This is a genomic window from Mesorhizobium sp. WSM4311 (assembly GCF_002295115.1).
Lineage (GTDB): Bacteria > Pseudomonadota > Alphaproteobacteria > Rhizobiales > Rhizobiaceae > Mesorhizobium.
Map to the genome: position 1 here is coordinate 557,018 of NZ_NSFV01000003.1, position 107,157 is coordinate 664,174.

Genomic DNA, 107,157 nt, shown 5'->3' on the forward strand with positions numbered 1-107,157 from the left:
GGCATCGAGATGCGTCCTGGTGTCGTAGATCAAGCCGCCATTCGACAGAAAGGCGGTGATGATGTCCTCGACCCACGTGCCCCATGCCCGCATCTGCGCCTTGATCGGCTGCGCCGGATTGGAAGACGGCCCGTCGGCCATGATCGTGTTCATCAATTCGGGCATATGAAAGTGCTCCTGGACTGGAGACCCACCGGGAATGGCAGGGCAATGAAGATGAATCGGGTGGGGGTTTTAGGTAACGACTTTCGGTCCGGTGGCGACGCTTGTGGTGCTCTCGACACCGGATCCGTTCGCCGAGCGCAGCCAATAGTAATAGGTCCCGGCCGCGCGCCCGGTGTCCGTCCAGGCATCGGCCGATGACGGTGCACCGTATTCCGTGCGAACGAGGGTCGCGGTGCCCTCATTGTTCACGGTGTTGCGCCTGATGTTGGTGGCGACATAGTTGCCGGAATTCGGCGTGTTCCAGGTGAGCGCGACCTGGCCGACGCCGCCCGTAGCGACCACGCTGGTGACGGCGGCTGGCGGCACCGTGTCGACCGTCGAGACCAGCGTCACCGTGCTTGTCCACGTGCCATAGCTGTTGTTAGCGCCGATATAGGCGGCCTGAACGTCGATCGAATTGTTGGATGGCACCGGATTGGTGTTGACCACGATGAGGCCGGCCGACGGTGTCGCGCCAGGGAACTTCTGTTCAACCCATGCGCCGTGAACGCCCCCGCCAATGTCCGATATCCGGTAGTGAACAACCGGCGTGACATCCACCCGGTTCGGATCGATCAACACGACGCGGACGTAGACAGTGCCGCCCCCCGAGACAGCCACGGCTGTGTCGATGATCGGGTCGGGATGCCGGCCGAGACCGGCTTTGGCGGTACAGGCGGCGCCGATCCCTCATCGCGCGCCGGGTCCCAGGCGTCGATATCGTCGGGCATCATCACAAAGGTCATCTGGAAGCCGCCGCGCGACACCGACAGGACGGACCGCCTGTTGTTGATCAGTTTGCCGTTGAGCGACGGTAACCGCCCCGGCGTGTTCAGCCGGACCCACGGCGCGTAGATGGCATTGATGCCCGTGAACCTGACATCGAGCGTGCCGCGCCTCTTGGCTCGCGCACGGGCAAATTCGCGCTTGCCAAGCCTCCGCGCCTGGCGCCATTGCTGGCACCAGATGTAATTGCCATCCTGCGGCAGCACACGGCCGGCCGCGATCTGCGCTGCGGTATCCTCGAAATAGTCGGTATCCGTCGTCGTATAGTCGGTCGCCGGATAGGTGAATTTCGGGATGAACTGATTGACCTCTTCTTCCGGCAACACGTCATGCTGCACGGTGTGGCCGACAATGTCGGCATCGGTCAGCGTGGCGACATATTTTTCGCGAAACTTGCCGGCGACGACAAGCAAGGCGCCATCGCCGCGCTCGCACATCCAGCCGTCGCATGTCGCCAGGATGGCATTGGTGCCGCTCTTCGGATCGCGCTCGGTGGTGTCGAAGCCGCCGCATTCGTAGCGTTTTTCGGTTCCGCCGGAAGCCCGCGGTACGTCCTCGTCGCAGACATCGGCTTCCTCCTGCCACATGTCGAGCACGGGCAGCAGCGCCTTGCGAAAATCGCGCTTGGTCCCGAATGGGTTGAAGCACTCGTGCCAGGCGAGATGGAGGATCGGATTGCGAGAGAAGGACCAGGTCGACGGGTCTTCAGGACTTTGCGACGGGTTGCGGAAATCCCAGACCAGCGCGAGCTGCGCGACCACTGAGAGGGCCGGCTTGCCATAAGGGAAGAACTGCTGGAAATATTCGACATTCGGGCTCGTGCAGAGCATGCCGACCGAGGCCTGCCCGTCTCCTCTGTGATTGCTGGTCCATATGCCCTGGCCCGACAGCGGCGTGACAAATTCTGAAATCGCCGTCTCTGGGGTAAGGCCTAGGCGGCTGTAGATCATCACCCATTCACGGGTGTCATTGCCGTAGCGCTTTCCGTCCGGGCTGACGACGCGGTTGCCGCTGAGAGTGACCTTGTCGTCGTTCAGATAGTAGCCGGTGTAGGCATTGATGCGATGCCCGACGATCGCCTGCACCGAATACATCTTGTTGTCGAGCGCTTCCCACAGCATCATTGCGCCCGCCAGCCGGGCTTCACCCACGCCCCAGAACCGGTATGGAATAGGCTGTGTCAGCGGCGCGCGGCCATCCTCCGGTTTCGGCGGCTTGGGCGTCAGAAGATATTGCACGCCGGCGACGATCGCCGTGGTGACGATCGCCGAGGCGATCGCCGCGTAGGAGATGGTCGCGCCGAAAAGCGTAAAGCCGCCGCTGCCCAGAATTGCGGTGAAGATCGGCGTGAAGATCGGGTCGCGGTGAACCGGCCAGCGATATTCGCCGCTCCATCCGCTGGCGACGATCTCCTGCGTCGTCGCCGTCTCAAAGGCGCCGATGCCGGGATTGTAAGTGCCCTTGCGCGACGCTTTCGCCAGCGCATGGCGCAGCGCATCATCGAACGGGTTCACGCTATGCGCCATGCCACGCCAGTCCAATCGAGATGCTTGACCATGACGCCGCGCGCCGACATGACGGCCCAGAGCGGGCCGAAACGGATGGCCGGGATTTCCTGGACCCTGGCGCCGGCGGCGTCGAAACCGGTCATGGCCAGGACCATTCCGATATCGCCGTCACACGGCGCCTGGATACGATGGAAGCCGAGCGCGGAGAGTTTCGCGCCGACAAGCCGTTCGGCGCCGCCAGAGACGCGCAGGATGGCAGCAGCAGTATCCGCGTCGAAATAGGTGCCCCGCAATTCGGCACCCGGATCCTTGCCGGTCGCGGCGACAACCCAGTCGGCCGCGAAGAGCGTGCAGTCGGCGTAACCCCACTGCCACCGGTGCGGAAGCCGGATGTATTCTTCCAGCGTCATGCGTTATACTTTCAGTTGCCAAATAGGAGAAGCGAGGTTGTCGACCAGGAAGGTCCAGCGGAATGCCGAAATCCTGTCGATGAAGGCAGCCGGCAATTCTGCCGCAGAGATTGCTAGAAAGATCGGATTGTCGGCCAATCGGGTCCGCATGATCTTGAAGTTTTACGATCGGTATCCAGCGACCAAAGCGTCTGACCTTCATCGCCCGTCAGAGCATCTATCTCAGTAATTCGGCCAGGCCGGCGCGACGCCGCGCGCCAAACGCGCGGTGCCGTCGCAGAATTTGTCTGTCGGATACATCGCCTTCTGGTGTGGCCCCGACCACAGCACCAACGACGCCCGCGACCTGGTGTTGTTGCCCGATACAGTGGCGAGCGTGATGGTGGTGGCCGGGTTTTCAGTGCCGGACACTGCCGGGCTCGATTCCGTCGGATGCGACGCCGTTCCCGTCCATAGCGCGATGATCGGGCTCGTGGGCTGGTAGTATTCGTCAAGCGTGGTGATGCCGATCTTCAGATCCTTGCCGCGAACATCAGGCATGGTGTCGAGGACTTTCGCCGCGGTATCCGGATCGATGCCGGAGATGCCGAACTCGACACTGGAGCTCTGCCCGTTGACCAGCACCTCGAGCGTCGGGATGTTGAGCAGCCGGCCGCCGCCGAGATAGACCGTGCCGTTCTCATCCAGGCTATCGAAGCCGGCCGGGATGTCGTTGACGCCGGCCCAGATATGCAGGCCGGGATCAGTATCGAGCCGAAAGAAGATGCCGAGCGTATGGCTCGACGCCATGCGGTCGAGAACGGATTGCGGCACATATTGCAGGCTGTAGGAGCCGACAAGGTCCTGCCAGGCCATGTTCAGAAGCCCTCGACGAATTGGAGTGTCGGCGACGACTGCCACCAGCCTTCGGCCTCCCATGCCAGCGAGAAACTGGCCGGGAATTTCATGACGCAGCGGGGCCGCGCGAATTCGACCCGCGTGCCCTGAATGACCGCCTCGCGCAGCGGACGATCGAGCGACAGCGTGTAGCGCTGGCCGGAGCGCGCCACGCCGTCGATTGTCTCAAAGGCCGGGACAGGGTCAGTCTGATCCCAATGGCGATAGGCGCGCCAACCCTTGTTTGGATGGTAGATCGAGAACCAGTCAGACCAGCGCAAATTGCGGGCCGCGCCATAGATTCGAAGCGTGACCTTTCCGGCATTGAGCGCGGCGGCATCCATATTGGCGATCACCGTCGTCTGGCTGTACCCGGCACCATCGGAAAACAGCGCTCCGTCGGAATGCGGGATGCCTGATATGACAGGCTGCGGGATACCTCTCGCATTGAGCGGGAAAGGCCCCATCCAATCGGAAATGATCGGCACATTCATGAACCGGACAGAGCTGTTCATGCGCGCCGCGATCCAGTTGATGTATTCGTGCTGTTCCCGATCTTTGACGACGCAGCCACCATAGGAGCCGACCAGAACTCCGCCGCCGCTGGTCTCGATCGTGACAGATTCCCCAAGACCATTGCGGCCGCCTTCCAAACCGCCACCCTTGGTATCGAATGACATTTTCGTAGGCTTAAGAAAGTCGACGTCCAGCGTAGGGAGATCCGTGTAGCGCCCCATCGCTCAACCCTTCTGTGACGTATAGCGACGCTGGGTCTCACCAAAGCCGCCGTTAACCTGCCCTTGGTGATACTCGCCGATCGCTTCCTGGGCGCCCTGCTTGGCCAGCATGCGAACGTGCTCGTCTCCGCTGGCACCATTGACGTGGACATGCAGGTCCACCTTCGGCGGCGTCGACGACTGGCCATTTCCGTTGGCCGCCATCTGGATGGAGCGCGGGTTGCTCCGAATAACGTCGCCGGCGCGAAGCTTGCGCAGCTCCGGACCGCGTTCGCCGACCCATGCCCACCCTGCCGGAGCACTTTCCGTACCATCCGCGAAACCGAACAGCTTGGGAAGGAAGCCGAGCAGTGTGCCAAGGAAACCGCCGCCAGAAGAGCCCGACGAGGCGCCCCCGCCGGAATATCCGAGGATGTCCGACAGAGTGGTGTTCGCCTGGAAATTCTCCGGTTTCAAACCGTCGAGGATCGAAGCAAGACCGCCCTTCCCGCCAAGGCCGCCGGCCAGGCTCTGAACGGTGTTAGTGACGGTGCTGTCAAGACCGCTGAGACTGTCAGACGCCTTGGCGACGGCGGCGTTGAATTTGTCGACATAAACCGATCCCGACGTGCCCAAAACATCCTTGGCATTGGCGCCCGTGGACAGGGGTCCGCCAGTGAACCATGCCGACGCGGCATCCTGCGGATTGCCATATTTGGACAGGTATTTGCCGAACTGCTTTTCGAAAACCGCATCCTGTGCGCCCGGATTGGACAGGAAGTCTTTCGGCGACATTACCTCACCGAAGGTCTCTTTCGACCATGACGGCAGATTGCTCTTCATGACCTGGTAGGCGCCGAGCGCCTGGTTGCCATTTTTCAGCATGGGGCCGAGGGCGGAATAACTGCCACTCCCTGCGCTTTCTATCGACCGGATCGCAGCGGCATACGCTGACATGCCATCGCCACCGACGGCGGCGAGTGGCGCGCGCGTGACGGCACCTGGTGCGTAGTTGTCGTTCGCACCACCAAACAGGGAGCCGACCACGCTAGTCCCCGCTGATGCAAGACCACCGCCGCCGGGCATTTGCCCTGTCAGCGCCGAAGCGAACGCCGTCGCCAAACGGTCGAAGATATTGCTCCAAGCCTTATCCATCGAGTTGGTCAGAGCATTCAGGATCGAGGTGCCCAGCGACTTGCCGATATTCCCGCTGCTGTTCAGCAGTTCCGATTTGAAGCCGGACAGGAAGCCCACGGCCAACCCTTTCGCATCAGCGAACCTGGTAGCGTCGCGCATCTGCTGGGCTTCAGGTGAATCCATGCCGATGCCGGTGTTGCGGAGGCGGGCCGCGATCTGCTGGTCGCCCGCTGAGAGAAATTGCTGCGAACGCTCAAAGGCCAGATCATTGCCCAGTTGCGCCCGAGCGATCTGGTCAGCCATCTTCCCGTAGCCGTCGGCCTTCTGCTTGATCAGCTCCAGTTCCTGTTGATCGACGGGAACATTGTTTCGTGCCGCTTCCTCGCGAAGCTGCTGGGTCAACTGAAACTGCATCCGCATGGCTTCGGCCGCACCAGCGGTCTTGCCGATCAGATTGAGGTCAAGTTGTTGCGAGGCAAAGGTGGCGTCGAGGGAGCGCTTCCGTTCCTTCTGCGCCTCATCCAGAGCATGTTGCGCGGCCAACGCCGCCTGTTGGCCGGCCATGTCGATGCGGCGGGCGCGCTCGGCCGGATTTTCATTGTCATTGTACTGAGCGCCAGCCTGGGCACGCGCGGCTGCGGCCAGTTCGGCTGGCGAGCGAGCATAAAGCCCCTGCCGCTGGGCATCGAAGGCCTGTTGAGCCCGAGAGGCGGAAACAGCCCCGCCGGCGTTGTATCGGTCGAGCGAGCTCATGTCTTCGGTGCTGAGAGAACCGCGGCGAAGTGGCAAGCCGCCCGGACCCACGCTCTTTGCAAGCGCGTCCTGTGCGATCTCCAGTTGCTTCAGTGCGCGTGCTGCGGCATCCGCGTCCTTGGTCAGATCGATCAGCTTGCCTGCCGATTCCGTCAACGCGGCATTGTTCGGATCAAGCGCCCACTTGTCCTCGACCATCTTACGGAAACCGATGATGTCGGGAGTACCGGATTGCGCTGTCTTTTGCAGGTAGGTGATCGCATCCGCGAAAGGCTTGAACTCCGTCAGCGGTGAGAAATGGTAGCCGCCGCCGATGCTGCCGGTGCCGAGATCAGACATCGCTCCCTGGGTTTGGTTCGCGATCTGGATTTTCAACCCGGCCTGCGTCGACGAGGAAAGGAGTTGCAACCCATGTAGGTTGGAAACGGAAAACGCGTCCTTGGCCTTGTCGGCGATAGATCCATAGATTTCGCCGATCCCGCGCAAAACGGAGGCATGATCCTTCAACAGGTCGTCGAGGCTCTTCACTTCCTTGCGCGTCGAGATGATGTAAGTGGCAAGGCCAGCAACAATCGCCACGCCAGCGCCAGCAGCGAGACCGGCAGGCGTAACCAAGAATGCGAGAAGCGCCTGCCCGGCAGTTTTCGCCCCGGACGCTACAGCCTTCAGCGAGCCCCTCAACCCTGTAGGTCCGCTTTCCAGCGCGTCGTAGACCTGACCAATCTGGGAGGCAAAAATCTGCACAGGTGATGCACCCAAGGCGAACATCGTGATGACGTCGTTGCCCTGCCGAGACAGGTTGAGCATCTGGTTCGACGTCAGCCGCGCCGCGTTCGCGTTGTCGTTGAGCGCTTTGGTCGACTTGTCTGCTGCCGGGGCTACTCGGCCAATCCCAGAGACGACCTGTGCCGAACCCGAGCCCATGCCGGCCAGAGTGGTGTTGGTCTTCTCCGCAGTGGCAACGAGCTTGATCAGGGACGCATTGCTTCCCTCCGCAATGCTGGCCAGCTTGAGGAGCGTGGCATTGGCCTGGTCGACGCCGGCCGAGATCTTGGCTAGCGCCGCATTGGAGCCCGCCGATGCGGATTGTAGCCGCTTCTGCGCCGCCTCAGCCTTCGCAGACGCCGCCGTCAGTTTGTCGAGGTTCGTCTCCGCCGTGACAGCCTGAGACGAGTCGACAGCCAGACCCAGATTGGCAACGGTCACCGCATCACCTCATTGCACCGCGAACATTGCATCGAAATAGTCCTCGGTTATCGGTTGAGCGGTGACTTCGATTGCAGGCTTCGGACCTTCGCCGAATACGGCACGAAGGACGGAACTGATCATGTCGCCTCGCCCATCAAGGCCGACCAGGATTGCGTTCACGTCGGCCCTAAGCGTCTGCTCTTCGGTCCAGCCGAGCCAGCCAAGGGCTTTCTCGGCCAGATCGTCGTAATATTCAGCCAGGCTTACGCGGGCTTCTGAGGGTCCGCAGCTTCCTCTCCTCCCGACATCGGGCGCCCGCCATTGGCTATGATGGTCAGGTAGGTGGAGATCGGCCCGACAAGATCGGTCAGACCCGTGCGCCATACCTTTTCGGGAATGGACTTCGCATCCTGGCCGGTCGCGCCGAGGCCGAGCGCCACGACCGACACGATCACGTCGAAATCGTAATTGCCGACGGCGCGAACGGCGCTGGAAATGCCGCCGCTCTGGCGAGAAATGGCCTGCGCAGCCATCAAGGACGGGCGAAGCATGACGGTCTCGCCATCGAGCTCGATCTCGACGTTTCCGGCGCCCAATGCTGGCTTGCTCATGCTTTTTTCTCCACTTCGACCTTGGGCGCCTTGATGGGGATGCCGGTCGCTTCGAACGGGGCCGGTATGGCCGACGCTTCGGCCTTGGTGAGGTCGAGCTCGATGAAGTTGCCGGGCGCTAGAAGGTATTCGTGCCCGTTGTGAGACAGCTTGTGCGCCTCTTTGCCGATGTTCGTGATCTTCATATCGCCTCCTGTTAGCCGAGCGCCGCGACGCGGACGTAGTTGGTGTTGGGCAGCACGGTGCAGTTCAGCATCTGTGCGTTGTTGGCGCCGCCCATGCCTTCCTCTGCGCCGGCGACCTGGCCCATGAACAGCCGTTGCGGGCCGGCAGGGACGGTAGTGGCGGTGTGCACGCCCGACTGCGAGCCGGTCGTGACGATCGCGGTGCCGCCCTTCGAAGTGGCGAGTGTGAAGGTATCGGCGTCGAGGACCGTCTTGACGTAGTAGGTCGTGCCGGCGGTCAGGCCGGTCGGCAAAGCCCCGGTCGTGGAGAACTTGACAGCCGTGTTGGCGGCAAGCCCGTGGCCGGTGAACGTCACGACGCCAGGCGAGGCGATGGTGATCGTGGCGGCGGCCGACTTCGGCGTCGGGGCGCCATTGAGTTCGACCTTGAACGGATAGTTGTAGTCCGTCTGTTCGGCCGCGATCATCGCAAGCTGGCCCGGATCGGCCGTGTTGAGGGCGAAGTTGTCGGACCGCTGCGGAGCCTGCCGCGAACCCTTCCAATTGTAGGTGCGGCGGCGATTGAGCAGGTTGACCGTGTTGCCCTGGGCAGCGTCGCCGGAATTGCCCATGGTCTCGTACTGGCCGACCTCGATCCATGTTACCGCGGCGAAATCGCCCTCGACGACATCGACGTCAGGGACATCCACAGGAGCCGAACCGATATAGAAGCGGCTGCCCGCAACAGGGGACACTTTGATAGGCATCGCCTATCTCCTTTCAGTTTTGTGGGATGCCTTGCCGAAGGGCGATCAGGCGAAACACTCGTAGGAAATCGTCACTGGAACGAGCCAATGCGTGTCATCAGCAATGGGTTGCGCGACCACAGGCGCCTCGGTGACCCGGGCGAAGATCGCGCCATAGATCATCCGGAGATCGGTCGGGAACCAGGCCGCAACCTGCCCTGCCATCTCGGCCCCGATTGACGCGTCCTGGTTCTTCTTGCTGAACACGTCGAGTTGGAGAAGGCCGAGACGCTGGTGCGGTTCGGTCGAGCCGATGAACAGTCGGCGATTGGTGTTCGGAACATGGGTGACGCGGAGATAGCCGGTGATCGGCTTGGTGAAATCCTCGTTCGGCCACGCGATCGGCAACGCGGGCGAAAGCGTGAGGGTCTGCACCCGGCCTTTCAGCGCGAGCCAGATGCTGGTTTCGATACTCGGCACGTCAGAGCCCCAGCCTTGCCTTCACCTCGGCCGCCTTGGCCTCGACAATCATGACCCAGCGCTGCGCTACCATCGTCACCCAAGGGCGCGGTGCCCTGCCCTGCGCGCCGTAGTGGACGTAGGCGGCATAGTTCGCCGTGTAGCCGAGATAGAGCGTGTCGCCGAGATCGGCGCCGTTGATGACCAGGATCACGTCGCCGAGGTCAGGCGGCACCGGCGCGCCGGGATTTTCGCGGCTCAACGTCGGCATGGCCGTGGTCGACGCCATCAGCGACGCCCGAAGGAAGCCGGTCCGCTTGTAGCCGGGTGTCGCCGGCTTGTCGTAAACTTCATCGGCTAGCAGCTGGTCGAGTTGGCTGACCAACTCCTGAGCGCTTTCCTTAAACACGAACTCAAGGGCGACAGGCACGGCGGCCGCCCACGCTCCGACAGTGGCCGCGAAGGATGCCATCAGCGCACCAGTTGCGCTAGGAAGTCGATCTTGTATTCAGCCAGGCATTTGCAGGCGAGCGTGTGCCGGGTCGGAACGCCGGGCGCGTGCGGGTATGGGATCAAAGTCCCATCCGGCGCGGTGAAGGGCTGGTCGAAAGGCACCATCTGCCCTTGCATCGCCTCGTGCTGTTCCCTGCCGTGCTTCTGTGGCGTGTGCTTCCAGCCCTTCGTGACAGCGTCGGCCCTAAGGCTTCCCTTTTCAATCTGCTGGCGGAAGGCGATGTCTTTCGAAGCGCCCAGCGCGGCGAATGTTTCATGCAGTCCGATCGTGTCGGCGCGGAGTTTCAGCAGCCCATCGACGTACCTGCCGGTGATCCGGTCAACCAAGGCGGCCGAAACGGGCTTTCCCGCTTCGATGGCAGCCACCACGGTCTTATCGAAACGCTTGTCTCGGCGGGTCCGGGAGAGGTAATTTCTCAACTGGTCGGGTTCGCCGGAAAGCAGTTCCTGGCGTGCTCGGGCAACATACTCGCCTTGGACTGTGGTGAGCCCGATCAATCCGCCTTCCCGTCGGCCGGTGACGGTCGAGACGCGCCCTACGACAGCGACAGCCGTCTTGATCGGATTGTCGCCGCGCGCCAGCCCTGTTTCCAGAGCGGAGCGGATCGCGATCTTCTGATCGGCGACAATCCCCGTCACCAATTGCGCCGAATGCGTCTGCAGCCACTGTTCGGCGGCGAAGTTTCGGGCGTCCCAGCGGACAACGATGCGGTGGCCGCTCGGATCGCGCAGCGTCGGCATTGTGTCGACAGTCGCGACGCCGCCGCCGTTGAACGCTGCCCTGATCGCCTCATCCAATGGCCTGAACGCGGCTTCGTCCAGATCCATGGCGATGATCGCGCCATTGATGTCGCCGCGCTCCAAGCGCTCTACGATCCGGCGCAGGACGATATTGGAGGTGATGTCGTCGATAGCCTCAATGAAGGCTTGGCGGACAGCCGGCTCGAACTGGCTGACCAGAATTTCGAAGCGTTGACGAGGTGTGAGGCGGACGAGCATCATTGAATGCTCTGTGAGACCGTGATCTTCACTTGCCCATACATTTCATCAGTAACTAACTCCCCATCCTTGGCCACCAAGAGACAGAGACTATCGCGTCGCGCCCGCAGAATGTAACCGCACTCTTCGTCGGCCGTGATGACATCTTTAATCTCGATACCATCGAGGAAAATGCGAACGCCATGACGATCCTCCGCAGGCACATAGCCAGCGTCGCCAATATCTGCTGAAATGCGCATTGGGCATCCATAAGTGAGGGGGAATCAATGGACGAATTCCAAGACTTCTTGGACGAATACGATGATCTGACGGAGCGGCTTCTTAGAGCGCGGTATCAAGACTTCGCCTCTTTGGCTAAGCGCGTATTGCTGATGTTCGATCACGCTCCGGCAGCGACATCGACACGAATACAATGGCTTCGATCTCTATTTCCAATAGAGAAGATTGAGGCTGAAGTCTTGGTAGAGCCGAAAGGCATGGTCGGCTCAGGCCGGATGAACTGGCCGCAAGACTTGGAGCAGTCGCTCGGCGCCCAGATCAATCTTCTGGCCTCGTTCACTGTGAAAGATGACAGGGCTTGGCAATTCGCTCGCGATTATTTCTACAGCCGGTCCAACAATATTAACGATACGCTGCACGAAATGACAGGTCACTTATTGGAACCAATGTTCCGCGACCTAAGGCGGTATCTTGTCCGCCAGCGCAACAACCCTGTCGAAATCAATGAAATACCAGCCGCCGATCGGATCGTTCGGATCGATCACAATCAACCCAGCTACCAAGAAGCAATAGGGTCGATAGCCAGCGCAAGTGAAGCCCTGATAGGAGACAATGCCATTGGGACAGACGACAGAGACCGGATAAAGTTCGAATTAGATGCAGGCATTCTTCTACTACATGCGCAGACGGTAACAATCTCGGCTATAGAGGCCGTCCTCATTCGAGCGTTGCGCTGGCTGTCCGCAAATTTTGCTGGGGCAGCGCTTGGAATAGCAGCTGAGCGAGCGTTGAGCGCGGTTCTACTGCTTCTAGGTGGAAGCTAACCCGCGCACCACGCCTTCCAGGCAACGGCAGTTCCGGCCGACGGTATAGGCGTCAGGTTTGTGATGGTGCGCTCGGCACCATCAATCACGATCATGTCCGTCAACATCGGTTCGACAGCCGGCACAGCGAACGTGACCATATCGCCAGTCTCGACGATCAAGATGCCGTTTTCGTAGCGCTGGTGCATGCGCTTCACGACGGCACTGAGCGGCCATGTCTCGACTGTCGGCTCGACCGGCACCCACGGCTGGGCAGGATCGGGAACGCCAGGCGTTTCCCGCTTGAGCGTCACGGCGCCTTGCTTGAACTCACCGAGAAGTGCGACGGCCATATTAGCCATATCGTCATAAAAGTCGGCCATTGGATGTGCCCGTCATTGTTTTGCCGGCTTATTCGCCTTACCAGCGGCGATGACTTCTATATCCCGCATCACCGCGCTCGTTTTGCTCGCAATCATCGTCTTCGCCACCCTGTCGCCGATCCAAATGCGGCCCTACGTGGGCGATCCGAACGTCGAGCGCGCGCTTGCATATCTTCTGTTCGGTTTGGCCTTGGGCCTTGGTTTTCCAAACCGTGCAGCAAGAACGATCGCGCTCGTGATCTTCGTGGCGGCCACACTGGAGTTGATGCAGATATTCGACCCCGGACGGCACGCGCGTATCTCAGACGGCTCGTTGAAGGCTCTTGCTGGCATCTTCGGAATAGCTGCTATCCAGATCTGCTTACGGGTTGCCGTCCGCTACCGGCCGCGTAGAACGACGTTGCCGGCCGAATAAGATCAGACCACTTACACCACCATGATGCCAGGCTCGCCCCAGACAGGTCCGATCAGCGGCGCCAAAAGCCCTTCGATCAGGCTCGACACCGGCGCATTCGGCGCCCACACGTTGCCGTTGTCACCCAGCTCGAAGAACTCGCGTTCGATGACGTCGACCTTCTGGCGTTTCACACGCTGGGCCGGGTCGAATGAGATCGACAGCGATCCAGGCTTCTTCAATTCGATGTGGGCTGCCTCATAGCTGGCCTGCTCAACCCTCGTTGGGACGAGGTCGGAAGCCAGCGTAGCGCCATATGCCGTAGCGCCCGTGCGCGGCCATTCCCGTTCCTGGGCAATGCCCCCAGTCGGCTGGCCAGGGAACCGCATGCCATAGGTGCCATCGAGATAGGCGCTGCCCCGCTGCCGGAGAGCAGCAAACGGGGCATCCGCAGCATAGGTATAGCCGGCCGCGTCCCAATACGCCTTGAGAGCGGCATCTGATCCGTAGCCGGCCATTGTCGATTTCCTTGGGAGACTTGGGCGCACCCCAGCGATGGATTGCTATAATGCAATTATCCATCATTGAAGGAGACGCAGAATGACGGAAAAGCAGCGCGCCGCTCGCCAGAAGGCCTTCGAAAAGGGCCAGCAGGCAACCCGCGAAGATCGGTATCACAACAACTATCCGCCGATTTCACCGGACCACGATTGGTATGATCAGGGGTACCAGAAGGAGATGGAAACCATCTTCAACTGAGTGGTCGCCAGCGCGGCGATCTACCGCCGCGCCGGCTCTCGTCAGGGCTGTGTAGCAAGCTCTTCGAGGGCCGCGACGATCTCCGCCTTTTTGTCCGGCGTCTTGTCCCCGAGCAACTTCGTGGCAGCCGACTTGAAGGCCATGAAGTTGCCGTCGGCCATGGCGAGGACTTCGGTGGCCGACTTGGCATCGATGCCGCTCTGTTTCAGCTTGGCGAGTTCCGCTTCCAAATCGGCGACCTTGGCCTTCTCGACTGCAGTTCGGTCGTCACGGCGGCAAAAGAGGCATCGAAGCGCGTGCGCATCTCCGCCATTTCCGCGGTATCACCGTTTGCGTCACGATCATCGCCGGTGGCGGGCTTTTTCTTGCCCTTGCCATCGACGATCAGGTGACCATCGTTGACCATAGCCTTCACGACGGGGTGGTCCTTGGAAGCCTCCCAGATCTCGGGCTCCACAACGATGGAGCCGTTACCGGGCACGACCTGACCCGTCGGGAGGCCGAAGCCACCGGCACGAGTGTTTTCGAGGGTGATCTGCTTAGTCACGTCGACCTCCTCAAATACCATCGAGGTAGCGCATCGCGCCCGGGCGACGCACTTCCACGCCGCCGGTGCGGAAGATGCCGGGAACCTCGAATTTCAGGAGCCGCTGTTCGGCCTGCAGCCATCGCAGCGGCATCGGAACGTGCATCTTCACGACATCCGGCGTACGGCGGTAGGCCACCATACGCTGGGTGCTGCCGCTGCCGGCCGTCTCCAGACCGAAGACTGCGCGGATCGTCAGCGGGCGGCCGGTGCGCGCCGTGTAGACGTTCGCCCGCAGGACATAGTCCAGCAGGTTCACCTCCGACGTCGCATCGAGACGCTTCCCGATTAGGAAGTTGTAGCGGTCCTGACTGATCAGGATCGTGTCGGCCGTCTCGATGCCATTGGACTCCGTGAAGATCAGGCCGAGAACGCGGTTGAAGTCGGCAACAACCTCATCCGGGGTCTTGGTCGGCCAAGTCGCGGTGCCGCCGGCGCCGTTCGCCGCCGTCAGCGCCGTGACGCTGGCGGTGTTGATCAGACCCGACATGCCGAGCTTGGAGCGGCCAAGGAAGGCCAGATTGTCGACGAACTGCTCGTACTTGCGGCGGGCGGCGTCGGCACGATCATCCGTCAGGCGGATGCCATATGCCTGGGCATGGGCAAGCTCCTGAAGGTTGTAACGGTAGCCGATGCCGACCATGAAGACGCGGCTCGAGCCCTTGTCGAGCTTGAAGTCGACAAAGTTGATGTCATCACCGTCCGGCGCGAACTCACGGGCCTCGCCGACGTCATCCCCCATGGAGAAGAAATCGATGGCCGTGGTCCAGTCCGGTGCCGAGTTATCGACGGGCACCAGTTCCCGGTACTGGAAATCGGGGTACTGGCGAGCGTAAATGCCCGGCTCGATGTAGTTCTGCGCGGTGCGCAGGAAGTTGAGCGCCAATGCGGGCGCGTCGGTCGTGAACATTGTGGTGTTCCCCTTACTTGGTCACGCCGAGGCGGAGTTTGGCGATTTGGTTGGTGGTGGACGTGACCGTGGCCCACTCAGCATTTTCGATGAGCTGGTTGGCGCTGGAATTGGACACGTTGGTGAAGGTGCCGGTCGGTGTCATGTAGACCGGATCGCCCTGAGCGACGGCAACAAGAGCCGTGACCCAGATCGAACCATTCTTCATCACGCTGATCTGGTCGTAGACCTTGTAGACCTCGCCCTGCTCAGCCGGGATCGTGCGATCCACGGCAGCGACGCCGGCGAATTTGCCGATGGCGGCCGGGAGAGCGACAGTGTCCTCGACAGTGCCATAGATGACGCCACGACCGAAGGGGATATCAGCGGAGCCGGATGCCACCACCATGGACGTGATGAAATGCGGTTCGGTGGTGGCGATCATGCCGGGATAGCCCCTGGGCGTATCGCGGCTATACGAGACGGCGGGAATGGCCATTATGCGGTCTCCTTCTTGCCCTGCCAGGCGTTGCGGTCACGCTCCAGCATCTGGTTATAGGCGTCGTTCACGTTGGCGGCGTCGCCGACGGGCTGGATGCCGGTCTTCAGAGCGTCCCGGAAAGCATCGGGCCGGTTCTTCGCGGCGTCCTCGACGAGGATGTCGAAGCGGGCGTCGATGTAGGCGTCGGCCTTATCCTTGACGGCGGCATCGCCGAGCGCGGCGGTGACAGCGGCCTTGCGGATGGCGCCGTCGGACAGACTATCGGTCTTGACGTCCTTGGTGATCGCCTTGGCCTTGGTGATCAGGTCGGCGCGGGCCGCGACACGCTTGTCGAGGTCGGCATCCGAAAGCACCTTGGCGTTGGCTGCGTCACGTTCGGCGTGGGCCTTCGCCAGATCAGCATCCTTGGCGGCGAGTGCGACCTGATGCTTCGTCTCGAGGTCGGCCAGCTTGGCGGCTGAGGATTCGAGATCCTTGAGCAGCTTGGAAATGGCCTGGGCGCCCTGATCGGTGGTGGTCACCGACAGTCCGTCCACGACCACAGTGCGAAGTGCATCACTCATGGTGATGGTCTCCTTGTCAGTGGTTGAAATCGGGGCGGCGCCCCACGGTCCCACATCGTCGCCGATGCGAGCTTTCGAACCGGCCCGAGCTCGATCGACGAGCGCCAGGTGGTTGATCTTGATTCCGCGCTGCTGCGCGTCGTAGACGTCGCCGTCGGCGGTTACGCCGGGCGTGAAATCGAGATCGCAGGTGTACCCGGCGGAAAGCTCGCGCTTGCCATCGATCACCGACTTGATGGCGGCCGCGTCCTTCAGGATCAGCGGGAGCATCACCCATTGGCCGTCCTGCTTGGCGGCGGTTGATACCTCGCCGACGGACAGGGCCTTCCAGTTCTCGGCTGAGACACCCTCGTCTGGATGGTCGACCGTGATCGGGGCATGGGAGAACGACTGCAGGCTGTCGGGCGCGAACACCTGATCGGCCGCGCGATAGACCCGCACTACGTCCTGACCCGGCTTGCCGACCTCATGCCCTGCATAAAGCTGGATGCCGGTGCGCACGGCCCTCGCCGTTGCCACGAGGTAGCCGTCGGCGGTCTGGCGCGTTCCCGCGACAGTTACAGCGTCGGTAAATTGCATTATGATGATCGCTCTATATTGTCGCCGTGGAGTGGCTTATGCCCGCCGACCGGACTGTCACGCTCGATGTATCAAGAGCAGGCAGACAAATGATCTTCAAAGTGACTGTATTCGACCCAGACAGCGGAGAGACGACCGAGTCCGGTTGGATCGTCGCCAAGGACCCTGACCGAACTGACGCTGCAATGGATGAGGCTCAAGCCTTTGCGTCAGTGTGGTGCCGACAACGCGGGATTGAAACGTATGACCTGTGGGATCATCGCGTCTATTAGAGCCCTGCGTTCTGATTGGCGGCGGCCGCTGCAGCCGCGATTTCTTCCTCGCTCGGCTCCTGCTCCGCCAGCGTGCCGAACTCCTCGATCGCCGCTTCCAGCCCAGGCAATGAGCCATCTTCGACGAACGCGTTGACCAGAGCCTCACTGAGCGCATCGATCGGGAGCAGTGGCGATTGACCGTTGCCGCCGGCCAAAGCCCTCGCCGCATCCGACTTCGTCTTGAAGACGTCAGCTTTTTCCTTCTCCGACATGCCCCAGAGCGGCGCCCATTCGTAATAGACGTCGGCAGGGCGGGAGCCGAGTGCGGACCGGATCAGCGCCTCATCCAAGCGGTGCATCGCCGGCGTCATCTCGACTTCCTGCATGGCGCTGAGGCGGTCGTAATAGTTGCGAAGATCGGACTCGCCCGTCGAATTCATGCCGGCAGGGGCTTGGCCAAGAAGCCGTGTTGCCGGGATATCGGCGGCACCGGAGACGATCTGCAGGAACCGATCAAGGACATCGGGCAGCGTGGCAAACGAGGCCGACTTCTGCTCGTATTCCTCCTCCTTATCGAGGAGAAGCGTGCCGTTGATGCCCTTGGCAGTGTTGGCCAAGGTGTACCGCTCCAGAATCTTGGCCTTGTAGTCTTCGCTGGCCAAGCTCGCCATGAAGTTGGGCACCTTGATGATGTCGACCTTCGCTTCGAAGACGAGCGAGGCGATATTCGCCGCGGTGCTGTCGGCCTGCTTGACCGCGTTGATGACAGACTGCAGCACGCTATCGCCCCAGAACGTCTCAGCGCTCAGCGTCAGGTCATCATCTGGTTGGGCATTGCCCTGAAAGATAACCAGTCGCGATGGATGAATGTCGACCTGGGCGCTGCCGGCGGAAGTCAGACTGAACGTCTTCGGCAAGCAATAGTACTCGCTGTCGACATTGCGCTCTATTTCGCCAGCGCGAAGGACGCGCCGGGTTAGCACCGTGGCGTATTTCAAGCCACCTTTGCCGATCCGCTCGATGTTCAAGGGCTCAGCAAGATTTGCCTCCCCAGTCCCGATATGAATGGCGGCGCCACCCCAGAGCCTGGCCTTTACCTTGGCCTCAAATATCTTGCCCCGAACGTTGAGCCGCTTCTCCTCCGCCTCTATTGGCTCGATCTTGTCGCCCTCTGCCTGCCAGTCGCGCCAGGCGCGAACGGCGTCAAAAGCCGGGATGTCGACGATCTTCCTTGGGAGCCATGCGGTGCGATAGGCGGCCAGCAGTTCAGCGTCTGATAGAGGCGTGAAGCTGTAAAAGCTCGACGCCGCCTTGTCCCTGCCGGTCCCCATGCGGGATACAAGATTGGTTAGGCTGTCGCGAACCAGCGAGATCACATTTGCCATCTAGCTGACTCCCTTGGGAACGGACGGCCATCTCAGGTGTTGGGGCTGTCTAAACCCAGAAGGAGATCACCAATGGACCACAGCGCCCACGTAAGGCTCACTGCAAACGAATTGACGCCCGGCGTCCTTGAGGATGCGACGATCTATGGCCCCAATGACGAGAAGATTGGCAGCGTTTCGCATACGCACGGCACGGGATCCGAAACCCAGGTCGTCATCGATGTCGGCGGCTTCCTCGGCATCGGCGCCAAGCCAGTTTCCGTACCTGCCAGCCAGTTGGACTTCATGCGCGATGAGGATGGCGATGTTCACGCCGTCACGTCGTGGACCAAGGACCAATTGAAAGCGATGCCCGAGCATCACGACGCGTGATTTGATGAGGCCCGGCTTCGGTCGGGCCTTTTTCCTTTAGATATTCGCCAAGGTGTAGGTGCTGGCATCGATCAGCGCGTTGAATGCCCGGCTTGTGCTGTCGGCGTCATCGTCATGCGCTGCTTCCGGGAAGCCTTCGAGCGCGGAGAACCACGCCTCATTCCAGGGCGCTCGCAGGACCATCACATTCCCGGCTTCAGCCTGCGCAGAGAACGGGCTGAACCGCGTAACCTTGTCGCCGGATTCGGGCGTTGCTCTGGCATCGAACCCGATGAGCAGTTTCACCAGGTTCGTCACCTGAGACTTACCCGCCTGCCCCGGGTCTTGCGGAAGCGAGATTTTCGCGTTCCTGCCGTCAGCCTCGGCCGTGTTCTTGATCAAGCGCTCGACGCCGGCCGGCGAGAGGAAGTCCTTGACGTGGTGCCCGACGATATAGCGGCCATCGGGTAGCTTTCCGATCTTCGTCCCTGCCGTGCCGTCAGGATCGTTGCCTTCAACCTTGGGCGTCGAGGCCAAGTCCCAGCCACGCATCCATGTGACGCCCGCAGGCACCGCGTCGACCACCTCGCACCAGCCGCGCTGGAACAGCAGGCCAGCAGCCGGACGGATTTTCCAGTTGCCGCCAAGAAGGCGCTCCCGCTCGACAGTGGGTTGCGCCATAAGGTTGGCGAGGTAGCCGGGGTCCGCTGCCATCAGCAAAGCGTTGTCGCTGAGCTTGGCCGGGATGAACGTCACCGACTTCGGCGGGATCGGCTCGCCGTCGATCGGATTGACGTGATGAGCAAGCTCTTCTCGGCTGCTCGCCCATATGATCGTGTCGCCGATGCGAATGAACCAGCGAATGACGCCGGCGCGCTCGGGGATTGCGAAGCCCGTCTCCTGGTCGATCCACCAGGAGATGAACTCGGCAACCCAGCTATCGGCATCAGGGTTGCAGGTCGCTCGAACGTAGGGCCGCACACCGCACATGGAGCGATTGCGGCTGAGCATGTACCAGAACTGCTTGGCCGAGAAATGCGTCAGCTCGTCGAAGCAGATCAGTGGGATCTGCGCGCCTTGCCAGTTGTAGATGGTCTTTTCGTGCTCGAGATGCGCGAACGAGACGGTGGCGCCGGCCGGGAACGTCCAGCTTAGATCGGGCGCCGATCGCGGTTGCGCGTTCAGGCCCGGATAGAGCTTTTCGCTTTCATCCCAAAGGCCGCCCTCATTGCGGACCTGGGTAAGGTTGCGCCGGAAGAACACCGCGCCAAAGCCTGGATTGGCGACATGCCGAAGCGGCTCCATGAGCAATGCCCATGTCTTGCCGCCACCAGCCGCGCCGCCGTAGATTGCGATGTCGGCCGCAGAACCAAGGAAAGTTGTTTGTGGGCCAGGCTGTGGCCTGATGATGATTGGGCCGCCCTGCCCTTGCTCAACCCCTGCCATTGTCGGGCAACTGGAAGATCGTCACCGGTGAAACTGGCACCGGCAAATCCTTTCCATCCTTCCCGGTCAATTCCCGGCGATTGGTGTACGCGTTGCCGATTTCCTCGGCCGCCTGCTTGTGCAGTTGCGCGGCCAGGCTCATGTTGCCCATTGTCTCGGCCTTGTCGGCCATGCGCTGAAGGGCGCGGAGACGAACGGCGCGATGGCTGATTGCGATGGTCGCCGTGTCCTCCAGGAAGGTCTTGCGAGTTTCCTCGAACAGCGACCGCCATTTGAGCGAAAGGTTTGATCCGGCCTTCTTAGTCGGATCGTAGCATTCCACAGCCTGGGGCGTCAGCGTGACCGCGTAATCCTTCTTGAGCGCGGCCGCGACCACCGTCGGGCTATCGAAGCAGGCGAGCGCTTGAACCACGTAGGTTTGCTGCTCCGGATTGAGTTTTGCTCGGGCCATCTGCTTTTCAGGATGCCATCAAGGGTCACGCGACGCGGAGGCGACAGGTCCCGCAGGCCTGGGCTATGCTTACATTGGCGATTTCCGGCCCAGCCTTTGCCGCGTCAACCAACTCGCGAACGCTGGCCGCATCTGCGCCGTACCGCCTGACCACGCCGACGAACTCTTCCACGTCGTGACCGCGAATGCTGAAAGCCGGTAATCCGCTCTTGCGGAACTTCGGTTGTCCGAACAGGTCGCGCTCTTGCCCGCAGTGGTAGAGCTCGTGCTCGACCAGGGCGCAGAACTCGGCATCGCTGCATTGCCTGGCGTAGTGGGCGTCGAATGTCAGGATGAAATCCGGCACCTGGCCGAACCAGTCGAGGATCTGCCGCTCGATGCGAGCCCGGAGCCATTTGCCGGCCGGCGGCAATCCCCGTTCGGCCTGGCCGATTACTGAACGCCCTGCCCTGCCGTTTGGAACGTTCGTCCAGAGCGCGCCGATGGTTGCCTGATTGAGATGGCGGTGGTCATCGTTGCGAAGTGAGGCATCATCGGCAATGAAGGTGTCGCGCGCCCAGTGGATAAGGTCGACTGAAGGCCCGAACTTGATCTCGTCCACTTCAAGCAATTCGATCGGGGGCAAGGGACGCCGCTTTTGGGTGAGCGCCATCGTGGAACCTATTTGTTCTGGGTTTGTTTGACCAAATAATTGGAGGTCGCAATGTCAGACAACGATAACCTAAAAATGAATCCTTCATCCAACGCGGAGAAAGACCCGCAAGACTGGGTCAGCGGCGACGAGCCCATGACTGGGGCACAGGCTTCCTACCTCAAAACGCTCTGTGAGCAGGCCAAAGACCCCCACGCGTTTGACGACGCGCTCACCAAGGCAGAGGCTTCGATCCGGATTGATCGGTTGAAAGAACAGTTGGGGTTGGACTAATCAGACATGCTGCGCCAATCGAGGGGCGGTGAAACTTCCCTCTGCGGCCCGGCGAGTGTTCCCTCCGATGGAGGTCCGCTACAGAACAGCCAAATCACCTGACCGCAGATGATAAATCATCTGCGCCAGAGTGCAAGCGATGTTCCTGATGCGTTCCGAACTCTATCTTACGGAAAATCGAAATTCGCGCGATAGGCGGCGCTACGGACTTGCGATCGCCACGGTCAGTAGCAGCCTATTTCGGTTGGACAAAAACGTCGTTCGGAAAGGTCGTATAGCTCACGATCAGTCGAACGTTTTTCACATCCGACACGCACACGGTGTTGTCCTCTGCGGTCAACTTCTTGGTGGATGTAAAAGGTGACCCGAGGGTGAAACCGAAACCAGGATTCCCACCAATTGGCATACCCGAATCGGCCTGCCATCGGAAGGCTTCTGTCACGTCCCACTCGCCGCGGCGAATCTGGGTCGTTCCCGGCTTGGTGTTGAACGGCATCAAACCTTTGGGCCCTCCCCGGTTCTGCCAATCGATATTGGGGACACGGACCGTGACACACCCTGTAGGCTTGTCGACCGCCGCACCGCTCCCGCCCTGCCAACAATTACTGTAGGGCGAGCCAACAAACACTGTGCAGTTCGCGAACGGAGCCTCGTCATATGTCAGGACGACCCGATCAAGTCGTTTGCTCGGGATTTGCTTGTATGGCCCTGTATCGAATCCCACCGTGTGCTCGACGATGAACGACATGCAAGGGTCGCTGCCCCATTCCCCTTGACCAAAACCCACTTTCCCCTGAATGGGTCCTGGAAACGCGTTATACTTAACGCAGGTAACCCCATGGCCCGTAAAAGTGCCGATGACTGGCGTATCATGAAAAAGTCGGTCCTGCCACGAATCCCACGCCGAGTTTGGGGTGAGCGTGAGCGTATGGTGCTCCTCAGCCGGGGCAGCGAGCGCTTGGTGAGTAGTCACGCCGAACCCGCAAATTGCCACGACTAAGAGGTACTGTCTGATCTGCTCCATTGTTTCCTGCTCCGCTCGCGAAAATCTTTCTGCTTGGGTAGAAGTGCAAGGGGATCCCTATGGAGTTCCTGGCCCTCCCCCGCCACTTGAGCCAGCTGGGAGCACCTCTCCGGTAGCTCCCGGGATTTGGCTAATCGGGATTGTTCCCGTTCGAGCCGGCATAAGCGCATAATTTTTCTGGTCGCCGCCTATGCCGCACCATACCCAGCCCTTTCCCCCGGGCACCGCGTCCCCTTCGACCTGGCACCAATGGTCCTTCCGCTTGACCAGGAGGGTGACGCTGCTGTTGGCCCGTAAGTTCTTCTTCCGAGGCTTCCCTTCGCCGCCCGGATGGTCGTACACGTCCACGTTGAGCGGAACTACGACCATTTCCGCGGCAGTACTGATCGCAGGTAAGCTTACGATGTGTAGCGTTGCCACTGCTGCGCCGCACACAAGACCCCAAAGCAATCGGCTCTTCATTCAAGGATACTCCCTTGCACCGGATTAGGGTAATATGGACCTGACAAGAGTCTGTCTCAGTCCGCACAGCGACCTAATCTAAATAGCAGGCTGTTAAAAAACTGTTTTGCTTAAGGAACGTATCAGAATCAAATCGAGAACGCTGCCGATCTCTCGGGCCTTTGGCGCAATATTTTCCGATGCTGACTGCCCCCCCGACGGGGTTCGGCTCTTCGCCAGATTGCCTCCCTCTGGCGCAAGGCTTTGTACATATGGCGCGTAGTTGCCGTCGTCCAGAAATGCACGCGGGCGTCGTGGCCGCCGTTCCGGGTATGTTGAATCCGACGTCGTGAGCCGTCAAATGCGCTTTCACCATGGAGCCCACGAAGGGTCGACCAGGTATTAACGCGGTACGCGCCAACCACCCCTGTCGCCGAAGCTCAGGCCGCACGGGACGGATATGGCTCGATATCGTCGGCATCGAATTCAGCGGCCACCAGCCGGCCAAACAGTTCGATCATGCTCTTAACGGTCCCGCGCCCGGTCACACTGACCACCTCGCCGTGAAAGCCGGCGAGCATATGCTGCCAATCCTGCTTGACGCGGATGGCTTGCCCTTCAGGGAACGTCATGGCGATCGTCTCGCGCCTGGTCTTGCCTTCGAGTTTCCGCTTGATCCTCGATTCCTTGGTGTCATCGAACTCGAGATCGGCTTCGGCGCGCATGTAACCCTCGACCGCGCCAGTCGGAACTTGCCAAGGCTTGCCGAACTCGCCATCGTAGCTGAGCAAGCGGCCGAGCCCATCGCAGTCCTTCAGGTACTCCCCGTTGGCTGAGGGCAGCGCAACGAAGATGTAGCCGGTGAACAGCGGGAAGCGGCGCACAATGCGCACCTTCGTCCGGTGATGGATGATCTCCTTGTGCATGCGGGGATAATAGCACTCGAAGCCAGCGTCGCGGATCGACCTTTCGGCAACGATCTCACCCTTCCGCTCTTCCGGCGTCCCGATGCGATCCTTGGCCGCCTTCGCGCCGCCCATGCCGATTCTGGCGATGAACCATTTTGCTGAATTGCTCATGACCGACCTTTCACGATTTTGGTTTGTTCAAGTTTCGAGATTTCCTGACGAGGCCGCTTGAGCACGTCGATGAGCTTTTGCTCGGCTTCGTTCAGCCCCAGGTGAGGCAAGCTCTGCCGCTTCGCCGCGCCGGCGGTGACGGCTTCGGCCAAGGCGGCTACCCGGCTGCGTACACCAGGATCTTGCCGTTCCATCTCGATCAGGTGGCGCTTATGGTCGTCGGTCGCGCGCTCGATCAGCTTCGAGGCTTCAGTGCGCAGCGCGGCCCGCTCGGAAAGGAACGGCATCATGATCGCCCTCGCCCGCTTGGCGAACTCGGCGCATGTCGGCATGAACTGCCCGGTGTGATTGTCGACCCGACCAGCAAGAAAGTCGCTGGCTGCTTCGCAGATTGCCCATGCCGGCAGGTCGCGGCATGCGGCGAGGAATTCTCCTGCCATGTCGGCGTGGTCGATATCCGGCTGATCGCGGAACTGTCCGGCCATGCGGACCACCGAGGCGCGAACGTCCTGCGGCTGGCACGGAACCATCAGCCCGTCGATCTCGGCAACGCGGGCTTTGATCGCCCTGGCACGGTCCCGGTACTTTTCCGGCAGCTTGTCGAAATCATCTTTGGCCACGAGGTTATGCATCGGCGAAAGCCTCCTCGATTTTCTGTCTGCGGGATTTTTTCGGCGCGCCTGCGCGCTCTGAAAAACCGGTAGGTTTTTCTTTGATGGTTATGGAAGGATGGCATTGCCCGAGCATCGCTTGAGCATCATCCTTTCTCTTGTCTTCCCAACGGCTTGCGGCAGCATTGCTCGCCTTCGCCTTTCTACCGACCGCCAATCGCCTCTCTTTCTTGAGGCGTTTTTGCGCCCACCTTTTGCTCCGACCGTCGAGGCTCCAGAAGGCCATGACAATGGCTTTCATCTTTCTCCAACGGGCGAGAGACACGCCGGCGACGCGCGCCAGCATGTCATCGTCGTCGGGCAGGGAATTGGTGGGCGAAGCCCAAGCCGCCATGAGCAGGAGCAGATAGGCGCCGTGCTCCTCGGTGGTGAGGTGGCGAGTGTCGCGCTGGTAGTCGTCGACCCAGAGCGGCATGTAGGGAAGGCGCTTGCTCACCCTGCCCTCCGATCAGGACGTCCGCCGTCCTTGGCCATCTGCAGGGTCCGATAAACAGCATCCTCGCGGCACTGCAGCGCCTTGGCGATGTCGGCTGTGTTGAACTGGCCCGAGCCCCACAGGATGATGGCAGCAAGCGCCTGTTCGTCACGCAAATAGGCGCCGCCGGCGTGGCCGTCCTCGAAAACACCATGGCAGTGCGGGCAGGAGGTTTTCATTGGACCGCCTCGGGACGGTCAACGGCGCCCGCTGCGTCGATAAAAAGCTTTGTGGGTCCGATCACGTTTTCGGCCGCAGATTGCATTGGTGCCAACGCTGTGATGGAATTCCCAGAAATGGGGGGTGGTCGGCAATGGAAGTTGTTATTGGTATCCTCGGGTCCGTCTTTGGGGAGGGAACGAGATATTTTCTTGAACAAATGTTCAAGCGGAACGTTCGATTTGGTCCAACCATGAGTTCTTTCGAACTGCAGGAATACTCCTACAAGGGTCGCCAAATTTACCAAGTGGACGTCCGCACAATAATCGACGGTCCATACGACATCAGAATCCGTGAAGTTGCCGACGGAAGCGGCGACGGTGTCGTCTTCTTTCCGCCAGCTGTTGCGAGCTATCCCCCTCCGATCATTGGTTGGTATTCTGTCCCTGATGTCTCCAAGCCGTCGCCGGGTTCCATCGGGCTTGACGAGTTGGAGGCAAGCGAACGCAAGTTCACGATGTACATCGCTACGGAGCGTCCCCTGGCAACCGCTTATCTCGATGTTCGGTACACGGTGCTTGATGAAAAGCAGACCGAGAAGAGACGACTGCTCAAGCTGCCACTCCAGGGTAACAATTGATTTCACTCCGCAGCCTCCTGGTATCGAATAAGGTGGTTGCAGTTGGCAGCGACTAAGGCTTTTGCCATGGGCGGCGAGACGCTGTTGCCGCAGCATTCAATCTGGCTGCTCATGGGTAGCGGCTTGCCGTTGAACTCGATCTCGATCTTGTAGTCGGGCGGGAAGCCTTGGGCTGAGAATAGCTCGCGCGGTTTCAGCATGCGCATACCGATGTCGACGATCGTGTAGACCTCGCCGCCGATCTCTACGGTCACGAACTCGCGCTCGTCCCAATGCCCATGCGCGCGCATGAAGTCGGCGACCTGGCGGGCTCGCGCCTCCTGCGCCTCGGTGAACGGCGGCAAGCTGACATCGGCTTCGATGTAGCCGAACCTGGCCTTGGCGGTAGTCGTGTGCAGAGGCTCGTCGAGCCCCGATTCCTGCTCGACCCCATAGTATTTGCTGATGAACGGCATCAAGAGCGCGGAATGGCCGCCGCCGGCAAGCACTGTCGGATGCGGCGCATCGATGGGGCTGTCGCGGCGATCGCTACCCTTCAAGCTCACCAGTGAGGCGGCGATGACAGATTGCGTGCACCCCTTCTGCACTATGGTAGATAGGGGTTCCTCGGGATGGTGCCCGACTACGCCAGTGTTGTTCTGTGCGAGGTAGACTGCCGCCAGCGAGCCTTGGTTCGATGTCGGCACGATGGTCGGCATCGGCGCGTCCGCCGGCAGCGTGCGGGGCGCTTGCCCTTCCCGCTCGCCATAGCGCGGTACCAAGTAGGGCGCGATGATCGCATTCTGATCTTTCGTGCTGGCGGTTATAGTGTGGGCCGGATCCTCAACGCTGCGGTTGGCGCCGCCCTGCTGGGCGTAGGAGAGCACCGGCGCAACCAAGCCCAGCGGCGCAGCTCCGCCCTGGCGCTTCTTGAAACTGTTGGCGGTTACGGTCGCCAGCGGCTCCCGCACATCATGGCCTGTGGCGCCTGCGTTGAAGCGGATGACCGACGGCGCGACGATGGCCTTCTCGCCACGATGGGCGCCGGTGATGGTGTTGAAAGGTTCGTCGATCGATTCCAGCCGAGCCCCATGTGTGAGGTTGACTAGAAACGGCTTTCGGGACTTCAGCACGTAGCGGTCGACGCCACGCGCGACGCGGTTCATGGTCGCTTCGGCGAGCGGACGGTTCGCCCGCAGGCCATGTTTCTCCATTATCTCGGCGCCGCTGTCGAAGATCGACGGGCAAGGCAACGTCCAGTCGATCACCTCGGCAGACATACGCCACGGAAGCTTGCGGCCGGCGATGACGTCCGCATCATCGGGCTTGCCATGAGAAGGCTTCGGCCAGACGATCGGCAGCTTGTCGAACCGGATGATGGCAAAGAAGCGCTTGCGGATCGTAGGCGCGCCATAGTCGCAGGCGCGCAGTTCGCGACACTCGATCTTGCCACCAAGGCGACGAATCGCCTTGCACCATTTCAGGAAGGTTTGACCGCGCGCGGCTGGATCAGGCATAAGCCCGCGATCGGTTTCGACCAGCGGTCCCCAATCCTGAAACTCCTCGACGTTTTCGAGGATGACGACGTCGACCTTGCCGCCACTCTTCTGAATCCGCTCGACCCAGCCCGGAATGATCCAGGCGAGATCACGCACGTTACGCTCGACCGGCTTGCCGCCTTTCGCTTTCGAGAAGTGCTTGCAGTCGGGGGAGAACCAGGCGAGGCCGATGTGCTTGCGCCTCAGGTAGTCCAGCGGGTCGACCTTGTAGACGTTTTCCGACAGGTGCAGCGTCTCGGGATGGTTCGCTTCATGAAGCGCCAGAGCTGCGGCATTGTGATTGATGGCGATGTCCGGTGAGCGGCCTAGCGCCATCTCAATGCCGGTAGATGCGCCGCCGCCGCCGGCGAAACTATCGATGATCAAAGGTTCGATCATCCCGCCGTCCTCGCCTTGGTGACTTCAACCGCGCGCTCGTAGTCCTCGGCGATGGTGCCGAGCACCAAGAGTTCCGTTCGCTTCTGGTCGATCTCGTGATCAGGCCGCTTGGCCTTCCCAGACGCAAACCGGGAAAGCCAATCCTGCTTTCCGGCGATGAGCGCGCGCACCGTCGAAAGCTTGACGTCATAGGTGATGGGCTGGCCGGCGGAGATCATGCCGCCTCCGCAATGAACTCAGGCCTGCGGGCGGTCAGCCTGATTTCGTGGTAGGCGCAGTATGGGCGCGCCTGGACGGCGAGATGACCGCAGCACAGCATATCCGGACCGGGCCGCTCCTCGAGGTCATAGCTGAGCGGAGCCCGGCAGCGGGCTGGAAGGCAGTCAACGAACCGCATCGCCGCGAAATGCGGCTGCGGCGCCAAAGCCCGCACAGCCGGCCGCGTGAGATACTCGAAAGCGCTCGGATCACGATCAATGTCTGCTGTGGCCGCAATGAACAGCCTGCCAGGCAGTTGGCCGGGCGCCGCCTTCTTCCTGTCGCTAGGCCGGCCCTTTTTGCCTCTGAAGCCTATCTCGTTGAGTTCCGGGGTGCGCCGGATAAGGCTCTTCACCCCAAAACGTGAGATGACCCGCCCGCTCTTAAGGGCAAGCCGCTGCGCGATGTGGACGTAGTTCTTCTTCGCCTTCAGGCAGTCGGCGACCAGCTTCATTTCCTCGGGCGTGTACGTGCAGGTCCCTTCGGATGCAGGCGATAATTTGGCGCGGCCAAAACCGATTGCAGCGAGCTTAGCGTTGCGGTGAACGATGCCGATGATGGCATTGCGTGAGACCGTTCGGCCTCGCATCGCTGACAGCTTGGCGGCGGCTTTGGAGGCGGAATCCCCTGCCCTTAGCCAGCCTGCAATGCTGTCGATTTCGGATTGGGTGTAGCCGGTCACTTCGGCCTCGCGGCAAAGTACCGGCAGCAATGCTGGAACGCTGGCATTGCAACCTCCTTCGGATCATTCCGCAGCCTCCAAGATCTCGGAAAGCTGCCGTGAGATTTCAGCGAGCCTTGCGCGCTCGATGATCGGCGCGGCCCACTGGCGGGTTGATGGAACTGCTTCGGCAAGGAAGGCCGGGCCGAAGGCGGAAATCATTGCGGCAAGATGCTCGCCCGATGGTCGTGTGTGGCCGCTGAGCCATTTCTCTGCCGTCGACATTGTGGCGCCGACGACGCTGGCGAGATGTGCCGCGGTCGAAGACGGAAACGCCCGCCGCGCGAACCGGCAAAAGCCATCCATGTCGAGCCGCAAAGTTTTGTGGTCGAAGGTCGAAGACATTCTGTGTTGCCCCATGCTGGATTGAAGTCCAGCCAGCCGGGGCGTCGACATCGGGTCGACTTCGCGGAAGAGCGGAGAGCCCGCCTGGTGGCGGCTCCAGAGAGGATCGAACAACATGGAAAGGCCCCACAGACACGATACAAACAGTGAGTTCGAGACGATTGGTCAGGCCGCGCGCAGGCTCCTGGAAGAACTGGATGCGCGGGTAGCAATGAGGGGGGCGAACGACAATCATGCAGCCTCCCTCGCGGTGGCGATGAGGCGGCGCAACTCCGCCTCAGCCTTGGAACGCGTGGCACCGGTGGCAAACGCCCCGGTTTCAGGATCGCGAGCGGTCCAGGTACCGTCACAGGTGCAAGTGATGACGAATGACGCGCTCATGACCGCACCGCGTCGATAACCGTCTGAACGATGCCCCAGCACCAAACAAAGGGGATCGTGACAGGCCAGAACAAGGCGAGCGCGACGGTGCCAATCGACAGCCGTCCGTCGCCGATCTCGTGGCTGTACTGGACCGCCAGCAATGAACCTGCAACGTAGAGATAGATGGCAAGGCAGGTCACGCTGCCCTCCCCCGCTGCCGTGCGATGGCGGCGTCATTGGCGCACTTTGCGCAGGAGGCCTGGCTATGCGACCAACGGCACGACTGCGGTTTCTGGCAATCGGGGTTTGGCGCTGGCGACGGTGCCTTCTTGAGGAATGCCGGAACATCGGCTTCCGAAATGGTGACGGCTTGCTCGGAATGGCCCCGTACAGGCCCTTCCTGACCAATGACGGCCTTCTGAGGACCATCATTTTTTGCGCGAGCAGCTTCCGAGCTTGGTTTGCTGGGCTGGCCGTCAGCAGCCCCCGAAGTGGCGTGGTCAGGAATCTCGGAATTGGCGCCCGACACGGAGGGAGGAGGTTCCGTGCCGGGCTGGTCCGTCTGCTCCGGGGAGGAGGTCGGAGCGGACGAATTCTGTTCGAAAATCTCGCCGGTTTCGGCGTCGTGCGGAACGTCAGTGTCCAGCTTGGGTGTCTTTGCGCTAGAAGCCTTGTCCGCGCGGGTTTTAGTGGCTGTGGGCTTAGGCTCCTCGTGCACGTGCACGCGAGAGGCGCCCGTAAGGGCCTCCCAATACAGGTCGAAAATCGCATTGCGCTCTTCGCGCTCGGCGATGTCCAGCTTGCGAGCTGCGACACACTGACGAACAGCCTTCACGTCGAACCCGACGCCGCGCAACTCCTTGTAGATCTCGGACTTGTCGGCGTTGAGCGTTTTGATTTCTTCCTCGACGCGCTCGATACGCTCGATGAAGGCACGCAGCTGGCCGGCGGCGACAGTCTGGCTGGTTTCGGTGATGCCGGTCATGCTGCGCGCTCCGAACTCGGAGCCGGTCCGAAGATGTCAGGGCGCAGGTGATGGCGGGATACCCCAGTGACACGCTCGACATCGAGAACTTTGTCGGCCGCCACGGAACGCGAGCCGTTCTCCATCCTGGACCATTGGACGCCGCTGACCTCAATCAGTGCGCCGGCCTCAGTCGTCGAAATCCCTTTGGCTTTTCGCCAATCGCGCAGTTGTTCCATGAGGTATCTGTACCATCATGGTATTATTCCTGCAAGCAGGAATTACCAACATGGTTGAATACCGTTTTCAGCCATCTTGGTAACCTCGAAAAATGGTAGCCCGGTTCAAACTGGACGCCGCTCCCGAGGCGAAGGTTTACCTCCAAGAGTGGCGCGAGACGAAATTCCCAACGCAGCAAGCGCTGTCTGATGAAATCGGACTGGCGGCAGCAACAATCTCACGTATCGAGACGGGAGAGCGCGAGTGGGGTAAAGGATACCTTGAGGCCCTTGCGCATGCGGTGGGTTGCCAGGTGGCCGACCTTTTCGGGCCGCCAGCAGTCGATGCCGAAAGAGCGCTCCGGTCGGCGCTCTTGCGATTCGGCGTCGATGGTGAGGATCTCGGTCGCGCCGTCTCCGCGGTCAAAGTGTTCGTCGACGACCGCGACGAGCAACCATCACCACCCCTTCCCGATGATCGATCCGCACCCGCCACTCACCGCCGTGTAAAAGCGCCATCTCGATAGCCACTTCGGCTGTAAGGCGCTTCACCTTCATCTCTGGATCGATCGGCGGACCGGCGCCCGCCGAGTTTCGCAGATCCGCAACAATCTGCTCGTTCCGCGTTCTGTACCGCGGCTTGACCTTGATCATGGTCGATGCCCCTCCGATGCGATTTGCTACTGGACGCGGTCCATTTCCTTGACCTCGTCCGGCACCGGGCCGAAGGCTTCAATTAGCTTGGCGTCTTCCCACTCGCCGGTTTTCGGATCGCCTTCCCGCTGGAACGCAACCACAAGCGCCTTCCGCACGGCCAGACGCTGCGCAAGGCTGCGCGCATGGCCGGGGCTATTCGCTTGGATGGGGCTGTCGGCCTGCAGCTGGCCGCGCTTACCTGCGATGAAAGACTGAACGACGTACATTGCACTCATGTCGCCTCCCTGGCGCTCGTTGTTAACGGCGATAGGAAAGACTTCCTATGACACAGAGTCAACGACCAGCCGAGATGTCCGCCTGACGAGGCTCCTGACAAGTACCTTCAGGAGTGATTGCGGTCTGGCCAATTCCTGACAGCTTGAGAGCTGCCGTTCTTGTGGCTACGGAACTCCAATCGGCCCGCAACCAGCCCGCTTTGGTGACCTTTTTGTCGGGCACGATTCGGCTTCGAATGTTGGCTCGCAGAACAAAACGTACCATCATGGTATTTAGCTATTGCCATTTGCTACCATGATGGTAATATCCTCATCAACACCAGATGAGGACCGGCAATGAACGCCCACCTTCGCCAAGCCATCGCAGAAAGCGCGGACTTCCGCATCGTCACCAAGATTTTTGGTGGACTGCTGGGGACCGAATATACTGTCGCAGCAAGCGGCCGCTATTACCGCGTCGGGCAGCTGACCCTTGACCAATTGAAGCGCGGCATTCCTGCCGCAGACCTCGACCTGCTCGAGGTCGACCCTGAGACGGACGAGGCGCTGTGATGGGCGCTCCGGTCTTCTTCTCCGAGCACGTTGATGCGGCAATCGCCGACAAACCCGTTGAAGAACAGCTGTCAGCGCTCGCCACGCTCATCCAAGACGCCGAATTCGCCAAGCTCTCCGGCTATGGGCCGCCCGCCGATGAACTGCGCACGGCGCGCCGTCGTTGGCTCACTCTCTACGACCAATGGGCAGCGGAAAACCTGCCTTATCAGGAAAGGAAATTTGCATGAGCGCCCTCGCCTCACAGGCCCTTGTCGAGCATGACGCGGCGCAGATCGCCGGCCCGGTTGCCGTCGTCCCCGGCGAGCGCCGGGAAATGACGCCCATGGAGATGGTTGGCCTCGCGCTCGAAAAGGGCGTCTCTGCCGAAATCCTCAAGCAGATGATGGACCTTCGCGACCGCGAGGAAGCACGCAACGCCAAGTTAGCGTTCACCAAGGCAGTGTCGGCGGCCAAGGCGGAACTTGGCCCGATCATGCGGACGCGCGCCGTGGACTACACGCCGAGCGGCAAAGAGCGCGTCTATTACAGGCACGAAGACCTTGCCGGCATCGAAAAGCAGGTGACGCCCGTCCTAACCAAATACGGCCTGAGCTACCGATACGAGAGCGACAACGGCCCCGACCGGCCCATCACGATCACCTGCATTCTGGAGCATGTCGACGGGCATTTCACACGCACCCCGCTTGCCGGCCCCGCCGACAACGGCGCCGGCAAGAACAGCCTCCAGGCTATCGCGTCGACCACGACATACCTCCAGCGCTACACGTTGAAAATCGCGCTCGGCCTGTCGGTCAGCCACGACGACGACGGGCTGAAGGCTGACGAAAAGGTCGAGGACCGGATCACCACCGAACAGCGCGACACCATCCTGAAGCTCATCGACGAGACCGAAACCGATATCGTGAAATTCTGCCAGTGGGCGAAGGTCGAAGCGGTCGGCGATATGCTGGCCGTCCACTACGACAAGGCTATCGGCGTCCTCCAGCAGAGGAAGGCCAAGCCATGATGCAGATTTTCGACTGCGAGCAAGGCTCAACCGAGTGGTTCGCCTGCCGCGCTGGCATCCCGACCGCCTCGAAATTCGCAACCGTAATGGCAAAGGGTGAAGGAAAGACGCGCTCCAAATATCTGCGCCAGTTGGCCGGCGAGCTTTTGACCGGTGAGCCCATGGAATCCTTCACGACGCCGCACATGGACCGCGGAAAGACGATGGAGGACGAGGCGCGGGAAACCTACGCTTTCATCCACGACGCCGATATCCGGCGCGTTGGCTTCATCCGCAACGGCGACAAGGGCGCGAGCCCTGACAGCCTGGTCGGCGACGAAGGCGGCCTCGAGATCAAGACCGCCCTGCCCGATATCCAGATCGAACGCCTGATGAGCGGGAAGCTCCCTCCCGAGCACAAGGCGCAGGTGCAAGGCAATATCTGGATTTCCGGCCGCGAGTGGTGGGATTTCGTCAGCTATTGGCCGAAGCTCCCCATGCTGACCGTCCGCGTCTTTCGCGATGATATATACATCGCCAACATGTCGGCCGAGATCGATGCTTTTAATGCTGAGCTCGCCGAGCTTGTGGAGCGCATCCGCAACTATGACCGGCGCGGCGAAGTCCTCAAAAACCAACTCGTTCAAAGCGTTTTAGCTGGCTGATCTCCAGCGTCCGCCGGCGGCAGTGTTTGAGTACCGCCGGCGATTTCTTCGAAGGAACGACCGATGACAGATGCACCGATCATGGTCAGGTACGAAGGCGATGGCTCTTTCTCGCCGGCCTCTCAGTTTTGGGCCGCTCGCGCCGACAAGGCTTTCGTCGTCGGCGAGGTCTACCGGATCGTCGAGTATCACGACCGTTCAGCCAATTCGCATCGGCATTTCTTCGCCTGCGTCCATGCGGCCTGGCAGAACCTTCCCGACGAGCTGGTCGAAATCTACCCGACTGCCGAACACCTCCGCAAAAAGGCCCTTATCCGCAAAGGCTACCGTGACGAGCGCGAATATGTCTGCGCGACGAAATCGGCCGCGCTGGATCTGGTTCGTACCATCCTCCCGCTCGACGACTACGCCATCATCGAGGCCCGCGAGAACGTGGTGCGCATCTGGACGGCCAAGAGCCAATCCGTGCCGGCCATGGGCGCCAAGCATTCCAGTAGAGCAAGCAGGCCGTTCTCGATTTTCTCGACGACCTTCTCGGCGTCGAACGCGGCGCGAACGCGAAAAGCGAGCCCGCATGATCGCTGGCGGTGGAAAGATCGACGATGCCAATGATCGATGACCCGAACGGCGGCCGCAGCGTCAAGGAATGGATCGGCAAGACACCCGACTCGGTGCCGCCGCCGACCGTCCGCGCCCGCATTTTCGTTCGCGCCAACGGCATGTGCCATATCAGCGGGCGCCCCATCGGCGCTGGCGAGAAATGGGAGCTCGAGCACATCAAGCCTCTGTCGTTGGGCGGTGAGAACCGGGAAAGCAACTTGCGGCCCGCCCTGGTCGACCCGCACAAGGCTAAATCGGCCGACGAAAACACTTTGCGGGAAAAAGCTGATCGTGTCCGCGCCAAGCACCTAGGCGTCTATCCGAAATCGAAAGCTCCAATACGATCGCGCGGCTTCGCGCCGACCCGAGAGGGCGTTGAGCGGAGGAAAGGATGACGCGGGCACTCGCTCTTTCGCAACGCCAGGCCCAAACATTGCTGCGAGCGGCCGAGGCGGAGCGCGGGATTGTCGAAGTCAAGATAGGATCGGCGGTTTTCCGCCTTATCCCCGCTAGTCTCGCACAGGCACCGAAGCTAGTTGACGACGATGTTTCGCCCGAAGCCTTTGATACGCTGGACGAATATCTAGCGTGGAGAGACAGGAGCGGTGCTGGTGGCGCTTAAAGGCATCCATACGGTCAAGCGCAAGCTGGCCGACGGATCGACGCGCGTCTACCACTACGCATGGCGCGGCGGCCCGAAGATTGAGGCAAAGCCGCACACTGAGGCTTTCGCCCTGGAATACGCTAAGCTCAAGGCGCTGGCGACACCTAAGATTGTCGAAACCCTTGAGACGCTGATTGATCGGTTCACCGGCCCGGAGGACAAGCGCAATCCTGATTTCCTGGCGCTGGCCGATACTACCCAGACGGACCATCTCTATGCCTTTCGGCTCATCAAGGAGAAATGGCCTAAGCTGCCGGTCAGGCTGACCCAGCAAAAGGGCATGAAAGCCGAGATCAGGAAGTGGCACCGGAGCTTTGCTGCCCACCCGCGCAAGGCCGACAAGCTGCTGTTCTCGCTGTCCAAGGTGTTTTCCTACGCCGTCGCCGACGAACTGATCGACAAGAACCCCTGCACCGGCATCGAACGGCTGTACAACGGCTCACGGCGCGAATCCGTGTGGTCGCAGGAGCAGATCAAGGCTTTCCGTGCCGGCGCGCCCGCTCACCTCCTGCTTGCCTTCGAAATGGCGCTGCACACCGGCCAGCGACAGGGCGACCTGCTTTCCCGATCCTGGAAGGACTATGACGGGATCTATCTTCAGTTCCGCCAGTCGAAGGGTGGCAAGAAGCTGAAGGTCCGCGTCCATTCGAAGTTGAAGGCGATGCTGGATGTCCTCGACAAGGACAAGATGCGCATCCTGCTCAACTCTCGAAAGCGGCCGTGGACCAAGGACGGCTTCAAAACCTCCTGGGGAAAGGAGTGTGCCCGCCTCCAAATCGTAGGCGTCACCTTTCACGACCTGCGCGGAACGTTCATCACTGAGCGGGCGCGGGAGGGGTCGAGCGTCGAGGACATTGCCAAGATATCCGGCCACTCGATTTCGGAGATCAAATCCGTGCTGGAAAAGCACTACCTGGCCGACGATCAAGACGCCAGCGACGCGGTGATTTTGCGCATGGAACGGAACCCATGAGGAACGAAAACTGTAAAACGGTTTGTAAAACGGCCAATTCCGGTTGGTCTTCCGGCCGCAATCTGGCAACTAACTACTTGAAAAGATTGGCGATCCCGACAGGATTCGAACCTGTGACCATCGGCTTAGAAGGCCGGTGCTCTATCCAGCTGAGCTACGGGACCGCTGGCCGGCCAAAGCGGCCGGCTGGATATCTGGCGCTGACGCCGTTCAATGCGTCCAGGGCGTCCTGCGGTCATAGCGGAAATTCTCCGCATAGGAAATCTGGCGGCGCTTGGTCTCTTTCGGCTCCTCGACACGGAAGGCAAGCCCTTCCTTTTCGGCGTAGGCCACGGCCTCTTCGCGCGTGTCGAAGGTCAGCCTGATCTGGCTTCTCATGTCTCCCGACGTCGTATAGCCCATCAAGGGGTCGATCTTCTTGCGCATCTCGGGGTCGAATTCCAGCACCCAGTGGCCGGTCTTGGCCTTGCCGGATTGCATCGCGGTTTTGGCTGGGCTGAAAATGCGCGCGGACATGGCCACCTCATGGTTGTGCAAGGCAGCATCGCCGCCCCTTCGCCCGTCATTACTGCGCAATGCGCATGGCGGCAAGGTTTTTGCTCTTGCCATCCAACACCGAAATGAATAGGCAACAGACCGTTCGGAGTGTAGCGCAGGCTGGTAGCGCATCTGGTTTGGGACCAGAGGGTCGGGAGTTCGAATCTCTCCACTCCGACCATCCTCTTCATAGCTGGTGCGATTCAGGCGCCCTTGCCCCACCAGAGCCTGAACCGCGGCCGCCGCCTTTGTCGTGCCCTTGATCGGGCGATACGCGCTCCGGCCTTCATGCGACGATACGCGCGCCGGTCCAGCCCTGCTGAATGAGCGCCCCCACTCCGCCCGACTTCAAGCCCGGAGCGCGCATTCTATGTCGGTCGTGGATAGATCGGGTCCGAGAGCAGTTGAAGGCAAGCTCGCCGGGCGAGAACCCCAAACTCAATCCCGGCGAGCCTACAACCTGATTTGGAACGCAATCAGGACCGGGGTCAGCCGGCAAGCTGGTGCAGCAAAATGGATGCCAGTCCTGTTTCCCGAAATGAGACAGGCTTCCGATTGTTGGCTTGTTGTTTCCATAGCCACGCTTGATTTTGACTAACGCCACGCCTTGTACCATCAATAAGAATGAGGGGATCCAAAGTGGGGGAGTATAATGGGTAATTCTTATCCTGGCGAAGAGGCGACGGCCGAACAAATACTAAGGCTTGCAAGTGAATTCAGAAATGCGGCGGTCAGTCTTCAGGCACTTCATCGCAAGCGAAATCCACTTTCCCTCGTGCCGTGCCGTTTCGCTGCACTTCACGCGATTGAACTCTATCTCAATGCACGACTCCTGCTATCAGGATCGGACCCGAAAGCGGTTCGCAGCCTGCAGCATGATTTCGCTGCTCGCACCGAAAAAGCCCTTATTTCTGGGCTCATCCTGCGGAAGCGCACGACACATCACCTGTTCCAATTGACCGGAAACAGAGAATATTTGGCAGCGCGATACGGCCCCGAAATGACCACCACCCTGTCGCAAATCAACAGGCTGATGGCGACATTGCACGAGGTTGCCACGAAGGTAGAAGGGCTGCACCATTCCGGAGCACCTGCAGCCTAAATCTCGAACGCGCCCTGCCCCTCATCCATCGCGCTGACCGTTTCGGCGGCGAGTGCCCGCGTGATCGGCATCTTGCGCTCGAGCGCGGTGCGGTCCAGCCGCTCCACCACACGCATGGCTGTCGCCAGCGAGCGCTCGATGCGCCGCACCAGATATTGCACGACATGCGGTTCGACCTCGACCTGGCGGTCGGCGAACAGCTTGGTGATGACGCCGGCCAGCAGCAGGTCGTCGGGCTCGTGGATCTCGACCGTCGCCGCCGCTTTCAGCCGCGAGGCCAGATCCGGCAGCGACACTCCCCAGGCCGAGGGAAAACGCCGTGCGGTCAACAGCAGCGTCGAGCCGGCGCCGCGCACCGCATTGATCAGATGGAACAGGCCTTGTTCGTCGACCGCGCCGGCATCGACATCGTCGATCAGCGCCGGCCGGGCGCCGAGACTGGCGATGCAATCGCCGATGCGCCGGGCGTCGACCACGACCGCGTTGGCGCGCGCACGCCAGATGGCGGCCAGATGCGACTTGCCGGAGCCGGCGGGACCTGCCAGCACCACCACAGGCGAGGGCCAGTCCGGCCAGCGGTCGACCAGTGCCGCCGCCTGGTTGTTGGTGCCGGAGACGACGAGTTCGTCGCGCGAATAGCCTGTGCCGTGGCCGAGATCGAGCGGCAGCTGGCGCGGCGGATCGGTTCGCTGGGCGGTCACTTCGAGCGACGTGGTTGGGTGCGGTGGCCGCCGCCACGATCGGCCGGCAGCGGCGGCGCAGCCTCTGTCGCGTGGCCCTTGTAAAGCGGCGATTCGAGATAGCGGGCGATGGCGAAGCGCACCAGAACGGCGACGGCGGCGGAAGCCGGCACGGCAATCAGCAGACCGACAAAACCGAACAGCGCGCCGAAGGCGAACAGAGCGAACATCAGCCACACCGGATGCAGGCCGACGCTTTTGCCGACCAGCCTGGGCTGCAGGATGTTGCCTTCGATGAACTGGCCGATGAAGAAGACCACGGCGACGGCGACGATCATTGTCCAGTCCGGCCAGAACTGCACGAAAGCGACGCCGACCGCCAGAACCAGCCCGGTCAGCGAGCCGACATAGGGAATGAACGAGATCAGCCCGGCGAACAGGCCGATCAGGATGGCGAAGTTCAGCCCGGTCAGCGTCAGACCGGTGGCGTACATGGCGCCGAGCACCAGGCAGAGCGTGCCCTGGCCGCGCACGAAACCGGCGGTCGCGGTGTTGATGTCGCGCGCAATGGCGCGCACCGTCGCGACGTTGTCGCGCGGCACCCAGCTGTCGATGACCGCCACCATGCGGTCCCAGTCGAGCAGCATGTAGAAGGCAACCACCGGCGTCACCACGAACAGGCTGACCACCGAGACCAGCGCCACGCCCGAACTCCAGATCGAGGTGAAGACCGTGGTGAGCAGGCCGAAACCCGAGGTCAGCAGCGAATTCAGCCCATCACGCAAGCCATTGGCGTTGACGCCGAATTTCTGCTCCAGCCATTTCGGATCGAAGGAGGTGATCAGGCTCTGCAGCCGGGTCAGGTATTCCGGCAGTTTGCCGGCGAAATCGGCCATCTGCGTCGCCAAGACCGGAATGAGGATGACAAAGGCCAGCACCAGCACGATGAGGAAGGTGATCAGGATGACCACCGTCGCCATGAAACGCGACAGGCCAAGCCGCTGCAGCCGGTCGGCGACCGGATCGAGGAAGTAGGCAAGCACCATGCCGGCGACGAAGGGCAGCAGGATGGCGCTGAATACGTAGAGGAACAACGCAAGCGCGGCGACGCCGGCCACCCAGAAGGAGATCTGCCGGCGGAACGCGGAGGCCGCGACAAGATCGGCAGCCGCGGCCTCGATCACCGCTGCTTCTTTCTCAGATGTTCGGATTGGAGCCTTCGCCATAGCCGCTCATATGCCTCAGCCAAGCCACGAGATAGGCTGCGGCCGAAGCCACGGTCAAGACCCCGGACAGCAATATGAGGGCTGGCCGCAGAGGGTCGAGGTGCAGGGCAAAGGCGAGCTCGCCCAGCACGACCGCCGCCAGCACGATCTGGATGGCGGTATTGGCTTTCGACACCAGGAACGGCTTTATCTCGACCGGGTGCGCCATCACGGTGGACAACAGGACCGCGCAGATGATCAGCGCATCGCGCGACACCATGGTGACGACCAGCCACAGCGGCAATTGCCCGATGAAGCCCATGACGACGAACACCGAAACCAGAAGCAGCTTGTCGGCCATCGGATCCAGATAGGCGCCGAGTTCGGACTGCTGGTTGAAGCGGCGGGCGATGAAGCCGTCGATGCCATCCGAGACGCCGGCGATGACGAGGCCGGCAAAGGCCCAGTCCCAACGGGCCTGCAGCATGGCCAGCACCACGGCAGGCACCAGGAGAAGGCGCAGGATGGTGATCAGATTGGGGATGGTCAACTCATTGTCCCGCCATGCGCTGTTTGGAGATAGATGAAGGAGATGGAGAGCCGCCACAAGGACAGTTCGTTCCAGGCGCGAGCGCCAATCCTATGCCATTCTATCCACGCTTTTGTCAGGTCAAATGGCGCTCGGCTCCGCCGTTATCCTTGCGGACCGAAACCGTTCATGCGAAGAGCCCGCAAACGAGCAGGAAAATTGCGATGAGCAAGCGCGACACAAGCCAGCCCAAAACGGGCCAGGCCAAAACGAGCAAGCGCAGGAACGGGCTCACCTATGCCGAGGCCGGCGTCGATATCGATGCCGGCAATCTCATGGTCGAGAAGATCAAGCCGCTGGTGCGTGCCACGCGCCGGCCGGGTGCGGATGGCGAGATCGGCGGTTTCGGCGGGTTGTTCGACCTCAAGGCGGCCGGCTTTACCGATCCTGTGCTGGTCGCCGCCAATGATGGTGTAGGAACCAAGCTCAAGATCGCCATCGATGCCGGCAAGCACGACACGATCGGCATCGACCTCGTCGCCATGTGCGTCAACGACATCGTCGTGCAGGGCGCCGAACCGCTGTTCTTCCTCGACTATTTCGCCACCGGCAAGCTCGATCCCGACCAGGGAGCGGCGATCGTCGGCGGCATCGCCGAAGGCTGCCGGCAGGCCGGTTGCGCACTGATCGGCGGCGAGACGGCGGAAATGCCCGGCATGTATCACGGCAAGGACTATGATCTCGCCGGCTTTGCCGTGGGCGCGGCCGAACGCGGCCAGCTTTTGCCCACCGACGACATCGTCGAAGGCGACGTGCTTTTGGGCCTCGCTTCCTCGGGCTTGCATTCGAACGGTTTTTCGCTGGTGCGCCGCATCGTCGCCGCCAGTGGCCTGGCATGGAGCGATCCGGCGCCGTTCAACGACGAGGCGACGCTTGCCGAGGCGTTGCTCGAACCGACCCGCATCTACGTCAAGTCCATCCTCAAGGCGATCCGCAACACGCATGGCATCAAGGCGCTGGCGCACATCACCGGCGGCGGTTTCCCGGAAAACATTCCGCGCGTGCTGCCCAAGGATTTTTCGGCCGAACTCGACCTGGAAGCCATAGACGTGCCGGTGGTGTTCTCGTGGCTGGCCAAGACCGGCGGCGTGGCGCCGGAAGAGATGATGCGCACCTTCAATTGCGGCGTCGGCATGATCCTGGCGGTCGCCTCCGGCCAGGCGGCGCAGGTCGCCGCCGTGCTGCAGGAAGCCGGCGAGACGGTGACGCCGATCGGCCGCATCGTGCCGCGCCGCGATGCCGGCGTCATCTATCGGGGCTCGATCGGCCTATGAGCACGCAGAGAAAACGCACTGTCGTCCTGATCTCGGGGCGCGGCTCCAACATGACCGCGCTGATCGCCGCGGCCAGCGACCCGGCCTTCCCGGCCGAGATCGTCGGCGTGATTTCAGACAAGGCCGACGCCACAGGCCTCGGTATCGCCAAGGCACGCGGCATCGCCACGCAGGTCATTGCCCGCGCCAACCATGGCAGCAAGCAGGCGCATGACGCGGCGATCGACGCCGCACTCACCGCCTTCAATGCCGAGATCGTGGCGCTGGCCGGCTACATGCGCATCCTCTCCTCCGGCTTCGTCCAGAAATGGCAGGGCCGGATGATCAACATCCACCCTGCCCTGCTGCCGGCATTCAAGGGCCTCGACACCCATGCGCGCGCGCTGGCCGCCGGCCTGCGCATCCATGGCTGCACCGTGCATTTCGTCACGTCGGAGATGGACGACGGGCCGATCATCGCACAAGCGGCCGTGCCGGTGATGGTCGGCGACAATGCCGATACGCTGGCTGCCCGGGTGCTGAAGGCCGAGCACCGGCTCTACCCGCTGGCTCTGGGCCTGGTCGCCGAAGGCAAGGCACGCATGGAGGCCGGGCGCACGGTGCTCGCTCACTTTGCCGACGATGCCGACAACGGCACCTCGGTGGTGATGGCGCCCGATCCGCTGCGCGAGGAAGCCGATCTGGAGCATCTGGCGCGGATTACGCCCTGAGCCGAGGCCAATGGACGTTTTCGACAGTGCGATCCGGACGAAAGGCGACCTGGCCGGCGTTTTCGAATATGACGAGGCCGGAGACCCGCAAAACGCCACGGCATATTTTTACCTCTGTGAAATGCAGGGCAGAACCGTCGGGCCAATCGTCGGAACAATACACATTCGTTCCGGAGCCTGGCCGATCGCCGAAACCGACGTTGTCGTTAAATGGGACAACGGCGAACGGCGTGTCGGCCTATTCATCCATGGCCAGTTGGCGGCGGCCTTCGATGTCGAAGGCGGCACAAGGCACGGCGGGGGATATGGCAAGGACTTTCATGCCGACATTCCCTGGTCGGACGCAAATTGATGAAACAGCTTCTTCTCCTGCGCCACGCCAAATCGAGCTGGGACGACCCAGATCTCGACGATTTCGACCGGCCGCTGGCCAAACGCGGATTGAAGGCGGCCGAATTGGTGGGGCGGGAGCTTGCGGCGCGCGACTGGCTGCCCGATCTTGTGCTGGTGTCGTCGGCTCTGCGCACCCGTGATACATGGCGGCTGGTCGCCGCGGAACTGCCGGCACATCCCCGGGTCGTGTTTGCCGAAGCGCTCTACGAGGCTTCGGCGGCGGATATTCTGAGCCAGATTCGTAAAGTCGACCCATCAAGCCGCTGCCTGGTGGTGGTTGGCCACAATCCGGGCCTGGAGGATCTGGCGAAACAGCTTGCCGGATCCGGCTCGGAGACCAAAGCCCACAACACTCTGGAGGAAAAGTTCCCCACGGCAGCCATCGCGCGCCTTGTCTTCGACAGCGACTGGTCTGGCCTTTCGACGGCACGACTGACGCATTGCCTGCGCCCGAAGGATCTGAGCTAGCAGTCCTGCCGGGCAAGCGGCGCGCAAGCCCGCCGCGCCCGAGACCTCAGTTGCCCCAGATACCCTGGCCGGGTTCCGGCCAGTCGGTGGTGGTCTTCATCCTGGTATCGGCTGCCTTGCGCCCGGCCATATCCGTGTCCTTTACCGCGCCGGTGGCGGCGTGATCCACCCCGGCGATCGAGGCAGCCGGCTGGTTGGCATTGTCGGAGCCATAATGGTCACTGCCGGCAAGGGCGCCGCCGGTCGCAAGGAGGATGGCGGTTATGGCGATAGCGATCTTGTTCATTTCAATCTCCTGTCTCATCCGTTGGGCGGCGTCTTGGGAGGACGGCTCCGCAGGAACAAGACCCGAGGCCGTCTGGTTTTATTCCCGGAGGCGGAGCTTTTCCGCCGGTTGCAAAGACCCGGCTGCTTGAAACCGATGCCTGCCCTGCTGCGCAAAACAAGAGCGGCGGGCCAGGCCCACCGCTCTTTGTCAATTTTCCGGGGATTGGAGGAATTAACGGCCCCAGATGCCCTGGCCCGACTGAGCCGGCACGTTGACATTGGCGTCGCCCTGTGTCTTCAAAGACTTCACGATCGAACCGGTATAGGTGGTGTCGATGTTCGAGGACGACTGGCTGGCAACCGGCTGGTTGACGTTGTTGGAACCATAGTTGCCGGAGCCATAATGGTCGCTGCCAGCGAAGGCGGCGCCCGTAGCGACGAGGATGGCGGCGGCGGTAAGAGCGATCTTGGTCATTTTAAGCACTCCAGTATTTATCTGTCCTGTCCGTCTAGTGGCGTGCCCTTGGGAGGAATTTCGCGTCGCTCGGACCACCCCGAAGTAGGGAATGCCTTTTGGATTACCAGTCGCGTCGGCTTTGCAGAATTTCCTTATATTATAGACAATGCATATTGCATGCGCAGCAATTTCAACGCAATTTATGCAATCATTTCAGTTTATTAAGTTCAGCCCTTCCGACAAGATCGGAGCGCTTTTGGAGGCGATTGTTCACTGTTTGCGACACAATCTGTCAACCAGAACCGAACCGTTCGGTTCGATTTCAGGTGAGAATAGGCTGATCGAAACCTGCAAGGGCCTGCTGTTACCTCGCCAAGACCGCATTTGTCTTGCGTTGAGATCGATACTGTCGCTCATTCAGGAGAGATCAGGGGTGCCGCGACCCATCAGGCCAAGGCGATCCGCTGGAAGGCCGCAAATGAATCCGGACCGTCATAGATATGCGACTGCTGCTCGTTGAGGACAACCGCGAACTGGCCGACTGGCTGGGCAAGACCCTGCGCCAGGCGAATTATGTGGTCGACATCGTCCATGAGGGCGAGGATGTCGAGCACGCGCTGGCGGCGGGCGGCCATGCGCTCGTCATCCTAGATCTGGCGCTGCCGCGCATGGGCGGCCTGGAGGTGCTGCGCATGCTGCGGGCGCGCGGCAACCGGGTGCCGGTGATCGTGCTGACCGCCAATGCCAGCCTCGACGGCAGGGTCAAGGGCCTCAACGAAGGCGCCGACGACTATCTGGCCAAGCCATTCCAGATCGAGGAGCTCGAGGCCCGTATTCGGGCGCAGCTGCGCCGCGCCAACGACCGCACCGCGCCTGTCGTTGCCTGCGGCGATCTCGTCTTCGACACCAACACAAGGCTGTTTTCGCTGGCCGGTGAACCACTGGCGCTCACACCTCGCGAACATGCGGTGCTGGAGCAATTGATGGTGAAGGCCGGGCGCACGGTGAGCAAGGCGGCACTTTCGGCGGCGATCTATGATTTCGAGACCGATGCCGACCCCAGCGCCATCGAGATCTATGTGCATCGCGTGCGCAAGAAGCTCGAAGGGTCGCGGGTCCAGATCGCCACCTTGCGTGGCCTCGGCTATCTTCTGCGGCATGAAGATCAATAGCCTCCGCCTGCAGTTGTTGGCATGGGTGGTGCTGCCACTGGCCGGACTCGCCACCATTAATCTGTGGACCAGCCATGGCAGCGCGCTGGCCACAGCCAACCTGGTCACCGACCGAATGCTGCTCGGCTCGGCGCGGACCATCGCCGAGCAGGTCGCCATGACCGATGGCGTGCTCGATGCCACGATCCCGCCGGCAGCGATCGAGATGTTCGATACGGGCGACCGCGACAGCGTCTACTACCATGTCAAGACTGCCAGAGGGCGGCTGCTGACCGGCTATCCCAATCTGCCGGAGGCGTTGACGCCGTCCAGCACCGAGGCAACCTATCGCGACCACCGGCTGCGGCTGCTTACCTTCAGCCAGGGTGTGGTCGGCGCCGGCAAGGATTCGCCGATATCGGTTACCGTCGGCGTCACCCTTGCCGGACATGACGCGATGGTGCGGCGACTCTGGTTTGGCGCCTTTGCCCAGCAGTTGGCGCTGGTGGCGATCGCCGGCCTTTTCGTGCTCCTTGGCCTGCATCGGGGCCTGGCGCCGCTCATCAGGCTGCGCGACGCAGTGCGTTCGCCGAACCGCAGCGACCTCGACCCGGTCGAAGTGCCGGGCGCCCAAAGCGAAATCCGCCCGCTGATCGAAGCGCTCAACGCCTATATGGCACGCGTGCGGGCCCAGATGGCGTCGCAACGCCGCTTCGTCGCCAATGCCGCGCACCAGTTGCGCACGCCGCTGGCGCTGCTGTCAACGCAGGCGAGCTACGCGCTGCGAGAAACCGTCCCCGACGCCCGCCACGAGGCGCTGGTGGCCCTGCAGGCAAGCTCCGGCCGCCTGGCACGGCTTGCCGAACAACTGCTGACCTTGTCGAGAGCCGAGCCGGGTAGCCGACGGCCGCGCGCCGACCGTGTCGACCTGACTGAAGCGGCTCGTCAGGTTCTGGAAACCCATGCGCCGATTGCCGTCAGCCGCAACGTCGATCTCGGCCTCGAGGAGGCCGGCCCCGCGCCGGTCATCGGCGACGGCACCATGCTGCGCGAAATGATCGTCAACCTCGTCGACAATGCGCTGCGCTACTCCTCGTCAGGTGGCAGCGTCACTGTGAGGCTGGCGGCCGTCGATGGCGAAGCCGTGCTGACGGTCACCGACGACGGGCCTGGCATTCCAGTGGAAGAGCGGGATCACGTGTTCGAGCGCTTCTACCGCATCGCCGGCTCGACCGAGGAAGGCAGCGGGCTGGGGCTCGCCATCGTGCGCGAGGTCGTCGAAAACGCCGGCGGCCGCGTCACCCTGCGGGATGGCGCGGCCGGCGGTCTGGTGGTTGACGTGAGGTTGCCGCTGGCAAGCAGCTAGCCCATGTCGCCGCTCACTGCGTCTCATGCAGCGGCTGGGGGCGCCATTTCGCCAGGCGATCCTCGACCATGGTCATCAGATATTCGGCGCCGAGCGCCACCACCATGACGATGACGATGGCGGCATACATGCCGGCAGCGTCGAAGGATCCCTTGGCGATATTGATCAGCAGGCCGATGCCATAGCGCGAGCCGACGAATTCGCCGACGATCGCACCGATGATGGCAAAGCCGAAGCTGACATGCAGGCTGGCGAAGATCCAGCTCATCGCCGAAGGGACGATCACCGAGCGCGTCAACTGCCAGTTGGAAGCCCCGAGGATACGGGCATTGGCAATCATTGCCCTGTCGGCCTCCCGCACGCCCTGGAATGCATTGTGGAAGACAACAAAGAAAACCATGACGAAGGCAAGCGCCACTTTCGAAGCGAGGCCAAGGCCGAGGATCATGATGAAGATCGGTGCCAGAACCACGCGAGGGATGGAATTGATCACCTTGATGTAGATGGAGAAAATGTCTGCGGCCATCCGGTTGCGACCGAGCGCGACACCGATGATGATGCCAGCTACCGAACCGGTCACGAAGCCAATGACCGACTCCTCCATGGTAACATAGAGATGATACCACAGCGGCCCCTCGGATGTTCCTTCCGTCGTCCATTCATAGAGCCGCTGCGCGATCGCACTCGGCATCGCGTAGAAGAACGGATCGATCCACGCCTGGCGCGCGGCAATCTCCCACAGGCCGAGAAAGGCGAGCAGGATGGCGACCCGCCAGAATATGACGGTGCGGCGGCGGCGCTGCGATGTTTTTGCCGCGGCGGCTTCGATTTCCGCGTCGGAAGTGCCAGGCTTGAAAGCGCCTGCTCTGATGTCGATTGCGGCATCGGTCATGGCTTTCCTCCTCAGGCTGCCGCGCGTGCATAGCTGGTCTCGACCTCTTCCTTGAGGTCGGCCCAGATGGTGCGCGAGTAATCGATGAAGCTTTGTTCGTAACGGATGTCGGCGACGACGCGCGGGCGCGGCAGGTCGATCGTGTAGACCGATTTCACGGTGGCCGGCCCGGCGGTCAGGACATAGACCTTGTCGGCCAAGGCAATCGCCTCTTCCAGGTCATGGGTGACGAAGACCACGGAAGCCTTGGCTTCGGACCAAAGGCGCAGCAGTTCCTCATGCATCAGCACGCGGGTCTGCACGTCAAGCGCTGAAAACGGCTCGTCCATCAGCAGGATCTCCGGACCGTTTATGAAAGTCTGCGCCAACGCCACACGCTTGCGCATGCCGCCTGAAAGCTGGTGCGGATAATGCTGCTCGAAACGCGACAGCCCGACGCGCGCCAGCCAGTCGCGCGCCGCGGCCGTGGCTTCGGACTTGGCCTTGCCGCGAAAGAGCGGACCAGCCATCACGTTGTCGATCACGGTTCGCCACGGAAACAGGGCATCGCTTTGGAAAACAAAGCCGATGCGCGGGTCTATACCCTTGACCGGTGCGCCCATGACACGAACCTCGCCGGCACTTGGGCTTGCCAGCCCCGTGACGAGATTGAGTGTGGTGGATTTTCCGCAGCCGGTCGGGCCGACAACGGCGACGAATTCGCCGCGCTGTACGGTCATGGTGAAGTCGCGCAGTGCCGTCAGCGATTTGCCGGTGGGTGAAAGGAAACGCCGACTGACGTTGATCAGCTCGATAGCCGGTGCATTTTTTTCAATAGCCATGGTGGAACTCCTGGATAAGAGCAGACGCCCGCCGTCGGCCCCAAGGTCGCCGGAGGTGAAAACTGAGGGCACCGGCGCGATGTCGTTCATCGCGCCGGTACTGTCTGCTACTTGGCGTTCTTGACGAATTCCGAGGTGTAGGTCTTGGCAAGGTCGATCTGCTTGCCCTGCAGTTCCTTCTTGAAGGCTGAAAGAACCGTCAGCACTGTCTCAGGTCCACCCTCGGGCATGATCCCGTCGGGGGTGAACATCGCCTTGCCGGCATCGAGGGCCTTCACATAGCCTTCCTTGTCGCCGACATAATAGTCCTTCGGCATCTTGTCGGCGATCTCGGCGCCGCTATGCGAATTGATGAACTTCTGCGTCTTGACGAAAGCGTTGGCCAGCTTCTGCACGATGTCCTTGTGCGCTTCGACCCAATCTGTCTGCATATAGAGTGAGGCGGCCGGGTAGGTGCCGCCGAGAGCAGCCTTGGTACCTTCTATCGTGCGCATGTCGATGAGGACGGACGCTTCGCCAGTCTTCAGCAGCCGCGTGATCGTCGGCTCGGTCGTCATGCCCGCCTGGATCTTGTCCTGCTGCATGGCGGCAATGAAGGTGTTGCCGGCGCCGACCGGAACCGAGGTGAATTCGCCGAGCTTCAAACCGTTCTTGACGGCAAGATATTCCGTAAGAAAATTCGTCGATGAGCCTAGACCGGTCACGCCCAGGCTCATGCCCTTGAAGTCGGCGGGCGACTTGATCTCGGGATGCTTGGTCGAAACGAGTTCGACCTCGCCCGGCGCCTGGCTGAACTGGACGACGGATTCGACGAATTTGCCCTTGGCCTGCAGATCGATGCAGTGATCATAAAAGCCGACAACTCCTTGCACGGCACCGGCAAGCATCTCGTTTTCGGCGTCGACCCCGGCCGGCTCATTCAGCAACTCGACGTCGAGACCCTCGTCCTTGAAGTAACCGAGTGCTTCGGTCAGTTTGGCTGGCAGGTAAATCTGCTTCTCGTAGCCGCCGACCATGATGGAAACTTTGTCGGCAGCGTGTACGGACGGCGCTGACAAGGCCATGGTGGCGACGAGTGCGGTTGTGGCGGCTGAATCGAGCAGAATTCGCGCGAGCGACATGGCCTCTTCCCTTTGTTCGTTTCCCGCGCCCCTCTCTCTCCCATCGCTTTTGCGCGACAATATGGGGGCGCCGGACAAGAGTTATGGCACCAACCTTTCATCCAGCTTTCAGGGTAAAGCCGAAAATGACGGCAAGGCTTGCGGATCGGCAAGCCGCAGCCGGCGCGCAGTCACGGCGGCGTGAAAATGCACGCCGTGCCAGTTCAGCGGTCAAATCCCAGCACGTCGCGCATATCGTATTCGCCGGGCTTGCGTCCCGACAGCCAAAGTGCCGCGGCGATGGCGCCACGGGCGAACATGATGCGGTCGCCGGCAGCGTGCGACACGGTAACAAGCTCGCCTTCGGCACAGAAGCTGACGCTGTGTTCGCCGACGATGCTGCCGCCGCGAGCCACCGCAAAACCAATCTCGCCGGCCGGCCGTCCGCCGGTGACGCCGTCGCGGACGCGCCTTGCGACCGCGTCCAGTTCGACGCCGCGTCCACCGGCGACGGCCCGTCCCAGCATCAGCGCGGTGCCCGACGGCGCATCGATCTTGTGGCGATGATGCGCCTCGAAGATCTCGGCGTCCCAATCTTCGGGGGCGAGGGCTCTCGCCGCCCGCTCGACCAACCCGACCAGCATGTTGAGCCCGAGCGAAAAACTGCCGGAGCGGACGATGGGAACCGTTTTCGCGGCATCGGCTATATCAGCCAGTTCGGCGGCATCGAAACCGGTCGAGCCGATCACCAAAGCGGGGCCGCCCCGGTTTGCGCAAACCCTCGCCAGATCGGCCGAGGCCGCAGGCGTGGTGAAATCGATCACCACATCGGCCACGGCGAGCGCCTCGTCGCGGCCCACCAGCCGGTCGCCGACACTGCCCGAGCGATGGAAGCGGGCGGCAAGCGCCAGCCGCGGATCGGCCAGAACGGCCTCGGCCGTCTGCCGCCCCATGCGGCCCAGCGCCCCGGCGATGGCGATCCTGATCGGCGGCTGCACCATGGTTTCAGCTATTTCCACATGCCGCGCATGCGCGCGCCGATATCGACGCGCACGTCCGGCCGGGGCGCCCTGCCCTGTGCCGCCTGTGCGCCCGGCCACGACATCTGCTGGAACGCGGCGAGAATCGAAGCCGGGATAAAGCGCGTGCGTGAGGCATAGAGATGGCGATCGCCGCGCGCGGCCTGGCCATGGGGAAAGAAGCGCTGCGGCATGACGAGGTTGAGGCAGTCCTTGGCCCGCGTCATCGCCACATAGAGCAGCCGGCGCTCCTCCTCGATATCTTCCTTGGTGCCGACGCCGAGATCGGCCGGGATGCAGCCATCGACGGTGTTGAGCACGAAGACGTTCTTCCACTCCTGGCCCTTGGCCGAGTGGATGGTCGAAAGGATCAGATAGTCCTCGTCACGATGCGGCGGTCCAGCCTGGTCGCTGGTCGCATCAGGCGGATCGAGCGTGAGCTCGGTCAGGAAGCGCTCGCGCGAGGCGTAGCCCGAGCCGATCTGCTCGAGTTGCAACAGGTCGGCGCGGCGTGTGATGGCATCCTCATGGATGCGTTCCAGATGTGGTTCGTACCAGAGCCTGACCTGTTCGAGATCGGCTGGCCATTTGGCGCCGGCCCGCAGGCCGGAATAGAGCGAGACGAAACCGGGCCAGTCGTCCGCCGCGCGCTGCGGCGGCCGCCATCCGGCCAAGCCCATCGCTTCATCCAGCGCTGTCGTCATCGTCTCGACGATCTGCGCGGCAGCCGAAGGGCCGATACCCGGCATCAGCTGCAGAACGCGAAAGCCGGCGACGCGGTCACGCGGGTTTTCGGCAAAGCGCAGCACAGCCAGCACATCCTTGACATGGGCGGCATCGAGGAATTTCAGGCCACCGAACTTGACGAAGGGAATGTTGCGCCGCGTCAGCTCGATCTCCAGCGGCCCGCTGTGGTGCGAGGCGCGAAACAGCACCGCCTGCGATTTCAGTGCCGTACCGGCCTCGCGCTCGGCGAGGATGGTATCGCAGACGAAGTTGGCCTGCTCGACCTCGTCGCGGACGCTGACCAGCCTTGGCTTGTCTGATGATTTGCGCTCCGACCAAAGGTTCTTGGTGAAGCGCTCCGAGGCCTCGCCGATCACCGCATTGGCGGCGGCCAGAATGGTTTCCGTCGAGCGGTAATTGCGCTCCAGCATCACCACATCGGCGGCCTGCCCGAACTGTGTTGGAAAATCGAGGATGTTGCGCACCTCGGCGGCGCGGAACGAATAGATCGACTGCGCATCGTCGCCGACCACCGTCAGCCCGGCGCCGTCGGGTTTCAGTGCCATCAGGATCGAAGCCTGCAGGCGGTTGGTGTCCTGGTATTCGTCGACCAGAACATGGTCGAAACGCCCGCCCAGATGCGCCGCTATGTCCGGCTCGGCCGCCATCTGCGCCCAGTAGAGCAGCAGATCGTCATAGTCGAGCACGTTCTGCGCCTGCTTGGCCTCGACGTAACCGGCGAACAGGTGCTTCAACTGCTCGGCCCAGCCGGCGCACCAGGGGAAGGCCGACCCCAGCACTTCGCCGAGCGGAGCCTGCGCGTTGACGGCGCGCGAGTAGATGGCAAGGCAGGTGCCCTTGGTCGGAAAGCGCGCTTCCGTTTTCGAGAAGCCGAGTTCGTGGCGCACCAGATTCATCAGGTCGGCGGAATCCTCGCGATCATGGATGGTGAAGGCCGGGTCGAGGCCGATCTCCAGCGCATAGTCGCGCAATAGCCGGGCGCCGATGCCGTGAAAAGTGCCGGCCCAGGTCAGCGCATCGGTGATCACCGCGGCGTCGCGGCCGAGCACCTCGCCGGCAATACGTTCGACACGTTTCGCCATTTCGGATGCGGCGCGCCGGGAAAAGGTCATCAGCAAGATACGGCGCGGGTCGGCACCCCTGACGATGAGATGAGCGACGCGATGCGCCAGCGTGTTGGTCTTGCCCGAGCCGGCGCCGGCAATGACCAGCAACGGCCCGGCGATCTTGCCGTCACCATGCTCGACGGCCTGGCGCTGGGCATCGTTCAGCCGCGCGAGATAGGCGGGCTGGGCAGTCGATTCCACAAAGGTCGAATCATGAGCGGCGAGGTTCATCGCCCATCAAGCATCGTTTCCGCTTTGTTCGCAACATAGAAGCTTTGCGACGGCCCCTTGGTCTTGGCGCAACTCTCAAGGGAAAGCGCTACGCTTTTCCAGGGAAAACCGCTTCACACTTTTCCTGGAATTGCTCTACCGCCGGGGATCGACACCCATGGCCGCCGATTGGCGGCGCAGAGCTTCGCGGTCACTTCTCGGCGCGGGCAGCAACAGGGGATTGATGTCGCCGGGCACGTCATCGATCATCTTGCGCGCGAGGCGGTAAGCGAGAAAGGCAAAAGTACCTGCCAGAAGCAAACGGATCATGCCGCGGTCTCCTCTGATGAGGGTCAACCGGAAACATGACGGTTTGTTCCATCGCGCCAAGTTCGCAACCAAACCGATGGCGGGTCGTTGAAAGCAAGGAGGCGATAGCGATGAAGAAGCTAGGATTAGCCCTTGTCCTGGTCGCTTTGGCTGTCTCGGCCTGCGACAACAAATTGCCACCGACCAAGGCTCCTGGTGCCGAACAAAGCTCCTATGCCAGCAATCCTGTCATGAACACGGAGAGTGTTGGGCAACTGAGATGATCCCGGTGCACTGAGGACCCGTCGAAACCTCATTGCATTGCCGCGATGCATTCTTCGAGCCGCTCGAGGCGGAACTTGGCATTGCGCAATTCGTGCCCGGCGTCCTGTTGCAACTGACGGCCTCGGGCCGGGAATGCCATTGTAAGGTTTCTTTCGAGTTCGGCGATGCGCGCACGCACCTGCCGCGCCTCATCCTGACGCAACGCCCTTATCCAGTTCCGCCCGCGCATTGGCCTTCCCGCAACAGCCAAGGACCAGCGTCTTCCATGCCAGAAAGACGCTAACGCCCTGCATGTGCGAATATTCTAAATTTAATGAATGCTAATTTACCAGGCGGTCGGCGCGGGAAGAAGGCCGGCGCCGCTTGGGAGGAGAAGGCGCCGGCCAAGCGGATAAATCAGGTCCGCCGCACCACACAGCCTAGCTGAGTCTTGCCGCTGCGTCATGTGGGATCGCGGATTTCGGCCTTTTCCAGGCGTTTTCCACCGGCAAAGGCGTGCCGAAGGGGGTCCGCGGCCGGTCAAATTCCGAGCCGTTGCCTGGCGATGGCGGCATGGAAGCTGGCGCCGAAGACCAGCCCGTCATCATTGAAGTCATAGCTGGAATTGTGCAGCGGCGCCGAGGCCTCGCCATTGCCGAGGAACACGAAGCAGCCCGGCACGTGATCGAGGAATCGGGCAAAATCCTCCGACGCCGTCATCGGCTCGCGGGCAACCGCGACATTGCCGGGATCGAAGATCTTCTTGGCGGCGGCGAAGGCCGCCTCGACCAGTTCGGCATCATTGTGCAAAGGCACGAATTCTCTGGTGTAATGGACCTCGGCGGCAATGTTGTAGGCGGCCGCGGTGCCCTCGGCGATGGTGCGCATCTGGCGTTCGATCGCCGCGCTGACCTCGGGGCGAAAACTGCGCGTATCGCCGAGGATGCGGGCAAGACCAGGCAGCGCATTGCGGGTGCCATCGGTGATCAGTTCGGTCACCGAAACCACCGCTATGTCGGCCGGGCTCAGGCGGCGCGAAACGATGGTCTGCAGATTGGTGACCAGCGCACAGGCGGCGACCAGCGTTTCGTTGCCCGAATGCGGCCGCGCCGCGTGGCCGCCGAACCCCCTGAGCACGATCTCGAAATTATCCTCTGCCGACATGACAGGGCCGGCACGGGTCTCGAAATGCCCGACGGGAAGGCCAGGCATGTTGTGCAGGCCAAAGATCTCGTCGAAGGGAAAGCGCTGCATCAGGCCGTCGTCGAGCATGGCCAGCGCGCCCCTGCCCCACTCCTCGGCCGGCTGGAAGATGAAGCGCACGGTGCCGTCGAAACCACCCTCACCCGCCAGCAGCTTTGCCGCGCCAAGCAGCATGGCGGTGTGGCCGTCATGGCCGCAGGCGTGCATGACGCCGGGATTGCCGGAGCGGTAGGGCGCGCTCGATTGCTCCGATATGCGCAGCGCATCCATGTCGGCGCGCAACGCAATGGCACGGTTGCCGGTGCCGCGCTTCAAAGTGCCGACGACGCCGGTGCCGCCGACACCCTCGGCGACATCGTCCAGGCCGAATTCCCGCAGCTTGGCCGCGACGAAGGCCGCAGTGCGTTTCTCCTCGAAGCCGAATTCGGGGTGCGCGTGCAGGTCGCGCCGCCAATTGATCATCTCTCGCTTCAGCGTTTCTGGATCGAGTTCAGCCATTTTGTTCAGCCCTTGAGCGCGGCGAGTTCAGCGACGACATCAAGCAGGATGTTGGCACCGGCAACAAGCTCGGCATCCTCGGTGTATTCATGCGGGCTGTGGCTGATGCCTCCGGCGCTCGGCACGAAGATCATCGCCGCCGGCGCCATGCGCGCGATCATCTGCGCGTCATGGCCGGCGCCCGAGGTCATTCGCCGCGAGGCAAGCCCGCGCTTCCTGGCGGCAGCCTCGATCAATTCGACGACCTGCCTGTCGAAGACAACCGGCTCGAAGCGGGCCAGCCGCTCGACCGACACGGTGATGCCCTCGGCGGCGAGCTGTTCGAGAAAGGCGGCCAGCGACGCCTCCTGTGCTTGCAGGCGCTGCTCGTCGGGATCGCGCAGGTCGACGGTGAAGACGGCGCGCGATGGGATGACGTTGATGGCATTCGGCTCGAATCGCATCGTGCCGACGGTGGCAACGGTCGGCGCGTTGGAGGCCGCTGCAAGGTCATGCAGGAAGGTGACCACGCGTGCCGCGGCATATCCGGCGTCGCAGCGCATCGACATCGGCGTGGTGCCGGCATGGTTGGCGACGCCATCGAGGGTGATGCGCTGCCAGGAGATGCCTTGCAGGGTCTCCACCGCGCCGATCGGAATGCCTTCGCGCTCCAGGAGCGGCCCCTGTTCAATGTGCAGTTCGACATAGAGGTGCGGCTTGAGAAAGCCGGGTTCGCGTTCCCCCGCATAGCCGATACGGGCGAGTTCCTGCCCGAGCGTGCTGCCGTCGGTGCCGACAGCGGCGAGCGCCGCCTCGACATCGACGCCGCCGGCATGGACCAGCGAGCCCATCATGTCGGGGGAGAAGCGCACGCCCTCCTCATTGGTGAAGGCCGCGACGGCGAGCGGGCGCGCCGGCGGGAAACCCGACGCCTTCAGCGTCTCGATCACCTCCAGCCCGGCAAGCACGCCGTAGCAGCCATCATAGATGCCGGCGTCGATGACTGTATCGATGTGCGAGCCGATGAGCAGCGGCGCTTCGCCCGCATTGCCGGCACTTTGCCAGATGCCGAAAATGTTGCCGATGCGGTCGATAGCGACATCGAGCCCGGCCTGCCGCAGCCAGCCGAGGAAGAGGTCGCGGCCCTGTCTGTCGGTGTCGGAGGCCGCGAGCCGGGTCAGCCTGCCCTCGCCGTCGCGGCCAACGGCGCCGAGTTCGCGGATACGGCCAACCAGGCGCTGTGCATCGACAGCAATCATGCTGTTGCCTCGGCAGCGAGCTTGCCGGCCAGCACCTCGGCCGGGCTCAAGCCGACCAGTTCGGCATAGCGATGCGGGTCGGTGGCGCCTTCGGTGTTGACCACCAGCACGCGGGATTTGCCGTCGAGGCCTAGATCGGCCCTGTTTTCGGCCATCGCCCGGACCAGTCCGGCAAGACCGACGCCGCCGCTCTCGCCGGCGACGATCACCGGATCGCTGCCGGCAGGCCGGGCCAGCCGCCGCATCACCGCGACGGCGTCGTCCTCGTCCACGGTCATGAAGGCATCGGCGACGCGCGCCAGCACGCGCCAGGCGACCTGAGAGGCCTCATAGCATTCAAGCATGGCCATGACCGTCGGCTGGTCGTGCGCCACCTTGACCACATGCCCTGCCCGGGCAGCCGCGACAACGCAGGCCGCGCGCGCCGGCTCGACGACGGTGAAGGTCGGCCTGGCGTCGCCGAGCACGATGGCGAGATGGCCGGCCACCGCCGCGGCAATGCCGCCAACGCCGGCCTGGACGAAGACATGGGTTGGCGGTTCGCCGAGTTGGCGCAGCGCTTCGCGCACGATCGCCGTATAGCCCTGCATGACCAGGCCGGGGATGCGCTCATAACCGGGCCACGACGTATCCGACACCACGCTCCAGCCCTTCTCGGCCGCGACCTGCGCCGCTTGCCTGACCGAATCGTCATAATTGCCATCGACGCGAACCATCTCGGCGCCGTAGCGGGCTATGGCAGCAATGCGCCCGTCGCTGACGCCGGCATGGACAAAGATCACGGCCCTAGCGCCAGCAAGCTCGGCGCCTTGCGCGACCGAGCGGCCGTGATTGCCGTCGGTGGCGCAGGCAAATGTCATCTTCGCGGCGACCGAGCGAACATCGGCACGATCGAGATCCTCGATATCGACGGGGCGGCCAAGGCGCTTGCCGGCCTCTTCCAGCACCAGGCGGAAAACAGCATAGGCGCCGCCCAGCGCCTTGAAGCTGCCCAGGCCGAGACGAAAGCCCTCATCCTTGACATGCAGCTCAGCGAGGCCAAGTTCGCCCGCCAGCGTCGGCAGCGCGTGCAGCGGCGTCATCGCGTGATTGTCACGATGGGCGAGAAAGCGCTCGACCGTGTCCGCGCCCGCGATCCCGAGGGTTTCGGCATCGGTCGCATCAAGCGGCTCACCGTGCAAGGCATTGCGATTGGGCAGGAACACTGGGCGCCTCCTTGGCAGTTAGCGACAACATATTGCAGGACAGGCGCAAAGAGCGCTGTAATTAGGCCTGCGAAATGCAAGTTTGTTTCACCGGGATGCCGCCCGTTGCCTCCATCATCGCCCTCACTCGACAGTTTCGATTTCGCCATCCTTGCCATCCTGCAGCGAGACAACACGACACCGCAGCGGCTGATCGGCGAAGCGGTGAACCTGTCGGCACCGGCGGTGCAGCGCCGCATCAAGCGCATGGAGCAGGCGGGCGTCATTGCAAGCAATGTCGCGATCATCGAACCCGCGGCGGTCGGCCAGCCCATCTTCGTCGAGGTGGAGCTGGAAAGCGAGCGCACCGAGCTTATCGACGGGGCCAAGCGGCAATTCTCGCAAACGCCCGAAGTGCAGCAATGCTATTACGTCACCGGCGAGGCCGACTTCATCCTCGTCATCACCGTAGCCGACATGGGCGCCTATGAGGCGCTGACGCGAAAGCTGTTCTTCGGCAGCAACAATGTCCGGAAATTTCGCACCTTCGTGGCCATGGACCGCGTCAAGGTCGGGCTAACCGTGCCGTTGCCGGGTTGAGCTTGCCGGCGGGCAGGGTCCAGTCCGTCCCGCCATGCTTTTGACATTCTCAGGACGCGAATTGAGCTGGGAGGCGCGCTTGGACGACACCACGACAGTAGCGATCATCGGTGCCGGGCCGGCGGGCCTGGCAGTCGCCGCATGCCTGCGGCAGGCGGGCGTCGACTTCATCATCATCGAAAAAGAGCAGCAGGCCGCGCCTGCCTGGCGGCGCCATTACGAGCGCGTCCACCTGCATACGACCAAGCGCTATTCGTCGCTGCCCTTCGTGCCCTTCCCCAAACACTATCCGCGTTATGTGCCGCGTGCGCTCTTCGTCGACTATCTCGATGCCTACGCGCAACGCTTCGACCTCAAGCCCCGCTTTGGAGAAACGGTGAAGGCGGTCACCCGGGACAGTCGCGGCTGGCGTGTGGACGCGCTATCCAGGCCGTTGCGCGCCAAACATGTGGTGATCGCGTCAGGTTACAATGCCGAGCCCTTGCGGCCCGGATTTGCCGGTATCGATACCTTCACGGGCAAGACATTGCACAGCGCGGACTATCGCAATGCCAGGCCTTTCGCCGGTCAGTCGGTGCTGGTCATCGGCATGGGCAACACCGGTGCGGAGATTGCGCTCGATCTGGCGGAAAACGGCGCACGGCCGACGATTTCCGTGCGCGGCGGCGTTCATATCGTGCCGCGCGAACTGTTCGGCGTGCCCATCCAGATGGTCGGCATGGCCGCGCGCCTGGGGCCGCAGCGCTTCAACGATGTTCTTTTCCCGGTCATTCTCGACCTGGTGCTGGGCAGGCTGGAAAAATACGGGCTCAAACGGCCGGGACAGGGACTGCTGGAGCAGATTGCGATTGCATCGCGCATTCCGGTGATCGATGTGGGCACCATCGGCAAGATCCGCGAAGGCGCGATCAAGGTCGCGCCCGATATCGCCGAGATTTCGGAACGCGGCGCCCGTTTCGCCGACGGCAAACACGGCGAATTCGACGCGATCATCTTCGCCACCGGTTACCGGCCGGGCTATGCCAGATTTCTCGAGCCCGGCATCCAGCCGGACCGCAGTGGAGTGACCCCCAAAGCTTCGGATCTCGGCCTCTACCTCATCGGTTTCCACAATGCAGTCACCGGATTGCTGCGCGAGATCGGGATCGAGGCCCAGGCGATCGCCGACGACATAAGGCACCGGCTGAACAGGACGAAGGCGGCCGAGATCTTGCCGGTGTGATGGGCTCGCGGACGACCTGGTTCCGCCCGGCTCAATCCGCCTTGCGCAGCCAGACCTTGTTGTCGTGGAAGGCAGCACCGCCATAGGGCGCGGGTGCATCGGCGCCTGTCAGCACGTTGATGCCCTCGCCGCGCTCATGCGCGCTGTTCGGCCAGATGCCTTCGGCGATCACCACGCCGCGCTTGATGCCGTCGAAGAATTTGGCATGCAGCACCAGCTCGCCGCGCAGGTTGCCGACCTCGACACGGTCGCCGTCGGCAAGCCCAAGGTCCGCTGCGTCGTCGGGATGCAGGAGGAGTGCCGGCCTGCCTTCCTTTTCCTTCGACACCGGCGTTTCGGCAAAGGTCGAGTTGAGGAAGTTGCGCGCCGGCGAGGTCGTCAGCCGGAATGGATGCGCTTCGTCGGCCACTTCGATCAGGTCGACATGGTCGGGAAACTCAGGCAGCCGTTCCACCGGTCCGAACAGGCCCATGCTCTTCGGCGGCCGGTTGGGAGCCGCCTGGCCGGTCCAGTCGGCGCGGAAGCGGAATTTACCATCCGCATGGCCAAACCCGTTGATAAAATGCGCGGCCTCGAAATCCGGCTGCAGATCGACCCATTTCTGCTCTTTCAAGCTGTCGAAACTGCCCAGCCCACGCTTGCCGAGAATGATGTCAATATGCTGCTGTTCGGTCAGGCCGAAACCCGGGCGGTCTGCGACCCCCAGGCGCGCGGCGAGTTGCTCGATGACGAAATGGTTGGTGCGCGGCCCTTCCGGCGGCTCGATCAGCTTGGGCCCGAGCGTGATGTGCTGGTTGCCGCCGCCCTTGTAGACGTCGTCATGTTCGAGAAACATCGTCGCCGGCAGCACGACATCGGCCAGCCTGGCGGTGTCGGTCATGAACTGCTCGTGCACGCAAGTGAACAGGTCGTCGCGCAGAAAGCCCTGCCTTACCAGCCGCTGCTCCGGCGCGACATTCACCGGGTTGGTGTTCTGGATCAGCATTGCCGTCACCGGCGGCCCGCCGTAGAGCGCGTCGCCGGCGCCGGTCAGCACCGGGCCGATGCGCGAATGGTCGAGATGGCGGATCGAGGGATCGCGCATCCTGGTGCCTTCCAGCACCTCCTGGTTGAGCTTGAAGATGCCGGAATTCGAATGGAAGGCGCCGCCGCCCTCATACTGCCAGCTGCCCGTGACCGCGGCGATGCAGGAAGCGGCATGCATGTTGACGGCGCCGTTGCGCTGGCGGGCGAAGCCGTAGCCGAGACGGAAATAGGTTTTCTTGGTCGTGCCAACGAGGTGGGCAAAGGCCTCGATCTCGGTGACCGACAGGCCCGTGATCTCGGCCGCCCATTCAGGGGATCGTGTCCGAAGATGCGCCTCCAGCCCCTTCGGGTCGTCGGTGTATTTTTCGAGATAGGCGCGGTCGGCCAGGCCTTCCCTGAACAGCACATGCATGACCGCGCAGGCCAGCGCGCCGTCGGTACCGGGCTTCAGCACAAGGCCCATGTCGGCCTGCTTCATCGTCGCGTTTTCATAGACGTCGACGACGACGATCTTAGCGCCGCGTTCCTTGCGCGCCTTGATGGCATGGGTCATCACATTGACCTGCGTGACCACGGCATTGGTGCCCCAGATCACCACGCAGTCGGATTTCGCCATTTCGCGCGGGTCGGGCCCACGCAAGGCGCCCGCCCCCATCATCCAGCCGGTCCAGGCGAGATTGGTGCAGATCGACCCGAAGAAGCCCGAATATTTCTTGGCGTGACGCAGCCGGTCGATGCCGTCGCGCTGCACCAGCCCCATCGTGCCGGCATAGAAATAAGGCCAGACCGTCTCCGAGCCGTATTTATCTTCGGCCGCGATGAACTTTTCGGCGACGAGGTCGAGCGCGGCCTCCCAGCTCGCTTCCTGCCAGACGCCGTCGCCTTTGGAGCCGGCGCGGATCAGCGGCTTCAGCAAGCGGTCGGGGTGGTGGACACGGTCGGCATAGCGCGCGACCTTGGCGCAGACGACGCCGGATGTGTAGCTGTTGGCCTTGGCGCCATGGACACGGCCGATGCGGTTGCCGTCGAGCAACTCGACCTCGAGCGCGCAGGTGGACGGGCAATCATGCGGACAGGCCGAATGGCCGATGCGGAGCTTGGCGTGCTGGTTCATGACGCATGTCTAGCGAGTTTCGCACGTGGCGTGTAGGGCCAGATAGCGCCCTTCCTTCTCTCCCAAACGAAAGAACGCTCCCCCTACTCCGCCGTGCCTTCCTCATACTCGGCCGACATGGTCAGCCATTTTTCTTCGTGGCCGGCCAGCGTCTGGGCGAGTTGCGAGCGCTCCTTGGCCAGGCGCGTCGCCGTCGAGGGATCCTTTTCATAGATCGCCGGATTGGCCAGTTCGTCCTCGATGCCGTCGATGCGTTTGCGGAGGCGGTCCATCAGCGCCTCGGTGGCGCGGATTTCCTTGGCCAGCGGTTCGAAGGCGGCGCGGCGCGCCGCCGCATCGCGGCGGCGGTCGGCTTTTGACGCCTTGTCGGCCTCGCGCTTGCCGCGGCGGTCGCCGGACACGCCGGTGACCAGCGTCTTGTAGTCCTCCAGGTCGCCATCATAGGGGTTGACCGCGCCATCCTTGACCAGCCACAGCCGATCCGCGGTCGCCTCAAGCAAATGGCGGTCGTGCGAGATCAGGATGACGGCCCCGGGAAATTCGTTCAGCGCATGGATCAGCGATTCACGGCTGTCGATGTCGAGATGGTTGGTCGGTTCGTCGAGAATGAACAGGTTCGGCCCCTCGAAGGCCGACAGGCCCATCAAAAGGCGCGCCTTCTCGCCACCGGACAGGTCCTTGGCGGGCGTATTCATCTTCTCGGTCGTCAGACCGAACTGGGCGACGCGGCCGCGCACCTTGGATTCCGGCGCCTCCGGCATCAGCCGGCGGACATGCTCATAGGCGTTTTCGTCCGGACGCAGATCGTCGAGCTGATGCTGGGCGAAGATCGCCACCTTCAGCCCGGGCGCCACCGTCATGGTCCCGCTCTCCTGCTTGAGGCGGCCCGACAGCAGCTTGGCGAAGGTCGACTTGCCGTTGCCGTTGGCGCCAAGCAGCGCGATGCGGTCGTCGGCGTCGATGCGCAACGTCATCTTCTTCAGGATCGGCTGGCCTTCGGTGTAGCCGACATTGACGTTGTTCAGCGCCACGATCGGCGATGCCACGGTCTTCACCGGTTCGGGGAAAGAGAACGGCCGCACCGAATCGTTCACGATCGCCGCGATCGGCTTCATCTTTTCCAGGGCCTTGATGCGTGACTGCGCCTGTCTGGCCTTGGACGCCTTGGCGCGGAACCGCTCGACGAAGGATTCCATATGCTTGCGGGCGGCCTCCTGTTTGACGCGGCCCTTTTCCTGCAATTCCTTCTGCTCGGTGTATTGGCGCTCGAACTGATCGTAGCCGCCGCGCCAGAAGGTCAGCTTCTTCTGGTCGAGATGAACGATCGAGTTGACGGCACGGTTGAGCAGGTCGCGGTCGTGCGAAATCAGCAGAACCGTGTGTGGGTATTTCGACACGTAATTTTCCAGCCACAGCGTGCCTTCGAGGTCGAGATAGTTGGTCGGCTCGTCGAGCAGCAGCAGATCAGGCTCTGAAAACAGCACGGCGGCCAACGCCACGCGCATGCGCCAGCCGCCGGAGAAGGACGAGGCCGGCCGGCGCTGCGCTGCGTCATCGAAGCCGAGGCCGGCGAGGATGGTGGCCGCGCGGGACTCGGCCGAATGCGCGTCGATGTCGGCCAGCCGCATGTGAATATCGGCGATGCGGTGCGGATCGGCCGCGGTCTTTTCCTCTTCGAGCAGCGCCGTGCGTTCGAGGTCGGCCTTGAGCACGATCTCGATCAGCGGCTCCTCGGTTCCCGGCGCTTCCTGCGCCACCTGGCCGATGCGCGTGTTCTTCGGCAGGCCGATCGAACCGGTCTCGGAGGGAAAATCGCCGGTGATGGCCTTGAACAGCGTCGTCTTGCCGGTGCCGTTGCGGCCGACAAGGCCGGCCTTGGTGCCGGCCGGCAAGGTCAGCGAGGCATGGTCGAGAAGCAGGCGCCCGGCCATGCGGAGCGAAAGGTCGTTGATGATCAGCATGGCCGCGCTTTTGCACCGGACATCAACTCTTCGCAAGACCTTGCGGGCCAGCTGGCCGCACAAGGCCTGAAACACAGGCGGGAGCGCGAGGCGAATTGGTGGCCACCAGAAGATATTCTCGCAAGGCGATGTCGCGGCTTCAGCGAAAAGCGCCTGGCACGGCACTTCTGCTGCTGGCAAATTTCGGCAAGGAGGAAAAGCCCGAACCCTTTCTCGGCAAGGTCAACCAGGAGACGCTTGCCGAAATGATCGGCACAACGCGACCGGGAGTCAGCACTTCATGAACAAGTTCCGCGACCTCGGATTCATCGAGTACAATGGGAAACTCGTGGTGCACAGTTCGTTGCTGAACGTGGTTCTGCGCGATCAACCGCAAATCAGACGGTGAACCCGGAAGGGCAAAGCCGCTTTCCGGGTTCCATTGGCTGTCGCGTCCAGGCCGGTTGGCCGGGACGCTTCGCGCTTAGCCAGCCGCCTTGCGCTTGGCACCCTTTGCCACGGCGGCCGGCGCTGCTGCCGGTTTGCGGCCAAGTCCCGTCGACTTTGCCAGTGCCGACCGGGTCGCCGAGTAATTCGGAGCGACCATCGGATAGTCCGGCGGCAGGCTCCATTTGGCCCGATAGTCGTCCGGGCTCAGACCATAGTCTGTCCTGAGGTGTCGCTTGAGCGACTTGAACTTCTTTCCGTCCTCCAGGCAGATGATGTAGTCGGGAAATACCGACTTTTTGGGGTTTACGGCCGGAACCAGGCTCGGGCTTTCCACGACGACCGCGCCAGCCAGTTTTCGAACCGAGGCGCTGACGCTGGCAATCAGGTCAGGCAGGCCGGAAGCTGGGAGTGGATTGTTGCCGACATAGGCCGAGACAATATCGGCCGTTAGCTCTATAACGGTCTTATCCTCGATATTTGACAATTCTTTCATCCTATTTGCGAGAAAGCCATCCACCCCAGCGAAGACTTTCGTCGATGTATCTCTTTAACCGCGTCCCCCAACGGGCGCCAAGTGCCAAAACGAATCAAGACTTGGCGTCAACTATTTTTATGGAAAATCGACGCTGCGCAAATTAGAAAATCTAATACTTGGAAGCAGCAGACTTGGTCGTCCGAGCGTCGGCCAATATCTCAAGAATACGCCGCCAACGGGCACAGCGCCCGAAATCCTTCTGCTCAATCGCCTTTTCGGCCTTCATCGCCGCGTAGAGCGGTGCTTCGGCGCCAAATTCCTTGATCAGCCAATGCGCTTCCTGCCTGGCGAGACGTTCATTGTCGTCAAACATAGTCTTGCACCTCCGAGCGCTCCAGGCCGACCGCGATACAACTGCCGATGACGAGGACGGCGCCGGCAATTGCGGTTGTCGTCAACCGCTCACCGGACAGGGTCAGCAGCAATGTCGAGCCAATCGGCGTGAGATAGGCGACGACCGCGACCTTGCCGCTGCCTTCGAGCTTCAAGGCGCGCGACCAGAAGTAATAACCCAGTCCCATTGGGCCGGCGCCGAGATAGAGCCCCAGGGCGAGATCGACGCCGGAGGGCCAGGCGACGCCGTCGCCAGCGGACCATAGAAGCGTCAACGCGACGCCGACCAGCGACGAAGGCAGCAGCAGCCGATCGGGTGAAGTGGCGAGCCGTCCAACCATCACCGAATAGAAAGCCATGCACAGCGCGGACCCGAATGCGGCGAAATAGCCGAGGAGATTGCCCTGGAACCAGTTGCTCTCACGCCCTCCCGAAATCACCAGCGCAACGCCGGCGAAGCCAAGGGCCGCGGCAAGCCCCAGCATGACCGGACGCCGGGGATTGTCGAAGGCGATCACTGCCGCGGCGACCATCAAGGGCCAGGTATAGGCCACGAGATTGGCTTCGATTACCGGCATCGAGGCGAAGGCGACGTATTGCAGCACCATGGTGCCGACCAGACCGATGAATCCGACAGCGAGAGGAGCGAGTGTCGCCCTCGGCGCCATTGGCCGCGCTTCCTCACGGTTCATGAGCCGGATCAAGGCGAAGACCAGTGCAGCTCCCGCAAATTGCAGGAACTGCACTTGCGACACCGGATGTGTTGCCAGCAGGGTTCTGCCGACCAAAGCATTGGTCGACCACAAAGCCACCGCGCCGGCGGCAAAGACCAGCGCGGATATCGAACCTGATCCGTGCCGAAACAATCGGCCTGGGGCTCTATCCCTGTGTTGGACCATGATCTTGCCCGAAGACCGGCTCCCACTTTTCGGGATCATGGTTGACTACCATGATTCCCTGGCTCCGCCCGAAACCTGTGCTTCGGCGGACGGGGCGGGCGTCGGATGCTCCGCCTCGAACCGGCGATAGGCCGGCAGCTGGTTGGTCCAGACGTCTTCGGCCAATTCGTTGACCCAGTCGCGGTCGTGATCATTGTCGGCGGCAAGATAGAACATGCGGTTGTCGTCGACATAGGGCTTGGCCACCGAACGCTGGTTGAGCACCAGGGTGACGCGCTCGCCATACTGGATCGGCGCCGTGCGATGCAGGACGCCAAGGAATTGCCCGAGGGTCGCGTAATTCATCTTGTGATCGATGCGCATGATGCGGTTGCGCGGGATCTCGCGGCCGGATTCGAGGATGGCGCGGCCCGTCTCGGAATCGTCGCAATAGATTTCGAGATGGCCGCCGACCAGCGGGTTGCTGATCGACAAAGGAATGAGTTCGGTGACCGGGACGCCGTCGCAATGCCATTCGACGGCGCCGTCCCTGGGATTCATGAAGGTGACGGTCGAGCCGACGATCGACAGCGGATAGGGCTCCAGCTTCGTGCCCATCATGTCGGACAGCCGCTCCAGACGCCGCTTGTCGTGCAGCAATTCCTTGATTTCGGGGATGAAACGGTCGGCGCCGGTGATGAAGGTCAGGTCGAGGTGCTTGTGCACGGCATGACTGTCCTTGAGCTTCAAAGCGGCCTCCTCGATTGCGGCGAGCAGTGCCGGGTCATAGCCATGCAGATACTGTGCAACGCCGAAACTCGACACTTTCCAGGCGGTTTCGTGGCCGATAATGGCCTCACGGCTCATCGCATAGCGCAGTTCGGGTATGGTATGTGCGTTCATTGTACTTCTCCAAGTGGGGGGCAAACACTTGATTAACAGTCGATTAAATTAGCCCCCCCTGTAAAATTAGGAATGCTGGTGCTAGTGTAAGCCCAGCTTAAGGTCGAAGCCCGTGCGTTTGCTCAGTCAGGTCAACCTCAATTCGCTGAAAATCGTGGAGAGTGCTGCACGCCACGGGAATTTCACGCGGGCCGGCGAGGAGCAGTTCATCACCGCCTCAGCGGTCAGCCAGCGCGTCAAGAGCCTGGAGGATCAGCTGCGTTTCAAGATTTTCCAGCGCGGTGGCAATGCGGTGTCGTTGACGCCGGAAGGCGAGACCTATGTCTCGCGTGTTCGCGAGGCGTTGGAGCGGATCGTCGCCGCCAGCATGGAAGCGACCGGACAATCGCAGGAACATGTGCTGAAAATATCCGTGCTGCCGACCTTCGCCGCGCGCTGGCTGTTTCCGCGCCTGCCGGAGTTCCAGCGGCGACATCCCGATATCGTGATGCGGGTGTCGACCTCCTACGCGACGCATGAGTTCACGGCCTCCGATTTCGATCTCGAAATCCGCTATGGAGACGGCCATTTCAACGGGCTGCCATCCGATCTGCTGTTTCGGGAAGACCTGACACCGGTGTGCAGCCGCAAACTGTTCCATGAGATTCTTGGCAACAAGCCGGCGTCAAAGGTGACGCCCGACGACCTCAGGCACTTCACGCTTCTGCATTCCGACACCTGCACCCAGAACTGGCAGTCCTGGCTTGGCTTTGCCGGCGCCAGTTTCGTGCTCAGCGAGACCAAAAGCATCTATTTCGACTCGTGCATGATGTCCTATGAGGCCGCCAATGCCGGAATGGGCTTTGCCGTGGCCAACCGTGCCTATATGGCCAGCGACATCCGCGCCGAAAGGCTGGTCGCTCCCTTTGCCGTCCACCATCCGAATACCGCCGGCTGGTATTTCGTCTCCCCCCACAAGTGCCTTGCCGCACGCAAGGTGCTGCTGTTCAAACAATGGGTCATGGCGGAAGCGGCTTTGACGCAACGCCAATTGGACAGTGAAATCCGCGATCTGGCTACCGAAGCTGTCTGAAATTCGTATCGGCAGGAAACGCAATTCCGTGCGGTTCAGCATCATCGATTCCGAATGGCCTGACGTGAAGGCCATGCTTCTGCAGAAGATGCGGCGGTAGTCGGCGCAGGCAGCTCGCCCGGATCAGGCGAAAGCCCTGCCCTCTTCGGTACGCTGGAAATGCGCCAGATCGAGCGGCACGGAAGGACGGCCAAGGACCGTCAGGATCATATGCGCCTGGCCGCGATGATGGGTCTGGTGGTTGAAGACATGCGCCAGCGCGGGCGCAAGACGCTGCGAGACGGTGCGCATGTCCGACAGGGTCATATAGGTGAAACGGCCCGACAGCGCCTTGTCGCTCAGGCCAGAGAGCCAGTCGATGATCCGCCGGTCCTCCGCCTCGCGCGCCGTCCTCAACTTGGGCAAGGCCCGGTGCAGTATGGCATCCAGCGCCGTCGGCGCGTCGCCCTCGCCGGTGAAGCGCTTCATCCAGATGCGATCGGCAGCGAGCAGATGGTTGAGGGTGCCCATCAGCGAGCCGAAGAAGGCGCCGACGTCGCGATTGAACTCCTCTTCATCGAGGTCCGCGGCGGCATCATAGATGCGGCCATTGGCCCATTGATTATACGCCGCAAACATCATGAAATGCTGTTTCATCTTTTCTCCAGCCGCCCCGTTTCGGGGTGTCGCGAGCGATACCTAGACCGCAAAGAGACCCGCGCCAATGACCATTCTGCTTTATGAGCTCGTCGGGCGTGACGAGAGCCGTCCGTTCAGTCCACATTGCTGGAAGGCGACGATGGCGCTGGCCCACAAGGGGCTCGATATCTCGACCGCGCCGACGCGTTTTCTCGAGGTGCCCACCATCGAGGGCGGCGCTTCGAGAACCGTTCCGGTGATCCGCGACGGCGAAAAGGTCGTCATCGATTCCTTCGCCATCGCGCTCTATCTGGAGGAAGCCTATCCGGATCTGCCGACGCTGTTTGGCGGCGACGGCGGCAAGGCGATGGCGCGCTTCATCGAGCGCTGGTCGCAATTGACCATCCATCCCTACGTCACCACTGCGGCGCTCGTCGATCTCCATGCCATGCAGGACGAAGAGAACGCCGTGTATTTCCGGCAGAGCCGGGAGCAGCGCTTCGGCAAGCAGCTGGAAGATGTCGTCGCGGCGCGCGATGCCGGCCTGGCGGCGTTTCGGGCTTCGCTCGAGCCGCTGCGCTCGATGCTGGGCTACCAGCCTTTCATCGGCGGCGCCTCGCCGCTGTTTGCGGACTACATCGTCTTCGGCGCGCTGCAATGGGCGCGCATCGCCACGCCCTACCAGCTGCTTGAAGACAGCGATGTCGTGACGCAATGGTTCGCGCGTTGCCTCGACCTGCATGGCGGGCTGGGACGAAAGGTTGCCGCGGCGGCCTGACGGCCGCAAGCGCTGGCCCTCCCGCGAGGCAGGTTGGACCTGCCGTCAATCCATGGCGAAAATCAGCGGCGGGATAGCGGGCCTACTTGGCCGCCTTCTTTGGCTTGCTGGTCTTCGGCTTGATGGCTTTCGCGGCCGCTTTTTCTTCCTTGGGAGCGGCTTTGGCCTTGCCGGCGCCAGATGCCTTCTTGGCCGGCTTCTTGGCTGCCGGCGGCTTACCCGCATCCTCCCGATCGATGTCGGCGGCCGCCTGGTGCCAATGGCGTTCGTGGTGACCGGCCGGTTGCCCCTCTTCCTGCCATATCTGATGCGCGCGGTTGCGAATGCGGTCCTGACGATCGTCTGCCATGGTCGTGTTGTCTCCATTCGGGCCGACTTCAGCGCGGCGCCGACGCGTGACTATAGCAAGCAAAGCGTTGCTGTGCAGCCGTCTGATCTCGCCCTGGCGGCTTGCCGGCCTGACATGGAAGCGCCCACTGCTCCGGTCCTTCGCTCGCGGTCCCTGCCCTTCGGGCGTTCAAACCCCTTGAAAGATGCACTGGACCTTTCAATCCGCCCAAAGGCCGACAGGGCTTCACCATTCGTCGCTCGGAACGCCAGGCAATTGGCTTTCCGTCCGCTTCGGGACCGCTCCTCACCCCTTGGCAATGGGCGGGGCGGCCTGTATAGAGCCCGCCACTCTCAATTCCATTCTCAGACAAGGACGACCAATGGCGCTCGAACGCACCTTTTCCATGATCAAGCCGGACGCAACCCGGCGCAACCTCACCGGCGCCATCACCAAGATGCTAGAAGATGCAGGCCTGCGCGTCATCGCTTCGCGCCGCGTCTGGATGAGCCGCCGTGAGGCGGAAGGTTTCTACGCCGTCCACAAGGACCGTCCGTTCTTCGGCGAACTGGTCGAGTTCATGTCGTCGGCTCCGACGATCGTCCAGGTGCTGGAAGGCGAGAACGCCATTGCCAGGAACCGCGAAGTGATGGGCGCCACCAACCCGGCCAACGCCGACGAAGGCACCATCCGCAAAGTGCACGCGCTGTCGATCGGCGAAAATTCGGTGCACGGCTCCGACGCGCCGGAAACCGCCGCGCAGGAGATCAAGTACTGGTTCTCGGACACCGAGATCGTCGGCTGAGCCGACAGTCGCACCTTGTACCCCGTAAAAAGGCCGGCATTTCGCCGGCCTTTTTCATTGACGCAATGGTCAGGTCTCGCTGCCAACGCCGCTGCGCATCGCAGTGGCGGTGCTGGTCACTTCGGCTGACGATCTTTTACGTTCGCATGGGCGTTCGCTGCCGCCGTGTCGGTGGCCGGTGTCTGGGTGTCGGCACCTGCAAACGGACTACCCTGCCCAGGCGCCAGATCGCCGCTGTGGCCGGCCTTGTTGGTCTGGAAGGGTCGGCCATCGGCGCTGAGGCCATGCTGAAGGGCATTGAACAGATGGTCGTCCGCCTTCGCAAGGCCGGTGAGAGCAAGGAGCGATACGCCTGTGACAGCAAGGATAAGCGCGTGCGTTTTCATCTCTGGACTCCTTTGAGTTAAGGCCAGAACAAGCCGCAGCAGGTCTGGCGGCTTCAACGAAGGGACATTCGAAAATATCCCTTTTGCCTACCCGCCATGTCTGGGAGAGAAACGCTTCTCCTGCCCGAATTATTCCGGAAAGTGTCGGGCGATCGAATTAAGCGCTAACTCGCGGCGCTGAAGCGCAGGATTTCGTGGCCGTCCTTGTCCGATATGGCGAGCTTGCCGGCGTCGACCTTGTATGACGCCGCCTTGGCCAAGGCATCGAACAAGGCCTTTTCCTCGGCCATCACCTCCGGCGCGCAGGCCTTGTAGGTCGAGCCGACGTCGCTGATGGCGATCGCCTGGCCATCGACTTTCGCGGTGGCGAAATAGGTGTTGCAGGGGCCGCTGCCGCCGGCCTTGCCGGCCTCGCTGATCCTGAACGTCGCCTGCGGCGCGGTGATGGCGCCAATGCCATCGACATAGTCGACCACCCAGAGCTGGCCAAAGATGGAAGCCGCCGGCTCGGTGCCTGACGCCACCAACTTCAGCATGATGGTCTGCGGCGCGTCGGTCAGCGGGTCCAGCCGATGGCGCACATCGGAAATGAACATCAACTTGCCGTCAACGGTGATCCGCGCCTGCAGCGCATAGGTCATCTGTGACCGGATCACCGACGGATCGAGTTTGATCTCGAAGCTGATCGGCACCTGGCCGGCCGGCTTGATAGTCTGCTCGCCGATGATCCTGGCCGGTGCATCGGCTACTGAAACATCCGCGAGCTGGACGGAAAGCACGGCGCTGGGCGGCAGGGCGATGCGCTCGCGATAGATCACCTCGCCCCTCACCGCGTTTTCAGCGGCCACGGACAATTCCGGCACCGCCAGGATGCCGACGACCAGAGGCACGAAACCGAAGACGAAGAACTCCGCGAGCCTGTCCAGCATGACCGCCTCCCTTGCCCGGACTGCCAATCCCCGGGGCTGATCAACCTCACGCAATTGGCCAAAGGATTGCGGTCAATACATGGCTGCGACGGGATTTATTCGGACGATGACTTCCAGCGCTCTGCCGCTTGCGCGTCGGTTTCCTTGGCCTCGACCCAGCCACCTTCAGAACCATCGGCGCGATGCTCCTTCTTCCAGAAGGGCGCGCGCGATTTGAGGTAATCCATGAGAAAGTTCGCCGCTTCGAACGCGGCCTGGCGATGGGCAGAGGCGGCCACCACCAGCACGATATTCTCGCCCGGACGAATCCGGCCATGGCGGTGGATGACGGTGAGGCCCTGCAGCGGCCAGCGCTCAACCGCCTCGGCGGCGATACGGCCGATCTCGGCCTCCGCCATGCCAGGATAATGTTCGAGCTCCAATGCCGTGAGCGCGCCCTGCTCATCGCGGCAGAGCCCGGAGAAAGAAACCACCGCGCCAATGTCGGTGCGGCCCGCCGTCAGTCCGGCGATCTCGGCGGCGACGTCGAAATCCTCGCGCTGGATGCGCACGGTCAGCGCCAGGACGGCCGACACGGTGTCAGCCCCCGGTCATCGGCGGGAACAGCGCGATCTCGCGCGCGCCCGATATCTTTTCGCGGTGGTCGACATGTTCCTGGTTGATGGCAACGCGGATCACGTCGGGATATTGCAGCGCATGTTCGTAGCCCTCGCCGCGCGATTGCAGCCAGCGCAAGAGATCGGCGACCGTCTCGATGCCGGCGGGCAATTCGACATGCTCTTCAGGCATGCCGATCCGTTCGCGTACCCAGGCAAAATAGATGAGGCGGGTCGTCATTTCACTCATCCATGATGTGCTTGAGGCCGGCGCGGAAATAGTCGTAGCCGGTGTAGAGTGTGACGAGTGCCGCGATCCACAGCAGCACAAGGCCGGTCTGCGTCGTCAGCGGGAAGATCTTGTCACCGGCCGGTCCCGCCAGCAGGAAAGCGATAGCGACCATCTGGATGGTGGTCTTCCACTTGGCAAGCTGCGTCACCGGCACCGAGACCTTGAGCGCCGCCAGATATTCGCGCAGGCCAGAAACCAGGATCTCGCGGCACAGGATGATGATGGCCGCCCACAGCGACCAGCCGGCAATGCCGGCATGGCGATCGGTGTCGGCGGCAAGCAGCAAAAGGCAGGTCGCGACCAGCAGCTTGTCGGCGATCGGGTCGAGCATCTTGCCGATATTGGAGGTCTGCTGCCAGGCGCGCGCAAAATAGCCGTCGAAATAATCGGTGACGGACGCCAGCAGGAAAATGACCAGCGCCGACCAGCGGGCGAAGTCGCTCGATTTCAGATGGCCTTCGAGAAAAAAGCACAGCACCACCAGCGGCACCGCAATGATGCGGGCATAGGTCAGCATGTTGGGCAGGTTGAACGCGCGCTGGGCCATATCTGGTGGACTCTTTCTGCCTGCGTACTCAAATCAGAAGCGAATGTAGGGGGTCAACAGGCCAGATTCGACTGGCCAGCTGAAAGTGCTGAATTTTTTAACTTTCGTGAAAATGATTGTAGACCAGTTTGGCGACCTGTTCGGAAATACCGTCGACTTTCCTCAGATCCTCGATCGCGGCACGGCTGACCGCCTTGGCGGTGCCGAATGCAAGCAGCAGCGCGCGCTTGCGGCCGGGGCCGATGCCGGCGATCTCGTCGAGCGGGCTTTTGACCATCTCCTTCTTGCGCCGCGCCCGGTGCGAGCCGATGGCAAAGCGATGGACCTCGTCGCGCAGCCGCTGGACGAAATAGAGCACGGGGTCGCGCACCGGCAGTGAAAAGGAATCCCTGCCCTTGACGAAAAAACGCTCGCGGCCGGCATCGCGGTCCTGGCCCTTGGCGATGCCGATGGCCACGACGCGGTCCTCGATGCCGAGATCGGCGAGAATCTTGCGCACCGCCGTCATCTGGCCCTGGCCACCGTCGATCAGGATGACGTCGGGCCAGGCCGGGAAGCTGCCGGAGATGTCGTCTTCGACATCATCGCCCGCTTGCGCCGAGGCCGTGTCGTCGGGCGCGACATCGCCATGTTCCTTGAGCAGCCGCGAGAAGCGCCGCTCCATCACCTCGCGCATCATGCCGAAATCGTCGCCCGGGGTGATCTCGGTCGAGCGGATGTTGAATTTCCGGTACTGGTTTTTCACAAACCCTTCCGGTCCCGCGACAACCATGGCGCCGACGGCATTGGTGCCCATGATGTGCGAGTTGTCGTACACCTCGATGCGCACCGGCGGCTTGGCCAGGCCGAAGGTCTCGGCGAAACCGGCAAGCAGCCGTCCTTGCGTCGAGGTTTCGGCCAGCCTGCGGCCCAACGCCTCCCGCGCATTCTGCAAGGCATTGTCGGTCAGGTCCTTCTTCTCGCCGCGCTGCGGCACAGAGATCGCAACCTTGCGGCCGGCGCGGGTCGAGAGCGCCTCGGCCAGCAATTCCTGGTCCTCGATGCCGTGCGACAGAAGGATGGCGCGCGGCGTCGGCTTGTCGTCGTAGAACTGCGCCAGGAACGAGCCCAATACTTCCGATCCTTCCAGGGCAGGATCGGCTTTCGGGAAATAGGCGCGGTTGCCCCAGTTCTGGCCGGTGCGGAAGAAGAAGACCTGGATGCAGACCTGCCCGCCTTCCTGATGGATGGCGAAGACATCCGCATCGTCGACGGTCGCCGGGTTGATGCCCTGATGGCTCTGCACATGCGACAGGGCGGCCAGCCGGTCGCGATAGATGGCGGCACGTTCGAAATCGAGGTCTTCAGATGCCTGCTGCATGGCGGCCGAAATCTCGGTCTTCACCTTCTGGCTGCGGCCGGACAAGAAATCCTTCGCCTCGGCGACCAGTTCGGCATAGCCCTCATGCGAGATTTCGCCGGTGCAAGGGCCGGCGCAGCGCTTGATCTGATAGAGCAGGCACGGCCGGGTGCGGTTCTCGTAGAACGAGTTGGTGCAGCTGCGCAGCAGGAAGGCGCGCTGCAGCGAATTGATGGTGCGGCCGACGGCGCCGGCCGAAGCAAACGGGCCGAAATAGTCGCCTTTTCGCGAGCGCGCGCCACGATGCTTGTAGATGCCGGGCGAGACATGGTCGCCGGTCAAAAGGATATAGGGAAACGACTTGTCGTCGCGCATCAGCACGTTGAATCGCGGCCGCAAGCGCTTGATAAGATTGGCTTCGAGCAGCAGCGCCTCGATCTCGGTGCGGGTGACGACGAATTCCATCGTCGACGTCTCGCGCACCATGCGGCCGATGCGGTTGGTGTGGAACCGGCCTTGCGCGTAGTTGGTGACGCGCTTCTTCAGGCTGCGTGCCTTGCCGACATAGAGCACGTCGCCCGCGGCGTTCATCATGCGGTAGACGCCGGGCGCGTTGGGCAGCCGCTTGACCAAGGTCTGGATCACCTCGGCGCCGACCATGCCTTCGGCATCGCCGGCATGCGGCGTCCAGTCGATGGCGGTGAAGGCGACATCCGGGCCTGTCGGTTCGACGATCTCCTCGAGCGCCTCGTCCTCGAGGTCGATTTCGGGAGGCAGGTCATCGGCGCCGCCACGCGCCTTGTTTTTGTGATCCAAAGGACTCATTCCGTCATGCCTGTCACATCGGGCGTCTGCCATGCAAGATGCTGGCCGCCGTCGAGCGCGATCATCTGGCCGGTGACCGAGCGCGCATCCCAGAGATAGCGGATGGTGGCGCCGAATTCCGGCAATTCCGGGCCGCGCTTCAGGATCAGGCCAGCGAGCTGTGCGTCAAAATCGGTATCGTCCTGGCGGACATTCTTCAGTGTCGGGCCAGGCCCGATCGCGTTGACGCGAATGCGCGGGCCGAGCGCTTGCGCCAGCATCTGCGTCTGGGTCCACAAAGCCGACTTCGACAACGCGTAGGAGAAGTAGCGTGGCGTCGGCCGCCAGACGCGCTGATCGATGATGTTGACGATCAGCCCCTCGCGCCCTTCAGGCAAGGCGCGAGCGAAATTCTGCGCCAACAGCGCCGGCGTTTTCACGTGGATGGCAAAGTGGCGGTCCCAGGCCTGCCAATCGATATCCTCAACGGAATCGCCGACGAAAAGCGACGCATTGTTGACCAGCAGCGAGATTGGACCCAGCGCGGCCTGCGCCTGGCCGACGAGGCCGCTGACGGCGGTCATGTCGGTCAGATCCGCCCCAACCACGGTGGCGCGGCCGCCAGACCGATTGATCCCCGCGGCCAAGGCATCCGCCTCGTCGTGCGAGCGATTGGCGTGGATGGCGACGGCAAAGCCATGGCCGGCGAGGTCTTCGACAATTGCCTTGCCGACCCGTTTCGCCCCGCCGGTCACCAGGGCCGCGGCAATGGCTTTGCTCATCTGCTGTCAATCCTCAATTTCGGCCCGAAAACACGGCGCCGACGAAATATGGCTCGGCATGCGTTAAACGGCATTCGCACTTGGGGCTGCATTGTGGCGAAACGCTCGGTTCGGCATGCCGACTCGTCTTGGAGTCGGGAGCGCCGGAACGCAATATAGGACGCTGGACTCCTTGCACCAAGCGGTGTGCAGCGCAGCATGAAATGGCTGCTGACATTTCGCTGTTGCGAAGATGCAACGTCAAGGTTCCGCCTCATTCGCGCCGGGTAATGACCCAAGTTCAGGTTCGCTTCAGCCTCATTTTGACACGACATTTGGAACCGACGAACGCCAGATCCGTTTCACCCCCCGGACGGGTTGATGGCGATCGTGAGAAACAAGCCTGTGTCCTGTGGCTTAAGGAGTAAAGAACAATGCAAGCCAATCTCAAATTCGCACGGCCGCTGGCCGTTGCGCTCGGGCTCTTCGCCCTCGGTGGTACTGCCTATGCCGCAGACGTCGTCCAGGAAGAGCCCCCGGCACCCGCACCGGTCGCCGAACTGCCTGTCGCATCCTGGGCCGGCCCCTATGTCGGTCTTAACGTTGGCTACGGCTTCAGCGGCCGTACCAAGGAGAAGGATTTCGACGTTTCGACCGACACCAAGGGTTTCGTCGGCAGCGTCTTCGGCGGCTATCAGTGGCAGCAGGAGAACTTCGTGTACGGCGGTGAAGCCGAACTCGGCTACAACGGCGTCAAGGGTGACGACAACGGCATCAACTCAAAGGGCGGCTTCGAAGGATCGCTGCGTGCCCGTCTTGGCTACGCCGTGACCCCGGAAATCCTGCTCTATGGCACTGGCGGTCTCGCCGGCAGAAGCCTGAAGGTGGAAGACTCGGTCATTCCTGCCAGCGACACCGCCACCATGATCGGCTGGACCGCCGGCGTCGGCACCGACATCAAGCTGACCGACAACGTCTTCGGCCGTGTCGAGTACCGCTACACCGACTTCGGCAGCAAGAGCTTCGATGGTATCGGCAAGGTCAAGGCCACCGACAACCGCGTCACCTTCGGCCTCGGTATGAAGTTCTAAGTCGTTCAAGCCACGACACGAAAAAGCCGGGCCTCGTGCCCGGCTTTTTTATTGTCGGCCGCTCAGGCCGGAACCGCCGACTTCAGCTCCGGAAATTTTTCGTCGAAACGTGCTGCCCAGCGAGTCAGCCGGCCACGGCCTTTTTCCCACCTGCCGGCGAAACGCAGCGCGAGATAGCCGAGGCAAGCGCGCAACGCCATCTGACCGGCCGTGATCTTCTTCGGTAGTTTCGGCGGGTTGGCATTGAGCAGATCGAGCGCGGCGGCGATCTTCGCCCACTGCCGGTCGAGCCAAGGCTGATAGACCATCTCTTCGGGCCGGGTGCGGCGTTCATAGACCATCGACAGCGCGCAATCGCAGATGCCGTCGGCCAGTGCCTCCAGCACTTCCGCCTCCAGCCGCTTGTCGGGATTGCGCGGAAACAACGCGTTCTTCGAAATCCGGTTGAGGTGCTGGGTGATGGCGCGGCTGTCGTGAATGGAACGACCATCGTCGAGCACCAGCACCGGGATCTTGCCAAGTGGATTGGCGCCGATCAGTTCGGCCGGCTTGTCCTCGGTCTTGACCGGCACCAGATCGATCGCGATCCCGGTATAGGCCGCGGCCATCCTTACCTTGGAACTGTAAGGAGAGGCGGACGCGTAGAGCAGCTTCGGCATGATCGGTTTCCTGTTTGCAGGCGTCCAGTGTTGACTGGACAGGCGCTTGCGATCAACCGCCAGAGCGCGAGAAAACAGCGGCCAGAAACCGGTGGCGGTTTCCGCTCCAGACATCCCGGACAAGCCTACGGACTGGTACGCTGGAAACACGAGCGACGACGGCAGGTTGACGGGATTCAACCTGCATTCGCATCTCACGAACCCGAGGCATCGCACCCGGGCCTTCGCCGACCGCGGCAAGGAGACGATCCAAGGAGCGAGCGAGGCAGCCAACCGGCGCCTCGCTTTGCTTGCCCCTCGGTCCCATCCCGATGTTCAGCCTCAAGGCTGAACCCGCTGCCGAACAGCTTCGATCCAGAGCGTCAGAGCGTCCTTGCGAACCCCGAAGGGATACGCGACGCCCCAACGATCCATCTACTTCTTGGCCGGAGCCTTCGCCTTCGCCTTCGCCTTCGCAGGCGCTGCCTTGGCCTTCGGCGCGGCGGCTTTCTTTACCGCGGGCTTGGTCGCGGCCGCTGCTGCTTTCATGGCCGGCTTTGCCGCTGCCTTCGCGGCAGGCTTTGCCGCAGCCTTGGCGGGCGCTGCTTTCTTGGCCGCGGGCTTGGCCACGGGCTTCGCTGCTGCCTTGGCCGCCGGCTTCTTCGCCGGTGCTGCCTTCGCTGCGGGCTTTGCCGCTGCCTTGGCGGGCGCCGCCTTCTTCACTGCCGGCTTTGCCGCAGCCTTGGCCGCCACCGGCTTCTTGGCCGGTGCTGCCTTTGCCGCAGGCTTGGCCGCCGCCTTCGCAGGCGCTGCTTTCTTCACTGCTGTTGCGGCCTTCGCCGCGACTGCTTTTGCGGGTGCTTTCTTTGCCGGTGCCTTGGATGCCGGCGCTTTAGATGACTGCTTAGCCATGTCATGCCCCTTCACGTTATGCCGTTGGCCGTGAATGACCCCGGCGCGCAATGCATATCTGACTCGCGGCTCGCTAGCCAGCGAAGCAATGGTATGATTTTCTCAGCTTAAATTTTGGTTGAGATCGACACGCGATCGCACTCATCATCGCAAAAATCCGCTGCTGATCTTCTTATATCGCAAGCAATTTCACACCGGCATTCTCGATGCGAAGCCGCCATGAAGCCGCGAAGATTAGCGAGCGGCTTCACGCATGATCTTCGTCCGCGAATATCACGACCTGCCACCTCATCGAAGCAATCATCTTCTACGAGTGAGCGATCCATGCGGATCACGAGCGCGACGCGACGACCAATCTGAAGATCACCTTGTCAAGCGCAGTTCCATCGCCAGCGGCTGATTGACAGATAACTCTGCAAGGCAGAGTATTCTGCGTAAATTCAGGAGCTGGCGATTTGATTTCGGTCACACAAAGGCAACAGACAGGACCGTTGCCCGCAATCGCCGGGCCATGTTGCGACGGTCCAGGGCCTTGCCGCAGTAGAGCCTATCGGTGAGCGCCGACGACATCATCCATCAGAGCATACGGCTCAGGATCATGGCCATCCTGAACACGTTGGAAAAGCGCGAGGCGCTGGAGTTTACCCAGTTGAAGGCCATGATCGAAACGACCGACGGAAATCTCGGAGCGCACATCGATACGCTGGCCAGAGCGGGCTATGTCGATGTCGAAAAGCTTTTCGTCGGGCGACGGCCGCAGACCCGGGTCAAGGCAACGACAATTGGGCGGCGGGCCTTTCGCGGCCACATTGCTTTTCTTCGCAAGATCATCGATCAGGCCGAAGTGACGCAACGCAGGAAATAGGCGCTGCGACCGAGCGACTTCTAACACTTTGCGTTGACGCAATTCCCTAGGGAAAGCGCCATGCGGTTTTCCCGGGAGGCCGTTTCACACTTTTCCTGGAATTGCTTTTAGCGCGTGGTGATCACGGCAACGCCGGCGCCGATCATGACGCCGCCTGCCGCGCGGTTGACCCGGCGCACTATGCTGGGCGTGCGCAGCAGACTGCGGGCACGGCCGGCGAGGAGAACATGCCCGCCGATCACCACAATCTCGACAGCCAGGATCACCGCGACCAGAATGCCAAGATGCGCTGGTGTGAGCGAAGCCCCGACCACGTTGGGCAACAGCGCCACGTAGAACAGCGGCATTTTCGGATTGCCGAGATTGAGCGCGACACCCGTGGCGAAGATCGTCAGCAGCCCGCGCCGCCGTGAGACGGGCTGCAGTTCCGGCACGACGGGCACGGCCGTCCACAGCTTGATGCCCATCCAGATCAGATAGGCCGCTCCGCCGTAGCGAAGCACCGTCATGACGATTGCCATCTTGGCGGCAATGATCGACAGGCCGAGGGCTGCGAGCACCAGGAAGATAAGGATGCCGACCACCGTGCCGGCGCCATAGGCGATGCCCGACGCGGCGCCGCTGGAGATCGTGCGGGCGACGATGGTCATGTTGTCGGGGCCAGGGCTGGCGGCGAACACGAAGAAGGCTGCCGCGAAGGCAAGGATGGTGGCAAGGTCCATGAAGGTTTCCCGAAAGTGACGTGTTGCTCTCGGGTGTCCAGGTTAGCCGATTTGCCTGCCGTCGATAGCCCGAAAGTTCAGATTGTCGTCACGATTGATAACCGAGGCAGATGGCGCCGAGCGCCACGATGGCGCAGGCGCCGACCCGGCGGGGCGTCAGCGTCTCGCCAAGAAACAGCCGGCCGATGAAGGCCGCGAAGACGACGCTGGTCTCGCGGATCGCGGTGATCGGGCCGGCCGGCCCGAGCGCGAAGGCCGCCACCACGACGCCATAGGCGAGAAGCGCGAACAGGCCGCCGCCCAGTGCCTTCCAGGTTTCCGGCGCCCGCGGGTCGACAGCAAGCCGGCCGCGGCAAGCAACGAAGGTCGCCGGCAGCAATGCACCATAGGCCAGCAGCACCCAGGCCGTGTAGGCGCCGACATTGCCCGCCACACGAACGCCGATCGCATCGACCGTCGCATAGGCGGCGATGATTGCTCCCGTTGCCAGCGCGTAGAGGATCGATGTCGTGGCGGCTCTTCCGCGCCCGAGTGACAGACCCATGATGCCGCCGCCGACAAGGGCAACGCCGACGGTCTCCAGAACGGTGAGTTGCTGGCCGGCGAGCAGGAAGCCACCAAGGGTGACGAGCAGAGGCACGCTGCCGCGAACAATCGGATAGACCTGTCCCAATTCGCCATATCTGTAGGCGGCCACCAGGAAGACGCTGTAGCCGACCTGCAGGCAGGCCGAGAGGGCGACATAGAGCCAGGCCGATGTAGCTGGAAAACCGTTTAAGATGGCCAGCGGAACGGCCAGCGCCGTGCTGGAGAAGCTCATGACGGTGACGGTCCACAACCTGTCGGCTCCGGTTCGCAGGAAGGCGTTCCAGCTTGCGTGCAGGATCGCTGCGAAGAGCGCGAGCCCGATGACCAGCGGGCTCATTGTGGTCTGCGCGAGGCGGCGACGATGTCCAGGGCCGTCTTGCGCGCTTCACGCAATGCGGTATCCGCCTGCCCCATCTGCGCCATCAGGGTGGCACCTTCGATCAGTATCAACAGCGTCGCCGCCACGTTCTCGGCCCGCCCGCGCGGCATCACCTCCGACAGGATCGATCGCATGCGCTGCCGAAGGCCATTCTTCTGCCTGGCGACAGCCTCGAACACCGGATGCCCGGGATCGCCGAACTCGGCCAGCGCATGCGCGAACAGACAGCCGTGGAAATCCGGGCTGCGGAACCAGCGTCCATGCCAGTCGAAAATCGCTGCGATTTTCTGCTCCGGCGTGATGCTCTTTTGGGCAAGCTGGTCGAGCTGATCGTCAAAACGCCTGGCGCGATAGTCGAGCACCGCGACGATCAGCTCGTCCTTGCTTGGGAAATGCCGGTACATCGTCATCTTGGCCACGTCGGCCTCGGCGATGATCCGGTCGATGCCGGTGGCATGGAAGCCGGCGCGTTTGAACAGCGCATAGGCGGTTTCGATGACATGCTGGCGTTTGTCGGAGGGCGTTGGCGGCGCCATGGTGCTTTCCTGATGATGAGACAGGTCTGTCTCATCTCTATGCAATGGATCGCGTCTTCTGTCAACACGACAAAACGCCTGCGGCTGATCGAGCCGCAGGCGTCAAAGCTATCGCGAAGGGAGGCTGCGTCTAGCGCAGGACGCGGCAGCGGCCGTTATAGACCATCCAGCGGTCGAAGCCCGAGACACAGAATTCGACATTGTCGCCGATCGAGGCAAAGCCCTGGCCTTCCTCGATCAGGTACCAGATGGTCCGGTCGCGCCCGTCGGAGAGACTGACGGTGGCGCCGCAATAGCGGCGGCCGATCGGCCAGGTATCATTGGCCGGCAGATAGCGATGCTGGTGGATGCGCCGGAAATCGGTGATCTGCACATCCGGCAGGTGCGGCACGTGATGCACCTGGTAGGAGAAGCGGCTGGTGATCTTGCTCAGCACCCAGGGCTGGCCGCAGATGCCGCCATCGTCGTCGGAATAGACGGCAAGGTCGGCCGCCTGCGCCGCCTGGGTGATACCGAGAGGCGCGGCAAACGGGGTGCAGAGCGAAATCAGAGCGGCAAGTGCGGATTTGGCGAAGCGAGTCATGGCAGCCTCTCAAGGTCGATTGCGCGCACTGTGCGGATTCGCTCGGCGGCGGTCAAGCGGTTGCCGAAACAATGGTTTCCAGAACAAGACTAGACGGTTGCCGCAAGCAGCAATCCGCCAATCACGGCGAAATTGACCAGAAAGGCGGATCGCGACGTCTGCCGTTCCAGGCCCTCACAGGCCCAGAACCGCAGCAGGAACATGTTCGCCGCCAGCGTAAACACGACCAGCGCGCCGGCGGCGAAAGGCACCGCGATGCCCATGGCAAGCAAGAAGCCGGCGACGATCTCCAACGCCGAACCCGCGGCGAGCAGGAAGGCAGGGGCCGGAAATTGCCGGGCGGCCAGATACTCGGCCATTGCCCTGAACTTCACGAAATGTTCGACGCCGGCCCATACGAACACGCCGCCGATCAGAAGCGCGCCCAGCGCCTGAACCGTTTGAGCGAACATGCCAACCTCCTGCCAGATGCCTGCCGGGGTTCAGTCCTCGGGAAGAAAGGCAGGGTTGAAGACGACTTCCCAGAGATGGTCATCCGGATCCTGGAAATAGCCGGCATAGCCACCCCAGAATGTGTCCTGGGCGGGCTTGACGGGGCGCGCGCCGGCGCTGATGGCCTGCGCCATCACGGCATCGACCTCGGCCTTGCTCGGGACATTGTGACCGATGGTGAATTCGGTCGGGCTGCGGCCGGTTTGGGCGACGCCGGCGTCATAGGCGATGTTGGAGCGCTCGAAGATCGCGAACTTCAAGCCGTTCTGCAAATCGAAGAAGGCGACGGCGCCGTGCTCGAACTCCTTGCCGATGATGCCTTCGGTCGGAAACCCCAGTCCGTTTCGGTAGAATTCGAGCGACGCCTCCAGATTATCGACACCAAGCGTGATGACACTGATGCGAGCTTTCATTTTGGTTTCTCCTTTCTTTATTCTGGACTTGCACGGTATCGGTGACCTAGGCGCCGAAGTGGTTGCGAATGGCACCGAAAGGCTTGGTATGGTTTGCCATGGCGGGAGCGGCCCGCATTGAAGATTTCGGCCAAAATGGCTGAGACCGTGGACCAGAACGACGAGCCGACGAGAAGACCAGGCCGGGCTGGCTGACGAAGGCTGAAGGGATGGAAGCGGTACTGGCCCAGACCACCGGCTCTTTCCAGGAACGCCCCGCAGACAGGCGGCTGGGTGCCGCTTTCGCGTCCGTCTGGGTCCACCGCATGCGGGACCGTGACGCTCCACCGGTCGTGATAACGCCGGATGCGACGATCGACCTGCAGTTGATCGACGGCAGATTCCGGATCGCGGGACCCGACCGGGAGCCGCAGATCGAGATACTGCCGTCAGGGGCGACGATTGTCGGCTTCAGATTCCGGCCGGGGGCGGCCGCCGGTTGGCTGGGCGTGCCGGCCAACCAGATCGTCGGAGAACGCCTCGACCTCACTGACCTCTGGGGGGCGCGGGCGCGCCATCTGGCAGGCGGTGTCCGCGCCATGCCCGATCTCGCCGGCATGGTGGGACAATTGGAGAAGGCGATCGGCGCATACACGCAAGACCACCGTGCGCCCGATGCGGCCATGGGTTTTGCCTTTGACGTTGTCGACCAGGGACTGCCGGCCGACAGGCCGCTGGTGCCGTTCCTGCTGCACACCTTGCATATGAGCGAGCGGACGCTGCGTCGCCGTTTCGAGGAAAGTTTCGGCTATGGCCCCAAGACGCTCGACCGCATCCTGCGCTTTCATCGCTACCGGCGCCTGAGGCAAATGTCCGGCGACGCTTCAACCGCGGTGCTGGCGGTCGAAGCCGGCTACTCGGATCAGGCTCATCTGATACGCGAGAGCCGGCGATTGTCCGGCGTCACGCCATCGACGCACGCGGACGCCTCCTCGAAAACATAGCAGCGCCGCCCGACGAGGTCGAAAGCCAAGGCAGCCTACTCTCCAGCCAGCCATTCCAGCGACCAGTGCGCCGGCTTTTCCACGGCAAGCAATTTGTGCAGGGCCGGCAGCACGGTTCGCAATTCGCCTTCCAGCGTAAAGGGCGGGTTGACCACCACCATGCCGCTGCCATCGAGGCTGGGTTCCAAAGAGGCCGGCCTGATCTCGAATTCTATGTCGAGGATTTTCGGGATGCCGGATTGCTTCAGTGCCTTCCTGAAGGCAATCACCGCCTTGCGGTCCTTGATCGGATACCACAGCGCATAGATGCCGCCAGGCCAGCGCCTGTGTGCCCTTATGAGCCCATCCACGAGGCGGCCGAACTCGCCCTCCTCCTCGAAGGGCGGATCGATAAGCACAAGGCCGCGCTTCTCCTTCGGCGGCAGATGCGCTCCGAGCGCCAGCCAGCCATCAAGTTCCATCACCCGCACCTGGAAGTCGCCGGCGAATTCCGCCTTCAGCCTGGCGGCGTCCTTCGGGTGCAGTTCGATCGCCGACAACCGGTCCTGCTTGCGCAGGAGATGGCGTGCGAGCAGCGGCGAGCCCGGATAGTTCTTCACGCTGTCCCCGGGATTGAGCGACTGCACCGCGTCCAGATAGGGCGCCAGCAGCGCGCCCGCCCTGGTATCGAACGAGGCATCCATCAGCCTGCCGATGCCGCCCAGCCACTCGCCGGTCTTCTGTGCCTCGACCGAGGATAGATCGTAACGGCCAATGCCGGCATGGGTGTCGACGACGCGAAATGCCTTGTCCTTCTGCTTGAGATAGTCAAGCAGAAGCGTCAGCACGACGTGCTTGACGACATCGGCGAAATTTCCGGCGTGGTAGGCGTGGCGGTAGTTCATGATCTGTTGCCGTTACGCATGTCGTTACCCCAAAACCGCTGCACACTTTTGGGCGACATCCGTCAACCCCTGCCCCAACGCGGCGGCGGTGGTTGCGAGTTCGGATTGCTCGGCCGGCCGCCGCCGGAACGCAGGGACAACAATAAGCCGATCAAGCCGGCCGCCATCAGGGCGAAGCCGACCGGCCGCGCACGCCGGTCGGTTTCGCCGACACCGGAGCGCAGGATGAGATCGACGGCCCGCATCGGTATGTCCTCGGCGTCGCCCGGACCGACGGTGAAAAGGTATGAACCGGAATTGACGCTTGCGATGACGCCTGCGTCGTCGCGAAAGATCTTGTCGGGCAGCTGCGGGCTGGCCTGGCGCGGATTGTCGACATGGTTGAACTGCAACGTCGAGGCAAGCACCGTGCGGCCATTGGTGCCGGCGGTCAGCGTCAACACCGTGCGCTGCTGCGAAACGATGCGTTCGGCCCGCGCGGTGAGGTCGACCAGGACGCGGACCGGCGCGTCGCGGCTTGAGAGCGACACGCTCAACGGCTTGAAGCGGCCTTGCTCATAGACCCGCCAGGTGCCGATCTCGCGGCCGGAAAAATTGGTCATCGCCCAGGGATAGATGAAGCCCACGCCGGTGCCGGCGAGCAGGATCAGGACAAACAGAAAGCGCATTCAGACACTCACCTCGTATTCACGCCTTGCCGGACAACTGGCCAGCGCCGGCACCGTCGCGCAGGCGTTCCATCTCGTCCAGCAGCATGTCGAGGCCAAGCTCGAATGTCTTGTCGAATTCGGCGGTACCGAAAAAGCGGCCGGCGGCCATGACGTCGGGAAAATCCCGGGCCAGTTGCTCGTCGCTGACCGTGTTCACCGCCGACGGACCTTTGGCATAGCCCGCATTCTCATCCAGCACGGCACCCATCAGATAGTAGCCGACGGCGCGAAACAGCCGCGCGCTGAGTTCGGTGTCGAAGCCGCCATCCCTGAACAGACCAAGAATGCCGTTCAGCCAGGCAAGGCAGACCGGCGAGTTCATCCGGTAGGTAACTAAAAAGGTGGCATAGGCGGGATGGTCGCGGCCGATACGGCGAAAATCCTCGATGGCGATGCGCATTCTTTGCCGCCACGGAAGGTCGGCATCCGGCATTTCAAGAGCACCGACCAGCCGGTCGACCAGCGCTTCGTGCAAATGCGCCACCGAAGGAAAATGGTGGTAGATGCTCATCGCCTCGCAGCCGAGTACCGCCGCCAGCTTGCGCATCGAAAAGCCGGCGAGTCCCTCCTTCTCGATCACCTCGAAGGCCGCGTCCTCGATCATTTCGCGCGACAGGCGTCCGCGCACTCGCTTTTTTTTGATTGACGTGTCCATCGCGCCGCTTGACAGCTTACACTGTAAGGTTCATTTTCCGCATCACCTTACATCGTAAGGCTAACAAAGACCAGAGGAGAATGTCATGTCCAATTATCGCATTCTTTCATCCGTGCTTTCATCGATACACCACGGCTGCCTGCTCGCTGCCGCCGGCTGTGCGCTGGCCCTGGTCGCGGCACCTGCCTATGCCGACGACTATGATGCTACCCTCAAGGATATCCAGTCGACCATGGGCGGCGTACCGAGTTTCGTGAAGCAGTTTCCGAAGGCCGGTCTGCCCGGCGCCTGGGCCGAGGTCAAGGCCATCGAGCTCAGCGACAAGACGGCACTGCCGCCAAAGGTCAAATCGCTGATCTCGCTTGCGGTGGCGGCGCAGATCCCATGCAACTATTGCATCTGGTCGGATACGCAGGACGCCAAGCGCGCCGGCGCTACCGACGAGGAGATCCAGGAAGCCGTGGCAATGGCCGCGCTGACCCGCCATTGGAGCACCATCTTCAACGGCATGCAGGTCGATTTCGACACATTCAAGAAGGAAATGGGCGGGCAGTAGGCTATTTTCGACCTGGAAGCGGTCGACCGCTTCCAGGTCGATCCATGCCCAATCGACAAAGGATTAAGCGACCGTTTTGCAGTGCCCCCAGACCGGTTGTGCCGATGTGCCGCTGTGCGCATACGATGTTACGGCATCGAATGGACGCTGGCGCTTTTCCCGAAAAAATGACCGCCATGCGAATGAGGGGCCAATCAAGGCACGAGAGCAGCGTCAGATCGCAGAAGGCGCGCCGCATCGATACGGGTTTATGCGGCGCGCTTGGGCCTTTGTTCCCTGCAGCATCAAGCCTTGCGCTCCCAGCGGCGGTCCGAAGTCTGCTGCCAGTAGGTCACGGCATGGCCCGCGTCCTTCATCGTCTTCCAATGCCCCCTCGCCGCCTCGACCTGGGCGGTGTCATGGCCATCGAACAGGAACACGGCGCGCTCATACCCGCCAAGGTCGGGCGGCACGGCGCCGTCGACCAGGAACCTTATCTTGGCCTCGTTGGGATTGCCGTCGCCGGTGGTCAACAGAATAGGCTGCTCGTCGGGATAAGCCTCGCGATCGGTCGCGTGCGCCAGGAAAGAATCATCGCGGAAGGTCCACAGATGCTGGTCGAGCGCGTCGCGCCGTTCCTCGGTACCGGTCTGTACCACGGCGCGCCAGCCACGATCGACGCTGCGCTCGAGCAGGCCTGGCAGCGCCTCCTCCAGGGTCGATTCGGTCAGATGGTAGAACAGCACGTCGGCCATGGATCCGGGTCAGCTCTCATAGTGATCGCGCACCAGCCGGTCGAGCAGCCGCACGCCGAAGCCCGAGCCCCAGGACTGGTTGATCTCGTTCGACGGCGAGCCCATGGCGGTGCCGGCAATGTCGAGATGCGCCCAGGGCGTGTCCTTGACGAAACGCTGCAGGAATTGCGCCGCGATGATGGCGCCGCCATAGCGGCCGCCAATGTTCTTCATGTCGGCGTTCTTGGAATCGATCAGCTTGTCGTATTCGGCGCCGAGCGGCATGCGCCACAGCCGCTCCTGCGTCGCCTGCCCTGCCGCCGCAAGCCTCTGCGCCAATTCGTCATTGTTGGAGAACAGGCCGGCATAGTGCAAGCCGAGCGCGACCATGATGGCGCCGGTCAGCGTCGCCAGATTGACCATGAATTCCGGCTGGAAGCGGTCGTTGCAGTACCACAGCGCGTCGGCCAGCACGAGACGCCCCTCGGCGTCTGTGTTGAGCACCTCGATGGTCTGGCCCGACATCGAGGTGACGATGTCGCCGGGACGCTGGGCATGGCCATCGACGGCGTTTTCGACCAGGCCGATAATGCCGACGACATTGGCCTTTGCCTTGCGCGCGGCCAGCGCATGCATGAGGCCGGTCACGGCGGCAGCGCCACCCATATCGCCCTTCATGTCCTCCATGCCCGAAGCCGGCTTCATCGAATTGCCGCCGGTGTCGAAAGTGACGCCCTTGCCGACGAAGGCGATCGGACTGTCTTTGGGTTTGCCGCCGTTCCACTGCATGACGGCCATGCGCGCGCCGCGGGGCGAGCCTTGCGCGACACCGAGCAGCGAGCCCATGCCGAGCTTCTTCATCTCCTTCTCGGTCAGGATCTCGACCTTGACGCCGAGCGTCTCCAGTTCCTTGGCGCGGGCCGCGAACTCGACCGGTCCCAGTATATTTGCCGGTTCGTTGACAAGGTCGCGCGCCAGAAGCACGCCGTCGATCACCGCCCCGGCATCGGCGAAGGCCTTCTTGGCGCCTGCCGGGTCGGCGGTGTGGATGGTTATCTTGACCGGCTTCTTCGGATCGGCCTTCGCGTCATCCTTGTCCTTACTGGTCTTGTATTTGTCGAAGGAATAGCTGCGCAGGAGGATGCCCGCCGCAAGGTTGGCGGCGTCCTTGCCATCAATCGAAGCGCCGACCAGGTCGAGCACCACGGCAACGTCGGTTGCCTTGCGCAGCGACGCCGCAACGATGCCACCAAGTTTCAGCCAGGCATATTCATCGAGCCCCGCCGCCTTGCCCGCGCCGATCGCGACCAACCTGTCGAGCGACGCTCCTTCCGGCGCCAGTATCTCGACGACGCCGGCGAACTTGCCGGTGAATTCGGCCACCGGGAAGGCCCGTTCCAGTGTCTTGCCGGGATCGTAAGCCCTGGCCGCATCGCTCAGGCCGCCGTCATCCGCCGACAGCACGAAGACCGTGCCCTTCCTGTTCGCCACCGTCTGCGGCGCGGCGAATTTCGCAAAGGCGATTGATGGTCTCGGGTTCATCATGTCCTGCTTTCGGGGATGGCGCGCGAAGCGTTTGAAGCGATCCGCGACATTTGGTCGTTTTCCGGCATTTGGCAAGACTTTGCCAAAATGGCTACCCATATGACAGTTGGAATCGATGGCGATTCGTCGCGGCACGGCCCCGCTTCATGCCGCAACCTGTTGTTAACCATCGATGTTCGTCCTTTCTTATCCATTCCCTCCGACACTCCGATCCATTGCGGCAGCGACGTGGGACGGGAACCGGATCGCCTGCCTGATCGAGCCCATCGGAGCCAGTTGTGCGGGCGTCGCCGTGCAGCTACCCTTAGCGTGGTGGCATGATGCCGTTCGAGAAAATCGAGTAAAGCCTTCATGAAGGTCGTTGAACGCTACATCATGCGCCGCACTTTCGTGGTCTTTCTGGCAGCGCTGGTCTGGACGCTGGCCATCGTGTGGACCACGCAGGTGCTGGCCAAGATCGACCTGGTTACCGACAGCGGCCAGTCGTCGCTGACCTTCTTCGAGGTCGCCGCGCTCATTCTTCCCTCGATCGTTCCGATCGTCGTGCCTTTCGCGCTGGTGGTGGCGGTCGCACAGACACTCAGTGTCATGAATTCGGATTCCGAACTCGCCGTCGTCAACGCCGCCGGCGCATCGCGCTGGACGATCGTGCGGCCAATCATGCTTCTGGCCCTCGCGGCGAGCGTATTTTCCTTTGCGGTCGACAACGGCATAGACCCTTACGCACGGCAGAAGAACCGCGCTTTGGTGGCGCAATCGCGCGCCGATCTGTTGTCGCTGATCATCCAGGAGGGCACATTCCGCAAGATCGAGGACGGGCTGTTCCTGCAGATCGGCGAGCGGCTTCCGGACAATCGGCTGGGCGGTATCTTCGTCGCCGATTCGCGCGAGGAAGGCGTCAATCTCGTGTATTATGCCAAGACCGGCAGCGTCGTCGAACGGGGCGGCGAAAAGGTGCTGATGATGAATGACGGCGTCATCCACCGCAAAACGCTGACCGGCGACCTCAGTGTCATCCGATTCACCTCCTACGCTTTCGACATGTCGGCCTTCATGGCGGCGGCCTCCGAAGTGACGCTGATGCCGAAGGACCAGACCACCCAGTATCTGCTCAATCCAAGTCCCAACGACAAGAATTTCCAGCAGACCCCTCAGCAATACCGGGCCGAGATCGACCAACGATTTTCGGAATGGCTGTATTCCATGGTGTTCGCGCTGATCGCGCTGGCGGTCGCCGGGGACGCGCGCTCGCATCGCGAGGCACGCGTCAATCCTTTGATCACGGCCATCACCATATCCCTCTTCGTGCGCTGGCTGGGTTTCTTTGCCGCGAGCAAAGCCGATGAAGTGCCGGAATATGCCTACATGGTCTATGGCGTGCCCATAGTGGCTTCCGCGGTGGCGATCTGGTTCATCGTCTCCAACCGGACCATGGAACTGCCGGTGGCCTGGGCGGACTGGATGACAAATCTGGCCAGCCGCGTCGGCGACGGCTGGAACGCCCTCAAACTGCGCTGGTCCAGGCGCGGCACCTCAGGTCAGGGGATCGGCTGATGGGCTGGACGCTGGGTCGTTATTTCTTCTTCCGCTACGTGACGATCACGATCTGGTTCTTCCTGGGCCTGCTGGCGCTGGTGTTCCTGATCGATTTCACCGAGCTGTCCGGCCGCACCACCGGCCTGCCCGGCTTCACCTACGGAACGGCGGTGGCCATTTCAGGCCTTCGCATGCCGATGATCATGCTGCAGACCGTGCCGTTTGTCGGCCTGTTCTCGGCGATGGCGACACTGGTTTCGCTCAACCGCCGCTACGAACTGGTCATCGCGCGGTCCGCCGGTGTTTCCGCCTGGCAATTCCTTTTGCCATGCTGCATCGGCGCGTTGCTGTTCGGTCTTGTGTCGGTCGGGCTCATCAACCCGCTTGCCGCGCACGCCTTCTCCTTGTCCGAACAGATCGAAACCCAGTTGCGCTCCGGCAAATCAAATACGGTTTCGGCCGACGCCGCCCCCTGGATTCGTCAGAAGACCAGCACCGGCGACACCATCATCGGCGCACGGGCCATCCTCGACCAAGGCATGGAGATGGCCGACGCCGTCTTTTTCGTCCTCGACCAGCAAGGCAACATCGTCGAGCGCAAGGACGCCGCGCGCGCTTATCTGCGGGACGGATATTGGGAACTGCAGGATGTGAAGACCTTCAGGAACGGCATCATCCAGCCCGCTGCAAGCGATCGTGTGCCGACCAATCTGAAGCCTGAATTCGTGCAGGAGCGGCTGGCGCGCCCGGAGACCATCCCGTTCTACGACCTGCCCGGAAAAATCGAGGTTGCCCGTTCCTTCGGCCTCAAGGCAAATGCGTTTGCCATGCAGTTTGATTCGCTGGTGGCGTTGCCGTTCCTCCTCGTCGCCATGACGCTGATTGCGGCAACAGTTTCAATGCGATTTGCGAGGATGGGACAATCGGCAACGATGATTCTGGGTGGCGTCGTTGCCGGGTTTCTGCTTTATGTCGTTTCGGTGCTGGTGAAGGCATTCGGCGTGGCGGGGTTCGTGCCGACTGCCATAGCCGCCTCGGTGCCAGTCGTGGTAGCTATGTTCTTCGGGGTGACTTTCCTGCTATACAAGGAAGACGGCTAGTGAGGGAGGCGTTCTTGCCCAGCAGCAGGCAGGCCCATTTGGCGCGCCTTTATGCGGCGAGCGCCTTGGCGTGCCTGCTTGCCTGCGCCGTGCCGTTGCCCGCGTTCGCGCAGGAAGTCGGCAAGATGGCGACCAATGTTCCGTCCGGCTCGCAGATGTTGCTGGCGGCCGACACGCTGGTCTACAACAACGACAACCAGACGGTGACCGCCGTCGGTGGTGTGCAGATCGACTATGGCGGCAACCGCCTCGTCGCCCAGAAGGTCATATACGACCGCAACACCAAGCGGATGGTTGCCACCGGCAATGTTGAAATCGTCAACAGCGACGGCACCAAGATCAATTCGCAGCATATCGATATCACCGACGATTTCGCCGACGGTTTCGTCAACGCGCTGCGCGTCGAAACCATCGACAAGGCCTATTTCGCCGCTGAAAGCGCCGAGCGCATGGGCGGCGTGCTGACCACCTTCCACAATGGCGTCTATACCGCCTGCGAACCGTGCGAAGACAAGCCAGACAAGGCTCCGACCTGGCGCGTGAAAGCCAGGAAGATCATCTGGAATGGCGAGAAGAAGACGGTTCGCTTCGAGAATGCGAATTTCGAATTCTTCGGCTTTCCGCTCGCCTACCTGCCGGCTTTCGAGATCGCCGACCCGACGGTGAAGCGCAAGAGCGGCTTCCTGATCCCGGGCATCAGCTACAACAGCCATCTGGGATACAGCGTCAAGGTTCCCTATTATTTCGCGCTTTCGCCGACATATGACCTGACGGTGTCGGGAAGCGGTTATACCAAGCAGGGTTTCCTCGGCGAGGCCGAGTGGCGCCAGCGCTTCAACAATGGCCAATACAGTTTGAAGATCGCCGGAATTCAGCAGCGCGATCCGGACGCCTTCATCGACCGCGCCGGGCGCAACGTCGATTCGGGCACGGCGGGCGATCCCAACAAACTCCGCGGCATGATGGGCACGCAGGGGCAGTTCGCCATCAACGAACGCTGGAATTTCGGCTGGGACGTGCTGCTGCAGACCGACAAGAATTTCTCCAACACCTACAACATCAACAAATACAACGCCGCCGTCCACCAGTCGTCGGTTTATTTGACTGGTCTCAACGGCCGTAACTATTTTGACGTGCGCGCCATGCACTTCGATGTGCAGGAAGACACGCCGAACGACAATGCAGCCGCGCGAAGCGGCCAGCAGCCCTGGGTGCTGCCGTCGCTCGACTACGCGTATATTCCTGACATGTCGGTCGCCGGCGGCCAACTGTCGCTCAATGTCAATACGCGAGTCATCCGCCGCGATGATCTCGACGAGACTTTCAACGTTCCTTACAACGCCGGCACGCCCGTGCAGCGCGTGCGCGGCATCGAAGGCGAATCCGGCCGCCTCACCACCGAGGCCGAATGGAAGCGGACTTTCGTGACCGACGACGGGCTGGTGCTGACACCGCTGCTGGCGCTGCAGGGCGACGTCGACTATCTCAATGCGTCATCGGGTTCGCTCGCCGCGGTCAACCATATGGCGGACAATCCGCTGATAAATGCCAACGACGATATGCGTTCGTCGTTCGCCCGCTACATGGCAACCGCCGGGCTCGAGATGCGTTGGCCACTGCTGTTTTCCATGGCCAGCGGCTCCAGCCACGTCGTCGAGCCGATGGCGCAGCTGTTCCTGCGTCCGAACGAACAATATGTCGGCGGCCTCGCCATTCCGAATGAAGACGCCCAGAGCATGGTGTTCGACGCGACCACCCTGTTCGAACGCGACAAATTCTCCGGTTATGACCGCATCGAAGGCGGCTCGCGCGCCAATGTCGGCTTCCGCTACTCCGGCTCCTATATCAACGGCTGGGGCACCAATGCCATTTTCGGCCAATCCTACCAGATCGGCGGCGAGAACTCCTTCGCCGCGCCGGATCTGGTCAATGTCGGCGCCTATTCGGGCCTTGAGGACACCAAGTCCGACTATGTCGGCCTGTTTGGCATCAGCAGCCCGAACGGGTTCGCGGCTTCCGTCAGCGGCCGCTTCGACGAACAGACTTTCGAGGTTCGCCGCGCCGAGGTAAAGGCAGCCTATTCAGGCCTGCCGGTGTCGCTCAGCGCCAAGTACGCTTTCATCCAGGCCCAGCCGCTCTACGGTTTCACGACCGATCGGCATGAGGTGACGCTCGGTGCGTCCACGCATCTTGCCGAAAACTGGCGCGTGTTCGGGACAGGGACCTATGATCTGCAGCAAAGCCTGCTGGTCAAGGATGGGGTCGGCTTCGCCTACAACGATTCCTGCTTCACCTATCTGATGACGTACTCGCAGTCGCGCGACCTGAACACCAGGGAAGTGACGCAGAGTATCGGCTTCAACCTGTCGTTCCGCACGCTCGGCGACTTCGGCTCGTCGACCACCGCGATCGACTCCATCCAGTAGCCGGCGAGACATCGTTTCGCCGCATAGGGCTGGCACGGATTCGCGCACCCGGAAGAGGACGAAATGGGCGGAACCGGGATAGAATTGGGATGCTAATGATGAGGAAATACCTCTTTTCAGCAGGGTTCGCGCTGCTTGTGGCGGCGACATCCGTGTCGATGACGATCATGACGCCGCCGGCTTTCGCCAGCGAGATCAAATACGTCGTCAACGACGTACCAGTCACGTCAGGCGATATCGCGCACCGCGCCGCCTTCCTGAAGCTGCAGCGCAAGAAAGGCGATGCCGCCCAGGAAATGATCGACCAGACGCTGCGCCTTGCCGAAGCCAGGCGGCTTGGCATACGCATCAGCGACGCTCAGGTCGAGGCGGCCTATCAGCGCTTTGCCACCAACAACAAGATGCAGCTCGGCCAGCTTGATGGCGTGATGGAAAAATCCGGCGTCGGCAAGGATCATTTCAAGGAATTCATCCGCGCCCAGATGGCCTGGAACCAGGCTTTGAGCGCGCGTTACCGTTCCGGTGAAGGCGGCAGCGTGACCGAGCAGGATGCGGTCAGGCGCATGCTCGACAAGGGCGGTGCCAAACCGAGCGCCACCGAGTACATGCTGCAGCAGGTCATCTTCGTCGTCCCGGCATCCGAACGCAGCGCGACGCTGGCCAAGCGCAAGCGCGAGGCCGATGCCATGCGCGCCCGCTTCAACGGCTGCAACACGACGCGCGAATTCGCCAAGGGCCTGATCGACGTCACCGTTCGCGATCTGGGCCGGGTGCTGGCGCCGCAATTGCCACCGGACTGGGCCGAGCAGATCAAGGCGACCAAGGTCGGTGGAGCAACCACCACGCGCGAGACCGAGCGCGGCGTCGAGTTCATCGGCATCTGCTCGTCGCGCGAAGTGTCCGACGACAAGACGGCCCAGATGGTGTTCCAGAGCGAAGGCTCCAACGACAAGGCCGCCGACGATCTCAGCAAGAAATATGTCGACGAGCTGAAGGCGAAAGCCCGCATCGTCAAGCGCTGACGTGAAGAGCGCGATGACCGCGCTGGCGCTGAGCGTCGGCGATCCGTCCGGCATCGGCCCCGAAATCGCCATCGCCGCCTTCCTGGCGCGCGAGGCGGTCGGCCTGCCCGCCTTTTATCTTTTGGCCGATCCGGCGCTGATCGCCTCACGGGCAAGCCGGCTGGGCGTGTCGGTGCCGATCGTCGAGACGACACCGGCACAGGCGGCGCAGGCCTTCGCGCGCACCTTGCCGATCGTTCCACTGGCAGCCCGGTTCATCGATAGCCCCGGCCGGCCGGATCCGGCCAACGCGGCCGGAACCGTCGAGGCGATCGATCGCGCGGTCGCCGCCTGCCTTGCCGGTGACGCCGCCGCCGTGGTCACCTGCCCGATCGCCAAGAAGCCGCTCTACGATGCCGGTTTCCGCTTTCCCGGCCACACCGAATATCTGGCGCATCTGGCAACACGGCACAATGGCGTCGAGGCATCGCCGGTCATGATGCTGGCCGGCCCGAACCTGCGCACGGTTCCCGTCACCATCCACATCGCCCTGGCGGAGGTGCCGAAGGCCCTGACCACCGAACTGATCGTCGCGACCGCGCGCATCACCGCGGCCGACCTCGCCGGCCGCTTCGGCATCGCCAGGCCGAGGCTGGCCATTGCCGGCCTCAATCCGCATGCCGGCGAAGGCGGTTCGATGGGTCTGGAGGACGAACATATCGTGCGGCCGGCAGTCGACATCCTGCGCGCCGAGGGCATCGATGCTTTCGGCCCCCTGGCGGCCGACACGCTGTTCCATGCGCGGGCGCGGGCAGGCTACGATGCAGCGCTTTGCATGTATCACGACCAGGCGTTGATCCCGGCCAAGACGCTGGCCTTCGACGATGCCGTCAACGTCACGCTCGGCCTGCCCTTCATCCGCACGTCGCCAGACCATGGCACCGCCTTCGATATCGCCGGCAGGGGCATTGCACGACCGGACAGCCTGATCGCCGCATTGAAGCTCGCCAGAACGCTCGCCGACACCGACAAAAAGGCCGCGGCGGCATGAGCGATTCCGTTTGGGGTCCGAACGCATGAGCATCGACGGGCTGCCGCCGCTGCGCGATGTCATCGAGCGCCATGGGCTGCAGGCGAAAAAGGCGCTTGGCCAGAACTTCCTGCTCGACCTCAATTTGACCGGCAAGATCGCACGCAGCGCGGGCGACCTGACAAACACCGCGGTGATCGAGGTTGGGCCGGGACCTGGCGGCCTGACAAGAGCGCTGCTTTCCAACGGCGCCCGCCGGGTTGTCGCCATCGAGCGCGACGAGCGCTGCTTGGCGGCATTGGCCGAAGTCTCCGCTCACTATCCCGGCCGGCTGGAGGTGGTTTCCGGCGATGCGCTGAAAACCGACTTCGCCGCCCTCGCCTCCGCGGCCGCCGGAGCCAGCGGTCAGGTGCGGATCGTCGCCAATCTGCCCTACAACATCGGCACGGAACTGCTCGTCCGGTGGCTGACGGTCGTGGACTGGCCGCCCTTCTACGCCTCGATGACGCTGATGTTCCAGCGTGAGGTTGCCCAGCGCATCGTCGCCGAGCCCGGCAGCGACGCCTATGGCCGGCTTGGGGTGCTGGCCGGCTGGCGCACGAAGGCCAGGATCGCCTTCGACGTGCCTCCCCAGGCCTTCACGCCGCCGCCCAAGGTCACCTCTTCGGTGGTGCATCTGGAGCCGCGCGCGACGCCCCTGCCGGCTGACGTCAAGAAACTCGGCCGTATCACCGAAGCCGCCTTCGGCCAACGCCGCAAGATGCTGCGGCAGAGTGTGAAGAGCCTCGGCGGCGAGGCCTTGCTGGAGCGTGCGGGCATCGATCCGACCCGCCGCGCCGAAACCCTCAGTGTCGAGGAATTTGTGCGGCTGACCAATGCGGCTTAGCGCCGGCAGCTCTGGAATCGCGACGATGCAGGCATAGATAGGCTGGCGAGCATGCCGGAGAAGCCAGATGCCTGCCTATATCATTTCCGATGTCACCATCCGCGACCACGAGGCATTCCAGACATACCGCTCGCGTGCCGCGGCTTCCATTGCCCACTATGGCGGGCGCTATCTCGTACGCGGCGGCCAGGTGGATACGCTGGAGGGCGAGTGGCATCCCACACCGCTGATCGTTGTCGAATTTCCTGACATTGAGCAGGCACGGCGCTGGTATGCATCCGCCGAGTATGCTGCAGCGCTGGATGTGCGCGACGCCGCGCTCAGCCGCCATCTGATCCTGGTCGACGGCATGACAGCCTGAAGCCAATCAGACGGTTTTCTCGTCCAGCAGCCCCGAGACGAAATCGAAGAGACCGGGCCGGCGGTCGCGCCGCAATCGTTCGGCAACGACGATGCCGCGCACCTCGGCGAAGGCGCGGTCGAGATCGTCATTGACGATGACGAAATCATATTCCTTCCAGTGCTCGATCTCGTTGCGGGCATTCTTCAGCCGCGTCTCGATCACCGCTTCCTGATCCTCGGCACGGCGCTTCAGGCGTGCCTTCAATTCCTTCATCGACGGCGGCAGGATGAAGATCGAGACGATGTCGGCACGCATCTTCTCCTTCAACTGCTGGGCGCCTTGCCAGTCGATGTCGAACAGCATGTCGCGGCCCTGCGCCAGCGCCAGTTCCGCGGGTTCGCGCGGTGTCGCATAGCAATTGCCGTGCACCTCCGCCCACTCGAGCAGCGCATCTGAATCACGCAACCGTTCGAACTCGCGCATCGTGCGGAAATGGTAGTGAACACCCTCGATCTCCGAGCCGCGGCGCGGCCTGGTGGTGACCGAGACCGACAATTCGAGGCTGGAATCGCTTTCCAGGAGGTTGCGCGCGATCGTCGACTTGCCGGCACCGGATGGCGACGACAGGACGAGCATCAGCCCCCGGCGGCGGATGCGGGATCCCAAATCCCTGGGAACCATCGGTTCCTTGGCGACCATCGGCTACTCCAGATTCTGGACCTGTTCACGAAACTGGTCGACCACCGCCTTCAGCTCCAGTCCGATCGCGGTGACGGCCGCAGCATTCGACTTCGAACACAGCGTATTCGATTCGCGGTTAAATTCCTGTGCCAGAAAATCGAGCTTCCGGCCGACGGCACCGCCGCCCTCAAGCAGCGCCCGGCCAGATGCGACATGCGTTTTCAGCCGATCGATCTCTTCGCGAATATCAGCCTTGGTGGCGAGGAATGCCGCCTCCATGTGCAGGCGGCTCGCATCCAGATTGGCGGACGCGTCCATCAGCAGCCTGACCTGCTCGGCTATGCGTTCACGGATCGCCGCCGTCTCGCGGGACGGATCCGCCTCCGCGCGCAGCGTCAGTGCCTCGATGGCGTCGATGTGGGCGGACAGCAGCAAAGCCAGGGCCGCACCCTCGCTTTGCCGTGCCTGTTCGAGCCCTTTCAGCGCCACGTCGAGCGCGGCCATGATGGCGGTGTCGAGCACAGCGCGCGCCTCTTCGGTTTCCACGGTTTCGGGAATGTCGAGCACGCCACGCAGCGACAGCAGGCCGTCAGCGGTCGCGGGAGCAACGCCGAACTGTTCCTGCAGCCGCTTGGCGAGACCCGCAAGGTCCTTCAGAAACGCCTCGTTGACGACGGGTTGCGCCTGCGCGCCGGCGGCGCGGCCGATGGTCAGCGTCGCCTGGAAATTGCCGCGGGCGAAACGCTTCTGCAGCGTTTGCCTGACCGCCGGCTCCAGACGCTCGAAACCTTGCGGCAGCCGCAGCCGCACCTCGACGCTCTTGCCGTTGACGGATTTGACTTCCCAGGCGATCGAGGTGCCGTCGTGCTCGGCGACAGCACGCGCAAATCCGGTCATGCTCTGCAAATTCATGTCGCCTGCACATCCCTGGCGCATCACCCCGAAACCAGTTTCCGGACAGGGCAAGTGCTGCTTGAAAATAACCACGCCGTAGGTGCGTCGAAATCGGACGCGTGGCGTTCCTTCAAATGTCAGGCTGTCGCCTTCCGGGCAACGCCTTTTCTTCGCCTACTGGGCATCGCCCGCATCGCCGCCGGCGTCGCCATTGTCGCCACCGGTGCTGCCGTCGGCAGGCTTGTCGGCGGCAGGGTTGTCGGCAGCAGGCTTGTCGGCATTGCCGTTTGCACCAGCGCCAGCCGCGGCCTTGGCCGCGTCATCGGCCTGCTTCTTCTGCAACGCACGATAACGAGCGACGTTCTCATTGTGTTCGTCGAGCGTCGCCGCAAAGACGTGACCGCCCGTGCCGTCGGCGACGAAATAGAGATCGTCAGTCTTCGATGGATTGGCCACGGCCTCAAGCGCTGCGCGGCCCGGATTGGCAATGGGCGTCGGCGGCAGGCCGTTGATCATATAGGTATTGTAAGGCGTCTGCTTCTGGATGTCCGACTGGTAGATCGGGCGGTCCGCGGGCTTTCCCTTGCCGCCGAACAAACCATAGATGATGGTCGGGTCGGATTGCAGCCGCATGCCCTTGGCCAGGCGGTTGAGGAAGACGGCGGCGACGCGCGAACGCTCGTCACCCTTGCCGGTTTCCTTCTCGACGATCGAGGCCAGCGTGACGAAGTCCTCGATGTTGGCCAGTGGCAGGTCCGGCGCGCGCCGCTGCCAGACCTCGTCGACCAGTTTCTTCTGGTCGGCCTCCAGCTTGTCGATCATCTGCTGGCGCGTCGCACCGCGCGTGAAGCGCAGCGTGTCGGTGGCAAGGCTGCCCTCGGGAGGCGTTGTCGCCGGCATGTCGCCGCTCAAGGCGGGTTCATCGGCGATACGCTGCAGAGCCTGCTCAACCGTCAGCCCTTCCGGAACGGTCAGCGAGTACATCACCGACTTGCCGCTTTTCAAAAGCTCCATGATGTCGCGCATGGATGCCCGGGGCTTGATCTCGTATTCGCCGGCCTTGAGCGCGGAATCGTTGCCGAAAGCACGCACGCCAAGGCGGAAGACGCGGGCGTCGCTGATCAGTCCACGGCGCTCGAGCTGGTCGGCGATGTCCTGGACGCCGGTGTTCGGCTTGACCAGGAAGGTGTCGCCATTGGCCGAGGGGCCGGGTTCAGTGAACTCCTGCTTGCCGAAGTAAAGCGCCGCGCCCGCGGCCAGAACCATCAGCATCACCAGGGAGATGACGAAGTTCATGAACACGACGACCTGGCTGCGCGAAGCGCGCGAGCGCTTCGGCGGCGGCGTTCCGGCTTCCGGCCGCAAGGCTTCGCTGGCTGTCTTCGGCACGATCGGTCCGGTATTGTTCGTCGGCCGTTGCCCGACTTCTCCATTGCCCGCCGGATTTGTGTTCATCTCGCCCTACCGTTTGATCTCTCAACGAATCCCCCGCGGCAGAGTAGGGGCGAATATGGCAAAATTGACGACATGCCGAGGCATCGCCCGGCAGCCGGACGATCAGCCATTGTAGCGCTGGAACACAAGCGAAGCGTTTGTGCCGCCGAAGCCGAAGGAATTGGAGAGCGCCACGTCGATCTGGCGGGAGCGAGGCTTGTTCGGCACCAGGTCGATCGCTGTTTCGCGCTCCGGCTTGTCGAGATTGATGGTCGCCGGCGCGACATTGTCCCTGATCGCAAGGATCGAAAAGATCGCTTCGGCAGCACCAGCCGCGCCCAGGAGATGGCCGATCGACGACTTGGTCGACGACATCGAAATCTTCGACGCGGCATTGCCGACAAGCCGCTCGACAGCGCCGAGTTCGATCGTATCGGCCATGGTCGAGGTGCCATGCGCGTTGATGTAGTCGACATCGGCGGGCGCAAGCCTGGCCCGGTTCAACGCCGCGGTCATGCAACGGAAAGCGCCATCGCCGTCCTCGGCCGGTGCGGTGATGTGATAGGCGTCGCCGGTAAGGCCGTAGCCGGTCACCTCGGCATAAATCTTGGCGCCCCGCGCCTTGGCGTGCTCGAGTTCCTCCAGCACCACAACACCGGCGCCCTCGCCCATGACGAAGCCGTCGCGGTCACGGTCATAGGGACGCGACGCCGTTTGCGGCGTGTCATTTCGCTCGGTCGACAGCGCCCGGCAGGCGGCGAAACCGGCGATCGACAGCCTTGTCACCGGCGCCTCGGCGCCGCCGGCGAGCATGACATCGGCATCGCCCCACATGATCAGGCGGGCCGCATCGCCAATGGCGTGCGCGCCGGTCGAGCAGGCCGTGACCACGGCATGGTTCGGGCCTTTCAGCCCGTGCCGGATCGAAACCTGGCCGGAGACGAGATTGATGATCTGGCCGGGGATGAAGAAGGGGCTGATGCGGCGCGGACCGCGCTCCTTGAGGATTATCGCGTTCTCGGCAATGCCCTCGATGCCGCCAATGCCAGAACCGATGAGCACGCCTGTGGCGCATTGTTCTTCGTGTGTCTTGGGCTCCCAGCCGGAATCCTTCAGCGCTTCGTCGGCGGCGGCAATCCCATACAGGATGAAGTCGCCGATCTTGCGCAATTCCTTCGGCTCGAGCACGGCCTCGGGATTGAAGGTGGCATTGCTGCCGTCACCACGCGGAATGACGTGGGCGATCTTGCAGGCAAGATCGTCCACCTCGAACTCGGTGATGCGCTTGGCCGCGCTGCGGCCGGTCAGAAGTTCCTTCCAGCTGTGCTCGAAGCCCATGCCGAATGGCGACAACAACCCAAGGCCCGTGACGACGACACGCCTCATCGCAGGTCCTCCCCGGTGATGACTGCGGAAAGCTTCAGGCCGACGCCTTGTCGATGTACTTCACGGCATCGCCGACGGTCAGGATGGTCTCGGCCGCGTCGTCGGGAATTTCCACGCCGAACTCTTCTTCGAACGCCATGACGAGTTCGACCGTGTCGAGGCTGTCAGCGCCCAGATCATCGATGAAGCTCGCCTGCTCCGTCACTTTGTCGGCATCGACGCCAAGGTGCTCGATGACGATCTTCTTGACGCGCTCTGCGGTGTCACTCATTTGGGGCATCCTCGTCTTTTGTTTGTCTGTCTTCGTTAGCGGGCAGAATGCCGCTAATCAAGCTGAAAGATGGTCCTGCCGGAAACGCAACGGCTACGAACCGGTTTTTGCCCGAACCGCCGGGTTGCGGGCCGCATTACACGAAAAATGGCTGAGGTCCAAGGTGAAATGGTCTCTTTTCACAGGCCCGCCATATCCGTCAAATCATGGCCATACCGCCATTGACATGGATGGTCTGGCCGGTGACGTAGCCGGCTTCGTTGGAGGCGAGGTAGGCGACGGCGGACGCCACTTCAGCACCCGTGCCCATGCGGCGGGTCGGAATCGCCGCCATGATCGCCTCCTTCTGCTTGTCGTTGAGCTTGTCGGTCATCGCCGATTCGATGAAGCCCGGGGCGACGCAGTTGACGGTGATGTTGCGGGTGGCGATCTCCTGCGCCAGCGATTTGGAGAAGCCGATCATGCCGGCCTTTGAGGCGCAATAATTGGCCTGGCCGGGATTGCCGGTCACGCCGACCACGGAGGTGATGTTGATGATGCGGCCATGGCGGCGGCGCATCATCGGATGGGTGAGTTCGCGGGTCAGCCGGAAAACGGCGGTCAGGTTGACCTCGAGCACGGAGTCCCAATCGGCGTCCGACATGCGCACGAACAGGCCGTCCTTGGTGATGCCGGCATTGTTGACCAGTATGTCGACGCCTTCGAGTTCGGCCTCCGCCTTCTGGCCGAGCGCCTTGACTTCATCGCGGTTCGACAGATTGGCCGGGAACAGCTTGACCCGATCGCCGAGTTCGCCCGCCAAAGTTTCCAGTTTCTCGATGCGGGTGCCGTGCAGGCCGACAATGGCGCCTTGCGCATGCAGCACGCGGGCAATCGCCTCGCCGATGCCTCCCGATGCGCCGGTGACGAGTGCCTTGCGGCCGGTCAGTTCGAACATTTTCGTCTCCTGATCTGAGAAAACACCCTTCACACGGGTGGGGTCAAATCGCCAGTGGATTATGCGAATGCGGCCAACGCGGCCTCGACATCGGCCGGCGTGCCGACGGCCGATGTCGCGATGTCGCGGTTGATGCGCCGTGCCAGGCCCGACAGCACCTTGCCGGCGCCGATCTCGTAAAGCGTCGTGACGCCGTTGGCGCCGAACCATTCGACCGTTTCGCGCCAGCGCACGCGGCCGGTGATCTGCTCGACCAGGCGCCGGGCGACCTCGTCGGGGTCGCTGGTCGGGGTCACCGTGACGTTGGACACTACTGGCACCGTCGGCGCATGCTTCGTCACACCGGCGAGCGCGTCGCGCATGACATTGGCCGCCGGCGCCATCAGCGCCGAATGGAAGGGGGCCGAGACCTGCAGCATCAGCGCCCGCTTGGCGCCCTTTTCGGTGCACAGTTTCGCCGCTAGCTCGACCGCGGCCTTGGCGCCGGAAATGACCAGCTGGCCGCCGCCATTGTCGTTGGCGATCTGGCAGACATGGCCGGAGCCTTGCGCGGCCTCGGTGCAAGCCGCTTCGACATCCGCCTGCTCAAGTCCGATGATGGCCGCCATGGCGCCTTCGCCGGCCGGTACCGCTGCCTGCATGGCGTTGCCGCGAATGCGCAGCAACCGGGCCGCATCGGCGACGGAAACGAAACCGGCGGCGGCAAGGGCCGAATATTCGCCCAGCGAATGGCCGGCGACATAGGCGACCTTCTCCTTCAGCGAGAAACCGTGCGCTTCCAGCGCCCTGATCGCCGCCAGCGAAACCGCCATCAGCGCCGGCTGCGCGTTGGCGGTCAGCGTCAAGGTCTCTTCCGGACCTTCCCAGATCAGCTTCGACAGGTTTTCGCCGAGCGCGTCATCGACTTCCTGGAAAACCCTGCGTGCCTCGGGAAAGGTGTCGGCGAGATCCTTGCCCATGCCGACAGCCTGGCTGCCTTGTCCCGGAAAGGTGAATGCGACGGCCATGCGTGGGCTCCCGAAGACTGGTTTTACTTGCCGATAACACGAATTTTCCCTGCCTGTGGCGCAAGGCGGGCCGCCAAGTCAAGCCCGGTTCAACCCGGCCCCAGTTGCGAACCGTAGGCCGAGTGCCTGTTCCGAAAGGGCTTTTTGGCGATCACACCTGATGAAAACCGCTCACGAATCGTTCGCTGGCTCTTCTTATTTCCGCCACAGGCGCTAGCTTTGCGTGACAATTATATGACAATCGCGTGACTTGGGTTGTCGCCGGGTGGGAAGTTAAAGTGGCAAAGAGTTCAAAACGCGCCAGCAAAGCTGCGCCTCAATTCCTGGAAGACGATCCGTCCACCGGCTATCTGCCCGGCCGGAGATGGCCGGTCGTCCGTTACGGGCTGATAAGCCTCGCGATCTCCGCCATCCTGGTGTTCGCGATCGAATTGATCGTGCGCGGTGACGTTGCCGGCACCGTTTCCTTCTTCCTGCAGCCGCTCAAGCCGGGCTGGACCACCATCGTCGTGTTCGCGCTGATCCTCATCGGTCTCGACGCCGTTCTGGGACGCAGCCATCAGAGCCTGATGATCGTCGCGCCCTTGACGCTGGCGCTGGCCTTTGTCGGCCATCAGAAATCGCATTATCTCGGCGATCCGCTCTACCCGACTGACTTTCTCTACGCTCGCCAGATCTTCGCGCTGCTGCCGCTTCTGGTACGTGACCGGCCGATGACCGCGCTCGCCATGGTCGTCGGCATCATCGCCGGCCTGTCGCTGCTCGTCTATGGCTGGCGGCTGTGGCGCCGCAAGGTTCCAGCGCTCAGCCACAAGGGCCGCCTTGCCCGGCTGACGCTGGCGGTGCCGATGCTCGCCTTCTTCGTCTCGATCATGGACTATGCCACCTTCTCCTGGACCAGGGATCGGCTGCAGATCATCCCGATCATGTGGGACCAGAAGGAAAACTATGCCTCCAACGGCTTTGCGCTCGCCTTCGCGCTCAACGTGCCGATGGCGCATGTCTCGGCGCCGCCGGGCTACACGGACAAGGCGATCGCGGCGATCGACCGCTCGGATGTGACCGTCTCGGTGCCGGCCGAGAAGCCCGACATCATCATCGTCATGAGTGAATCCTTCTGGGATCCGACGAAGCTGCCCGGCGTCAGCATCACGCCCGACCCGATCCCCAATGTGCGGGCGCTGCGCTCGGGCTCGATGTTCTCGCCCGAATTCGGCGGCATGACCGCCAACATCGAGTTCGAGGCGCTGACCGGCTTTTCCAACGCATTCCTGCCAGCCGGCAGCATCCCCTATCAGCAATATGTGCGCACGCCGACGCCTTCGCTCGCAACCTTCCTGAAGAGCCAGGGCTACCGGGCGCGCGCCATCCATCCCGGCACCAACTGGTTCTGGAACCGTGGCGCGGTCTATGCCGATTTCGGCTTCAACGATTTCAAATCCGAAGAGACGCTGCCGCCCATGGAAAAGCGCGGGCCGCTGGCATCCGACGCGGCGATGACCGATGAGATCATCAGCGAGGCCGACGCCAGCGACGACCCGGTGTTCTTCTTTGCCGTCAGCCTGCAAAACCACGGTCCCTACGAGCCGAACCGCTATTACAATCCGACACACGTAGTGCAGGCACCGATCAGCCAGTGGGCGCGCGAGTCGCTGCTCAGCTACGCCGAGGGCTCAGCCGACGCCGACCGCGGCCTTGAACGCCTTGTCGAATGGGCGAAGAAACGCTCCCGCCCCACCGTGATCGCCTTCTTCGGCGACCATCTGCCGCCGCTGGGACCGGTCTATGTCGAAACCGGCTTCCTGAAGGACAATGTCGCGCCGCGCAAGGAACCGACGCCGGAAGCCGCCCTTGAACATCATCAGACGCCGCTGATCATCTGGTCGAACCGCTCCGGTCCGGTCGAGAACCTGGGTGCGGTCAGCCCCGCGTTCCTGCCCTATCATATCCTGACCGCTGCCGGCATCAGCCATCCTTACTACACCGGCTTCCTGGGCGAGATGCGGGAGCGCTACCGCGTCGTCGACCGCAACCTGCTTCTGACCCCGGCCGGCGAGGCCACGCCCGACTGGTCGCGCCAGAAGGAGATCGACCCGGCGATCCGCGATTTCCGGCTCATCCAGTACGACATGATGTTCGGCAAGCGCCACGCGGCGCCCGCCTTCTTCCCCGAGACGGTCGACAAGGTCGTCGTCCACACGAGTTGATCAGCCGACCCATCGGATTCAGCCTGGACCTGGCGGGGCGAACACTCAATTCGTCAGTTGCAGCCTTGAGAACTTGTTGGCGATCTGTTGGAAAACGTCCGGCAGCTTGGCCGGGTCGTTGACGGCATAGTAGCCGCTCGGGTCGGATGCACAGGCACTGTAAAGCGCGCGGTTGGCGGCGGTGTCGGATTGCAGCACCATGGTGTAGATTTGCACGTCCTCGTCCTTCAGTTGCGTGCAAACGCTTTTGGTCCAGCCGTCGACATTGCGCGCCGCGGCGGTCTGATCGTCCGATCCGAAACGGCCACCCGCCAGATAGCCATAGGATGTGTAGTCGGACTTTGTCGGCTGTTCGCTGGCGCCATAGACAACGTTCTCGCCGTCGGTGAGCAACAGCACGATCTTGCTGATGCCGCGCGTCTTCCACGGCGCTCCATCGGTGTAGGGCGCGGCGGGCGACAGCACCCGCATGCCCCACGACAGGCCTTCGGAGACATGGGTGCCCGAACCGTTCCACTCGGTCATCTCGCTTGCTGCCTTGCGCAGCTTGTCGAAATCGTCGGTCAGGGGGACGATGGGTGTCGGGCAAGCGCGGTTCGGGCCGACGGTGATGGGGGAACCCGTCTCGGTGATGAGCTCGTTGGTCGGCACAACATATTTAGCCACCTTTTCCTTGGCAGCCTTGTCGGCCGGTGGCACAGGGTCGGCCAGACTGCTGAGATCGATACCGAGGCGGTTGCCTTTCAGCTTGGCGACCTTGGTGTTGTCGCTGGCGTCGTCGAGATAGGAATTGTTGTAATATTTGGCCGCATTGCCATAGGAGCTAGACGGCTTTTGGGCACCTTCCGGATCGTCCGGCGCAAAATACGGAACGAACAGCGTGTCGGGCTTGTCCGGGTCGGGTGGGGTATCGGAAATGTTATAAGCGCCCGGCCGCGCCTCGACACAGCCCTTCCATCCGGTGCCGTTCCATCCGGCCGCGGTCCATCCGGTGTCCTTGAGCTGCTTGAAAAGCGCCATATGATTGGGACGCTTGCCGTCGATGACGGGGAAATTGACGCCATTGGTGGAAGACTTGCCGTCCATGTCGATCCAAGACGGGTCGAATTCATCGCCATTGACGTTGACGGCCGTGACGAACGGAACCAGGGAGGCGCGAATCTGGCGCGTCGGCGATTTCGTCGCCTCGAGTGTGTCCAGCAGGGACTTCGTCGCCGTTCTCAACGCCGTCATGCGGGCACCGGCCATCGAGCCGGTATTGTCCAGCACCAGCACGACTTCGAGCTGATTGTTCGATTCGACCGCCGAGGCATCGACGGCGATGTGTCTGTTCCGGCCGAACAGGAAGCCGAAGTTCAAATTGACGTCGGCCGACGCAGCCGCCTTGGTCTTGATGAAGTTGACGCCCCTGTCGACGGTCAGCGTCGCCTGCGCGTTGGCGAGTTCGCCATGCCCGGCGATGTTGGCCTGAAAATAGCGGTCGAAGGCATCGGTGCGGGT

131 protein-coding genes, 2 tRNA genes and 2 pseudogenes (2 of these 135 only partly in view) are annotated in these 107,157 nt (G+C 62.3%); 42 read left to right on the forward strand and 93 right to left on the reverse strand.

Annotated elements, in window-relative coordinates:
* The 7 genes from CK226_RS10070 to CK226_RS10095 form a co-directional block, all read right to left on the reverse strand.
* Nucleotides 1-165 carry the 5' end (the start) of an SGNH/GDSL hydrolase family protein gene (locus CK226_RS10070; RefSeq protein ID WP_095791731.1) on the reverse strand. 2,475 nt of this gene lie to the left of the window's left edge, so 165 of the gene's 2,640 nt are visible here — the first part of the coding sequence; its start codon is at nucleotides 163-165; its stop codon lies beyond the left edge, outside the window.
* A gap of 69 nt (nucleotides 166-234) precedes the next feature.
* Entirely contained in the window at nucleotides 235-825 is a 591-nt protein-coding gene (locus CK226_RS35480) for a hypothetical protein (RefSeq protein WP_245437711.1), read from the reverse strand.
* Nucleotides 780-2,516: a hypothetical protein gene (locus CK226_RS10075; protein WP_245437712.1), complete on the reverse strand. Its 1,737-nt coding sequence runs from the start codon at nucleotides 2,514-2,516 to the stop codon at nucleotides 780-782. The genes CK226_RS35480 and CK226_RS10075 overlap by 46 nt, the downstream gene beginning before the upstream one ends.
* Complete coding sequence (locus CK226_RS10080) at nucleotides 2,501-2,908, reverse strand: hypothetical protein (protein WP_095791732.1); 408 nt, start codon at nucleotides 2,906-2,908, stop codon at nucleotides 2,501-2,503. Before CK226_RS10080 ends, CK226_RS10075 begins: the two co-directional genes overlap by 16 nt.
* A 222-nt stretch (nucleotides 2,909-3,130) precedes the next feature.
* Nucleotides 3,131-3,763 carry a hypothetical protein gene (locus tag CK226_RS10085; protein ID WP_095791733.1) on the reverse strand — a complete coding sequence of 211 codons (633 nt, stop codon included), beginning with the start codon at nucleotides 3,761-3,763 and terminating at the stop codon, nucleotides 3,131-3,133.
* A gap of 2 nt (nucleotides 3,764-3,765) precedes the next feature.
* Nucleotides 3,766-4,521: a hypothetical protein gene (locus CK226_RS10090; protein ID WP_095791734.1), complete on the reverse strand. Its 756-nt coding sequence runs from the start codon at nucleotides 4,519-4,521 to the stop codon at nucleotides 3,766-3,768.
* Nucleotides 4,522-4,524: 3 nt separating this feature from the next.
* Nucleotides 4,525-7,596: a phage tail length tape measure family protein gene (locus tag CK226_RS10095; RefSeq protein WP_095791735.1), complete on the reverse strand. Its 3,072-nt coding sequence runs from the start codon at nucleotides 7,594-7,596 to the stop codon at nucleotides 4,525-4,527.
* Between the two features lie 54 nt (nucleotides 7,597-7,650).
* On the opposite strand from CK226_RS10095, the gene CK226_RS10100 reads away from it, so the two are divergent.
* Nucleotides 7,651-7,857 (forward strand): hypothetical protein, encoded by a 207-nt coding sequence (locus CK226_RS10100; protein ID WP_095791736.1) that lies wholly within the window; start codon nucleotides 7,651-7,653, stop codon nucleotides 7,855-7,857.
* Here CK226_RS10100 and CK226_RS10105 read toward each other — a convergent pair.
* Genes CK226_RS10105 through CK226_RS10135 form a run of 7 tightly spaced genes read right to left on the reverse strand, consistent with a single transcriptional unit; the run spans nucleotide 7,842 to nucleotide 11,309 of the window.
* The gene (locus CK226_RS10105; RefSeq protein ID WP_095791737.1) at nucleotides 7,842-8,189 is read right to left on the reverse strand and encodes a hypothetical protein; all 348 of its coding nucleotides are present in this window, start codon (nucleotides 8,187-8,189) and stop codon (nucleotides 7,842-7,844) included. The two genes, CK226_RS10100 and CK226_RS10105, sit on opposite strands and share 16 nt — an antisense overlap.
* Nucleotides 8,186-8,374, reverse strand: coding sequence for a hypothetical protein (locus CK226_RS10110; RefSeq protein ID WP_095791738.1), 189 nt, complete (start codon nucleotides 8,372-8,374; stop codon nucleotides 8,186-8,188). Before CK226_RS10110 ends, CK226_RS10105 begins: the two co-directional genes overlap by 4 nt.
* Before the next feature lie 11 nt (nucleotides 8,375-8,385).
* Nucleotides 8,386-9,120 (reverse strand): hypothetical protein, encoded by a 735-nt coding sequence (locus CK226_RS10115; RefSeq protein WP_095791739.1) that lies wholly within the window; start codon nucleotides 9,118-9,120, stop codon nucleotides 8,386-8,388.
* A gap of 45 nt (nucleotides 9,121-9,165) precedes the next feature.
* The gene (locus tag CK226_RS10120) at nucleotides 9,166-9,579 is read right to left on the reverse strand and encodes a DUF4128 domain-containing protein (protein WP_095791740.1); all 414 of its coding nucleotides are present in this window, start codon (nucleotides 9,577-9,579) and stop codon (nucleotides 9,166-9,168) included.
* A gap of 1 nt (nucleotide 9,580) precedes the next feature.
* Nucleotides 9,581-10,030 carry an HK97 gp10 family phage protein gene (locus CK226_RS10125; protein WP_179301011.1) on the reverse strand — a complete coding sequence of 150 codons (450 nt, stop codon included), beginning with the start codon at nucleotides 10,028-10,030 and terminating at the stop codon, nucleotides 9,581-9,583.
* Nucleotides 10,030-11,073, reverse strand: coding sequence for a head morphogenesis protein (locus CK226_RS10130; RefSeq protein ID WP_245437713.1), 1,044 nt, complete (start codon nucleotides 11,071-11,073; stop codon nucleotides 10,030-10,032). The genes CK226_RS10125 and CK226_RS10130 overlap by 1 nt, the downstream gene beginning before the upstream one ends.
* Entirely contained in the window at nucleotides 11,070-11,309 is a 240-nt protein-coding gene (locus CK226_RS10135; protein ID WP_095791743.1) for a hypothetical protein, read from the reverse strand. Before CK226_RS10135 ends, CK226_RS10130 begins: the two co-directional genes overlap by 4 nt.
* Before the next feature lie 27 nt (nucleotides 11,310-11,336).
* Here CK226_RS10135 and CK226_RS10140 point away from each other — a divergent pair, with 27 nt between their 5' ends.
* Entirely contained in the window at nucleotides 11,337-12,113 is a 777-nt protein-coding gene (locus CK226_RS10140) for a hypothetical protein (protein ID WP_095791744.1), read from the forward strand.
* Here CK226_RS10140 and CK226_RS10145 read toward each other — a convergent pair.
* The gene (locus tag CK226_RS10145) at nucleotides 12,110-12,475 is read right to left on the reverse strand and encodes a hypothetical protein (protein WP_095791745.1); all 366 of its coding nucleotides are present in this window, start codon (nucleotides 12,473-12,475) and stop codon (nucleotides 12,110-12,112) included. The genes CK226_RS10140 and CK226_RS10145 overlap by 4 nt on opposite strands.
* Nucleotides 12,476-12,524: 49 nt before the next feature.
* On the opposite strand from CK226_RS10145, the gene CK226_RS10150 reads away from it, so the two are divergent.
* The gene (locus tag CK226_RS10150) at nucleotides 12,525-12,890 is read left to right on the forward strand and encodes a VanZ family protein (protein ID WP_095791746.1); all 366 of its coding nucleotides are present in this window, start codon (nucleotides 12,525-12,527) and stop codon (nucleotides 12,888-12,890) included.
* A gap of 11 nt (nucleotides 12,891-12,901) precedes the next feature.
* On the opposite strand, the gene CK226_RS10155 is transcribed toward CK226_RS10150, so the two are convergent.
* Complete coding sequence (locus CK226_RS10155) at nucleotides 12,902-13,387, reverse strand: DnaT-like ssDNA-binding protein (RefSeq protein ID WP_095791747.1); 486 nt, start codon at nucleotides 13,385-13,387, stop codon at nucleotides 12,902-12,904.
* Between the two features lie 82 nt (nucleotides 13,388-13,469).
* On the opposite strand from CK226_RS10155, the gene CK226_RS34845 reads away from it, so the two are divergent.
* On the forward strand, nucleotides 13,470-13,628 hold the full coding sequence (locus CK226_RS34845; RefSeq protein WP_179301012.1) for a hypothetical protein: 159 nt from the start codon (nucleotides 13,470-13,472) through the stop codon (nucleotides 13,626-13,628).
* Nucleotides 13,629-13,669: 41 nt separating this feature from the next.
* On the opposite strand, the gene CK226_RS10160 is transcribed toward CK226_RS34845, so the two are convergent.
* From CK226_RS10160 to CK226_RS10190, 6 genes are all read right to left on the reverse strand, one after another.
* Nucleotides 13,670-13,858 (reverse strand): hypothetical protein, encoded by a 189-nt coding sequence (locus CK226_RS10160; RefSeq protein WP_142887628.1) that lies wholly within the window; start codon nucleotides 13,856-13,858, stop codon nucleotides 13,670-13,672.
* Nucleotides 13,834-14,175: a hypothetical protein gene (locus CK226_RS10165; protein ID WP_142887629.1), complete on the reverse strand. Its 342-nt coding sequence runs from the start codon at nucleotides 14,173-14,175 to the stop codon at nucleotides 13,834-13,836. Before CK226_RS10165 ends, CK226_RS10160 begins: the two co-directional genes overlap by 25 nt.
* A 10-nt stretch (nucleotides 14,176-14,185) precedes the next feature.
* A complete protein-coding gene (locus CK226_RS10170) occupies nucleotides 14,186-15,124 on the reverse strand; it encodes a major capsid family protein (RefSeq protein ID WP_095791749.1) in 939 nt (312 codons plus the stop codon).
* 13 nt (nucleotides 15,125-15,137) lie between these two features.
* On the reverse strand, nucleotides 15,138-15,602 hold the full coding sequence (locus tag CK226_RS10175; protein WP_095791750.1) for a DUF2190 family protein: 465 nt from the start codon (nucleotides 15,600-15,602) through the stop codon (nucleotides 15,138-15,140).
* Nucleotides 15,602-16,747: a DUF2213 domain-containing protein gene (locus CK226_RS10180; RefSeq protein WP_095791751.1), complete on the reverse strand. Its 1,146-nt coding sequence runs from the start codon at nucleotides 16,745-16,747 to the stop codon at nucleotides 15,602-15,604. The genes CK226_RS10175 and CK226_RS10180 overlap by 1 nt, the downstream gene beginning before the upstream one ends.
* Before the next feature lie 268 nt (nucleotides 16,748-17,015).
* Complete coding sequence (locus CK226_RS10190; protein ID WP_095791753.1) at nucleotides 17,016-18,386, reverse strand: phage portal protein; 1,371 nt, start codon at nucleotides 18,384-18,386, stop codon at nucleotides 17,016-17,018.
* A 72-nt stretch (nucleotides 18,387-18,458) separates the two neighbouring features.
* Here CK226_RS10190 and CK226_RS10195 point away from each other — a divergent pair, with 72 nt between their 5' ends.
* On the forward strand, nucleotides 18,459-18,758 hold the full coding sequence (locus CK226_RS10195) for a PRC-barrel domain-containing protein (RefSeq protein WP_095791754.1): 300 nt from the start codon (nucleotides 18,459-18,461) through the stop codon (nucleotides 18,756-18,758).
* Between the two features lie 36 nt (nucleotides 18,759-18,794).
* On the opposite strand, the gene terL is transcribed toward CK226_RS10195, so the two are convergent.
* From terL to CK226_RS10210, 3 genes are read right to left on the reverse strand one after another with little or no spacing between them, the layout of a single operon-like run.
* Nucleotides 18,795-20,183 (reverse strand): phage terminase large subunit, encoded by a 1,389-nt coding sequence (terL, locus tag CK226_RS10200; RefSeq protein ID WP_095791755.1) that lies wholly within the window; start codon nucleotides 20,181-20,183, stop codon nucleotides 18,795-18,797.
* The gene (locus CK226_RS10205; protein WP_095791756.1) at nucleotides 20,170-20,634 is read right to left on the reverse strand and encodes a DUF2280 domain-containing protein; all 465 of its coding nucleotides are present in this window, start codon (nucleotides 20,632-20,634) and stop codon (nucleotides 20,170-20,172) included. The genes terL and CK226_RS10205 overlap by 14 nt, the downstream gene beginning before the upstream one ends.
* Nucleotides 20,635-20,659: 25 nt before the next feature.
* Entirely contained in the window at nucleotides 20,660-21,286 is a 627-nt protein-coding gene (locus tag CK226_RS10210) for a putative metallopeptidase (protein ID WP_245437715.1), read from the reverse strand.
* A 51-nt stretch (nucleotides 21,287-21,337) separates the two neighbouring features.
* Between CK226_RS10210 and CK226_RS10215 the strand changes: the two genes are divergently transcribed.
* On the forward strand, nucleotides 21,338-21,559 hold the full coding sequence (locus tag CK226_RS10215) for a DUF3072 domain-containing protein (protein ID WP_095791757.1): 222 nt from the start codon (nucleotides 21,338-21,340) through the stop codon (nucleotides 21,557-21,559).
* 235 nt (nucleotides 21,560-21,794) lie between these two features.
* On the opposite strand, the gene CK226_RS10220 is transcribed toward CK226_RS10215, so the two are convergent.
* The 5 genes from CK226_RS10220 to CK226_RS10240 all read right to left on the reverse strand — a co-directional run bounded on the left by CK226_RS10220 (nucleotide 21,795) and on the right by CK226_RS10240 (nucleotide 25,428).
* Nucleotides 21,795-22,583 carry a hypothetical protein gene (locus CK226_RS10220; RefSeq protein ID WP_095791758.1) on the reverse strand — a complete coding sequence of 263 codons (789 nt, stop codon included), beginning with the start codon at nucleotides 22,581-22,583 and terminating at the stop codon, nucleotides 21,795-21,797.
* 881 nt (nucleotides 22,584-23,464) lie between these two features.
* Entirely contained in the window at nucleotides 23,465-24,103 is a 639-nt protein-coding gene (locus tag CK226_RS10225) for a transcription termination/antitermination NusG family protein (RefSeq protein ID WP_095791759.1), read from the reverse strand.
* Nucleotides 24,100-24,735, reverse strand: a complete 636-nt coding sequence (locus tag CK226_RS10230; protein ID WP_095791760.1) for a hypothetical protein — start codon at nucleotides 24,733-24,735, stop codon at nucleotides 24,100-24,102. The genes CK226_RS10225 and CK226_RS10230 overlap by 4 nt, the downstream gene beginning before the upstream one ends.
* Nucleotides 24,728-25,210, reverse strand: coding sequence for a YdaU family protein (locus CK226_RS10235; protein WP_095791761.1), 483 nt, complete (start codon nucleotides 25,208-25,210; stop codon nucleotides 24,728-24,730). The genes CK226_RS10230 and CK226_RS10235 overlap by 8 nt, the downstream gene beginning before the upstream one ends.
* Nucleotides 25,207-25,428 carry a hypothetical protein gene (locus tag CK226_RS10240; RefSeq protein ID WP_095791762.1) on the reverse strand — a complete coding sequence of 74 codons (222 nt, stop codon included), beginning with the start codon at nucleotides 25,426-25,428 and terminating at the stop codon, nucleotides 25,207-25,209. Before CK226_RS10240 ends, CK226_RS10235 begins: the two co-directional genes overlap by 4 nt.
* Before the next feature lie 200 nt (nucleotides 25,429-25,628).
* Here CK226_RS10240 and CK226_RS10245 point away from each other — a divergent pair, with 200 nt between their 5' ends.
* Nucleotides 25,629-26,048, forward strand: coding sequence for a hypothetical protein (locus CK226_RS10245; RefSeq protein WP_210202233.1), 420 nt, complete (start codon nucleotides 25,629-25,631; stop codon nucleotides 26,046-26,048).
* Nucleotides 26,049-26,050: 2 nt separating this feature from the next.
* Here the strand turns inward: CK226_RS10245 and CK226_RS10250 are convergent, their stop codons facing one another.
* From CK226_RS10250 to CK226_RS10290, 10 genes and pseudogenes are all read right to left on the reverse strand, one after another.
* Nucleotides 26,051-27,964, reverse strand: a complete 1,914-nt coding sequence (locus tag CK226_RS10250; RefSeq protein ID WP_095791764.1) for a DNA cytosine methyltransferase — start codon at nucleotides 27,962-27,964, stop codon at nucleotides 26,051-26,053.
* Nucleotides 27,961-28,182 (reverse strand): hypothetical protein, encoded by a 222-nt coding sequence (locus tag CK226_RS10255; RefSeq protein WP_095791765.1) that lies wholly within the window; start codon nucleotides 28,180-28,182, stop codon nucleotides 27,961-27,963. Before CK226_RS10255 ends, CK226_RS10250 begins: the two co-directional genes overlap by 4 nt.
* Nucleotides 28,179-28,904 (reverse strand): hypothetical protein, encoded by a 726-nt coding sequence (locus CK226_RS10260; RefSeq protein ID WP_095791766.1) that lies wholly within the window; start codon nucleotides 28,902-28,904, stop codon nucleotides 28,179-28,181. Before CK226_RS10260 ends, CK226_RS10255 begins: the two co-directional genes overlap by 4 nt.
* Nucleotides 28,905-28,967: 63 nt before the next feature.
* A complete protein-coding gene (locus CK226_RS10265; protein ID WP_095791767.1) occupies nucleotides 28,968-29,288 on the reverse strand; it encodes a hypothetical protein in 321 nt (106 codons plus the stop codon).
* A gap of 377 nt (nucleotides 29,289-29,665) precedes the next feature.
* Nucleotides 29,666-29,851, reverse strand: coding sequence for a hypothetical protein (locus tag CK226_RS10270; protein ID WP_095791768.1), 186 nt, complete (start codon nucleotides 29,849-29,851; stop codon nucleotides 29,666-29,668).
* Between the two features lie 539 nt (nucleotides 29,852-30,390).
* Nucleotides 30,391-30,636 (reverse strand): annotated as a pseudogene (locus tag CK226_RS35485) (DUF2312 domain-containing protein); the annotation flags it as partial.
* Nucleotides 30,633-30,854, reverse strand: coding sequence for a helix-turn-helix transcriptional regulator (locus CK226_RS10280; protein ID WP_095791770.1), 222 nt, complete (start codon nucleotides 30,852-30,854; stop codon nucleotides 30,633-30,635). The pseudogene CK226_RS35485 and the gene CK226_RS10280, both read right to left, overlap by 4 nt.
* A 218-nt stretch (nucleotides 30,855-31,072) precedes the next feature.
* Nucleotides 31,073-31,288, reverse strand: coding sequence for a hypothetical protein (locus CK226_RS35490; RefSeq protein ID WP_245437716.1), 216 nt, complete (start codon nucleotides 31,286-31,288; stop codon nucleotides 31,073-31,075).
* Nucleotides 31,257-31,487: a hypothetical protein gene (locus CK226_RS34850; protein WP_179300993.1), complete on the reverse strand. Its 231-nt coding sequence runs from the start codon at nucleotides 31,485-31,487 to the stop codon at nucleotides 31,257-31,259. The genes CK226_RS35490 and CK226_RS34850 overlap by 32 nt, the downstream gene beginning before the upstream one ends.
* Before the next feature lie 26 nt (nucleotides 31,488-31,513).
* Nucleotides 31,514-31,765 carry a hypothetical protein gene (locus CK226_RS10290; protein ID WP_245437717.1) on the reverse strand — a complete coding sequence of 84 codons (252 nt, stop codon included), beginning with the start codon at nucleotides 31,763-31,765 and terminating at the stop codon, nucleotides 31,514-31,516.
* A gap of 336 nt (nucleotides 31,766-32,101) precedes the next feature.
* On the opposite strand from CK226_RS10290, the gene CK226_RS10295 reads away from it, so the two are divergent.
* The 7 genes from CK226_RS10295 (at nucleotide 32,102) to CK226_RS10330 (ending at nucleotide 36,207) form a co-directional block, all read left to right on the forward strand.
* On the forward strand, nucleotides 32,102-32,317 hold the full coding sequence (locus CK226_RS10295; protein ID WP_095791772.1) for a hypothetical protein: 216 nt from the start codon (nucleotides 32,102-32,104) through the stop codon (nucleotides 32,315-32,317).
* Entirely contained in the window at nucleotides 32,317-32,547 is a 231-nt protein-coding gene (locus CK226_RS10300) for a hypothetical protein (protein WP_095791773.1), read from the forward strand. The genes CK226_RS10295 and CK226_RS10300 overlap by 1 nt, the downstream gene beginning before the upstream one ends.
* Nucleotides 32,544-33,326, forward strand: a complete 783-nt coding sequence (locus CK226_RS10305; protein ID WP_179301013.1) for an ERF family protein — start codon at nucleotides 32,544-32,546, stop codon at nucleotides 33,324-33,326. Before CK226_RS10300 ends, CK226_RS10305 begins: the two co-directional genes overlap by 4 nt.
* Nucleotides 33,326-33,970, forward strand: coding sequence for a lambda exonuclease family protein (locus tag CK226_RS10310; RefSeq protein ID WP_348629079.1), 645 nt, complete (start codon nucleotides 33,326-33,328; stop codon nucleotides 33,968-33,970). The genes CK226_RS10305 and CK226_RS10310 overlap by 1 nt, the downstream gene beginning before the upstream one ends.
* Nucleotides 33,971-34,033: 63 nt before the next feature.
* A complete protein-coding gene (locus CK226_RS10315; protein WP_095791776.1) occupies nucleotides 34,034-34,582 on the forward strand; it encodes a hypothetical protein in 549 nt (182 codons plus the stop codon).
* Nucleotides 34,579-34,965, forward strand: coding sequence for an HNH endonuclease (locus tag CK226_RS10320; protein ID WP_348629080.1), 387 nt, complete (start codon nucleotides 34,579-34,581; stop codon nucleotides 34,963-34,965). The genes CK226_RS10315 and CK226_RS10320 overlap by 4 nt, the downstream gene beginning before the upstream one ends.
* A 216-nt stretch (nucleotides 34,966-35,181) precedes the next feature.
* Nucleotides 35,182-36,207: a tyrosine-type recombinase/integrase gene (locus tag CK226_RS10330; protein ID WP_245437718.1), complete on the forward strand. Its 1,026-nt coding sequence runs from the start codon at nucleotides 35,182-35,184 to the stop codon at nucleotides 36,205-36,207.
* A gap of 87 nt (nucleotides 36,208-36,294) precedes the next feature.
* On the opposite strand, the gene CK226_RS10335 is transcribed toward CK226_RS10330, so the two are convergent.
* Together CK226_RS10335 and CK226_RS10340 are read right to left on the reverse strand one after the other, a co-directional pair.
* Nucleotides 36,295-36,371, reverse strand: a tRNA-Arg gene (locus tag CK226_RS10335).
* Between the two features lie 46 nt (nucleotides 36,372-36,417).
* Nucleotides 36,418-36,723, reverse strand: a complete 306-nt coding sequence (locus CK226_RS10340; protein WP_015318428.1) for an ETC complex I subunit — start codon at nucleotides 36,721-36,723, stop codon at nucleotides 36,418-36,420.
* A 125-nt stretch (nucleotides 36,724-36,848) separates the two neighbouring features.
* Here CK226_RS10340 and CK226_RS10345 point away from each other — a divergent pair.
* Together CK226_RS10345 and CK226_RS10350 are read left to right on the forward strand one after the other, a co-directional pair.
* A tRNA-Pro gene (locus CK226_RS10345) sits at nucleotides 36,849-36,925 on the forward strand.
* A 471-nt stretch (nucleotides 36,926-37,396) separates the two neighbouring features.
* Nucleotides 37,397-37,846, forward strand: coding sequence for a hypothetical protein (locus tag CK226_RS10350; protein ID WP_095791780.1), 450 nt, complete (start codon nucleotides 37,397-37,399; stop codon nucleotides 37,844-37,846).
* On the opposite strand, the gene hdaA is transcribed toward CK226_RS10350, so the two are convergent.
* From hdaA to CK226_RS10365, 3 genes are read right to left on the reverse strand one after another with little or no spacing between them, the layout of a single operon-like run.
* Nucleotides 37,843-38,547: a DnaA regulatory inactivator HdaA gene (gene hdaA / locus CK226_RS10355; protein WP_095791781.1), complete on the reverse strand. Its 705-nt coding sequence runs from the start codon at nucleotides 38,545-38,547 to the stop codon at nucleotides 37,843-37,845. The genes CK226_RS10350 and hdaA overlap by 4 nt on opposite strands.
* On the reverse strand, nucleotides 38,544-39,752 hold the full coding sequence (locus tag CK226_RS10360; protein WP_095791782.1) for an AI-2E family transporter: 1,209 nt from the start codon (nucleotides 39,750-39,752) through the stop codon (nucleotides 38,544-38,546). Before CK226_RS10360 ends, hdaA begins: the two co-directional genes overlap by 4 nt.
* Nucleotides 39,724-40,281, reverse strand: coding sequence for a CDP-alcohol phosphatidyltransferase family protein (locus CK226_RS10365; protein ID WP_095791783.1), 558 nt, complete (start codon nucleotides 40,279-40,281; stop codon nucleotides 39,724-39,726). Before CK226_RS10365 ends, CK226_RS10360 begins: the two co-directional genes overlap by 29 nt.
* A gap of 203 nt (nucleotides 40,282-40,484) precedes the next feature.
* On the opposite strand from CK226_RS10365, the gene purM reads away from it, so the two are divergent.
* Genes purM through CK226_RS10385 form a run of 4 tightly spaced genes read left to right on the forward strand, consistent with a single transcriptional unit; the run spans nucleotide 40,485 to nucleotide 43,165 of the window.
* Nucleotides 40,485-41,594 carry a phosphoribosylformylglycinamidine cyclo-ligase gene (purM, locus tag CK226_RS10370; RefSeq protein ID WP_095791784.1) on the forward strand — a complete coding sequence of 370 codons (1,110 nt, stop codon included), beginning with the start codon at nucleotides 40,485-40,487 and terminating at the stop codon, nucleotides 41,592-41,594.
* Nucleotides 41,591-42,304, forward strand: a complete 714-nt coding sequence (gene purN, locus CK226_RS10375; protein WP_095791785.1) for a phosphoribosylglycinamide formyltransferase — start codon at nucleotides 41,591-41,593, stop codon at nucleotides 42,302-42,304. Before purM ends, purN begins: the two co-directional genes overlap by 4 nt.
* Nucleotides 42,305-42,314: 10 nt before the next feature.
* Entirely contained in the window at nucleotides 42,315-42,656 is a 342-nt protein-coding gene (locus CK226_RS10380) for a hypothetical protein (RefSeq protein ID WP_095791786.1), read from the forward strand.
* A complete protein-coding gene (locus CK226_RS10385) occupies nucleotides 42,656-43,165 on the forward strand; it encodes a histidine phosphatase family protein (protein WP_095791787.1) in 510 nt (169 codons plus the stop codon). Before CK226_RS10380 ends, CK226_RS10385 begins: the two co-directional genes overlap by 1 nt.
* Nucleotides 43,166-43,211: 46 nt before the next feature.
* On the opposite strand, the gene CK226_RS10390 is transcribed toward CK226_RS10385, so the two are convergent.
* Both CK226_RS10390 and CK226_RS10395 read right to left on the reverse strand, forming a co-directional pair.
* Entirely contained in the window at nucleotides 43,212-43,451 is a 240-nt protein-coding gene (locus tag CK226_RS10390; protein WP_095791788.1) for a DUF680 domain-containing protein, read from the reverse strand.
* Nucleotides 43,452-43,664: 213 nt separating this feature from the next.
* The gene (locus CK226_RS10395; protein WP_095791789.1) at nucleotides 43,665-43,907 is read right to left on the reverse strand and encodes a DUF680 domain-containing protein; all 243 of its coding nucleotides are present in this window, start codon (nucleotides 43,905-43,907) and stop codon (nucleotides 43,665-43,667) included.
* A 482-nt stretch (nucleotides 43,908-44,389) separates the two neighbouring features.
* On the opposite strand from CK226_RS10395, the gene CK226_RS10400 reads away from it, so the two are divergent.
* Together CK226_RS10400 and CK226_RS10405 are read left to right on the forward strand one after the other, a co-directional pair.
* The gene (locus CK226_RS10400; RefSeq protein ID WP_095791790.1) at nucleotides 44,390-45,061 is read left to right on the forward strand and encodes a response regulator; all 672 of its coding nucleotides are present in this window, start codon (nucleotides 44,390-44,392) and stop codon (nucleotides 45,059-45,061) included.
* Entirely contained in the window at nucleotides 45,048-46,406 is a 1,359-nt protein-coding gene (locus CK226_RS10405) for a sensor histidine kinase (protein ID WP_095770630.1), read from the forward strand. Before CK226_RS10400 ends, CK226_RS10405 begins: the two co-directional genes overlap by 14 nt.
* Before the next feature lie 13 nt (nucleotides 46,407-46,419).
* On the opposite strand, the gene CK226_RS10410 is transcribed toward CK226_RS10405, so the two are convergent.
* From CK226_RS10410 to CK226_RS34855, 6 genes are all read right to left on the reverse strand, one after another.
* Nucleotides 46,420-47,298, reverse strand: coding sequence for an ABC transporter permease (locus tag CK226_RS10410; protein WP_095791791.1), 879 nt, complete (start codon nucleotides 47,296-47,298; stop codon nucleotides 46,420-46,422).
* Nucleotides 47,299-47,309: 11 nt separating this feature from the next.
* On the reverse strand, nucleotides 47,310-48,119 hold the full coding sequence (locus CK226_RS10415; RefSeq protein ID WP_095791863.1) for an ABC transporter ATP-binding protein: 810 nt from the start codon (nucleotides 48,117-48,119) through the stop codon (nucleotides 47,310-47,312).
* 107 nt (nucleotides 48,120-48,226) lie between these two features.
* Nucleotides 48,227-49,240, reverse strand: coding sequence for an ABC transporter substrate-binding protein (locus tag CK226_RS10420; protein WP_095791792.1), 1,014 nt, complete (start codon nucleotides 49,238-49,240; stop codon nucleotides 48,227-48,229).
* 203 nt (nucleotides 49,241-49,443) lie between these two features.
* Complete coding sequence (dapB, locus tag CK226_RS10425; protein WP_095791793.1) at nucleotides 49,444-50,220, reverse strand: 4-hydroxy-tetrahydrodipicolinate reductase; 777 nt, start codon at nucleotides 50,218-50,220, stop codon at nucleotides 49,444-49,446.
* Between the two features lie 8 nt (nucleotides 50,221-50,228).
* Nucleotides 50,229-52,322: an ATP-dependent helicase gene (locus tag CK226_RS10430; RefSeq protein WP_095791794.1), complete on the reverse strand. Its 2,094-nt coding sequence runs from the start codon at nucleotides 52,320-52,322 to the stop codon at nucleotides 50,229-50,231.
* Nucleotides 52,323-52,457: 135 nt separating this feature from the next.
* Nucleotides 52,458-52,631 (reverse strand): hypothetical protein, encoded by a 174-nt coding sequence (locus CK226_RS34855; protein ID WP_095791795.1) that lies wholly within the window; start codon nucleotides 52,629-52,631, stop codon nucleotides 52,458-52,460.
* 110 nt (nucleotides 52,632-52,741) lie between these two features.
* On the opposite strand from CK226_RS34855, the gene CK226_RS34860 reads away from it, so the two are divergent.
* Nucleotides 52,742-52,894: a hypothetical protein gene (locus CK226_RS34860; protein WP_179296321.1), complete on the forward strand. Its 153-nt coding sequence runs from the start codon at nucleotides 52,742-52,744 to the stop codon at nucleotides 52,892-52,894.
* A 29-nt stretch (nucleotides 52,895-52,923) separates the two neighbouring features.
* Here CK226_RS34860 and CK226_RS10440 read toward each other — a convergent pair whose 3' ends face one another.
* From CK226_RS10440 to CK226_RS10455, 4 genes are all read right to left on the reverse strand, one after another.
* Nucleotides 52,924-53,097, reverse strand: coding sequence for a hypothetical protein (locus CK226_RS10440; protein WP_245437719.1), 174 nt, complete (start codon nucleotides 53,095-53,097; stop codon nucleotides 52,924-52,926).
* A 317-nt stretch (nucleotides 53,098-53,414) separates the two neighbouring features.
* Nucleotides 53,415-54,575: a M20 aminoacylase family protein gene (locus tag CK226_RS10445; RefSeq protein ID WP_095791796.1), complete on the reverse strand. Its 1,161-nt coding sequence runs from the start codon at nucleotides 54,573-54,575 to the stop codon at nucleotides 53,415-53,417.
* Nucleotides 54,576-54,580: 5 nt separating this feature from the next.
* Nucleotides 54,581-55,813: a Zn-dependent hydrolase gene (locus tag CK226_RS10450; protein WP_095791797.1), complete on the reverse strand. Its 1,233-nt coding sequence runs from the start codon at nucleotides 55,811-55,813 to the stop codon at nucleotides 54,581-54,583.
* Nucleotides 55,810-57,018 carry a diaminopropionate ammonia-lyase gene (locus tag CK226_RS10455; protein WP_095770639.1) on the reverse strand — a complete coding sequence of 403 codons (1,209 nt, stop codon included), beginning with the start codon at nucleotides 57,016-57,018 and terminating at the stop codon, nucleotides 55,810-55,812. Before CK226_RS10455 ends, CK226_RS10450 begins: the two co-directional genes overlap by 4 nt.
* Nucleotides 57,019-57,123: 105 nt before the next feature.
* Here CK226_RS10455 and CK226_RS10460 point away from each other — a divergent pair, with 105 nt between their 5' ends.
* Together CK226_RS10460 and CK226_RS10465 are read left to right on the forward strand one after the other, a co-directional pair.
* Entirely contained in the window at nucleotides 57,124-57,597 is a 474-nt protein-coding gene (locus CK226_RS10460; RefSeq protein ID WP_095791798.1) for an Lrp/AsnC family transcriptional regulator, read from the forward strand.
* Between the two features lie 34 nt (nucleotides 57,598-57,631).
* Nucleotides 57,632-58,819: an NAD(P)/FAD-dependent oxidoreductase gene (locus tag CK226_RS10465; protein WP_179301014.1), complete on the forward strand. Its 1,188-nt coding sequence runs from the start codon at nucleotides 57,632-57,634 to the stop codon at nucleotides 58,817-58,819.
* Nucleotides 58,820-58,850: 31 nt separating this feature from the next.
* On the opposite strand, the gene CK226_RS10470 is transcribed toward CK226_RS10465, so the two are convergent.
* Complete coding sequence (locus tag CK226_RS10470; RefSeq protein WP_095791799.1) at nucleotides 58,851-60,959, reverse strand: molybdopterin oxidoreductase family protein; 2,109 nt, start codon at nucleotides 60,957-60,959, stop codon at nucleotides 58,851-58,853.
* Between the two features lie 83 nt (nucleotides 60,960-61,042).
* Nucleotides 61,043-62,920, reverse strand: a complete 1,878-nt coding sequence (locus tag CK226_RS10475; protein ID WP_095791800.1) for an ABC-F family ATP-binding cassette domain-containing protein — start codon at nucleotides 62,918-62,920, stop codon at nucleotides 61,043-61,045.
* A 141-nt stretch (nucleotides 62,921-63,061) separates the two neighbouring features.
* Between CK226_RS10475 and CK226_RS10480 the strand changes: the two are divergent.
* Nucleotides 63,062-63,308, forward strand: a pseudogene (locus CK226_RS10480) (helix-turn-helix domain-containing protein); the annotation flags it as partial.
* A 75-nt stretch (nucleotides 63,309-63,383) separates the two neighbouring features.
* Here CK226_RS10480 and CK226_RS10485 read toward each other — a convergent pair.
* The 4 genes from CK226_RS10485 to CK226_RS34865 all read right to left on the reverse strand — a co-directional run bounded on the left by CK226_RS10485 (nucleotide 63,384) and on the right by CK226_RS34865 (nucleotide 65,998).
* Complete coding sequence (locus tag CK226_RS10485; RefSeq protein ID WP_019857325.1) at nucleotides 63,384-63,842, reverse strand: MucR family transcriptional regulator; 459 nt, start codon at nucleotides 63,840-63,842, stop codon at nucleotides 63,384-63,386.
* Nucleotides 63,843-63,993: 151 nt separating this feature from the next.
* On the reverse strand, nucleotides 63,994-64,197 hold the full coding sequence (locus CK226_RS10490) for a hypothetical protein (protein ID WP_010915223.1): 204 nt from the start codon (nucleotides 64,195-64,197) through the stop codon (nucleotides 63,994-63,996).
* Nucleotides 64,190-65,116, reverse strand: a complete 927-nt coding sequence (locus CK226_RS10495; protein ID WP_095788448.1) for a DMT family transporter — start codon at nucleotides 65,114-65,116, stop codon at nucleotides 64,190-64,192. The genes CK226_RS10490 and CK226_RS10495 overlap by 8 nt, the downstream gene beginning before the upstream one ends.
* A gap of 45 nt (nucleotides 65,117-65,161) precedes the next feature.
* Nucleotides 65,162-65,998 carry a hypothetical protein gene (locus CK226_RS34865; RefSeq protein ID WP_179295916.1) on the reverse strand — a complete coding sequence of 279 codons (837 nt, stop codon included), beginning with the start codon at nucleotides 65,996-65,998 and terminating at the stop codon, nucleotides 65,162-65,164.
* A gap of 112 nt (nucleotides 65,999-66,110) precedes the next feature.
* Between CK226_RS34865 and CK226_RS10510 the strand changes: the two genes are divergently transcribed.
* The gene (locus CK226_RS10510) at nucleotides 66,111-67,070 is read left to right on the forward strand and encodes a LysR substrate-binding domain-containing protein (RefSeq protein ID WP_095791801.1); all 960 of its coding nucleotides are present in this window, start codon (nucleotides 66,111-66,113) and stop codon (nucleotides 67,068-67,070) included.
* 123 nt (nucleotides 67,071-67,193) lie between these two features.
* On the opposite strand, the gene CK226_RS10520 is transcribed toward CK226_RS10510, so the two are convergent.
* Nucleotides 67,194-67,706, reverse strand: a complete 513-nt coding sequence (locus CK226_RS10520; protein WP_019857317.1) for a DinB family protein — start codon at nucleotides 67,704-67,706, stop codon at nucleotides 67,194-67,196.
* Between the two features lie 67 nt (nucleotides 67,707-67,773).
* On the opposite strand from CK226_RS10520, the gene CK226_RS10525 reads away from it, so the two are divergent.
* On the forward strand, nucleotides 67,774-68,466 hold the full coding sequence (locus CK226_RS10525; RefSeq protein ID WP_095791802.1) for a glutathione S-transferase family protein: 693 nt from the start codon (nucleotides 67,774-67,776) through the stop codon (nucleotides 68,464-68,466).
* 82 nt (nucleotides 68,467-68,548) lie between these two features.
* Here the strand turns inward: CK226_RS10525 and CK226_RS10530 are convergent, their stop codons facing one another.
* Nucleotides 68,549-68,815 (reverse strand): DUF2934 domain-containing protein, encoded by a 267-nt coding sequence (locus CK226_RS10530; RefSeq protein ID WP_095791803.1) that lies wholly within the window; start codon nucleotides 68,813-68,815, stop codon nucleotides 68,549-68,551.
* A gap of 361 nt (nucleotides 68,816-69,176) precedes the next feature.
* On the opposite strand from CK226_RS10530, the gene ndk reads away from it, so the two are divergent.
* On the forward strand, nucleotides 69,177-69,599 hold the full coding sequence (ndk, locus tag CK226_RS10535; RefSeq protein ID WP_095770647.1) for a nucleoside-diphosphate kinase: 423 nt from the start codon (nucleotides 69,177-69,179) through the stop codon (nucleotides 69,597-69,599).
* Between the two features lie 116 nt (nucleotides 69,600-69,715).
* Here the strand turns inward: ndk and CK226_RS10540 are convergent, their stop codons facing one another.
* From CK226_RS10540 to CK226_RS10570, 7 genes are all read right to left on the reverse strand, one after another.
* Nucleotides 69,716-69,985, reverse strand: coding sequence for a hypothetical protein (locus CK226_RS10540; protein WP_095770648.1), 270 nt, complete (start codon nucleotides 69,983-69,985; stop codon nucleotides 69,716-69,718).
* Nucleotides 69,986-70,149: 164 nt separating this feature from the next.
* Nucleotides 70,150-70,914, reverse strand: a complete 765-nt coding sequence (locus CK226_RS10545) for a YbaY family lipoprotein (RefSeq protein ID WP_095770649.1) — start codon at nucleotides 70,912-70,914, stop codon at nucleotides 70,150-70,152.
* 95 nt (nucleotides 70,915-71,009) lie between these two features.
* Complete coding sequence (locus CK226_RS10550; RefSeq protein ID WP_095770650.1) at nucleotides 71,010-71,489, reverse strand: molybdenum cofactor biosynthesis protein MoaE; 480 nt, start codon at nucleotides 71,487-71,489, stop codon at nucleotides 71,010-71,012.
* A 4-nt stretch (nucleotides 71,490-71,493) separates the two neighbouring features.
* Nucleotides 71,494-71,751 (reverse strand): molybdopterin converting factor subunit 1, encoded by a 258-nt coding sequence (gene moaD / locus CK226_RS10555; RefSeq protein WP_095770651.1) that lies wholly within the window; start codon nucleotides 71,749-71,751, stop codon nucleotides 71,494-71,496.
* Between the two features lies 1 nt (nucleotide 71,752).
* On the reverse strand, nucleotides 71,753-72,349 hold the full coding sequence (pgsA, locus tag CK226_RS10560; protein ID WP_010915213.1) for a CDP-diacylglycerol--glycerol-3-phosphate 3-phosphatidyltransferase: 597 nt from the start codon (nucleotides 72,347-72,349) through the stop codon (nucleotides 71,753-71,755).
* 97 nt (nucleotides 72,350-72,446) lie between these two features.
* Nucleotides 72,447-74,513, reverse strand: coding sequence for an excinuclease ABC subunit UvrC (gene uvrC / locus CK226_RS10565; RefSeq protein WP_095791804.1), 2,067 nt, complete (start codon nucleotides 74,511-74,513; stop codon nucleotides 72,447-72,449).
* On the reverse strand, nucleotides 74,510-75,274 hold the full coding sequence (locus tag CK226_RS10570) for an SDR family oxidoreductase (protein WP_095791805.1): 765 nt from the start codon (nucleotides 75,272-75,274) through the stop codon (nucleotides 74,510-74,512). The genes uvrC and CK226_RS10570 overlap by 4 nt, the downstream gene beginning before the upstream one ends.
* Nucleotides 75,275-75,687: 413 nt before the next feature.
* Here CK226_RS10570 and CK226_RS10575 point away from each other — a divergent pair, with 413 nt between their 5' ends.
* A complete protein-coding gene (locus CK226_RS10575; RefSeq protein WP_095770654.1) occupies nucleotides 75,688-76,344 on the forward strand; it encodes an outer membrane protein in 657 nt (218 codons plus the stop codon).
* A gap of 62 nt (nucleotides 76,345-76,406) precedes the next feature.
* Here the strand turns inward: CK226_RS10575 and CK226_RS10580 are convergent, their stop codons facing one another.
* Both CK226_RS10580 and CK226_RS10585 read right to left on the reverse strand, forming a co-directional pair.
* Nucleotides 76,407-77,003: a glutathione S-transferase gene (locus CK226_RS10580; protein ID WP_095791865.1), complete on the reverse strand. Its 597-nt coding sequence runs from the start codon at nucleotides 77,001-77,003 to the stop codon at nucleotides 76,407-76,409.
* Nucleotides 77,004-77,417: 414 nt separating this feature from the next.
* Complete coding sequence (locus CK226_RS10585; RefSeq protein WP_179301015.1) at nucleotides 77,418-77,804, reverse strand: hypothetical protein; 387 nt, start codon at nucleotides 77,802-77,804, stop codon at nucleotides 77,418-77,420.
* Nucleotides 77,805-78,447: 643 nt separating this feature from the next.
* Between CK226_RS10585 and CK226_RS10590 the strand changes: the two genes are divergently transcribed.
* Nucleotides 78,448-78,759: a transcriptional regulator gene (locus tag CK226_RS10590; protein ID WP_095770656.1), complete on the forward strand. Its 312-nt coding sequence runs from the start codon at nucleotides 78,448-78,450 to the stop codon at nucleotides 78,757-78,759.
* A 107-nt stretch (nucleotides 78,760-78,866) separates the two neighbouring features.
* Here the strand turns inward: CK226_RS10590 and CK226_RS10595 are convergent, their stop codons facing one another.
* From CK226_RS10595 to CK226_RS10620, 6 genes are all read right to left on the reverse strand, one after another.
* A complete protein-coding gene (locus CK226_RS10595) occupies nucleotides 78,867-79,481 on the reverse strand; it encodes a LysE family translocator (protein WP_095770657.1) in 615 nt (204 codons plus the stop codon).
* Between the two features lie 88 nt (nucleotides 79,482-79,569).
* Entirely contained in the window at nucleotides 79,570-80,406 is an 837-nt protein-coding gene (locus CK226_RS10600; RefSeq protein ID WP_095791807.1) for a DMT family transporter, read from the reverse strand.
* Entirely contained in the window at nucleotides 80,403-80,984 is a 582-nt protein-coding gene (locus tag CK226_RS10605; RefSeq protein WP_095791808.1) for a TetR/AcrR family transcriptional regulator, read from the reverse strand. Before CK226_RS10605 ends, CK226_RS10600 begins: the two co-directional genes overlap by 4 nt.
* Before the next feature lie 130 nt (nucleotides 80,985-81,114).
* Nucleotides 81,115-81,567 carry a hypothetical protein gene (locus tag CK226_RS10610; protein WP_095791809.1) on the reverse strand — a complete coding sequence of 151 codons (453 nt, stop codon included), beginning with the start codon at nucleotides 81,565-81,567 and terminating at the stop codon, nucleotides 81,115-81,117.
* Between the two features lie 89 nt (nucleotides 81,568-81,656).
* Nucleotides 81,657-82,019, reverse strand: coding sequence for a DoxX family protein (locus CK226_RS10615; protein WP_095791810.1), 363 nt, complete (start codon nucleotides 82,017-82,019; stop codon nucleotides 81,657-81,659).
* 30 nt (nucleotides 82,020-82,049) lie between these two features.
* Nucleotides 82,050-82,472 (reverse strand): VOC family protein, encoded by a 423-nt coding sequence (locus CK226_RS10620; RefSeq protein ID WP_095791811.1) that lies wholly within the window; start codon nucleotides 82,470-82,472, stop codon nucleotides 82,050-82,052.
* A 209-nt stretch (nucleotides 82,473-82,681) separates the two neighbouring features.
* On the opposite strand from CK226_RS10620, the gene CK226_RS10625 reads away from it, so the two are divergent.
* The gene (locus CK226_RS10625; protein ID WP_095791812.1) at nucleotides 82,682-83,455 is read left to right on the forward strand and encodes an AraC family transcriptional regulator; all 774 of its coding nucleotides are present in this window, start codon (nucleotides 82,682-82,684) and stop codon (nucleotides 83,453-83,455) included.
* 35 nt (nucleotides 83,456-83,490) lie between these two features.
* Here CK226_RS10625 and CK226_RS10630 read toward each other — a convergent pair whose 3' ends face one another.
* The 3 genes from CK226_RS10630 to CK226_RS10640 form a co-directional block, all read right to left on the reverse strand.
* Nucleotides 83,491-84,339 (reverse strand): 23S rRNA (adenine(2030)-N(6))-methyltransferase RlmJ, encoded by an 849-nt coding sequence (locus CK226_RS10630; RefSeq protein WP_095791813.1) that lies wholly within the window; start codon nucleotides 84,337-84,339, stop codon nucleotides 83,491-83,493.
* 62 nt (nucleotides 84,340-84,401) lie between these two features.
* Nucleotides 84,402-85,007: a hypothetical protein gene (locus CK226_RS10635; RefSeq protein ID WP_095791814.1), complete on the reverse strand. Its 606-nt coding sequence runs from the start codon at nucleotides 85,005-85,007 to the stop codon at nucleotides 84,402-84,404.
* Nucleotides 85,008-85,026: 19 nt separating this feature from the next.
* A complete protein-coding gene (locus tag CK226_RS10640) occupies nucleotides 85,027-85,677 on the reverse strand; it encodes a TetR/AcrR family transcriptional regulator (protein WP_245317994.1) in 651 nt (216 codons plus the stop codon).
* A 112-nt stretch (nucleotides 85,678-85,789) separates the two neighbouring features.
* Between CK226_RS10640 and CK226_RS10645 the strand changes: the two genes are divergently transcribed.
* Nucleotides 85,790-86,260, forward strand: a complete 471-nt coding sequence (locus CK226_RS10645; protein ID WP_095791815.1) for a carboxymuconolactone decarboxylase family protein — start codon at nucleotides 85,790-85,792, stop codon at nucleotides 86,258-86,260.
* A gap of 284 nt (nucleotides 86,261-86,544) precedes the next feature.
* On the opposite strand, the gene CK226_RS10650 is transcribed toward CK226_RS10645, so the two are convergent.
* Nucleotides 86,545-86,994, reverse strand: coding sequence for a DNA polymerase III subunit chi (locus CK226_RS10650; RefSeq protein ID WP_095770667.1), 450 nt, complete (start codon nucleotides 86,992-86,994; stop codon nucleotides 86,545-86,547).
* Between the two features lie 9 nt (nucleotides 86,995-87,003).
* A complete protein-coding gene (locus CK226_RS10655; RefSeq protein WP_095791866.1) occupies nucleotides 87,004-88,515 on the reverse strand; it encodes a leucyl aminopeptidase in 1,512 nt (503 codons plus the stop codon).
* Nucleotides 88,516-88,869: 354 nt separating this feature from the next.
* Between CK226_RS10655 and lptF the strand changes: the two genes are divergently transcribed.
* The 7 genes from lptF to CK226_RS10690 all read left to right on the forward strand — a co-directional run bounded on the left by lptF (nucleotide 88,870) and on the right by CK226_RS10690 (nucleotide 96,858).
* Nucleotides 88,870-90,072, forward strand: coding sequence for an LPS export ABC transporter permease LptF (gene lptF / locus CK226_RS10660; RefSeq protein ID WP_095770668.1), 1,203 nt, complete (start codon nucleotides 88,870-88,872; stop codon nucleotides 90,070-90,072).
* A complete protein-coding gene (gene lptG, locus CK226_RS10665) occupies nucleotides 90,069-91,154 on the forward strand; it encodes an LPS export ABC transporter permease LptG (protein ID WP_179295932.1) in 1,086 nt (361 codons plus the stop codon). The genes lptF and lptG overlap by 4 nt, the downstream gene beginning before the upstream one ends.
* Entirely contained in the window at nucleotides 91,154-93,580 is a 2,427-nt protein-coding gene (locus CK226_RS10670; RefSeq protein WP_179301016.1) for an LPS-assembly protein LptD, read from the forward strand. Before lptG ends, CK226_RS10670 begins: the two co-directional genes overlap by 1 nt.
* 89 nt (nucleotides 93,581-93,669) lie before the next feature.
* On the forward strand, nucleotides 93,670-94,602 hold the full coding sequence (locus CK226_RS10675) for a peptidylprolyl isomerase (protein WP_179296325.1): 933 nt from the start codon (nucleotides 93,670-93,672) through the stop codon (nucleotides 94,600-94,602).
* A 13-nt stretch (nucleotides 94,603-94,615) separates the two neighbouring features.
* Nucleotides 94,616-95,632, forward strand: coding sequence for a 4-hydroxythreonine-4-phosphate dehydrogenase PdxA (pdxA, locus tag CK226_RS10680; protein WP_179301017.1), 1,017 nt, complete (start codon nucleotides 94,616-94,618; stop codon nucleotides 95,630-95,632).
* Between the two features lie 25 nt (nucleotides 95,633-95,657).
* A complete protein-coding gene (gene rsmA, locus CK226_RS10685; protein WP_095788289.1) occupies nucleotides 95,658-96,497 on the forward strand; it encodes a 16S rRNA (adenine(1518)-N(6)/adenine(1519)-N(6))-dimethyltransferase RsmA in 840 nt (279 codons plus the stop codon).
* 67 nt (nucleotides 96,498-96,564) lie between these two features.
* Entirely contained in the window at nucleotides 96,565-96,858 is a 294-nt protein-coding gene (locus tag CK226_RS10690) for a DUF1330 domain-containing protein (protein WP_095788288.1), read from the forward strand.
* A gap of 6 nt (nucleotides 96,859-96,864) precedes the next feature.
* Here the strand turns inward: CK226_RS10690 and gmk are convergent, their stop codons facing one another.
* The 3 genes from gmk to mltG form a co-directional block, all read right to left on the reverse strand.
* Complete coding sequence (gene gmk, locus CK226_RS10695; RefSeq protein WP_027053294.1) at nucleotides 96,865-97,521, reverse strand: guanylate kinase; 657 nt, start codon at nucleotides 97,519-97,521, stop codon at nucleotides 96,865-96,867.
* A 21-nt stretch (nucleotides 97,522-97,542) separates the two neighbouring features.
* The gene (locus CK226_RS10700; RefSeq protein ID WP_095770673.1) at nucleotides 97,543-98,433 is read right to left on the reverse strand and encodes a YicC/YloC family endoribonuclease; all 891 of its coding nucleotides are present in this window, start codon (nucleotides 98,431-98,433) and stop codon (nucleotides 97,543-97,545) included.
* A 156-nt stretch (nucleotides 98,434-98,589) separates the two neighbouring features.
* Complete coding sequence (gene mltG / locus CK226_RS10705) at nucleotides 98,590-99,711, reverse strand: endolytic transglycosylase MltG (RefSeq protein ID WP_245437720.1); 1,122 nt, start codon at nucleotides 99,709-99,711, stop codon at nucleotides 98,590-98,592.
* On the opposite strand from mltG, the gene CK226_RS35495 reads away from it, so the two are divergent.
* Nucleotides 99,710-99,985, forward strand: coding sequence for a hypothetical protein (locus CK226_RS35495; RefSeq protein WP_245437721.1), 276 nt, complete (start codon nucleotides 99,710-99,712; stop codon nucleotides 99,983-99,985). The two genes, mltG and CK226_RS35495, sit on opposite strands and share 2 nt — an antisense overlap.
* On the opposite strand, the gene fabF is transcribed toward CK226_RS35495, so the two are convergent.
* The 4 genes from fabF to fabD all read right to left on the reverse strand — a co-directional run bounded on the left by fabF (nucleotide 99,973) and on the right by fabD (nucleotide 103,450).
* Nucleotides 99,973-101,235: a beta-ketoacyl-ACP synthase II gene (gene fabF / locus CK226_RS10710; RefSeq protein WP_095770675.1), complete on the reverse strand. Its 1,263-nt coding sequence runs from the start codon at nucleotides 101,233-101,235 to the stop codon at nucleotides 99,973-99,975. The genes CK226_RS35495 and fabF overlap by 13 nt on opposite strands.
* A gap of 34 nt (nucleotides 101,236-101,269) precedes the next feature.
* Nucleotides 101,270-101,506, reverse strand: a complete 237-nt coding sequence (locus CK226_RS10715; RefSeq protein WP_006203723.1) for an acyl carrier protein — start codon at nucleotides 101,504-101,506, stop codon at nucleotides 101,270-101,272.
* A 199-nt stretch (nucleotides 101,507-101,705) separates the two neighbouring features.
* Nucleotides 101,706-102,443 (reverse strand): 3-oxoacyl-[acyl-carrier-protein] reductase, encoded by a 738-nt coding sequence (gene fabG / locus CK226_RS10720; protein ID WP_095770676.1) that lies wholly within the window; start codon nucleotides 102,441-102,443, stop codon nucleotides 101,706-101,708.
* A gap of 59 nt (nucleotides 102,444-102,502) precedes the next feature.
* Nucleotides 102,503-103,450, reverse strand: coding sequence for an ACP S-malonyltransferase (gene fabD / locus CK226_RS10725; RefSeq protein WP_095791818.1), 948 nt, complete (start codon nucleotides 103,448-103,450; stop codon nucleotides 102,503-102,505).
* Between the two features lie 278 nt (nucleotides 103,451-103,728).
* On the opposite strand from fabD, the gene CK226_RS10730 reads away from it, so the two are divergent.
* On the forward strand, nucleotides 103,729-105,657 hold the full coding sequence (locus tag CK226_RS10730) for an LTA synthase family protein (protein WP_245437722.1): 1,929 nt from the start codon (nucleotides 103,729-103,731) through the stop codon (nucleotides 105,655-105,657).
* Between the two features lie 45 nt (nucleotides 105,658-105,702).
* On the opposite strand, the gene CK226_RS10735 is transcribed toward CK226_RS10730, so the two are convergent.
* Nucleotides 105,703-107,157 carry the 3' portion of a pilus assembly protein gene (locus tag CK226_RS10735; protein WP_095791820.1) on the reverse strand. The gene runs 192 nt beyond the window's last position, so 1,455 of the gene's 1,647 nt are visible here — the last part of the coding sequence; the start codon falls outside the window, past its right edge; the stop codon is at nucleotides 105,703-105,705.

Coding starts and splice junctions, on each gene's coding strand:
- CK226_RS10075 (WP_245437712.1), bottom strand. CDS start 2,516: ATGGCGCATAGCGTGAACCCGTTCGATGATGCGCTGCGCCATGCGCTG.
- CK226_RS10080 (WP_095791732.1), bottom strand. CDS start 2,908: ATGACGCTGGAAGAATACATCCGGCTTCCGCACCGGTGGCAGTGGGGT.
- CK226_RS10085 (WP_095791733.1), bottom strand. CDS start 3,763: ATGGCCTGGCAGGACCTTGTCGGCTCCTACAGCCTGCAATATGTGCCG.
- CK226_RS10090 (WP_095791734.1), bottom strand. CDS start 4,521: ATGGGGCGCTACACGGATCTCCCTACGCTGGACGTCGACTTTCTTAAG.
- CK226_RS10105 (WP_095791737.1), bottom strand. CDS start 8,189: ATGAGCAAGCCAGCATTGGGCGCCGGAAACGTCGAGATCGAGCTCGAT.
- CK226_RS10110 (WP_095791738.1), bottom strand. CDS start 8,374: ATGAAGATCACGAACATCGGCAAAGAGGCGCACAAGCTGTCTCACAAC.
- CK226_RS10115 (WP_095791739.1), bottom strand. CDS start 9,120: ATGCCTATCAAAGTGTCCCCTGTTGCGGGCAGCCGCTTCTATATCGGT.
- CK226_RS10125 (WP_179301011.1), bottom strand. CDS start 10,030: ATGGCATCCTTCGCGGCCACTGTCGGAGCGTGGGCGGCCGCCGTGCCT.
- CK226_RS10130 (WP_245437713.1), bottom strand. CDS start 11,073: ATGATGCTCGTCCGCCTCACACCTCGTCAACGCTTCGAAATTCTGGTC.
- CK226_RS10135 (WP_095791743.1), bottom strand. CDS start 11,309: ATGCGCATTTCAGCAGATATTGGCGACGCTGGCTATGTGCCTGCGGAG.
- CK226_RS10140 (WP_095791744.1), top strand. CDS start 11,337: ATGGACGAATTCCAAGACTTCTTGGACGAATACGATGATCTGACGGAG.
- CK226_RS10145 (WP_095791745.1), bottom strand. CDS start 12,475: ATGGCCGACTTTTATGACGATATGGCTAATATGGCCGTCGCACTTCTC.
- CK226_RS10150 (WP_095791746.1), top strand. CDS start 12,525: ATGACTTCTATATCCCGCATCACCGCGCTCGTTTTGCTCGCAATCATC.
- CK226_RS10155 (WP_095791747.1), bottom strand. CDS start 13,387: ATGGCCGGCTACGGATCAGATGCCGCTCTCAAGGCGTATTGGGACGCG.
- CK226_RS34845 (WP_179301012.1), top strand. CDS start 13,470: ATGACGGAAAAGCAGCGCGCCGCTCGCCAGAAGGCCTTCGAAAAGGGC.
- CK226_RS10170 (WP_095791749.1), bottom strand. CDS start 15,124: ATGTTCACGACCGACGCGCCCGCATTGGCGCTCAACTTCCTGCGCACC.
- CK226_RS10175 (WP_095791750.1), bottom strand. CDS start 15,602: ATGGCCATTCCCGCCGTCTCGTATAGCCGCGATACGCCCAGGGGCTAT.
- CK226_RS10180 (WP_095791751.1), bottom strand. CDS start 16,747: ATGCAATTTACCGACGCTGTAACTGTCGCGGGAACGCGCCAGACCGCC.
- CK226_RS10190 (WP_095791753.1), bottom strand. CDS start 18,386: ATGGCAAATGTGATCTCGCTGGTTCGCGACAGCCTAACCAATCTTGTA.
- CK226_RS10195 (WP_095791754.1), top strand. CDS start 18,459: ATGGACCACAGCGCCCACGTAAGGCTCACTGCAAACGAATTGACGCCC.
- terL (WP_095791755.1), bottom strand. CDS start 20,183: ATGGCAGGGGTTGAGCAAGGGCAGGGCGGCCCAATCATCATCAGGCCA.
- CK226_RS10205 (WP_095791756.1), bottom strand. CDS start 20,634: ATGGCCCGAGCAAAACTCAATCCGGAGCAGCAAACCTACGTGGTTCAA.
- CK226_RS10210 (WP_245437715.1), bottom strand. CDS start 21,286: ATGGCGCTCACCCAAAAGCGGCGTCCCTTGCCCCCGATCGAATTGCTT.
- CK226_RS10215 (WP_095791757.1), top strand. CDS start 21,338: ATGTCAGACAACGATAACCTAAAAATGAATCCTTCATCCAACGCGGAG.
- CK226_RS10220 (WP_095791758.1), bottom strand. CDS start 22,583: ATGGAGCAGATCAGACAGTACCTCTTAGTCGTGGCAATTTGCGGGTTC.
- CK226_RS10225 (WP_095791759.1), bottom strand. CDS start 24,103: ATGAGCAATTCAGCAAAATGGTTCATCGCCAGAATCGGCATGGGCGGC.
- CK226_RS10230 (WP_095791760.1), bottom strand. CDS start 24,735: ATGCATAACCTCGTGGCCAAAGATGATTTCGACAAGCTGCCGGAAAAG.
- CK226_RS10240 (WP_095791762.1), bottom strand. CDS start 25,428: ATGAAAACCTCCTGCCCGCACTGCCATGGTGTTTTCGAGGACGGCCAC.
- CK226_RS10245 (WP_210202233.1), top strand. CDS start 25,629: ATGTTCAAGCGGAACGTTCGATTTGGTCCAACCATGAGTTCTTTCGAA.
- CK226_RS10250 (WP_095791764.1), bottom strand. CDS start 27,964: ATGATCGAACCTTTGATCATCGATAGTTTCGCCGGCGGCGGCGGCGCA.
- CK226_RS10255 (WP_095791765.1), bottom strand. CDS start 28,182: ATGATCTCCGCCGGCCAGCCCATCACCTATGACGTCAAGCTTTCGACG.
- CK226_RS10265 (WP_095791767.1), bottom strand. CDS start 29,288: ATGTCTTCGACCTTCGACCACAAAACTTTGCGGCTCGACATGGATGGC.
- CK226_RS10280 (WP_095791770.1), bottom strand. CDS start 30,854: ATGGAACAACTGCGCGATTGGCGAAAAGCCAAAGGGATTTCGACGACT.
- CK226_RS34850 (WP_179300993.1), bottom strand. CDS start 31,487: ATGATCAAGGTCAAGCCGCGGTACAGAACGCGGAACGAGCAGATTGTT.
- CK226_RS10290 (WP_245437717.1), bottom strand. CDS start 31,765: ATGAGTGCAATGTACGTCGTTCAGTCTTTCATCGCAGGTAAGCGCGGC.
- CK226_RS10295 (WP_095791772.1), top strand. CDS start 32,102: ATGAACGCCCACCTTCGCCAAGCCATCGCAGAAAGCGCGGACTTCCGC.
- CK226_RS10300 (WP_095791773.1), top strand. CDS start 32,317: ATGGGCGCTCCGGTCTTCTTCTCCGAGCACGTTGATGCGGCAATCGCC.
- CK226_RS10305 (WP_179301013.1), top strand. CDS start 32,544: ATGAGCGCCCTCGCCTCACAGGCCCTTGTCGAGCATGACGCGGCGCAG.
- CK226_RS10310 (WP_348629079.1), top strand. CDS start 33,326: ATGCAGATTTTCGACTGCGAGCAAGGCTCAACCGAGTGGTTCGCCTGC.
- CK226_RS10315 (WP_095791776.1), top strand. CDS start 34,034: ATGACAGATGCACCGATCATGGTCAGGTACGAAGGCGATGGCTCTTTC.
- CK226_RS10320 (WP_348629080.1), top strand. CDS start 34,579: ATGATCGATGACCCGAACGGCGGCCGCAGCGTCAAGGAATGGATCGGC.
- CK226_RS10340 (WP_015318428.1), bottom strand. CDS start 36,723: ATGTCCGCGCGCATTTTCAGCCCAGCCAAAACCGCGATGCAATCCGGC.
- CK226_RS10350 (WP_095791780.1), top strand. CDS start 37,397: ATGGGTAATTCTTATCCTGGCGAAGAGGCGACGGCCGAACAAATACTA.
- CK226_RS10360 (WP_095791782.1), bottom strand. CDS start 39,752: ATGGCGAAGGCTCCAATCCGAACATCTGAGAAAGAAGCAGCGGTGATC.
- purM (WP_095791784.1), top strand. CDS start 40,485: ATGAGCAAGCGCGACACAAGCCAGCCCAAAACGGGCCAGGCCAAAACG.
- purN (WP_095791785.1), top strand. CDS start 41,591: ATGAGCACGCAGAGAAAACGCACTGTCGTCCTGATCTCGGGGCGCGGC.
- CK226_RS10380 (WP_095791786.1), top strand. CDS start 42,315: ATGGACGTTTTCGACAGTGCGATCCGGACGAAAGGCGACCTGGCCGGC.
- CK226_RS10385 (WP_095791787.1), top strand. CDS start 42,656: ATGAAACAGCTTCTTCTCCTGCGCCACGCCAAATCGAGCTGGGACGAC.
- CK226_RS10390 (WP_095791788.1), bottom strand. CDS start 43,451: ATGAACAAGATCGCTATCGCCATAACCGCCATCCTCCTTGCGACCGGC.
- CK226_RS10395 (WP_095791789.1), bottom strand. CDS start 43,907: ATGACCAAGATCGCTCTTACCGCCGCCGCCATCCTCGTCGCTACGGGC.
- CK226_RS10400 (WP_095791790.1), top strand. CDS start 44,390: ATGCGACTGCTGCTCGTTGAGGACAACCGCGAACTGGCCGACTGGCTG.
- CK226_RS10405 (WP_095770630.1), top strand. CDS start 45,048: ATGAAGATCAATAGCCTCCGCCTGCAGTTGTTGGCATGGGTGGTGCTG.
- CK226_RS10410 (WP_095791791.1), bottom strand. CDS start 47,298: ATGACCGATGCCGCAATCGACATCAGAGCAGGCGCTTTCAAGCCTGGC.
- CK226_RS10415 (WP_095791863.1), bottom strand. CDS start 48,119: ATGGCTATTGAAAAAAATGCACCGGCTATCGAGCTGATCAACGTCAGT.
- CK226_RS10420 (WP_095791792.1), bottom strand. CDS start 49,240: ATGTCGCTCGCGCGAATTCTGCTCGATTCAGCCGCCACAACCGCACTC.
- dapB (WP_095791793.1), bottom strand. CDS start 50,220: ATGGTGCAGCCGCCGATCAGGATCGCCATCGCCGGGGCGCTGGGCCGC.
- CK226_RS10430 (WP_095791794.1), bottom strand. CDS start 52,322: ATGAACCTCGCCGCTCATGATTCGACCTTTGTGGAATCGACTGCCCAG.
- CK226_RS34855 (WP_095791795.1), bottom strand. CDS start 52,631: ATGATCCGTTTGCTTCTGGCAGGTACTTTTGCCTTTCTCGCTTACCGC.
- CK226_RS34860 (WP_179296321.1), top strand. CDS start 52,742: ATGAAGAAGCTAGGATTAGCCCTTGTCCTGGTCGCTTTGGCTGTCTCG.
- CK226_RS10445 (WP_095791796.1), bottom strand. CDS start 54,575: ATGGCTGAACTCGATCCAGAAACGCTGAAGCGAGAGATGATCAATTGG.
- CK226_RS10450 (WP_095791797.1), bottom strand. CDS start 55,813: ATGATTGCTGTCGATGCACAGCGCCTGGTTGGCCGTATCCGCGAACTC.
- CK226_RS10465 (WP_179301014.1), top strand. CDS start 57,632: ATGCTTTTGACATTCTCAGGACGCGAATTGAGCTGGGAGGCGCGCTTG.
- CK226_RS10470 (WP_095791799.1), bottom strand. CDS start 60,959: ATGAACCAGCACGCCAAGCTCCGCATCGGCCATTCGGCCTGTCCGCAT.
- CK226_RS10475 (WP_095791800.1), bottom strand. CDS start 62,920: ATGCTGATCATCAACGACCTTTCGCTCCGCATGGCCGGGCGCCTGCTT.
- CK226_RS10485 (WP_019857325.1), bottom strand. CDS start 63,842: ATGAAAGAATTGTCAAATATCGAGGATAAGACCGTTATAGAGCTAACG.
- CK226_RS10490 (WP_010915223.1), bottom strand. CDS start 64,197: ATGTTTGACGACAATGAACGTCTCGCCAGGCAGGAAGCGCATTGGCTG.
- CK226_RS10495 (WP_095788448.1), bottom strand. CDS start 65,116: ATGGTCCAACACAGGGATAGAGCCCCAGGCCGATTGTTTCGGCACGGA.
- CK226_RS34865 (WP_179295916.1), bottom strand. CDS start 65,998: ATGAACGCACATACCATACCCGAACTGCGCTATGCGATGAGCCGTGAG.
- CK226_RS10520 (WP_019857317.1), bottom strand. CDS start 67,706: ATGAAACAGCATTTCATGATGTTTGCGGCGTATAATCAATGGGCCAAT.
- CK226_RS10525 (WP_095791802.1), top strand. CDS start 67,774: ATGACCATTCTGCTTTATGAGCTCGTCGGGCGTGACGAGAGCCGTCCG.
- CK226_RS10530 (WP_095791803.1), bottom strand. CDS start 68,815: ATGGCAGACGATCGTCAGGACCGCATTCGCAACCGCGCGCATCAGATA.
- ndk (WP_095770647.1), top strand. CDS start 69,177: ATGGCGCTCGAACGCACCTTTTCCATGATCAAGCCGGACGCAACCCGG.
- CK226_RS10540 (WP_095770648.1), bottom strand. CDS start 69,985: ATGAAAACGCACGCGCTTATCCTTGCTGTCACAGGCGTATCGCTCCTT.
- CK226_RS10545 (WP_095770649.1), bottom strand. CDS start 70,914: ATGCTGGACAGGCTCGCGGAGTTCTTCGTCTTCGGTTTCGTGCCTCTG.
- moaD (WP_095770651.1), bottom strand. CDS start 71,751: ATGACGACCCGCCTCATCTATTTTGCCTGGGTACGCGAACGGATCGGC.
- pgsA (WP_010915213.1), bottom strand. CDS start 72,349: ATGGCCCAGCGCGCGTTCAACCTGCCCAACATGCTGACCTATGCCCGC.
- uvrC (WP_095791804.1), bottom strand. CDS start 74,513: ATGAGTCCTTTGGATCACAAAAACAAGGCGCGTGGCGGCGCCGATGAC.
- CK226_RS10570 (WP_095791805.1), bottom strand. CDS start 75,274: ATGAGCAAAGCCATTGCCGCGGCCCTGGTGACCGGCGGGGCGAAACGG.
- CK226_RS10575 (WP_095770654.1), top strand. CDS start 75,688: ATGCAAGCCAATCTCAAATTCGCACGGCCGCTGGCCGTTGCGCTCGGG.
- CK226_RS10580 (WP_095791865.1), bottom strand. CDS start 77,003: ATGCCGAAGCTGCTCTACGCGTCCGCCTCTCCTTACAGTTCCAAGGTA.
- CK226_RS10595 (WP_095770657.1), bottom strand. CDS start 79,481: ATGGACCTTGCCACCATCCTTGCCTTCGCGGCAGCCTTCTTCGTGTTC.
- CK226_RS10600 (WP_095791807.1), bottom strand. CDS start 80,406: ATGAGCCCGCTGGTCATCGGGCTCGCGCTCTTCGCAGCGATCCTGCAC.
- CK226_RS10605 (WP_095791808.1), bottom strand. CDS start 80,984: ATGGCGCCGCCAACGCCCTCCGACAAACGCCAGCATGTCATCGAAACC.
- CK226_RS10610 (WP_095791809.1), bottom strand. CDS start 81,567: ATGACTCGCTTCGCCAAATCCGCACTTGCCGCTCTGATTTCGCTCTGC.
- CK226_RS10615 (WP_095791810.1), bottom strand. CDS start 82,019: ATGTTCGCTCAAACGGTTCAGGCGCTGGGCGCGCTTCTGATCGGCGGC.
- CK226_RS10620 (WP_095791811.1), bottom strand. CDS start 82,472: ATGAAAGCTCGCATCAGTGTCATCACGCTTGGTGTCGATAATCTGGAG.
- CK226_RS10625 (WP_095791812.1), top strand. CDS start 82,682: ATGGAAGCGGTACTGGCCCAGACCACCGGCTCTTTCCAGGAACGCCCC.
- CK226_RS10630 (WP_095791813.1), bottom strand. CDS start 84,339: ATGAACTACCGCCACGCCTACCACGCCGGAAATTTCGCCGATGTCGTC.
- CK226_RS10635 (WP_095791814.1), bottom strand. CDS start 85,007: ATGCGCTTTCTGTTTGTCCTGATCCTGCTCGCCGGCACCGGCGTGGGC.
- CK226_RS10645 (WP_095791815.1), top strand. CDS start 85,790: ATGTCCAATTATCGCATTCTTTCATCCGTGCTTTCATCGATACACCAC.
- CK226_RS10650 (WP_095770667.1), bottom strand. CDS start 86,994: ATGGCCGACGTGCTGTTCTACCATCTGACCGAATCGACCCTGGAGGAG.
- CK226_RS10655 (WP_095791866.1), bottom strand. CDS start 88,515: ATGAACCCGAGACCATCAATCGCCTTTGCGAAATTCGCCGCGCCGCAG.
- lptF (WP_095770668.1), top strand. CDS start 88,870: ATGAAGGTCGTTGAACGCTACATCATGCGCCGCACTTTCGTGGTCTTT.
- CK226_RS10675 (WP_179296325.1), top strand. CDS start 93,670: ATGCTAATGATGAGGAAATACCTCTTTTCAGCAGGGTTCGCGCTGCTT.
- pdxA (WP_179301017.1), top strand. CDS start 94,616: ATGACCGCGCTGGCGCTGAGCGTCGGCGATCCGTCCGGCATCGGCCCC.
- rsmA (WP_095788289.1), top strand. CDS start 95,658: ATGAGCATCGACGGGCTGCCGCCGCTGCGCGATGTCATCGAGCGCCAT.
- CK226_RS10690 (WP_095788288.1), top strand. CDS start 96,565: ATGCCTGCCTATATCATTTCCGATGTCACCATCCGCGACCACGAGGCA.
- gmk (WP_027053294.1), bottom strand. CDS start 97,521: ATGGTTCCCAGGGATTTGGGATCCCGCATCCGCCGCCGGGGGCTGATG.
- CK226_RS10700 (WP_095770673.1), bottom strand. CDS start 98,433: ATGAATTTGCAGAGCATGACCGGATTTGCGCGTGCTGTCGCCGAGCAC.
- CK226_RS35495 (WP_245437721.1), top strand. CDS start 99,710: ATGAACACGACGACCTGGCTGCGCGAAGCGCGCGAGCGCTTCGGCGGC.
- mltG (WP_245437720.1), bottom strand. CDS start 99,711: ATGAACTTCGTCATCTCCCTGGTGATGCTGATGGTTCTGGCCGCGGGC.
- fabF (WP_095770675.1), bottom strand. CDS start 101,235: ATGAGGCGTGTCGTCGTCACGGGCCTTGGGTTGTTGTCGCCATTCGGC.
- CK226_RS10715 (WP_006203723.1), bottom strand. CDS start 101,506: ATGAGTGACACCGCAGAGCGCGTCAAGAAGATCGTCATCGAGCACCTT.
- fabG (WP_095770676.1), bottom strand. CDS start 102,443: ATGTTCGAACTGACCGGCCGCAAGGCACTCGTCACCGGCGCATCGGGA.
- fabD (WP_095791818.1), bottom strand. CDS start 103,450: ATGGCCGTCGCATTCACCTTTCCGGGACAAGGCAGCCAGGCTGTCGGC.